Genomic DNA, 115,343 nt, shown 5'->3' on the forward strand with positions numbered 1-115,343 from the left:
AATTTCGATCATAGGTTCATTTCCATTTAAATATCGTTGAACTGCTTGAATTCGTTGTTCAACACTTACTTTTTCCATAAAAAAACCCCCGTAAAAGTTAGATTGATGTCTAACTTTTACGGGGCAGTTCAATTTACTCTCAATGGCTTTTGTCATTTTTTCTTTTTGAAAAATCCCTTAATTACTTTTTATCGTTATAGGCCTTTAAAAATTTTTTTACTTTTTCGCTATCGGCTTCAAGTTTTAACCCAGTGTCAATTAAAGGAGATACAGTTGATACGGCAGGTTTTTTATTGCCTTGGTAATAACTAATGAACTCGTCTTGGTTGATGGAATACAAAATCGCTTTACGTAAATCAGCTGAATCTGAAACTGCACGACCAGATGTATTTATTTGTAAGTAAGAAACGGCATTGCTATCGGCAGTATTTAATGTTAATTTATCATCTGATTTCACAATATCCAGTTTTGTTTCTGGAACTGTTTGAAGAACGTGAATTTCTCCATTACGTAATGCTGATAAAGCACTGTCAACATCAGAGATGAAACGAACATTGATTTTCGAAATTTTTGGTTCATACTCACTACCAGCACGGTAAGCAGGGTTTTTTACAAATTGTGCTTCATAATCATTTTTCTTTACTAAAATATAAGGACCACTTGCATAAAGCTGGTTGTTGAAAGTTGCAGATCCTTCAGTTATTGTAGCTTGATCACCATAGGCAATATCTTTGTCAGGATCATAGTTAGCTACATCATACGTATTTATACTCGTTACTTGTTTTTCAGATACAATACCACCAGATTGGTGTGCTAAATAGTTTAACACTTGTGGGAATGGTGTGGGTGTTGTAATTTTAACAACTTGGTATGAGCCGGAAGCATTGTTAACAGCCCCTTTGTCCTTTGCTAATTGCGCTACAGAGGCAGGGAGATTTTGTGATAATGCTTCGAGAACTGTTTGATCAGAGCCAGATACTTTTTTATTTTGTAATTCAGCTAAATCTGAAACAATCTCTACAGTTTCAATATTTTCATGAATACTATAAGTTCGATGATCTGGTACTGAATTAGCGTCTTTAGCACGGTTTAATGAGAAGACCACATCTTCAGCAGACACTAAATCACCTGTATCAACAGCTGCGCCATCTCTCACTGCTGCGAAATGAATATCATCGCGTAAAATAAAGTAATAGTCTTGATTGCCTTCTGCCATTACATGGTTATAAGATAATGAACCATCTGAAACAACGTCATCAGTGTCTGTTAAATTAACAAGACGTACATACATATTTGTATTTAATGTGTTGATGGAACCATCATTTCCTTTAATCGGATCTAGAGAAGTAAGAGAATTAATTGTTTGGTGTAAAATTAATGGTTCAGTTGCATTCTTAGCAGAATCATTATATTCGATTTTTTCCCATACTTGCGCACGAGATTTTGGTAAATGTACAGTTTTAGGATTTACTAACTCTGAGTAGATCCCTTGATACTTATTGGAAATATATAAAGGTGCAATATAAGCTTGATCGAATACTAATAATTGCTCTAAATCTTTATATTTAGCCGCTGCTTCTTCACCAGTTAATGTACTAGCCTCATCGATTAGGGCATCTAATTTTGAATCTGCAACAACACTGTAATCTCCACCAGTTTTAAATAATCCACGAACAGCATAGTCCGGGTTACCTGTTACTGTGGTCCAGCTCGAAAGGGCAAGATCGTAGTTGCCTGCTTCTTTTTGGGCAGAGAATGAACCGTAATCTGGTTGAATATTAAGCTTTACATCAAAACCGTTTTTTACTAATTGGTCTCGAACAATATTCATATCTTCTTCTGAAGAAGCCATGCCTAATACTTCAATGGCTACTTTGCCATTGCTCTTGTCACTATCTTTTGAATCTTTACTTCCTTCTACGTCAGTTTTCGTCTGTACACAGCCAGCTAAAGCTAATACTGCGACGAATAAAAATACAAGTAATTTCTTCATAGGTACCTCCAATTAATTTGTTTTTGGATCTAAAGCATCTCGTAAACCGTCTCCTAAGAAGTTAAAGGAGAGGACAAGAAGCATAATACAAAGACCTGGGAAAATCGCAACATAAGAATGAGTTTCCAGGTACGTACTACCAACCTTTAGAATATTGCCCCATTCGGGAATATGTGGCTCAATACCAAGCCCTAAAAAACTTAAACTACTTGTTGAAATAACAGCTCCACCAATCGTAAGTGTTGCTTTGACAATCATGGGTGCTAATGAATTAGGAACAATGTGCTTGAAAATAATAGCCGCATCAGATGCCCCCAAAGCTCGGGCAGATTCCACAAATTCAAAATTTGCTAGCTGCATGACATTTGCCCGCATTGTACGTGCATAGGTTGGGATTGCCCCAACACTAAGTGCAATAATGAGGTTGATCGTGTTAGCACCAAATGCAGCAATAATAGCAATGGCTAGCAGAATACCTGGAATAGCATATAAAATATCTAGGCTTCGCATGATGACATTGTCAGTTGTTTTTCCGTAATACCCGGAAAATGCCCCTAACGCGCCTCCGACTAACGCAGGAATAATCGTTGAGAAAAATCCGACGATTAATGAAATGCGTGCCCCAAATACAATACGGGAAAATAAATCTCGCCCGTAATTATCTGTGCCTAGAGGATATTCTAATGATGGTGTTTGCAGCAGGGCACCGTAGTTATTTTCTGTAGCAAAGTCATAGTCAAAAGTCCAAGTGCTTGTGACAGACAATGAAAACATAAAGATAATGAAAAATAACCCGAATACAGCCATCGTATTACGTAAAATCTTTTCCCATATTTTTTGCCACTTTTCAATAGAAGAAGGGTTTGCCTTACGAGCCTTTTGAATAAGACTATAACCTAGTAATGTAGCAAATAGGTTACCAGTGAAAGTAGCCAATAGTAATAAAACACCTGGGATAAACATCCATCTTGGAGCCGCTGTAGGTGTGACAAACTTAACGCATAAAATGGTCATCACGATATAGATAAGCGCAAGTATTAAGAAAATACCCATCGCCAGTAAAAAGGTATCTGTTACATAAGGCTTAAATAAGTTCAATGCTGCAATACCAATGATGAATAATTGTGTAATAAAGGCATAAGCAGCAAAAGTATATTCGGCAGTCTTTCTTGTGGACACAAGCATAAACGCAAATGATGTAGAAAAAATATTGCCAGAAAGAACTGTTAATAATAATGGATAGCCGAAAATACGAGTACCTTTTTGGATCTCCCCAAACTTTGCTAAATCTCTTTTTATTCGTAAATTTACAAAAGCCACATAGATCGTAGTAATGGCATAAATAACAAAGAATAGAAGTACAATTGGCCGCCAGCTATGGGTAGAAAAATTATAGCTGTAGGCTAGAAACAATAAAGAAAACAGTAAGGAAAAGACAAAGGTAAAATGAGAATTGACATATTCCTGTGTAATCTTCAAGAGTAGTTTGACATGTAAGATGTTTTTCACAGGTGATCCTCCTTTAAGACTTCTTCATTTTCGAGCGAATGCGTGGATCAAAAAAGGCATACATGATATCAATCAATAAATTGACAATGGAGATCGTAATAGCGATATAAACAACGCCTCCAAGGATTGCGGGAATATCAGGAATAAATTGTTTATCAACAATATAGCTTCCAATCCCACTAATATTGAAAACCTTTTCTGTTACAGATGCGCCTCCCAACATACCTCCAAAAAGAAGTCCAATCACCGTAATAATCGGAATCATGGCATTACGAATGGCATGTTTTGAAATTACTTTAAATTCATTCAAGCCTTTTGCCTTAGCTGTAATAATGTAATCCTCGTGGATCACCTCAAGCATACTCGACCTTGTCATCCTAGCTATGGATGCTGTAATGGATGTCCCCAAGACGATAACTGGCATGATAAGGGATAACCAATTTTGGGGGTTATAGGTTGCTGGAAACCATTGTAGCTTTAATGCGAACGTTAAAATAAAAATTAAACCTTGCCAAAAGCTTGGAATGGATAAACCAATTAAAGCAATAAACATAAATGTATAATCCAAATACGAATTTGGACGAACCGCTGAAATAATACCGACTGGAATAGCAATAGCAATAGCCATTAACAGTGATAATACGGCTATTTCAAGTGTGACAGGAAATTTATTTGTAATGCTGTGAGTAATATCTTCTTTGCCTGCAAAGGATGTGCCTAAATCAAAAGTAAAGAGGCCGGATAGTGAATGCCATAATTGAGATAAATAAGGTTGATCTAAACCATGAATGCGATTAAAGTTGGCTATTTGCTCTGCTGTCGCCTCAACACCCAGCAAGTTTCTGGCTGGATCGAAAGGTGATAGATACAAAATTGTAAACACTAACGTTGCCACTCCAACAATGACAATGAAGCTTTGTAAAATTCTTTCAATGATAAATTGCAAAAACGGGTTCGCAAATAAAATTAGCACGACATAAAATAAAACAGCTGGTAGAAAGGTAAGAGCTACAAAATATTTGTTTTTCAGTTGCTGATTAAAAAATTGAACATAAGTTAATGGTTGTATACCTTCATTTTGTAAATCTTGATCTACTTGCTGTTGAAGCCTTTTATTGGCTAATTCATTAGCAGTTTGCTGTATTTGCGATGATGATACAGCCTCTTGAAAAAATGAAGCTTTTGCTATTTCTTGCTGTTCAAATGATTGCTGCCATTGGGCAAATAAACCATTCTTCAAGTAATACTGACTACGCAATTCAAAAGCCTGATCATAAGTATTTGAACGTTTCTTTTTCCGATAGATAAAGTATGTATATGGATGAACCAAAATACTTAAAAGAAAAAGTATTATATTGTAAGGCTTTTGGTGCATTAATTTTTGATAAACCATAGAAAAGAACATAAATTCCTTAGAATTTAAATGATTTTTTGACGTAACCATGCATTTCCTCCAAGCGTTAATAAAATATTCAACACTATATTGTATAATTCCTATCAGTATTGTAAAGTATGGATTATACTTGAAAGTAAGTCAATCACAAATTTTAAAAAGGATGGGTCGAATGAGCGAAAAGCTTTTAGAAATCAATAATCTTAGTGTTTCCTTTATCACTGGGGAGACAGAGTTTGAAGCTGTAAAAGATGTAAGCTTCCATCTAAATAAAGGTGAAACACTCGGAATTGTAGGTGAATCTGGGAGCGGGAAAAGTGTAACGGCACGTTCCATTATGCGCTTATTACCATCTCCACCTTCATTTTTAAAATCTGGTAATATTACGTTTAAAGGTCAGCAGTTAACGGAATTAGCAGAAAAACAAATGGAAACAATTCGTGGAAAAGATATTAGCATGATTTTTCAGGATCCTATGACATCTACAAACCCTACCATACGAATAGGAGATCAAGTGGCTGAAAGTTTAATCAAGCATCAATCCATGTCAAAGACCGAAGCCTATACTCAAACCATTGAATTATTAAAACTTGTTGGTATTCGGGATGCAGAAGAGCGTTATCGACAATATCCACATGAATTTTCTGGTGGTATGCGACAACGTGTAATGATAGCTATGGCACTTGCATGTAATCCGTCACTGTTGATTGCGGATGAGCCAACGACAGCATTGGATGTAACCATTCAAGCCCAAATTTTGAAATTGATGCGAGATATGCAAAAGAAAATGGGCACATCTATTATTTTAATTACACATGATTTAGGCGTCGTTGCTGGTATGTGTGATCGTCTCATTGTCATGAAAGAAGGAGAAATTGTTGAACAGGGTACGACGGAAGAGATTTTTGCGAATGCGCAACATCCATATACCCAAAAATTATTGAATGCGCTACCAAAACTACATGAAAAAAAACAGCCAAAAGGAATTTCCAATATCCAACCAGGTATTGATCCAAATAAACCTTTGATCGAGGTCACACATCTGTCTAAAGAATTTTCATTAGGAAAAGGCCAAACATTAAGAGCTGTCAATGATTTATCGTTTCATATACTCCCAGGGGAAACTTTAGGCTTAGTAGGCGAATCAGGTTCAGGTAAATCTACCACTGGCCGAACAATTCTACAGCTTCATCAACCTACTAATGGAGAAGTTTTATACCAAGGGATTCCTGTAACGAGACTAACGAAAAAGCAGTTGAAGTCGATGCGTCGCCATATGCAAATTATTTTCCAAGATCCCTACTCATCATTAAATCCTCGCAAAAAAATCTTAGATATTATTGGGGAAGCACTTGATATTCATGGTCTAGTGAAATCACATAGTGAAAGACTAGGACGGGTAGAGGAACTGCTTGAGCTTGTTGGTTTGAAGAAAGAACATGCAATGCGTTATCCACATGAATTCTCTGGAGGTCAACGACAACGTATTGGGATTGCTAGAGCATTAGCGGTTGAGCCTAATTTTATAGTTTGTGATGAACCTTTGTCGGCCTTAGATGTATCCATTCAAAAACAGATTGTGGATTTACTAAAGGAATTACAACAAAAGCTTGGGTTGACGTATTTATTTATTGCACATGATTTATCGATGGTGAAGCATATTAGTGATCGGGTAGCAGTTATGTATGCGGGGAAAATTGTAGAATTAGCTGAAAGTGAGGAGCTATATGCTAATCCTCAGCATCCCTATACACGTGCATTATTACAGTCCATACCAATTCCTGATCCAGCGATTGAAAAGCAGAAATATAGTGATGCGGAAAATACAGACGACGTGAAAGTTCACTACGAGGTAGAAAATAGCAAGCTTGTAGAGGTTTTTCCAAATCATTGGGTAGCCGTTTCAACATGATGGCTGTCATATTATAGTACAATAGAGACAGTTAGCAGGTTTTTACTGTAAACGAACACCTTTAATTAAACTATATTAAAGCATAGGATGGAGTATCTATATTACATGTATATATTTATTTTGCATAAATAAAATGTAGTTGTTTATAATGGAAGTCTTTTAATACATTCAAAGAATTATAGAAAAATATATATTTGTTACAAGGGGATTATGTAGTTACTGTACATAATCTTTTTGTTTAGAATAATTTTGAATCTATATATAAAGGGCTAGGACATGTTATGATTAGTGTAAATAAATAGCTGAGGGAGATAAAAGTGAAACAATCAGATATTAAAACGCTAATAACTAGTGGAACAATTATTTTGGCTGTTGTTTTATATTTAATATTTAAATAAATATATGTATAAAAGTCTTCAGTTGTTACAATGGCTGAAGGCTTTTCATTCGTTACAGGAGCAATCTTGCAATGGGAGAAGGAAACCATTTATGAAAAAATAATTAGTTAACTGCGGAGATTTTTAGTTGTAGGCGATATAAATTAGAAAGTAGTGTGTAAATTTGAAGAAAATTATTTTTGTTTTATTCATTTCTATATTGGTTCTGAGTGCATGCACAGAAGAAACTAGTACGAATAGTATTAAGACTGAGGATATGGGAGATCTAATATCTTCAACGATAGAAAACGCAGAGAAACACGATGTAAGTAAGTTTGAAGAATATGAACTGGAAAGTGTAATTGACGGAGACACAATAAGGATAAAATATAACGGTAGCTCTGAAAAAGTTCGCTTTTTACTTGTAGATACCCCGGAAACTAATCATGAGACATTAGGAGAGCAACCGTACGGACCAGAAGCTAAAGAATTTACTAAGCAACTATTAGCTGGTCAAGATACAGTCTATTTAGAATTTGACGTTTCTTATCGTGACAAATATAAAAGACTACTTGCCTATATTTATACGAAAGAAGGTATAAGTGTTCAGGAGCAGCTATTGAAAAACGGATTAGCACGTGTGGCATATATATATGATCCAAATACGAAGCATGTAGATTGGTTTAAATCGATTCAAAAAACGGCACAACAGTCAGCTATCGGGATATGGTCAGTTGAAGACTATGTAACGAATCGTGGATACGATAAAAATGTATACTATGCTGCAAAAAAAGAAGGAAATCCGTCTAACTTAGTTGAGGATAAATCGAATACCAGTAACAATAAGGGCAGGTGCGAAATCAAAGGAAATATTAACTCCAAGGGTAATAAAATTTATCATATACCAGGGCAACGGGACTATGATAATACAAAAGCGGAGGAGATGTTTTGTACGGAAGAAGAAGCAGAAGCTGCTGGGTTTATTCCAGCTAAGCAATAAAATCACTTAAGTGAAAAGAGGAAGATGGTTTCTATGTTGAGAGAAACCATCTTCCTTTGTTTTATATTATTTGTCTAGAGAATACAATTTTATGACTCGTCTGCAGTAATGGGTTTATCAAAAGGTAAAAAAAGGCGATAAACTTCTTTGAAATTAATATCACCTCAAATTTATCAAAGTTTCGAAGGGATCAAGAATTTCCACTAGACTCAGCTCCAAGTGGTTTTTCCATCATCCGTATTTTTGTAGGTACTATCACATGTCAAAAAAATTTTTAAAAGAAAGGAGTGGTAGATTGAGCTATTGAAGAAGCGGTATATTTTCTAAATTTTAGGAGGGGTCAACTCATGTTGTTAGCATTTGGTGCATACAAGCAACCAAATCTAGGGTATTGACATACTAAGTATTGGAATTATATATTTATTCCAGTTAAATTTTTTGAATATTCATTATATATTAACTTGTACCTACAACGTGTTGACGTGTAGTCGTGTTGTTTTGGATAATTTATGTTTTTTTTGCAAGCGTTTACGAAATACAGAGGCATAAGGATGAAACGAGGGGGAAATAAAATGAAAAAAATACGAATAGGTGTTATTGGGGCTGGCTTAAGGGGGGGCTTGGCACAATACTGGCACAAACCTAATGGGGAATCAGAAATAGTGGCATTAGCCGATATTTCTCAAGAGCGTTTAGAAAAATTTCAGGAAAAATTTGATACACCATTATTTTTAACAAAGGACTATAAAGAGTTATTAACAAGAGATGACATCGATGCAATCGCAGTTTTATCGCCAGATTATTTACATGAGGAACATATTATTACTTGTTTACAAGCGGCTAAGCATGTGTATGCGGAAAAACCATTAGCCATTACGGTGGAAGGTTGCGATCGAATATTAGATGCTTGGGAAAAATCAGGAAAGCATCTAATGGTTGGCTTTAATATGCGTTATATGAGTATGTATCAAACAATGAAAGGCATAATTGATTCAGGGGCCATTGGAGAATTAAAGGCAATATGGGTGCGTCATTTTGTTGGATTCGGTGGTTATTTTTACTACCACGATTGGCATGGTAATTCAAAAAATACAACCTCTTTACTACTTCAAAAAGGCTCACATGATTTAGATGTCATTCATTGGATTTCAGGGAAATATACACAGAAGGTATCTGCGTTTGGTAGCTTAGATTATTACGGTGGAAATCAGCCTAATACATTAACATGTCCAGCTTGTGATCAGAAAAAAACTTGTCCAGAATATGTTGCCCATACATTTACGGAATGTGCGTTCCGTGAGGAAATTGATGTAGAGGATAATAATATGGTCATGATGGAGTTGGAAGGTGGCGTAAAGGCTTCATATTTACAATGTCACTTTACACCTGACTATTCGCGAAATTATACATTTATCGGTACGAAAGGGCGTATCGAAAATGATGATATCAATAATAAAATTTATTTAAAGACACGGAAATCAAATTCTTGGGAGGAATTAAGTGATGTTGTATACGAAATGAAGCCTGAGGAAGGTAGCCATGGCGGAGCTGATCCAAAGATTGCCCAAGATTTTGTAGAACTCATCCTCTACGATAAAAAACCTTTAACAACGCCATTTGCGGGACGTATGAGTGTCGCAGTGGGCTGTGCAGCAACAGAATCTATTCGTAACGGAGGTAAGGTTATTGAGATTAAGCAGGAATCTACCATTTTGCAACATTGATAAATAGGGGGTGTAGTTATGACGCTTTTAGATAAAACAACTGTTGAGGAAAAACCATCTAAAACAAAACGTTTTTTCAAAAAGCAATCCAAGGTAAAGAAAAATCACCTGGTAGAGTGGAAAAAATCTATCAAAAAAAATTGGGAGCTCTATTTATTACTAGCCCCTGTTATACTTTACTTTTTGGTTTTCCATTATTACCCACTATATGGATTGCAAATTGCCTTTAAAGATTTTATTGCTACAAAGGGAATTATGGGGAGTCCGTGGGTAGGATTAAAGCATTTTGAACGTTTTTTTGATAGTTATTATTTTTGGCGTTTAATCAAAAATACAATTGGGATTGGCGTATTCACGTTACTTATTTCTTTTCCAATACCAATCATTATTGCATTGCTATTAAATGAAGTGAAAAGTCTTCGCTTTAAGAAATTTGTACAGACAGTCATTTATGCTCCACATTTTTTATCAACAGTAGTAGTAGTTGGGATGCTATTACTATTCTTAAAATCAGACGGGATGATTAACCAAATCATTATGTTGTTTGGGGGTACACCCATTGATTTTATTTCAGAGCCTGCATGGTTTAAATCCATATATGTACTGTCTGATGTCTGGCAAACGATGGGATGGAGTTCCATCATATATATTGCAGCTTTGGCTGCCGTAGATCCAGCACAGCATGAGGCGGCAATGATAGATGGGGCATCAAAATTTCAAAGGATTATTCATATTAATATTCCTGCGATTATGCCGACGATTATCATTTTATTCATCTTAAATGTTGGATCTGTCATGGCCATTGGATTTGAGAAAGTATTTTTAATGCAAAATGACTTAAATATGTCGGCATCAGATGTTATATCCACTTTCGTTTATCGTAGCGGAATTTTAGAAGCACAGTATAGCTTTTCAGCAGCAGTTGGCTTATTCAACTCTATCATTAATTTTATCCTCCTTATTATGGTTAATAGAATAGCCAAAAAAGTGAGTGATACAAGTTTATGGTAAAGGAGAGATTGACATGAAAGAATCAAAGGGCGATCGTGCATTTACTATCTTTAATTATATTTTTTTAGCAATCGTAGCAGTTGTTGTTTTGTATCCACTTATTTTTGTTTTAAGTGCTTCTCTTAGTAATCCGGAGTACGTCATTTCAGGGGATTTATGGTTATGGCCAAAGGAATTTACAGTGGAGGCTTATGAAAAAGTATTCCAAAATCCAGATATTATTAATGGATTTATCAACACTTTAAAATACACATTCTTTGGAACATTACTAAATATCGTGATGACCATTTGTGCAGCTTATCCTCTTTCACGTAGAAACTTAAAAGGGAAGGGCTTTATTATGGCATTTATGGTATTCACCATGTTTTTCAGTGGGGGACTAATTCCTACATATCTATTAATCCGTGATTTGGGAATGATAAATACATTTTGGGTCATGATTATTCCGAATGCGGTAGCTGTCTGGAACATCATTATTATGCGGACATTTTTCCAATCCATTCCTTATGAGTTAGAGGAATCAGCCATGATCGATGGTGCAGGGAACTTCCGTATTTTATGGAGTATCGTTCTACCACTGTCATTACCCGTTATGGCAGTCATGGTTTTATTTTACGCAGTAGGGCATTGGAACTCTTATTTCCAGGCATTGATCTACTTGCAAGACCAAGATAAGTTTCCACTACAACTTATTCTAAGGCAAATATTAATTCAAGGACAAGCTGACGATATGATTAAAGCGACGTCAGAAAGCTTTTTAGCTCAAAAACTTAGCGTTGAAGGGTTAAAATACGCAGTTTTAATCGTTGCTAACCTACCAATGTTAATGCTTTATCCATTCTTACAAAGATATTTTGTAAAAGGTGTCATGATTGGTTCATTAAAAGGTTAAAGAATAGGGGCGATTTTAAGTGAAAATGAAAAAAAAGCGTGTTTATGGTTTTGTAACAAGCCTAATGTTAGCTACAAGTTTGCTAGGAGCATGTTCGGGTGATAAAGAAACTGGTGGAGTGAAAAGTGATAATATCGAAAATTTGAATGCGACCGAGATGCCGATTGCAAAGGAGAAAATTGAAGTAGATGGTTTTGCAGCAAAGTTTTTTGCATCTCAGGATTGGAATCATCTAATGTTATGGGAAGAATACGAGAAATTGTCAAACATCCATATGAATTGGACAACTGTTCAAACGGAAGTATTAGCGGACAAAAAGAACTTACTTTTAGCTTCAGGAAATTATCCAGAAATATTTTTTGCATCAGCATTTTCAAAAACAGATTTAATCAAATACGGTCAACAAGGTGTATTTCTACCGTTGAATGATTACATCGATCAATATGCACCCAATTTTAAAAAGCTATTAGAAGAATACCCATCTGTCAAGCAAGGTGTGACGATGGCAGATGGGAATATTTATGGCTTCCCAACAATTTATGATCCGAAATTTTCATCACTTCGCGTGGGAGCGCCATGGATTAACCAAGAATGGCTTGATCATCTAGGCTTGCCATCACCAGAAACAACAGATGATTTGTACAAAGTACTAAAAGCATTTAAAGAAAATGACCCAAATGGTAATGGTTTACAAGATGAACAAGGCTGGGGAACAGGTTATGGTATTGAACAAATCATCTCTTACTTAAGAGGATCGTTTGGCTTGAATAAACAAGGGACGATGAATCTGAATTTAGATTTTAAAGAAGGTACTGAGGAATTCCGATTCGTGCCAACGACCGACGAATATAAACAATTACTTGAGTATTTAAATAAGCTTTATAAAGAAGGTTTAATTAATAAGGATGTATTTACGACAGAGCCTCAAAAATTTGCAGCAGAAGCAGCTAAAGGAACGTTTGGCATGCTTAGTGAAGTAGATCCTAAAGAGTTATTTAAACTAGATGGTTATACAGGTGCACAAGTATTAGAAGGACCAAAAGGGGATCGACAATATACTGCGATGTCTAATGGTCTTGGAAATCTAGGAATGTTTGTAGTAACAGATAAAGCAAAAAATCCTGAAGCAATGGTTCGCTGGATTGACCATTTATATGGTGATGAAGGGGCTAAAATGTTCTTTATGGGCTTTGAAGGTGTCACTTACGAAGAAAATGAGGATGGGACTATTCAATATATCGACAATATTACAAATAATCCAGATGGCAAAAACTTAGATCAAGCAATAAGTGATTATTTAACATGGCCTGGTGGTTATTACCCTGGGATTGTAACGCAAAAGTATTTCCAAGGGGCAGAGGCTAAGGAAAATTCTCTTAACAATGCTAAGCAAGTCATGCCGTATGCTTTGAAAGATGATGACATTATTCCAGGGTTGAATTACACAGTGGAAGAAAATGATCGTGTGTCCGCTGTTTTAACAGATATTCAAACATATGTAAATGAAATGACAGCAAGCTTTATTACAGGAAAAGAAAATTTCGATAAATGGAATGACTATAAGAAAACCATCGAGAAAATGGGCTTGCAAGACTATATGGAAGTAGCGCAGGGGGCATATGACCGTTCCAAATAAGGAGGTTCAATTTCTTCAAACTTAACAAGTAGAAGGTCACATAAGCTGAAAGATTACCATTCAACTTGGCTTATGTGACGCATGCTTGGGTGTAGCGAGTGTAAATGAAAAAATGTATAGATAGTAATATGTGAATCGTAGGGAGGGAATGGGCATGGAATTGGAAGGGTGGAAAGGTAAATTATACTGGTTTGTAGAATGGATCACATTATTAGCAGTATTACAGTTACTATGGACAGGTTTAACTTTACTTGGACTTTTGCTATTTGGAGTAGCCCCAGCGACTGTTGCCATGTTTACTACTTTACGGAAAAGATTACAAGGAGAAGATGGCTTAAAACGATTAGTCAAAATCTATTGGAATACATATAAAGTTGAATTTATTCCATCAAATAAAATAGGTATGATCTTACTGAGTGTTGGCTACTTTTTAACAATTAATTTTCAAATAGTTTCATCGTTACATGGCTTACTAGGCTTACTATTACTCACAGTGTTTATTTCTATTAGTATACTGTTCGGTATGATTGTCGTGAATATATTTCAGCTATACGCTCATTATGATTTACCAACATTGCGCTACTTTGCTGCTTCCATCATATTTAGTATTGCGTATCCATTACAAATGATTAGCAATATTGTTGGTCTTATAATTCTTTATAAACTATATAGCTGGTTTCCAGGCTTAATACCGTTTTTCGGTGTTAGTTTAGCTGCTTTATTTTTAACGTGGATGTCATCCCATATATTTAAGAAAGATAGAGAAGCTGAGGAACATACTAATCTACCATATTACTCTGCTGGGAGAGGGATCACCTCGTGAATAAAAAATGGATTATTAATGCGAATATCGTAATGGAAAATCAAATTATTACTAACGGATTTCTAGAAATGTCGGATGGAAAAATTATAGTAATTGATCAAATGGCAAATTGCCCTTCATTCCTTGTAAGAGAGAATGTAATAGACTGTCAGCAAAAAGGCTATATCATCCCTGGGATGATCGATATCCATATACATGGTGCTGTAGGTCATGATTTTATGGATGCGAACCATATTTATTATTCGAAAATAGCCCAATACTTAGCAAGTGAGGGTGTAACTGCTTTTTTGGCTACAACGATGACAGGCCCAATGTCGGAGATCAAAGCTGCTGTTGAGGCACTTGCCTATTATTATAAAAATCAACCAACAGCAGTACCAGAGATGTTAGGAATTCATTTAGAAGGTCCATTTATTAGTCAAGCTAAAAAAGGGGCCCAATCCGAAGCGTTTATTTTAAAACCAAATGTTCAACAATTTAATGATTTGTATGATACGTCTCATCATTCAATTCGTCTTGTCACATTTGCACCAGAGGAAGATAGTGATTTTGAATTACTACGCGAATTAACTAGCAAAGGGGTTATTGCATCTATTGGTCACTCTGATGCTGACTATCAAACAACACAACATGCAATAAAAGCTGGTATTACCCATGTAACACACCTATTTAATGGCATGAGTGGACTCCATCATCGTGATCCAGGTGTTGTGGGAGCAGTACTTTTAGCCGAAGATGTGTATGTGGAAATAATTCCAGATAATATCCATTTTCATAAAGATTTACTACCAATGGTTTACAAGATGACAGGCTTAAATCGTTTGCTCGTCATAACAGATGGTATGCGTGCCAAGGGGATGCCAGATGGTTTGTATCATTTAGGTGGTAATGAAGTAGAAGTATTGAATAAACAATGTGTTCAACGTAAAACAGGATCCTTAGCAGGAAGTGTGTTAAATATGAATACGGCAAGGAAAAACATAGAAGAGTGGCTTACACTTTCACTTGTTGAGCAAATACGTGTTGTTTCTTTAAATCAAGCAGAGCATTTAGGCATAGACAATCGTAAAGGGTCTATAGCACTAGGAAAAGACGCAGATATCGTTTGGTTGAATGAAGAAGGAGAAGTAGAGAAAACTTTTTGCCTAGGAAATCTTGCCTTTGAAAAGGATTGATATATCAATAGGCATCCTATTATATAGATGGTATATTGATTACAAAACCTAGAGAAGGAAGGAAAAAAGATGCATTTATTAGATCAATCTAGTGTAATCCCATTATATCATCAATTGAAACAAATTTTATTTGGAAAAATTCAATCAGGTGAATGGAAACCAGGAGATAAAATTGACTCGGAAAATCAATTGATGGAGATGTTCCACGTTAGTCGAAATACAGTAAAAAAGGCAATCGAGGAATTAGTAAAGGAAGATAAATTATATCGTATTCAAGGAAAAGGAACCTTTGTTTCCAAGCCAAGACTTGAACAATCTCTTGGTGGATTTTATAGCTTTAGTCGCATGATTCAAGAAAAAGGATTTAATCAAAAAGATGAAGTACTAGAAATACAGAAGGTGTATCCATCAACTAAGGTTAGATCCAATTTAGCATTAGAGGAAAATGAACAAGTTGTAGAAATGAAGCGTTTACGATTTGCCGATAATGAGCCGATTATTTTGGAATCATCTTTTTTACCTTTAAGCCTTATTAAGGATATTGAAATATTACGAGAAGTAACATCTTCATCTTTATACAGTTTATTAGCCGAACGTTTTAACATTATTGTTGTAAGGGCGAGAGAAGCCTTCGAACCTGTCCTTATTAATAAAGACGAAGCACCTTTATTGAAAACAGATGCTGGAAAACCAGCTTTGTTGCTAGAACGGACTGCGTTTGATACTTCAGGAAAACCAGTGGAATTCTGTATTTCGATTGTAAGAGGAGATCGTTGCCGTTTTTATACGGAATTAAATTAAAATCTAATAATTTGCTGCATTTATTTTTGTTATATATTATACCAACAACCCATTGAGGGAGGAATTCTATTATGCCATTAGTGACAACTAAAGATATGTTAGAAGACGCTTATAAAAATAATTATGCAATCGGTGCTTTTGGGGCACATAATTTAGAAGTGATTAAAGCTGTAATTGCTGGGGCAGAAAAAGTGGGTGCACCTGTAATTTTGCAAACAACTTCAAGCACTTATAAATATGTAGAGATGCCTTATCTAATTGCACTGGCAAAAACAGCAGCGGAACAGGCAAAAGTACCGGTGGCATTACATTTGGATCATGGCGAATCTTATCATACTGTAATGGAATGTTTACGAGCAGGCTACACCTCTGTGATGATTGATGGATCTTCCTTACCTTATGAGGAAAATATTTTATTAGTAAAAAAAGTAGTAGAAGCTGCAAGTGCGGTAAATGTGCCTGTTGAAGCGGAGCTCGGGACAATTGGTGGTGTCGAGGATAGTGTAAGCGTAAAGGAAGAGAATGCATTCTTTACTGACCCAAAGCAAGCTGAGCATTTTGTGAAGGTTACAGGAATTCAATCGTTTGCCCCTGCTTTCGGTACCGCACACGGTAAATATCAGCAAAAGCCAAAATTGCTATTTGAGCTTTTACAAGAAATCCATAGCTCTACTAATATTCCATTAGTCATGCATGGAGCATCTGGGGTGCCGGAAGAGGATGTACGTGAATCTTTGAAGTACGGAATTGCAAAAGTGAATTTTTCTACTGAGCTTAAAGACTTATTTGCTGAGGAATTAAGAGCTTATTTTAATGATCATCCAACAGAAAATGATCCAAGAAAGTATTTCCTTCCTGCACGTGAATCTTTAATTAAATTAGTAGAGCAAAAGATTGTGATGTTACAAAAATGATTACTACATTAACCTTAAACGCAGCCATTGACCAAGTATATGAGCTGGACTCTTTAATGATTGGTCAGACGAATCGTATATTACAGAAGTCACAACAAGGTGGTGGAAAAGGGGTTAACGTAGCTCGTGTTATTGCATCACTTGGTGGTGAAGTGAATATTGGCGGTTTCGTTGGTGGATTAAATGGCAGTAAAATAGTCGAGCTTTTACAGGAAGAAAATCTCCAAACAGAGTTCATACAAATAAAGGAAGAAAACCGCGTTTGTTTAACGATTATTAATCAGCAAACGAAGGAAATGAGCGAGCTGTTAGAGGCTGGGCCAACCATACATGAGCAAGAATGGATAAACATGTTAAAGTGGATTGAAACTAAAGCAGAACATGCTAGCTATTTTGTATTGTCAGGAAGCCTTCCTCAAGGCATACAAAAAACGGCATATGCAACGATTATCCATTTATTAAAGGAAAAAGGTATTAAAGTCGCACTTGATACAAGTGGCGATGCTTTGAAAAAAGGTATTACAGCAATACCTTTCATTATTAAGCCAAATGAGGATGAAATTACTCAATTAATCGGTAGGCCTGCTTTAACTCATGAAGACTTAGTTCAGGCTGGTATCAAATTTCAAAAATTAGGCATTGAGCATGTATGCTTTTCATTGGGCGAGCAAGGCGCTCTATTTGTTCATCCGTCAGGGGTTTACAAAGTGAATGCACCACGGATAAATGTGGTCAATACAGTAGGAAGTGGTGATGCCTTTTTAGGAGGACTTATTTATAAGCTCTCACATGGTGCAGACCATACAGAGGCATATAAATGGGCTGTTGCATGTGGCTCAGCGAATGCAGCACATAAAGAGATTGCCAAAGTCCAAAGAAATACAGTGGAAAAACTCTTAGATGAGATACAAATAACTAAAATAAAAGAGAAGTAGGGATTTGTTTATGTACACTTACAATGAAATTATGGCACAGGGACAAAAGTTAGAAAGAACAAAAGACATTGTGCAATTAATGACTTTCAATGAAGAAGCTGTTGATATAGTGCTTTTCACAGGATGTGGAACATCCTATTATTTAGCGATTGCAGCAGCGCGTTATTATCAAACTGTTACTGGAGCGTTTGCCATTGCTGTACCCGCATCTGAGTTATTTTTACACACAGACACATTTATTTTAACGCATAAAAAGTATCTGATTATTGGAATTTCACGGTCGGGGACAACTTCGGAAATCATTATGTCCTTAGAGCATTTGACTGGTGCGAAAAATATACGTACTATGGCAGTAACATGTAATGGTGACACACCTATGGCTAGATTATCAAATGAATTGATCGCTTTAAATGATATATCAGAAAAAAGTGTGGTCATGACACAATCATTTTCTAATATGCTATACGCCTTGCAATTATATGCTGCGAAAATTAGTGGATGCGTGGATATACTGGGACAGTTAGAGAAAATCCCCGCTCTTGTTCAATCGGCATTAGGCAATGGACAACAATTAACGCAGGTGACGGAAGATGCTTCAAAAAAGCGCTTTATCTTTTTAGGGTCCGGTGCTTATAATGGGTTGGCTAAAGAAGCAACATTAAAGCTAAAAGAAATGACCCAAACGGAATGTGAAAGTTACTCAAATTTAGAATTCCGACATGGACCAATTTCTATTGTTGATAAAGAAACGGTTGTTATTATATTTACACAAAATGAAACGAAGGAATATGATCAGGCATTAGTGAAGGATATACAAAAGCTTGGTGGCTTCGTTATTATTATTGGTATAGCTTCAGAGGAATTAGAAGCGGATTTAATTTTTAAGCTATCAGCAGAAGTAGATGATTTAAATCGCCTTGTTGAAGCGGTCCCTTACTTTCAACTTTTAGCATATCAACATGCAATATTTAAAGGGCGTAACCCCGATAAACCACGTAATTTAACACAAGTCGTTAAACTTTCATAATAAAAACCTATTCAAGAAGTAATAGATATTATTCCACTTATTACTTTCTGATAATTTTGAATTTAAGTAAATCCTGTGGGGAGAACTGGTGATGTAAAGATGAGTCATATTTTAGTAGCAGATGTTGGTGGAACAAAATTAGCCACGGCTTTATTCAACCAATATCAGCAGATTTTAATTAAAAGAGAGGTACCAAGTGATATTTCCACAAGAGAAGCTTTATTCCATTGTTTAATTGATAGCTTTGAAATACTCTGTACGGAAAAGAAGCTCTCTTTTAATGAAGTTTCTAAGGTATGTATTGGTGTACCTGGGATTGTTGATGTTCAAAAGGGTCTAGCCGTCTACCAAAATAATATACCGTGGAGTAACTTTCCAATTTGTGAACGATTAACTGAATTTTTTCCCCATGCACAGATTATGATGGATAACGATGTGCATATGGCTACTTGGGGAGAGTATAATGCTAGAGGATTTCGGAAGGAAACGATGGTATATATAACATTAAGTACAGGGATATCCTGTTGTACCATTGTCAATGGTGAGTTTTTACGAGGAACAGGATTAGCTGGTGAAATAGGTTTTAATATTGTCGGTCAAGCTGGTGAAACTTTAGAAGAAAGTGTCGCTGGGCCAGCTCTAGAAAAGCTTGGAAGAACATTATTGGGAAATTCAAATATCCGATTAAAAGACATGATGGAGCTCTATTACAAGGGTGACCCTATTATGGAGAAAGTATTGCAGCAAATCATTTATTGCATGGAAAAACAGTTACGTCAAATGATTTTAATGCTTGATCCACACTGCATAGTATTAGGCGGAGGCTTTTTTAATCATCAGCCGAAAATCATTGAACTGATTAAAAACGTAATTCAGCAGCGCCTGTTGAATACTCCTTTTGAAGGAAAAGAGCAAATTATAGAGAGTAGTATTCATAAAGGTGAGACGGGACTGTATGGTGCAGCATTGAAGTAATCAAAAACAGTGGCATGATGAGGAAAATGGAAAATTACATCAATAAAAATTTCATACAAAGACCCAACTTCTTTATATAGCTTATATTGAGAAATTGGGTTTTTTTCGTCAACATTTTGATTGACGTAAGGTAGAGGAGGATGGCGAACTGTTAGGAAGATAAATGTGGTTGTTCCAATGGGGAAACACTAATCGCCCTCTAAAATGGAATCAAAATAGCTAAAAAACCAATGTTGAACTGTAAAAGGGAAACTGACTTGTTATCTGAATCCCTTTCAATAAAGCTTTTACTCTACCGAATACGCTGTTCTGATTCTAAGTCAAAGAAATGAGCGCGTGACATATCAAATAGTAGGTTTGCTACCTGACCCTGAGTTATTCGAGTATCAGAGTTTACACGTGCAATATAGGGCTGACCATTTAACTGTGAATGTAACATCAGCTCAGCCCCTGTTAATTCGGATACATCGATATCTGCCTCAATAGCTGAGAAGAACGGCTCTGAATGGACAGAAGAATTTTCATAAATATGTTCAGGACGAATGCCCAAGATCAGCTCTTTTTGTAAATAACCTTTTTCTACTAATAATTTGGATTTTTCTGCAGGAAGGGTTAATGAAATAGACCCTATTTGAAACCCTTTTTCATGGAAAATCCCTTTAAAAAAGTTCATCGATGGTGAGCCTATAAAACCACCAACGAATTTATTTTCAGGTAAACCGTATACTTCTTCAGGTGTACCGACTTGTTGAACAATACCGTCTTTCATGACGACAAGACGTGTTGCCATTGTCATGGCTTCAGTTTGGTCATGTGTTACGTAGATTGTCGTTGTTTTTAAACGTCGATGGAGCTTAGTAATTTCTGCACGCATTTGCACGCGTAGTTTTGCATCTAAATTGGACAATGGTTCGTCCATTAAGAAAATATTTGCATCTCGGACGATTGCTCGACCAAGGGCAACTCGTTGTCTTTGACCACCTGATAAAGCTTTAGGCTTACGATCTAAATACTTTTCTAAATCAAGTATGGCTGCTGCATTGTGGACACGTTCTTGAATTTGTAGTTTTGAAAACTTACGGAGCTTTAAGCCAAATGCCATGTTGTCATATACCGTCATATGTGGATAGAGAGCATAGTTTTGAAAGACCATCGCAATATCACGTTCCTTAGATGGCACATCATTCATTTTCTTGTTGTCAATTAAAAAATCGCCTTCCGAAATTTCCTCTAATCCAGCGATCATACGTAATGTTGTTGATTTGCCACAACCTGAAGGACCAACAAGTACAATAAACTCTTGATCCTGAACAGTTAAATTAAAATCAGATACAGCATTTACACCGCCATCATATATTTTATAAATATGATTAAGTACAATTTTCTCCATGTTTAATCCCCCTTGTTCTTTTATTCAGTGTAAATAAAGTAATGAAGAAAACCTATGTTTAATGTGCATAATTTTCAGTTAATTATTTTTGTGCATTTTGTAAAAATGACCAAAGATAACTAGCAAAGTAAACAAGAATAACACCATCTAGATTTTTGATATGAATATTGGTGATTTCTTGGAACTTGGATAATCGATAGGTAAGCGTATTACGATGCATATGTAATTTTTTTGATGTCATAGAAATATTGAAACCACATTCACAAAAGGTTTTAACCGTTTCCAGTAATTCCTTGTCAGATCTTAAAGGTATAATAATTTGCTCCTCGATAAATTTAAGAATAGAAGTGGGCAATTGTTCTGTTAGTAAAATAGGAAATATCGTTTGAAATGAATAATAAGGTTCAGCAAATCTTAAATGTAAGCATTCCTTGAACCATTGTGCTTCCCTTTGGAATTTAACGGAAAAATCCTGATTGATTGCATAAAATTCTCCCAAATATAAATGGATGCGAACATAAAAATCGGCTTCAATCGTACGGATAAGGGCAATAAAATCTTCCTTCTCACGTATTGAATGTTTTTCAGGTTCAATAAGTAAAAATTGATTTTTAGCAACTTGAAGGAATACCGTATCCTCCTGAAAAAAATTATAAAGCGCTTCTTTTAAAGCTTCTAAAGGAGGATTTTCGTTAATAAACGTTATTTGAATAACCCGTGCTTTGTTAAACGTTAACTTGGATGGTATGTCACCATTTGAATAAATAAATTCATACCATAAATCTGATGCCTGAACTAGCGAAGAGGTAACTTCAGTATAAAAAACCGTCAACCATTCGTAGTCCCGCTGTGAAACCTCATGCTTGGAAATAGAAAACCATTCCTTAGTTTCGTGATGATAAAAAATATGAGAATCATGTGATAGTTGAGTTGGCTTTGAACGAAAATAACGATAGGAAGGAAACAATGCTTTGAGATTTAAGTTCATGAAAGACTCCTTTTCTTTCGATTTATAGTAAAAAATTTAACTGAAAGGGCATTCGGGAAATAATTTCATAAAAGATGTATGATCAAACGTGCTTAAGTTTTTCTATCATTATTAGTAATAATAAATGTTGGGGTTAAAAAAGTTAAGATGTATAAATAAATTCATAGATATGAAGATAATATATTGTGGAGGCCAATAAGAGTAAAAAGAAAGTTTTTATTCATTAAAGCATAGGGTCCAAAATTAGAAACTAGTCTCAAGATGATCATTTCTAAAAGGGGGATTCCAGTTAGAAGTAGTTAATGAAAAAGATCCATTTACTAATAATCAGTAAATGGATCTTTTTCATTTATGGTGTTTTTACATCTTTTGTCCATTCGGCTACTTTATCTTGATTATTGTTAATCCATTTTTTTGCAGCGTCTGTGGCACTCATACCTTCCATAATATCAAACATCACACTTTCAATATCTTCGGCAGTCCAATGGAAACGATTTAGGACATCATATGCCTCGGAAGCATCTTTCTTTAATCCTTTACGAGCAAATGTACCAATATATTCTTCCGTACCATATAAACCTTTTGGATCTTCTAAATATTTTAAATCGTAGGCATTAAAGATCCAGTGGGGTGACCAACCTGTAATGATGATTTCTTCATGATTCGAAATGGCTTGACTAAGGGCTGCGGTCATGGCACCAGCAGAAGAGGTTAGTACATTCCAGCCTTTTAGATTGTCATATTCCTTATAGGCATTTTCTGTTGTGGCCATCATATTAGCTCCTGGTTCAATACCTGTAATTGTTTTATTGGCTTGATTTGTTAAGTCTTTAATGGAATTAACGTCCATATAACTTGGAACGACTAAGCCAATTTTAGCACCAGTAAGGTTTTCACCTAGATTCTCAATTTTATCTTTGTATTTCTCTACTTGTGGAGCGTGTGTTTGGGGTAACCAGGCAGATACCATACCGTCAACCTCACCGTTCGCAAGTGCCTCCCACATAATGCCATTGTCTAATGGTGTGAGCGTCACATCATATCCTAAATTCTCCAATACTTGTCCTATTACATGGGTAGAAGCAACCTCTGTATCCCATTCAACATATGCCAAGTTAATTTCTTTTTTATCTTTTGTACCCGCATCAGCAGAACCACATGCAGCTAATACTAGTAGGCATGATAAAGCAAATCCTATCTTCCATACTTTTAAATATCTCATCAAATTCCCCTTTCAATAATTACTTACATCCTAGTGAAAATTAATAAATATTAACAAGTAACAACTTAATTTTATATAGAAGTTGTTACTTTTGTCAAATTGACGATTCATGTAACTCATGCAATAAAATGGAGGATTCATTACGGAAAAGGTTCTGAACAGGGTTCTAAAATGCCCATAGATTTTTAACACGATTACATATGATAGGTGAAAATGGAGACTGGGTTTTGAGGAGGCTTAGTGTGCACTGGATTACTATTATTCTAATAGGAATTGCTGCGAATCTAGATAATTTGGGGATTGGCCTAGCCTATGGTGTCAAGCAAGTTAAAATTCCTATTTTATCGAATGCAGTGATCGCTGGCATGTCAATGATTGTCACATATGTAGCAGTAACAGCTGGCAGCACTGTTGTTGAATATATTTCACCGCATACTGCCAATTTATTAGGAAGTTTACTATTATGTGTTATTGGCATATGGACCTTGATGTCCAATAACTTTTCTAATCAACGAATAGCGGGTAACCCTGAACTATTTGATGAAGATAAAAATTTAGTCATCTCAACTCGAGAGGCAATGGCACTCGGATTTATATTGTCAGCCAATTGCTTAGCAGGAGGTATTGCCATTGGAGCAAATGGCATTTCTGCAATATGGACAGTAATTTCCATTGGTGTCTTTTCATTTGTTACGGTGGGAGTAGGCAGTCAATGTGGCGCATTGCTCTCCAAAACGTTTATTGGCAGGCATTCAACAGCCATTTCAGGATGGCTATTATTGTTGATCGGTATTTTAGAGATTTTTGCTAAATAAAATAAGAGCGAGAATATCACCAAATTTTGGTGATATTCTTTTTATTAGGAGGAAAATTTGACATATTGAGGACGAATTTGGATTAACGGTTGACAGTGACTGGCAGTAACGATTATTCTTGGGAGTAGAATCGTAATTGAGAATTATTTTCGTTTACATGAAAGTGCTTTCGTGGAAGGGAATCTATCAATTAGGATGTTTTATTATGACTAAGGGAGGCGTGCAACACATGAAGAAAATGCTCATGTTGATCATGCTTGTTAGTATTTTTGTCGTTAACTTCGGGTTAACTCAAGCATCTGCTCAACTGGCTGATGGCACTCATTCGATAAAATATCAGGTCAATAAACCTGAGAGTAATTCCGCATCAATTGCTAATGATTATTTTGTAAAACCCGCGAAGGTTACGGTGAAAAATGGCACTGCAGTAGTACAAATTACATTAAAAAACAGTGCATGGATTACGAAATTTCAACCACCAGGTGGAGCAACTGTAGTAAATGAAGATCAAGCAGCGGATACACGAACTGTACAATTCACCGTTAAAGACCTAACAAAACCTGTAGTAACAGCGATGAAAATTGATATTGATGACATCAATTATCATCATGAATACAGTGTATCACTTGTATTTGATGCTACATCAATTGCAAGCTCAGCAACTGCTTCTACTCAACAGACAGAATCCAGTAAATCACAACCAACTTCTTCAGCAACTACAACTGAAAGTCAAGTGCCCAATCCACAAACAGGTGATACAACACCTTATCTTTTAATCGTTGCATTAGTGGGGTCAGCATTTTTACTTTATAGAAAAAAACTACAAACAAAAACGGAGGGTCAATAAAATGGCAAAAAAACGTCAATCACGCGCAACTAAAATCGTACTAGCTTCATTGTTAGCAGCATCTCTAACAGTTCCTTCCTTTGCATCTGCGGCAGAATTAGTCACAACAAATACAGAAGTGAAAGCAGAAACAACGAAAGCTGCTAAAACAGATTCAGCTATTAATTTCCAAATTTTTAAAACAGGTACGACAGAAGCACAGCCTGCAATTAGTTCTCATTTAGTACCACAAGGAACAATCGTTGAAAAAGACGGTAAATTTGAAGCTCAATTAACAATTACAGCTAAATCAGCACCAATGATTGCAGGTCTACAAACAAAACAAGGCGATACTTTTGTAGATGCTAAAGAAGTAAAAAATAGCGATGGTACAATTACATACAGTTTCCCTGTTGTTGTTGATGAAGTTAAATCAGCAAAAATTCATGTAGTCGTTCCGTCCGCAAATATGGATAAATGGTATGACTTTGATTTAAAAGCAGTGAAAGAAGTAAAAGAAGAAGTGAAAGTGAATGTGAATGAAGTAGCTGTCACTGTTTACAAAGATGGTACAACAGAAGAATCAATGATGAAACAATATATCGCACCAAAAGTAGGGGTTACTGTAAAAGAAGGTAAAAATGTTGTGACAATGACATTCCCTCAAGGTCAATATGTAAAAGGTTTCACTGTAGAGGGGAAAGAAGCTACTTTAGTGAAACAAGATGATGCAACAAATTCACGCACATATTCATTTGAAGTTGCAGATTTGAAGAAACTGGTAAATGCTCAATTACACATCGTTGTAAATGAGCCAGCACAAGGTGTGAAGTATGATTCGAATCATACAGTACAATTTAGCTTTGCTGTGGAAGGTGCAGTGAAGCCAGTTATTAATCCATTTAAGGACATTAGTAAAGATGCGAATAAAGATGCTATTCTATCACTTTACAGCTTAGGAATTGTGAAGGCACAAGACAATTTTAGACCAAATGACAACATTACACGTTCTCAATTTGCTTTAATGGTAGCACGTTCATTGAACGTATCTTCTACAAAAGATGCTGGATTTAAAGATACAGGGAAGCTTAGTGCGGAAGCTGTTCAAGCAATTAATGCATTAGCTGAAGCTGGGATTGTTAAAAAAGCTACAAACTTCAATCCAAATGATACACTTACTCGTCAACAAGCAGCTGTAATGATTTATCGCACTGTAACACATGTAGCAGGAAAAGAAATGAGCTTTGGTGATACAAGTCTTTCTTACTATGCTGATGGAGCAAAAGTGAAAGATGAAGAAGCAAAAAAAGCCTTTGCACTTCTATATGCAGGTAAAGTAATGACTGGTTCTCCAACTGCTGATGGTAAAACAGTTATTGATGCAAATAGCCCATTAAAACGTTCACATATGGCGAAAATTTTAAATGGCTCTTTGCAATATATGAATAAATAATAAGAATTTTTACAGCAACTTCCTTTCTCATATTTTATGGGGGAGGAAGTTCCTATGTGTTTAAAATGGGAGGAGACTATGCAATGACAATCATAAAAAAGCACATTTGTATTTTGGCTGTTTTGGCAGTTTTATTGCTTGCTTTTCCTCCATCCATTTTTATGCAAGCAAAAGCTGAAAATCTTGGCATAATAGATGGTAGTTATCAAGTTGAACTAAGTTTTTCTCCTATTGAGGGATTTGAAGAAAACCTTTTTAAACATAAAGCAACTCTCACCGTAAAGGATGGACAGTATCAATTAGCTTTGGTACTAGAACAGCCATATTCTGTACGTGACATACATATCGAACAGCTTGGTAATGAAATTTCTTGGACTCAAGATATAGAAAATTTAGTTCAGTTTGATGTTTTGGCATTACAAGATCCGATTGTTATAAAGGGTCATGTAGAGCTTGCACCTGAAGAACCATATATTTCGTTCACTCAAGAGATACAAATAGAAATGGCGGGACTTACACCGACAGTTCCTCAGGAAGAAAACAAGACGGATGATGCTGAAAACTTAGTTGTTGAAGAAACAAAGGGACTAGAATGGGCAGTGGATTATGTATTATTAGCGGATGGTAAAAATGAACCTTCTATTATGAATAACTATGTGAATCCAATCGCAAAGGTTATTGAAAAGGATGGTAGATACTATGTGCAAATGACCATTTTACAATCAGCTTGGGTGACAGGTCTACAGGTAGATGATAAGGGAAATCAGATTGAACCTAAGCAAGTTTCACTTTTAGATAATGTACGCATTGTGGAATTTGAGGTTGAGGACTTAACACAGCCGTTAAGAATGTGGGTGAAGATCGATATTCCTGACATTTCTTATCATCATCAATACTTTGTTCAGCTAGCATTCAATCAAAAACAGATCGCATCACTTTTACACAAACCCTTCAACGACGAAGAATCTACTAAGCAAGTTGTACAAGATAAGCTGGTGGATACGGTTAAGGAGCAGGTACAAAAGCCACAAGTACAAATAAGTAAAGCAAGTTTATCTAGCAAAGCCACACAGACATTACCAGCTATTCAATCACCATTGCTTATACCAAAGGAAGAAAAATTAACATTTGATCGTACACTTGATGAACCAACTGATAAAGCTTTAGAAGAATCAGAGGATAGTAAAACAAAAGAGGAAACTACGGACAAAATTGTAGTGAAAAAAACGGTTGCAGAACAACCAATTGAACCGTTAAACATCGTAAAAATTATTGGTCTGATCGTTATATGTCTAGTGTCAGGCTGGTTACTTATTAAGCGTATTAGAAAAACCAAAAATGAGATGACTGAGCAGGGTGGAGGATGACACAATGAAAAAAGATTGGAAACTGAAGTTACTGTTGTTGACATTACTATCACTAATTCTCGCTGCATGTAGTAGCAGTGATCAAACAGAAAAGAAAGAGACAGTTACTGATAAAGAACAGGTAACAGAAGATAGTGAGCAACGTATCATTGCGGGGACGGTAGTAATAGCAGATATCCTTGATAAGCTGGAGCTTGATGCAATTGCTGTACCAGAAACTGAAAAGCAATTAGCAAAGCGTTTTGATGGTTTACCAACAATCGGTAATGCGATGGAGCCAGATATGGAAATTGTTAAGTCATTAAATCCGACAGAAGTATTATCCGTTTCAACTTTAGAATACGATTTACAGGATAAATTTAAACAACTTAATATTCCTGTTGATTTTCTTAATTTCCAAAGCGTTGATGCCATGCTAAAGGAAATAACATCTCTAGGAGAACGCTATGATCGTGAAGCCCAAGCGGATACATTAGTAAAAGATCTACAGAAAAACATCGAGGCAGCCCAAAGTGTAGCTGCGAATAAAGAAGGTCCTCGGGTATTAATATTACTAGGTATACCAGGGAGTTATTTAGTAGCAACAGAAAATTCGTATGCTGGGGATCTTGTGAAACGAGCAGGAGGTATCAATGTAATGGAAGGACAGGATGCAGAATATCTATCTTCTAATACGGAATACCTCCATAATAGCAATCCGGATATTATTTTGCGCTTATCACATGGCATGCCCGATGAAGTTGTGAAAATGTTTGATGAAGAATTTAAAACAAATGATATTTGGAAACATTTCGAAGCAGTGAAAAACGATAAAGTCTATGATTTAGAGGAAGAATTATTCGGGACGACATCCTCCTTGCAGGTACCACAGGCTTTAGGGCAGCTGATGGAAATTTTCTATCGTAAATAGTAACTTGAATGTCGCTCGTATGATCAGTATTTTACTCGTCATAGAGCGTTTTTCTTATCCTATACGGAATAAAAAAGAAAAAGGAAGTCCGATATGACAAAAAGAATCGTCAGTTTTTTACTTGTAATTTTTCTATTACTTGTGACAGTTATTTATTCAGCCACAACAGGTAGCATTAAAATGGGCTTTTTTGAGTTTATAGGGGCATTATTTGAGGAGGGGAACAGTCAAATGGATGCGATCCGTGATTTACGCTTCCCACGTATCATCGTCGCATTATTTGCAGGTGCCGCACTTTCAGTTTCTGGGGTGCTTTTACAATCGGTGATGCGTAATCCATTGGCAGATGCAGGGATCATCGGAATATCTTCGGGTGCAGCATTTGTTCAATTGTTTATTGTTGCCTTTTTCCCCACATTATTTTTTATGACACCCGTTTTAGCATTTATGGGCGGAGCCTTAGCCTGTACGCTTGTCTTTGCACTATCTTGGAAATCTGGGCTAAGCCCTCTCAAATTGATTTTAGTAGGGATAGCGATTAACGCTATGTTTACGGGCTTAACCGAGGCTATGATTAGCTTAGGTGGCTCCTTAAATATGTCCGCATCTAGTGTGATTGGTTCTAATTTAACAATGCGAACATGGAAAGATGTTTCCACAATTGTGACATATGGTTCAATTGGATTAATAGGTGCTCTTGCTTTACATAGTTGGTGTAATTTACTCGTATTACAAGACAAAACTGTTAAAAGTTTAGGATTTCAAGTTGCGCGAGCACGGTTATTAATTGCAGCCGTGGCTGTTTTACTAGCAGCTGTTTCAGTTGTTGTTGCAGGTGTTATTTCATTTGTGGGACTATTAGTACCTCATATTGCTCGCAGATTGGTTGGTCATGATCATGCTGTGCTTATTCCGTTTACAGCACTGGCAGGAGCATTATTAATTTTAGCAGCAGATACAATTGGACGTACAATTGTTGCACCACTTGAAATTCCAGCGTCCACAATTATGGCAATTATCGGTGGACCCTTCCTCATATTCTTATTACGAAAAGAGTGACAAATATGGATATACAAGACATCATTGTATCGCATGATCATACACGTAACCATCTAAATGGCGTTTCAACATCCATTACAAAGGGCAAAATTACAACAATTATTGGCCCGAATGGCTGTGGAAAATCAACTTTATTAAGTGTTATCTCTCGTCTTCATTTACCTAAATCAGGGAATGTCCTGTTAGAAAATAAAGACCTACTAAACTATAAGCCTAAGGAATTCGCTAAAAAACTAGCGATAGTGTATCAGCAAAACGATATACCGAAAGATTTAACAATTGAAAAATTAGTCGGCTTTGGTCGTCTTCCCCATCAAACATTGCTGAAAAAAGACAATGAAGGAGATGCAAAAGCCATTGAATGGGCACTGGCTTGTACAAATTTACAACAAAAGAGTACAACAAATTTAGAGGCGTTATCAGGTGGGGAGCGCCAACGTGTCTGGATTGCTATGGCTTTGGCACAACAATCTGAAATACTATGCTTGGACGAGCCGACAACCTATTTGGATATTTATTATCAACTAGAATTATTAGAGCTTGTCAAAACATTAAACGAGCAGCACGGCTTAACGATTATCATGGTGCTTCATGATATTAATCAAGCTATTCGCTATAGTGACCATATTATTTTAATGAAGGATGGTCAACTATTCGCAGAAGGTGCTCCACATGATGTGATCACGAAAGATGTTATTAAAGAGGTTTATGGGGTGGACGCGGTATTTAATGAAGATAAACAACTTGGCTATTATATGATGCCAATAGGGATATGATTGGTGATAGGATGAAAAAGAAGGCGTCGAAGTTAGTCACATTTCTATATGTAGCGATATTTTTATTTTCTGCATTTTCCCTGGCAAAGTATTTATATACGTACTATGAGACATCAAAATCACTGAAGGAAGTGCAGGATATATATCAAGCTACATTAAGCACTACTGAGGATCGGCCAGTAAATCAAGAAGAAGAAACTCAAGCTCCTTCAACGATAAGACCTCAATTCCAAGATTTATTAGCAATGAACCGTCAAATTGTGGGATGGATTTCAGTGGATGGAACAAAGTTAAATAATCCAGTACTACAAGCTGACAATAATGAGTTTTATTTAAATCATAATTTTAGAGACGAGGAAAGTCGTGCAGGAAGTGTCTTTATGGATTATCGGAATAATATTCTTTCTATGAATCGAAATACAATTTTATATGGTCATGCTATGAAAAATAATACGATGTTTGGTAGTCTAAAAAATTATTTAAAGCAAGATTATGCGGATGACCATCCAATTATTTATTTAGATACCTTATATGAAGGGTATGATATCGAGGTATTTGCTGCATATGAGACAACTATTGATTTCTACTATATTGAAACGGGCTTTACAAGTGACGGAGCTTATCAGCAATTTCTAGAGGACATTCAGAAGCGCTCATCCATACAAATGAATGTCGCTATAAGTCCCAGTGATAAAATACTGACATTGTCTACTTGTAAGGATTCGGTGATGAGTGACGATCATCGCTTTGTTGTGCAGGGTAAATTAGTAAAACGTGGAGAATAAGCATAGTAGGGAAGTACGAAAAATTCGACACCCTTTTATGGAGGAGAACCATTATTGTCAAGGTTCTCCATTTTTTTTTTTTTAGCCATAATGTCTACTCTCCATAAGCAGTTGTCTACGTTTAAATGCTACATTATTTCAGTTTCTTTTTATTTGATTTTCTCTCCCAGCTCTAAAATAATTCCCTCTGGACCACGAACGTAACATAATTTATAACTATCTTCATATTGCTGTATCTCACTAAAAATTTCTGTACCCCTTTTTTTCAATTTAGCTATAATACCTTCAATATCTTCAACATTAAAGCAAATATGTCGGATTCCTAGTGTATTGGCAAGAGGTTGCTGAATATCTTTGTCATCTGATGGCGAGTAAAATTTCACTAGCTCTATCCATGTCTGACCGTCAGGCATCCCCAATCCTACACATGCCGTTTTAGCATGATTAAGCCCAACTATTCGGCTTAACTGTTCTCCTTCCAATTCCCATTCTGCTTTTACTTCAAGTCCTAACTCAAGAAAAAATGCTTTAGCCTCTGGAAGATCATTTACGTTTATACTCACATGATCCATTTTATTGATTTTCATATCTTATACCTCCTTGAAATCAAGTTCTTTTCGCAGAATTATACAACTACCTTGATTTTCACAAACTATTTTAAGTATCTGTACAAACGAAGATTCTAAAAAATCTCTTTACCGTCATGCTTTATTTTTTGCTACTACGGCTTTGGATAAACGCATGCACGTTCAGTGGAATAGGAAATTTCAGTTTTCAATATGAACTTTTAATAAAAAAATTATTTAATTACTTGACGTAATTTAATTATTAATATATAGTTAGTTACATAAAGTAATCAATTACTTTTTATAACTAAAGTAGTAAAAAAAGATAAGTAACTACAAATGTTTATCCTAAATAATGTTGGGTAACATAATTACTGTAGTTGCTTCATATTTTAAAATATATCTCGAAATCGAGATAAAATCAACTTATTGGAGGAATTTTAAAATGGCAAAATGGAATATTGATTTAGGGCACTCAGCAATTAACTTTCAAGTAAAACACATGATGGTATCAAAAGTGAAAGGTGTATTTGACAAATACACAGCGGACATTGAAGCGGCAGATCTTGCAGACTTAACTACTGCAAACATCAGCTTTACAATTGATCCAGCAAGCATTAATACACGTAGTGAGGATCGCGATAACCATTTAAAAGCAGCAGATTTCTTTGATGCTGAACAATATCCAACAATTACGTTTAAATCAACAGATATTACAAAAAAATCTAGCGATGAATATTCAGTAACAGGTGACTTAACAATTAAAGGTGTAACAAAATCAATAACATTTGATACAGAATTTAACGGCAAAGGTACAAATCCATGGGGTCAAGAAGTATATGGTTTTGAAGCTGAAACAACTATTAATCGAGAAGACTTTGGTTTAACTTGGAATGCTGCCTTAGAAACTGGTGGAGTTCTTGTAGGTAAAGATATTAAAGTATCTGTTGAGTTAGAAATTAACCCGGCTTAATAAAGTGATTTTTCATGCATGCTTGAAGTAATATTCGAGCATGCTTTTTATATGTCCAAAAATAGGCATGGGCTTATGATATATTCTAGTAATGATATTTTGTAAAAAAATCCCACTAAGTATGTTTCTTGCATATTTTTAGCAAATACTGCATATAAATCATCATATTGTTTTTGGGGGCGATAGGATGAATGTATTAGTGACAGGTGGCTATGGTTTTATTGGTAGTGCAGTAGGTAGGCGTTTTTTTGAAGAAGGAGCATCGGTTTATATTATTGATAATTTAAGTACGGGTCACTTACGGAATGTTGACTTTGAGCATAAATCTTATCTTTTAAATGTGGAGGATGAGGTTTGCGAGCATCTTTTTAAAGAGACACATTTCGATGTGGTGATTCATTGTGCAGCACAAACGAGTGTTCAACAATCCTTACAGGAGCCAGTAAAGGATATTTTGACGAATATTGTTGGGCTAAGTCAAATGCTCTTTTTATCATCTAAATATAAGGTAAAGCATTTCGTTTTTGCCTCCTCAGCTGCAGTGTATGGAAATAGTCACTATCCTCCACTAGAAGAAACAGATGTCTGTGAACCGATATCTATGTATGGATTAAACAAGAGCATTGGAGAAACCTATTGTGAGAAATGGCAAAAGGATTATCGGTTACCTATCCTTATTTACAGATTCGCCAATGTTTTCGGTCCAAGGCAACAAATGCAAGGTGAAGCTGCTGTCATCCCAAGTATGTTAAAAAGTAGTATGGAGGGAAAACCCTTTACAATTTATGGTGATGGTGAACAGACACGTGACTTTATTTACGTGGATGATATTGCAGATGCCATTTATGCCGGTGTCCATGCACGATTGCAAGGGATCTACAATGTGTCCACAAATGAAGCGTGGTCACTTCATCAAGTTATTTTACTGCTTCAGCATTTAAATCATCCACTTGAAATTCAATATGCACCCGTACGAGAAGGAGATATTGAACATTCATTTTTAAATAATGATAAATTAGCCAATGCAATTGGTTGGAGACCCAAAATTTCTTTTGCAGAGGGAATTGAACGTACGCTGAATGCTTTACAAGTTGATAAATTAGCGGAAATTTAACGATAGAGGATTTGGCATATTACACTGTGTAATATGTCTTTTTCTTTGTCTATAGTATAATAATTCATTAAAGAAATGGATGTGGATGGAGGCTTACATATGCTTGTAGATTTTAGAGTAAACAATTGTTTAAGCTATAAAGAGGATACATTATTTTCAATGGTAGCAGGAAGTCGTCTGCGAAAGTGGAAGGATACCCATACCATGCAATTGGATGATTCACTTCGTGTAGTGAAAAGTGCATTTATTTTTGGGCCAAATGGAAGTGGTAAATCTAATCTATTTACCACAATTAAAGTTTTGCGGTCCTTACTTTTTAACTTTGAGAATTTAAACAATGTTAAACAATTACGTCTGCCTTATCAACCATTTAAGCTAGGAAGTCAACAGGGCAAACCAACAGAATTTATGATTTCGCTATTTTTGGACGGAGCTTTGTATGATTATGAAATTCAGTACAATGCTTCCTTAGTTTTATATGAGCGTCTTCACAAGACAACTAATAATTTGAAGGAAGAGCTTTTTGTCCGACGATGGGATGGTGTGGACTATTCGTATGAAACAGCTCATTCGACGGCACAGGAATTAACAAAATATACACGTAATAATACAGCCTTTTTATCAGTGCTCCATGTTTTTAATGATTCAGATGCGTTAAAGGTATTCGATTGGTTTTTACATAAAATCCTGTTTCTAGATGAAGCGAATCGGTTATCAAGTCATCCCCTTATTCGTAAACTTGAAGAAGAGCCTTTTAAAAAAGAGGTCATCAAACTGCTGAAAATTGCCGATTTTTCGATTCGAGATGTCACAGTAAGACGTGTGGAACGCAGAGAAAAAAATACAGTTAACTACGAGTTTGACACCCCTGAGATTATTCAAGAAGTTGATATCGATCTGCATTATTTATCATTTGATGAAGAGGGTGCCCCTATCGGGACAGAGACGATCAATTGGACGATGGATTCTAAAGGTACAGTACGCATGTTGCATTTAGCCTGTGTGATGGTAGATGCTTATAATAAGGGAAAAACTATTTTTATTGATGAATTTGATACAGCTTTTCATGTGTCTATTTGTGAATTTCTAATGGCAATCATGAATAGTAAACGCAATACGAGTAATCAATTTGTCGTGACGAGTCATGAAATAGAATTATTGGATCAGCCATTGCGGTCCGATCAAATTTGGTTTGTTAATAAAACCTTTAAAAATGAATCTGAGCTTTATTCTTTATTTGATTTTGCAGACTTGCAAAAAAAGCGTGGCGACCTTTCATATGCAAAACGTTATTTAAAAGGAGAATTTGGCGCAACGCCCGTTATTAATGAATATTTATCTGAACAATATTTAGAAGAAGCGGAGGTATCTGAGCAGTGAGAGTACGTCAACAAGGAAACCGAACACTGCGGAAAACTATTTTAATTTATTGTGAAGGTGAAACGGAACGTATTTATTTTGAGCAGCTACGTATTTTGAAGCGCTCTAAAATGGTGAGTGTTAAAATAAAAAACGTTAAACGTTCTGCAATTAAGCTTGCTCAACATGCTTATAGGGATTCTAGTTATCAATATTTTGATGAGGTCTGGATTGTTTTTGATAAGGATGATTTAACAGAAAAGCAATTGGAGGAAGTAAATCAATTTTGTGAGGAAAAAGGGATTCAAATTGCCTATTCAAATGAAGCTTTTGAATTGTGGTTACTTTTGCATTTTGAGGAAGTAGATAGCTCGGAGAAATACCCCCGAGCAGTCTTAAATGACAAAATGGAACAACACCTTGGCGTGAATCGATATTTCCGTCATAAGGCTGATGAGTCTATTATTGCCCCCATTGCATTACGACATGAGGTAGCGATTAAAAATTGTACAGACATGATGGCTCTTCGTCATACAGAGAGCCGTGACAATCCTTACTGTAACATACATGAAATGATACGATACATATTTTAAAATTGGTAGGTTCTTTATGTTAAATAGGCCTACTTTTTACTTTAACAGAGATAGATTGTCAAATAAATGCATGTTTATTCCAAACAAACATATAGTGTCTATTGAGCGAAATCAGTAATAGTATGAAAGGGGATTGCGTGGATAAGCCAAATTCGAATCAACGCAAAAATATAGAGGATAATGCCAAGGATCAGCAACTAGAGCCATTTCGTGTTGATAATGAAGGCACAAAAATGACTACGAATCAGGGCCTTAGAGTGTCTAACGATGAGGATTCCTTAAAAGCAGGAGTCCGTGGTCCGACAATTATGGAGGATTTTCACCTTCGAGAAAAAATTACACATTTTGACCATGAACGAATTCCAGAAAGAGTCGTGCATGCTAGAGGTTTTGCAGCGCATGGTGAATTCGAATTATATGAGTCAATGAGAGAGTATACGAAGGCGAAATTTTTGCAAGACCCGAAAAAGAAAACGCCAGTGTTTGTTAGATTTTCGACAGTGGTAGGTAGTTTAGGCTCGATGGACACAGCTCGTGATGTACGAGGGTTTGCAACGAAATTTTACACGGATGAAGGAAATTATGATTTAGTAGGCAATAATATTCCAGTCTTTTTTATTCAGGATGCCATTAAGTTTCCAGATTTAATTCATGCTGTAAAGCCAGAGCCGCATAATGAGATGCCGCAAGCAGCCTCTGCCCATGATACGTTTTGGGATTTCGTTGCGAACAATCAGGAGATAGCACATATGATTATGTGGCATATGTCTGATCGAACAATACCTAGAAGCTTCCGTATGATGGAAGGTTTCGGGGTGCATACATTCCGTTTTGTTAATGACAGAGGACGATCGAGATTTGTGAAGTTTCATTGGAAGCCTGTACTAGGTGTGCATTCACTAGTTTGGGATGAAGCACAGATAATTGCAGGGAAAGACACTGATTTTCAGCGACGGGATTTATGGGAGGCCATCGAAATTGGAGATTATCCAGAGTTTGAGTTAGGGGTGCAAATACTTGAACCAGAAGATGAATTTAAATTTGATTTCGATATTTTAGATGCAACAAAGCTTTGGCCAGAAGAACTGATACCAGTAAAGAAAATTGGAAAAATGACCTTAAATCGCAATGTGGATAATGTATTTGCTGAAACGGAGCAAGTTGCCTTCCACCCAGGAAATGTAGTACCAGGCATTGATTTTACCAATGATCCACTGTTACAAGGTCGACTCTTCTCCTATTTAGATACACAGTTAATTCGTCTAGGGGGTCCAAACTTTGCGGAAATCCCTATTAATCGTCCTCTTTGTCCAGTGCATAATAATCAACGGAATGGTTTTAGTCGACAGGCAATTAATTTAGGGAGAGTAAGCTACCATAAAAATTCATTAGCCAATAATACGCCTGCAACATCTACTGCAAGGGAGGGAGGATACGTTCATTATGAGGAGAAGGTTGAAGGGCGAATCACAAGAGCACGGAGTAAATCCTTTGACGATCACTTTTCGCAAGCTAGGCTCTTCTGGAACAGTATGTCCCCGCCTGAAAAACAGCATATTATAGATGCTTTTAGCTTTGAGGTTGGAAAAGTAAAAAGTAAATCGGTGCGACAACAAGTTGTGGATATGTTTGTTCGTGTAGATAAAGCAATGGCTACAACTGTTGCTGAAAATGTTGGTGTTAACCCTCCTAGTGGGGAACAGTCCAAGGTAACGGCCACTTCACCCGCACTTAGTCAAGCCAATACCATTAAATTGCCTTATACGCTTAAGGTAGGCGTTTTAATTGGTGATGGATTCGATGCCAATGAGGTAGGCGAAGTATTGAAATATTTAACAAGGCAAGGTGTGCGCTACAGCATTATTTCTGATCGACTAGGTGTTGTGACAGGGAATAATGGCGTTCAATTAACGGCAAGTGACACATTTATTACAACCGATGCCGTTTTATTTGACTCGCTATATGTGGTGGGGGTAAAGGCAAGTAATCAAGCTAAATTTAATACACATATCGTGAACTATATTAATGAGGCATATCGCCATTATAAACCTATTGGGTTTGCTGTTACAGGCACAACGTTTTTCAATATGTCAAATGCGAATGTAGGGCCAGGCATTGTTTTAGCAACTGGTAATAAGGATTTTGCAAAAAAATTTGTAGGCGCGATCGCACAACAAAGATTTTGGCAACGAAATATTTATTAAGCATAGGAAAAATATAAATGTAAGAGGCTCAGACTTTGGACAAAAGCTATCGAGAAGTTCTTCTCTCGGTGGCTTTTGTTATTTTTCATTTTTTAAGCTTTGGAATTGTAAAAAAGAAGTTGTCTACTTGTTGGGCATTTCTTTAAATGAGCCTTTTCTTTTTCTAAAGGAACACTTTCAAAGACATCCCTGATAATATTGCATTCAATTTTTCCAAATGATAAGGTGATACATGAGGTGAGAAATATGGGAAATTTTGATATAGCGATTATTGGCGCAGGGCCAGGAGGTTATGTAGCGGCCATTCATGCGGCGAAAAATGGCAAAAGGGTTGCATTGATTGAACGGGATAAATTAGGAGGAGCCTGCTATAATGTCGGCTGCATTCCATCTAAAATTTTATTGGAGCATAGTAAACTAGTACAGGCAATCAATCAAGGAAATAACTGGGGAATCGAATCTGACAATGTGCGAATAAATTTTCCTCGATTGATGCAACGAAAAGATACAATTATTCAAGAGCTACTAACAAATATTGAGCACTATATCATCAACAACGATATAACTTTATATCGTGGTGAAGCCACATTAACTAAAGACCTGCTTATAACTGTTGGAAATGAAAATTTGACAGCGAAGGATATTATATTGGCAACAGGAAGTAAACCATTTGTCCCCCCATTTGAAGGGTTAGAGACTGCTACCTACTTTACAACAGATACATTTTTCAATCTTAAAGAGCTACCAGCACAGTTAACGATCATTGGCGGTGGTGTGATTGCAGTAGAAATGGCCTTTAGTTTAGCACCCTTAGGAACGAAAATTACAATGCTTAATCATAGTGAGGATATTTTACAAACGGAAGAATCAGAGGCAAGACCCCTTATTCGAGAAAAGATGATGAAGCTCGGTATTGAGCTTGTAACAGATTTTCAATTTGAAAAATTTGAAGGCGATACCATTCATACAACAAAAGGTACATATACATATGAAAATCTTCTGTTTGCGACAGGGCGTCGTCCTAATACAGAAATCGCTCAGCATTTAGAGTTAGCATTTGAAGGACGTTTAATTGCAGTCAATGAGCATTTACAGACGAGTCAGCCCCATCTTTATGCAATTGGTGATTTGGTCAGTGGTTATCAGCTAGCACATTCAGCAAGTGCAGAAGGAATCTATGCTGTGGATTATATTGTGGGTAATCAACCAACATCAATTGACCAAGCATCTATCCCACGTTGTGTCTATACACATCCTGAGATTGCCACATTTGGTTTACTAGAAGAACAGGTAAAAGTGCCTTACACGATGACAAAAATGCCTTTAAAGACAAATCCAAAGGGTTTAATGGAAGGGAATACAGAAGGATTTGTGAAGCTAATTACAGAAGAGGGGAGCGGTCAAATTCTAGGTGCTTGTGTTGTAGGGGATGGTGCAACAGAAATGCTGAATGCGATATTGGCGGCAAAAAATGCAGGTGGTACAGCTCTTTCATTAGCACAAATGATTTTTCCACATCCGACTGTATCTGAGCATATTGGAGATGCAGCCAAAGCCGTTTTTGGAAAAGGCATTCACCAATAATGAAAAGCTATTGACTTTAAAAAAATATATGTTAGATTAAATTTATAAGAATACTTGGTTTTGAAGTTGACTAGGCATCTAGAGGCTTCTATTTTACAAGGCGGTTTCCGTTTGATTGTAAAATAGGAGTTTTTTTTATGGCTTAAAAAATAAAAGGAGTGGGGAAATGACAAAAGCAGTAATCATTAATGGAAGTAACTCGAAAAGCTCTAGAGTTACGGCAATTCATGAAAAGGTTGTAAATCATCTAATGGCACTAGGAGTAGAAGTCCATTCCAATTATGTTCATGAGCTACCAGCAAAAGATTTAATGACAGCCAATTTTGCAAGTGAAAGTATCCAGTTAGAGAATAAATGGGTCGAGGAAGCACAAATAGTCGTAATTTTAACCCCAATATACAAAGCATCCTTTACAGGGATATTGAAGACTTATTTAGATTTACTACCCCAGAAAGCTCTGCATGAGAAGGTCATACTACCTATCGCTGTCGGAGGTTCTGTTGGTCATTTATTAGCATTAGAGTATGCTTTAAAGCCAGTTTTAGCTGTGCTAGGGGCAACCACAATATCACACTCAGTTTATATTGTGGATAAACAAATTATTCTTCTGGATGAAGGAGGCTTTGTCATAGAAGAAGAAGCGATCAATAGATTGGAAGCAGAGTTAAAGCAGTTACGAGGTGTATTAATTTCTAATTAAATATGATAAAAGCGCATTATAGGGATATCCTATAATGCGCTTTCTTTTAATTTACTTCAAGATCTTCTTCTGTTTCTACCGGTGCTGTAGAAAGATATAAGAAAGCCTCATCTTGCAAAAGCAATAATTTTTCTTCACAAATCCCATGTGATAATGGTCCTGAAAAAATTGACTCCCACCATGTCGTTGTTGTCATTCATCTACGCCCCCGTTTCGATTAATATGTAGTTGTATATTTCCCAAGATAAAAAATCTAAAACATTTTACATACTCAAATTTCATCCTCCTTGATGTAGAAAGAGGATTTTTCCCTCCTGATGTTGTATCGTATAGACAATGATAGTTTGTTTCGAAATGAAAAAACTATGTATGCCATTTTTGAAAAAGGGGTGCTTTATTGATGAATTTTACGTCTCAAGATGTGGAAAATATGATAACAGAGCAGCGTCAATTTTATTTTTCTCGTGCCACTAAAAGTGTCAAATTTCGAAAAGAGCAATTAAAAAAATTAAAGAAATCCATTTTGAAATATGAAAAGGAAATACTGAACGCCCTATACTTAGACCTTCGGAAAAGTGAGTTTGAAGCTTATGCAACTGAAATTGGCATTGTCTTAGATAGTATTTCTTATATGGTGAAGCATGTGGAAGAATGGATGGAGCCAGAAGCTGTCAAAACACCTATTCAATATCAGATGGGGAAGAGCTTTATTGTTCGTGAACCGTATGGTGTAACATTAATAATTGGACCGTTTAATTACCCTTTTCAGTTGGTCATGGAACCATTGATAGGTGCTATTGTTGGTGGTAATACAGCTATCGTCAAACCGTCAGAAACATCTGTACACACTGCAGCCATCGTAAAAAAGGTAATTGAAGAAACATTTCACCCATCCTATGTACGTGTAGTGGAAGGGGAAAAAGATGAGGTGACTGCCTTAATCCATGCTTCCTTTGACTATATCTTTTTTACAGGAAGTGTTGCAGTCGGCAAAGTGGTAGCTAAGGCAGCAGCAGAACGATTAACTCCTATTGCTTTAGAACTTGGAGGGAAAAGTCCAGCTATTGTCGATCAAACAGCGAACCTAGAAGTAGCAGCGAAGAGGATAGTATGGGGTAAATTTACAAATACTGGGCAGACATGTGTGGCACCAGATTATTTACTTGTTCACAAAGATGTTTATGATCGCTTTATGAAAATTTTAAAAGAAACGATACGTTCTTTTTATGGGAAGAACCCATTAAAAAGCCCTGATTATGGACGCATCGTGAATCTTAGACAGTTTGATCGTTTACAGCAAATTATTAAGGAAGAGCGAGATGCTATAACATTTGGCGGGCGGATAGATCGAGATGATTTATATATTGAACCAACAATCATCGAATATGTAAAGTGGACAAGTCCATCGATGCAGGAAGAGCTTTTTGGTCCTATCCTACCTGTTATGATGTATAACGATTTACCACTAGCTATCCATCAAATTCGCCAATTGCCGAAACCACTAGCGGCATATTTCTTCTCAGAGCACGAAAAAGCGACTCAATACTTTTTGGAGGAATTGCCATTCGGTGGAGGATGTATTAATGATACTATTACTCATGTTGGTAACTTACATTTACCATTTGGAGGTGTTGGTCCTTCAGGTGTGAAAGCCTATCATGGTAAAGCGAGCTTTGAAAACTTTACACATTCAAAATCCATTTTAAAGAAATCTTCTAAGCTTGAGACTAATGTACTTTTTCCACCCTATAATCAAAAGGTGAAAATTGTACGCTCTATTATGAAATAGTAAAATGGGGGTATCTTTTTTCAAATGAAGATACCCTCATTCAAAAAACCCCTCCTTTGTATAGAAAAATGTTCCCAAAAATCCCATCCTAGTCGTGTCGAAAAATGCCGATTCGTGATTATTTATGAAAATTTCGAAGAAAACGTGTTTTTTGTTCAAATGTAAGCGTTTTCGTTGAAAAAACAGCACAGAGACATTTTATTTATCACGAAATAAGTAGTAAAATAAGTTCAATAGATCGTGGGGGGATTCATATTGTCGTTTTTTGTCGAATGTTCAAAAATGATGACGTGAGTGTAGAGATTGATTGGAGGACTATGAAATGTATGCAGAGGAATTGTTAAGTGCATTACCTTTGAAAAAAATAATTGGCATGCTGCCAGACCAAGTAACTGATATCGTAGTAGATTCAAGAAGTGTACAGCCAAATAGTATGTTTGTTTGTATTAAAGGATATACAGTGGATGGACATGACTATGCTCAAAAGGCTGTAGATGGTGGGGCTACAATTGTTGTAACGGAGCGAGAATTACCGCTAGGTGAGACTATTGCTCAAGTGATTGTGAAAGACACAGACCGTGCAGTAGGCTTATTAGCCGCTAAGTTTTTTGATTATCCTTCCAAAGATATAGCGATGATCGGGGTAACGGGAACGAATGGTAAAACATCTGTGACGGGTATTATTCAAAATATCATGCATGGTATGGGTGAAAAATCTGCCCTATCTGGCACAATTGGCTTTAATTTAAATGGAATTCTATATGAATCCGCTAATACAACGAGTGATGCATTATCCACTCAACAAATGATTTTTAGAGCAAAGATGGAAGGCTGTCGTTTAATGACGATGGAGGTTTCATCCCATGGCTTAGCACTTGGACGTTTAGCAGGTGTTGACTATGATGTTGCTATATTTACAAATCTAACGCACGATCATCTTGATTTCCATGGTACGATGGAGGAATATGGCCATGCTAAAGGTTTATTATTCTCCCAGCTTGGACAAGATTTAGAAAAAAATAAATTTGTTGTGCTAAATGCCGATGATGCATGGTCAGAGCGATACGCAGCTATGACACCATTTCCAGTATGGACATATGGTTTGAAAAATGAAACAGCAGATTTCCGTGCCATTAACTGTGAATATCATGATTATATGACATCCTTTGATGTGGAGATGTCAGAAGGAATTTATCGTGTGAAAATGAATTTATTAGGTGAATTTAACATTTATAATGTGCTAGCAGCAATGGTAGCATTTTATGGTCGTGGGTATTCTATGGAAGCTATTATTGAGCAAATCGAGCAACTCCCGCCAGTTAAAGGTCGTATGGAAAAAGTTTGCTCTGACCTACCTGTTCAAATGTTTGTTGATTATGCACATACACCTGATGCCATTGAAAAAGCGATTGAAGCAGCACAACCATATAAAAAGGGCAAACTTATTTTCTTAGTTGGGACAGGTGGTAACCGCGATAAATCAAAACGTCCTGCAATGGCTGAGAAGGCGTCCGCAGCAGAGTATGTCATTCTGACAACAGATGATCCACGCTATGAGGACTATAATAGTATTACAGGTGATTTGGCCAAAGGGATGTTACATGACAATTTTGCTTGCATCGGGGATCGTGCAGAGGCAGTCCGACATGCCATAGAGGTTGCTGAACCAGGTGATATGATAATTTTTGCTGGTAAAGGCCATGAGGATTATCAAATTATTGAAAATACAAAATTTCCACATAGTGATGCAGAAATAGCAATAGAAGCTGGCCGATTGAAATTTGTTTGATGAAATATAAAATCTTAGGAAACCCTTTTAGAAAGTACTAAAGGGTTTTCTTTTTGGCGATTTCATGTAAAAAGGTTGTACGAAAGGCAAGTCTTCTTTTATTATTATTAAGTATGAAAAAAGGAGAATGACGAGATGAATTCAAATTTAGAAAAAGATATACAATCGCGTCGTACTTTTGCCATTATCAGTCACCCTGATGCTGGGAAAACGACGATTACAGAAAAGCTTTTACTTTTTGGTGGCGCCATTCGTGACGCAGGAACAGTAAAAGGGAAAAAAACAGGTAAGTTTGCAACATCTGACTGGATGGAGATCGAAAAACAACGTGGTATCTCTGTTACTTCTTCCGTGATGCAATTTGACTATAATGGCTCACGTGTAAACATCTTGGATACCCCTGGGCACCAAGACTTCTCAGAAGATACGTATCGTACACTAATGGCAGTAGATAGTGCTGTCATGGTAGTGGATGCCGCTAAAGGGATAGAGGCACAAACGTTAAAGCTATTTAAAGTTTGTAAAATGCGCGGTATTCCGATTTTCACTTTTATTAATAAATTAGACCGCCAAGGGAAAGAGCCGCTTGAGCTAATTGAAGAGCTTGAGGAAGTACTAGGAATTAATGCGTATCCAATGAACTGGCCGATTGGTATGGGGAAAGAGTTTCTTGGTATTTATGATCGTTACAATAAGCGTATTGAGCAGTTCCGTACGGATGAGACAGAGCGCTTTCTACCAATAGATGAAAATGGTGAACTTGCTGTAGAACATCCAATGAAAGTCACTTCTTATTATTCTCAAGCAATGGACGATATTTTACTACTGGACGAGGCTGGTAATGAATATTCGGAGGAAAAAATTCGTCGTGGCGAATTAACACCAGTGTTCTTTGGTTCAGCTTTAACAAACTTTGGGGTACAAACATTCCTAGAAACTTACTTACAATTTGCACCAATACCACAGCCTAGAATTACGGAAGATGAGCAGTTTATAGATCCACTTGAACAAGAAGAATTTTCAGGATTCATATTCAAAATTCAAGCAAATATGAATCCTGCGCACCGTGATCGCATTGCCTTTGTACGTATTGTTTCGGGTAAATTTGAGCGTGGCATGAATATGACATTGTCTCGTACAGGCAAATCCTTTAAAGTTACGCAATCTACACAATTCCTAGCTGATGATCGTGAGACTGTAGATGAAGCTGTTGCTGGAGATATTATCGGGTTATATGATACGGGGACTTATCAAATTGGAGACACTGTTGTCGGTGGTAAGAAAACATTCCAATTTGAAAAATTACCCCAGTTTACACCAGAATTATTTGTCCGTGTAACGGCTAAAAATGTAATGAAATCGAAGCAATTCCATAAAGGTATTTTACAATTAGTACAGGAAGGTGCTATTCAATATTATAAAACACTGCACACAGAAGAAGTTATTCTTGGAGCAGTGGGTCAACTGCAATTTGAAGTATTCGAACATCGTATGAAAAATGAATACAATGTGGAAGTAAGAATGGAGCCAATTGGTTCAAAAATTGCACGTTGGATTGAAAATGAAGAGGATGTTAAAGAGTCCATGTCCTCTGGTCGTTCAATGCTGGTGAAAGACCGTTTTGACAACCTTGTGTTCTTATTCGAAAATGAGTTTGCCATGCGTTGGTTTAACGATAAAAATGAGAACATTAAACTTTATAGCCTTCTTTAATAGTCAAACACGAATCGACAATTTTGCGATTCGTGTTTTTTTGCAAGGAAATTTGACACTGTCTGTAGAATATATACAGTATTAGGAAATTTAAGATTGCCATCACTAGATGGTAGAAAATTAGCCTATTTATAAAATAATCCCCTTTTCGGCTATCATAGAAAGGAAGAGGTAGAAAAAGGAGTTTATCATATGAACATTAGTAATTTTTCAATTAAAAGACCGGTCTTTACAATTGTAACGATGCTTTTTGTCATTTTATTAGGCGGTGTATCGTTATTAAAAATACCAATTACTTTAATTCCGGAGTTAAATCCTCCGATAGGTGTAGTAGTCACCTCCTATCCTGGAGCAAGCCCAACAGAGGTGAATGAGAGAGTAACGAAGCCTTTAGAGGCAACACTAGCCACCTTACCAGGCATTAAGAAACTACAGTCAACCTCGCAAGAAGGAAGCAATCTAATCGTCCTTGAGTTCAATTGGTCCACCAACCTAGAAGATGTCCAACTTGATATTTTACAAAGAATTGATATGACGCCTCTTCCCAATGATGCGGGCAAGCCAAGCTTTTTAAAGTTTGATCCATCTCAATTTCCAATTATTCAGCTATCATTGCGCGCAGAAAATGAAAATGTTGATGTGCGCTTATTAGCAGAGGATTTAGAAAAAGAGCTTCGACGGACAGAGGGTGTCGCAAGTGTGAATGTTTCGGGGAAGCTTATAGAGGAAATACAAATTACATTAGATGAGGAAAAGCTAGTCGAAAAAGGCTTAACACAGGCAGATATTATTCAAATCGTTCAAGCGAACAATGTATCACTTCCTGGTGATCCTGTTTTAACTGATGATGGAAAAATGTTAACAACACGTATTGTTAGTACATTAACTTCACCTGAAGATATAGCCAATTTAATCGTTTCTGTGAATCCTTTAACAGGTGAAGCGTTAACAGTTGGCAATCTCGCCTCTGTTAAAAGGGCAGAGCAGCCATCTTTAACGACAACTCGCGCCAATGAGCATGCAGCAGTTCTTATGTCTGTCATACAGGAGTCGGGTGCGAATACTGCAGAAGTGTCAAAGGAGTTTCAACAAACCTTAAATGAATTGCTAGAGAAAGAGCAATACAGTGGAATAACAGCAGACATATTAGTAGATCAAGGCAACTACGTGGATGTTGCTATTAGTAATATCGGCTCTTCCTTAATTTTAGGAGGATTGTTTGCCATGTTCGTCCTTTTTGTGTTCTTACGCAGTGTAAAGAGCCCTATCATCATTGGTATCGCTATCCCCTATTCAGTTATAGTGACATTTGTATTGATGTTTTTTGCTGATTTTTCACTCAATATTATGACTTTAGGTGCTCTAGCTTTGGGTATTGGCATGCTAGTGGATAATGCAATCGTTGTTATTGAAAATATTGAAAGACACTTAGGGCTAGGAAAAGATCCTATTACAGCAGCACAGGAAGGGACAAGGGAAGTTGCTCTTGCTATCACAGCTTCAACACTAACAACAATAGCTGTCTTTATTCCTGTTATGTTCATCGAAGGATTGATTGGACAAATTTTCACAGAATTTGCTCTCACAATTTCATTTAGTTTAATTGCCTCTTTAGTAGTTGCCCTTACAGTAGTGCCGATGCTAGCGAGTCGTCTTTTAAAAATGAAAAGTATTAACTTTTACGAGCAGCGTAGTAAATCTCAATTTTATATGCGATACAAGTCGTCTATTGTTTGGGTTCTGAAGCATCGTATGCTCATACTAATTTTCACAGTAGTTTGCTTTGGTCTATCATTATTCGGATTGACTAGAATTGGTACTGAATTTTTACCACCTACCGATGAAGGATTCACAACCATTAGCGTCAATCTTGAAAAGGGTGTAGCTGTATCTGAAACTGAAAAGGTTGTCAGGAAGATCGAGGAACGTTTAAAGCAGGAAAAAGATGTAGATGTTTATGTTAGTCTAATTGGTGGCACACAACAATCTCAATCACGTGGACAAACTAGCCCAAACCAAGCAGAAATATATGTAAAGCTAGTGCCTTTAGCGGATAGAGAACGTTCAATTTTTGAATTTGTCGAAGAGTTAGAGCAAAAATTACAGGGAGAGTTAGAAGATAAGACTGAACTGACATTTAACGTATCGACAGCAACTGGCTCATCACCACATACTTTAACGTTTAGATTAACTGACTCTGATGAAGGAAGGCTCCAACAGGCTGTTAATAAAGTACAACAAGAGCTACAAGCGATTGAAGAAGTGACGAAAGTCTCCACAGATTTAGATAATACGGTTCAAGAAATTCAAATTGAAGTCAATCGAGAGAATGCAAAAGATTATGGTTTTGTACCGGCCCAAATTGCACAGTCTGTCAATCAAATGACAAGAGGGCAATTAACGTCCCAATTAATAGCAGAGGATGGTGCTGTGTTACCTGTCTACACAGGTTTCGGACAGACCTTCAACGATAGTGTGAATTCACTAAAAGCAATGCAACTTCGTTCACCTGCGGGCTTGTTTGTGAAATTAGAGGATGTTGCTACAGTTTCTATAGAAGAGGGTCCCGTCTCTATTCGACGTTCTGATCAGGCTGCAGCAGTGGCATTTTTTGTTGAATATGAAACGAAGGAATCTTTAGGCGGAATATCAGCAAAGGTAGATAAAGCAATAGAGAGTGCTCATTTATCACCTACTACGCAAATTGTATTTAGCGGTGATCGAGAGCTTTATGATAGTGCAATCGATGATATGCTACTGGCCGTTATTCTGGCAATTATATTAGTTTATATTGTGATGGCTGCCCAATTTGAATCATTCAAATATCCATTTGTCATTATGTTTACGGTGCCATTAATGATCATAGGGGTAGCGGTTGCCATGTTTGCCACAAATACATTAATTGGTGTGACATCTGTAATTGGAATTTTAGTGCTTGTAGGGATTGTAGTAAATAACGGTATTGTGTTAGTTGATTATATTAACCAGCAAAAAGCGAATGGTATGTCAGCATATGAATCCATTTTACTGGCTACTCAGGATCGTCTCCGTCCAATCTTAATGACCGCGTTAACGACTATTTTAGGATTGCTTCCACTTGCACTTGGCATTGGGGAAGGAACAGAGATGAATCAACCGATGGGAATTGCAGTGATTGGAGGACTTGTGACGTCCACTTTACTAACACTATATATTGTACCGATTGTTTATAGTTTAGTGGATAAGGAAACAAGAAAGATGCGTTAGAATCGAGGGGGAATGGGAAATGAAAGTTCATTTTTTTACTGGTTTTCCTGGTTTCATTTCAAGTCAATTAATTAGGACATTGTTCCAAAAAAAACAAACACAACAGGTTATAGCAATCGTATTAGCTGGCGAAACCATTAAAGCTCATCAAGAGAAAAATAAAATATTAAAGGAGTTTCCTAATGGATCGATTCGTATTGTTGAGGGTGATATTACCTTGCCGAACCTCGGTTTAGATAATCAAGTAATTGAAGAAATCGTACCTCAAATTGAAGTGTTCTGGCATTTGGCAGCTATATACGATTTAGCTGTACCCCGTGATATTGCTTGGAAAGTGAATGTACATGGGACAACAATGGTGAATGAATTTGTGCGCACTTTACCCCATTTAGAACGCTATATGTACTTTAGTACGGCATATGTGGCTGGTACACGTGAGGGGGTACTGCGTGAAAATGAACTGATTCGACCATTCACATTTAAAAATTATTATGAAGAGACAAAATATGAGGCTGAGCTCCGAGTAGAAGATTTAAAATCCGAAATTCCATTAACAATTATTAGACCTGGCATTGTGAGGGGACATTCGGAAACGGGTGAAACAATTAAGTTTGATGGCCCCTATTTCTTTTTAAATTTAGTAGAACGTTTAAAATGTTTACCTATAATTCCGTATATTGGACAATCTACATCTACAATTAATGTAGTACCAGTCGATTATATATTAAATGCCTCAACTTTTTTGGCATCAGAACAAGAGGCTGAAGGCAAGACCTTTCATTTAACAGATCCGAATCCTCACCCTGTACAGGAAGTATATCGTACTATGGTGAAACTAGTGACGAATGCTTATCCGAAGGGACGTTTACCGTTTGCATGGGCAAAGCTATCCTTGCAAATTCCTTTTATTCGGAGAAAGCTAGGGGTGGAACAGGAGACATTAGATTATTTAACATGGAATGCCACATTCGACACGGCTGAAGCCCAGCAAATTTTGCAAAAGGGTGGAATTACATGCCCTGATTTTATTCAGACGATGCCGAGAATGATTGATTTTTATTTAGCACATAAAGAAGATAAGAGCTACCAGATACAAATTAAGTAATGAAAAAACAATATAGATATTTTTGTCAGCTGTAAATGATAGTGCTATAATGTTTGAAAGAAGATACCTTCGACACTTTGTCAAAGGGGAGTAGCTAACAGGTTTTGCAATTTTACCTGGTTTCACATTCGTCAAGACATGGTATTACCATCGGATGTGATAGTGAATAGCTCTATGCGTAAAAAGATGACTGATGACGTGTAGATTGATGTACCAATAAGGTACTAATTTACTTAGCGAGACCTTTGCCTACTTAAGGCAGGGGTTTTTTTCTTTTGTACTTTAGTGGAACTAGTCTTTGGGGTATTTAGAGCTTAGAGGAGGCACTAGCATAAATGGAAGCAATAATATTACAATACGGCTGGGTTTTAATTGTCCTAGTTGTATTAGAGGGATTACTAGCAGCTGATAATGCAGTAGTAATGGCTGTAATGGTCAAACATTTACCGCAAGAACAACAAAAAAAGGCGCTATTTTATGGACTATTTGGCGCACTGATTTTTCGATTCGCTGCTCTTTTTGTCATTACAGTTTTAGTAAACTATTGGCAAATACAAGCAGTAGGTGCGGCTTATCTGCTATTTATGTCGGCGAAAAATATTTATGATTTACGTAAACATAAAGATGATGAGGAAGAAGAGACGAGTGAAAAGGCTGGGAAAAAGGGTTCTGGATTCTGGTTAACGGTACTCAAAGTAGAAGCTGCAGACATTGCATTTGCTATTGATTCAATGTTGGCAGCAGTGGCAATCGCTGTCACGTTGCCTCATTTGGGGAATTTTGATATCGGTGGCATTAATGGTGGACAATTTATCGTCATGCTCCTTGGTGGCTTTATCGGGGTTATAATGATGCGTTTTGCTGCCCAATGGTTTGTCAAAGTATTAAATGATTATCCTTCACTTGAAACAGCTGCATTTTTAATTGTAGGCTGGGTAGGTGTGAAGCTCGTTGTCTTAACATTAGCCCACGAAAAAGTAGGGATTTTGCCTGCAGAATTCCCACATTCTACTGTATGGGAGTTAACATTCTGGATTGTCTTACTCGGCATAGCATTTGTAGGTTATCTAGTAGGTGTTCGAAATAAAAAATAGCTTAGATTGATTATTCAGCTGTAGTCAAAAGCCATCGAAAGTATACTCTCGATGGCTTTCTATCCCTAAAATGCAAAAAAGTAACACCCCCCAATTAGTAGCAATACTAATAATCCTCCGATTGTAAAAATAATGATACTCCAAGCCTTTAACCACTTATTTAAAACTTCACCTCCAAAATAAAAAAGCGTTTTTTTAGATATCGTTTCATTTCCAAAAGTATAGTATTAACTATTCCTCTTTCTTTTTTCTTGTATTTTTTCTATACTATAATCTATCTAGTTGGGCATCATATGTAGGAGGGGTTGTTAAAGTGCCTTGGAAAAAAACTTCCAATAGACTTGTCACACCATTTCAGGTACTTGTTTCTTATTATTTTATAGCAATAGCGATTTCCTTCCTGTTATTACGGCTTCCAGGCGTTCATCAAGAAGGAGTAAAGGTTTCCTTTTTAGATAGTCTATTTACGGCAGTAAGTGCAGTAAGTGTAACTGGTTTAACTACCATTAATATTTCTGAAACCTATACGAAATTTGGACTTGTGATGATTCTTGTTATTTTACAGTTAGGCGCAATTGGTATTATGTCATTGGGTACCTTTGTGTGGCTCTTAGTTGGGAAAAAAATAGGGATGCGAGAGCGTCAGTTAATTATGATTGACCACAACCAGTACAATTTGTCTGGTGTTGTGAAATTAATACGTGAAATCTTAAAAATCTTAATTGGTATTGAGGTAGCAGGTACGTTTATTTTAACGCTACATTTTACCAATTATTTTGATACATTAGAAGAAGCATTCTTACACGGAATATTTGCTTCAATTTCTGCTACAACCAATGGGGGATTTGATATTACGGGAATGAGCTTATTGCCATTCCATGATGATTATTTTGTTCAGCTGGTAACAATGGTACTTATTGTGTTAGGGGCAATCGGTTTCCCTGTCTTAATTGAACTAAAAACGTTCTTACTCAAACGTCATGCGAATTTTCGATTTAGCTTGTTTACAAAAATCACTACGTCTACTTATGCCATTTTATTTGTTGTTGGCGCTCTGGTCATTTTACTTCTCGAATCTTTCCATTCTTTCAAGGAAATGTCCTGGCATGAAGCGCTTTTTTCAGCGATGTTTCATTCTGTATCGACAAGATCTGCTGGGCTTACAACATACGATGTGACGACATTTAGTGAGGCGACAGATATTTTTATGAGCTTTCTCATGTTCATAGGTTCTTCTCCAAGTTCAGTGGGGGGAGGAATTCGAACAACTACTTTTGCCATAGCAATTTTATTTTTAATTACATTTGCAAGAGGTAGAGAGGATATCCAAGTATTTGGGCGAGAAATTCATTTAATTGATGTTTTCCGATCCTTCGTTGTAATCTTATTAGCCTTTTTCATGGTTTTAATTGCAACGATTATTTTGCTTATTACAGAGCCACATGCCTCCCTTATTCAAATTATTTTTGAAATCACCTCTGCGTTCGGTACTTGTGGTATGTCATTAGGGATAACTTCAGATTTATCAGTTATTGGCAAAATTATTATTATTATTTTAATGTTCATTGGTCGAGTTGGTTTAATATCCTTCCTGTATACACTAGGTGGCGGTGGTCGAGGAAAGAAATCGAAATTCCATTATCCAAAGGAACGCGTAATAATTGGGTAACACTCACAGAACTTTGATATATAAGGAATTATTGAGGGGTAATCATGAGATTGCCCCTTTTTTCTGTAAAAATGTTTAAAAAGATCTTCTTTTCGATAACCAGAAATAGCATGAAAGAGTTATTGACTTTCTTCTATTATATAGGGGTAAAAAGAGATAAAATTGTCGAAAGTTGTCATTACAGCTGTATATACATTAAAAAACAACTATACTAATTCTATACATTTTTTTAGAAAATGAAAATTATCTATTGAAATTGAATAGGTATTTCCAATACAATAAAAAATACATAAAAACACCACGCAAATAAACGTAAAAATTATGAAGAGAATAAGATGTTTGATATAGGATAAGAGGACTCCATTTGATACCAAAACGCCTAAACGTGTCAGTTGTCACAAAATTTTCTAAAAATTTAAAAATTTATTTCCCGAGTGTGAAAATATTAAGTGGGTATATTTTCAACGTATAGATTGTCAGTCTTTAAGAAATTTGCCCTAAACTTTTTTAGAATTGCTATGATTACTTGACTAATAAATTCAGCATGCAGAAATGCTTTAAATAGCTCAACCCTTTTTAGGGCATTTTTAAGAATTGTTTAAGACATTAAAAAAAGCTAGTCCTGATCGTTCATTACAGGACTAGCGTTTCTTATTAAAGTGTGGGGATTGTTGCAAAGTAAGGAGCTTGACCATGACGGAAATAAGTTAAAAGATAGCCATCTTTTTGTACAATTTTGCCATTCAGGAAATCATCATAATTGAGAGCATGTGGGATTACCAAAGTATGCTTAAACAGCTCTTTCTCAGTAAGTTTAAAGTCTGCAAATGCCTCACCAGCGATAGCCGGATTTTCACGTAATGTCTGGTAGATTATTTTTTGTTGCTCTACTGTTGGACGTTCCTTCCACCATAGTTTACGTGGCTGGAATTGCTGAACCGTTAGATAATCTAGTTGCATTAAGCTCTGAATAATGTTTAAATTCGCCCCTTCCACAGTTTCTAAGAACATTAGTAAACGGCGGAATAAATCTTCTAATTGATGGCCAATACGGGACCATCCCTTAGTTTCCCAATACGTACCAAAGCTTTGGAAAAAGTCAAATGGTGTATCGAAGACCTCGGTTACTAAATATTCGATTGTATGATCCATACGATGATCATTCCAGTATTTCTCTAGAACATCCTCTGCGTGTTTAATGCTAACAATATCATCAAATGTAAGGACATTATTAGAAAAGATTTCATAAGGCGCTAAATCGACGTAAGTATAACCAAACTTCTCAGCCTCCACTCGAAGCCCTGTACCACGTAAAAGCTTTAAAAAGCCAAGTTGAAGTTCTTCTGGTCGCATGGCAAAAACATCATTAAAGGTTTGACGGAAGCTTGCGTAATCCTCTTCAGGTAAACCTGCTATCAAGTCTAAATGTTGATCGATTTTTCCACCATCTTTAACCATTGTCACTGTTCGTTTTAGTTTTTCAAAGTTTTGGCGACGCTGTACAAGTGTATTGGTTAAATCGTTAGTGGACTGAACACCAATTTCGAAGCGGAACAAACCTCTCGGTGCATGGTCATTTAAAAATTGGATAACTTCCGGACGCATAATATCGGCAGTAATCTCAAACTGGAATACAACACCTGGTTTATGTTCATCAATTAAAAACTGGAACATTTCCATAGCGTAGCTACGGCTTATATTAAACGTTCGATCCACAAATTTTATAGTTCTAGCGCCATTATTCATTAAGAAACGAATATCTTCTTTAATTTTTTCGCGGTTAAAGTATCGAACACCAACCTCTATAGAAGATAAACAGAATTGGCAGCTAAACGGACAGCCTCTACTTGTTTCAATGTACTGAATACGTTTGCCAAGGTGGGGAAGATCCTCTTCGAAGCGAAACGGACTCGCTAATTCGCGCAAATCTATCTTAGGTGGTTGAGCGTGAATCTTAACTTTTCCGTCCTCCAAATAGCAAATTCCAGGGACATCCTCCAGTAATATTTCACCGTGTAAATAACGTAACAATTGCTTAAAAGAAGTTTCTCCTTCACCCATCACTATGAAATCTACTTCGGGTATACGGCGTAGCCAATGGTGAGAATCATAAGAAACCTCAGGTCCTCCAAGCAAAATTTTAACATCTGGACAGACCGTTTTTAACATTTTAATAACATGAATTGTTTCTTCAATATTCCAAATATAACAGCTAAATCCAACTATATCAGGTTTTTTTTGGAACAAATCTGATACAATATTAAAAGCAGGGTCTTTAATTGTATATTCTGCTATAATTGGATTGAATTCGGGTGCAGCCGCACCTTTTAAATAGCGCAATGCTAGGTTCGTGTGTATATACTTTGCATTTAAAGTAGTTAAAATAGTATTCATACAATAATCTTCCTTTCAATATCTAATTGTATCAGTCAAGTATTTGACATACAATATAATTCTTTTTACCTATTTATTTTGTGAACAGTTCGTGAAATAATTTAAAATACTTAAATTTACTAAATTTTGTAATAATAGAATCGTGCTGTCATAATGTATAGTAAAGGCTCAAAATTCGATTTAGAGGTTTTTTACTCTTTTGAAAGGTTCGGTGAGAAAGTTGAAGCAAAATGATATTAATCAATGTTTTGGAAATCTTATGAAAAGTACTTCGTCACCAACACTTATACTCAATAAAGCAGGGAAAATTTTGAACGTTAATGAGGCTGCTATCCAACTATTTAATCTTAATTTAACGTATATTGGCAATTTGGCTATGGACGAGCCATCTAAATTTAAATGGGCGAAGTTCGTCCAACAATTACAAAAGGATTTACGATCGGAAGAAATTTTCAACATTCGCACAATAGGAAATGAGTATGAAATGTTATCTTTTAAATGTTTCTACGACCCAAATGCGGAAGAAATTGTTGCGCAAATTTCCACACTACATGATGATGTTACCCATAAATTATACGTTAGTCAGGAGCATGAAAGATCCCAATCTTTTAATGCGTATGATTACTTACCGTATGCTGTTATAGTAAGTGACTCTAGCGGTATAATTCTTGGGCTTAATAAGTATGCAGAAATGTTTCTCAAAGTAGAAAGCTCACAGCTACTCTATAAAGCTCATCAGCATATATTTGATCTATTTACATTGAAAAAAGGGCAAATTACATCCTACCTTTCTAAATTAATGGGTGAAAAACATGCATGTCTTCACGTTGTCGATGAAACACAAGTAAGTAGAACTTGCTACTATGAAATTTCCAGTATCTTTGATGAATACAATAATATTATTGTCACAGTTATTAATGATGAAACAGAGAAGAAGCAACTTCAACATAAAGTTGAGCATCAACAGGCTTTAAATGTTGTTGGACAAATGGCAGCGAGTATTGCGCATGAAATTCGTAATCCATTAACTTCTTTAAAGGGTTTTACTGATTTATTGAAGATAAATGCTGACGATGAATCACGCATGTATCTCTCTGTCATTGATAGCGAGCTTCAACGAATGGAACAAATTTTATCAGAGCTTTTAGTTTTGTCCAAGCCATCAACTATGAAAGTAGAGTTATTGGAACTAGATCATATTGTGAAACAAGTTATTGAGTTTATGTTACCAGATGCACTCATGAAAAATATTATGATTCAGTACATTTCAATTCCAAATCAAGTTTATATTGGTGGAAATGAAAATCGATTAAAGCAAGTGTTAATGAATCTCATCAAAAACGCGATGGAGTCCATGAATAATGGTGGTACGATTACTGTAGAAATGACAACAAATGACTGCGCGATTGTTGAACTTACAATTAAAGACGAAGGCGTTGGAATGGATAGCACAACCCTTCAAAACCTATTCCAGCCTTTTTACACGACAAAATCAACAGGGACAGGACTGGGCCTTGCTTTCGTGAAAAAAGTTATAGAAGAGCACGATGGAGTTATAGGTGTTAATAGTGAATTACAGAAGGGGACATGCTTCCATCTGCAGTTCCCAATCTATACATTTAACCAAGTGGATACAATGGAAGTATCCACAAAAGATTCTGCCTATTTGGTAACATAAAGAGAGTAAAAAATGATTGGATAACAACAATATAACCTTCTAAATCAGATAATGCTTTTGACAATGCTTTTCTAATATCGCTATAATGTCAAGTATAAAGAGCGAAGTGAGAGGAAAAGAATATGACGTCAGAAGACTTAAAACAATCTTTAAAATTATATATTGTATTGTCACGGGCACTTAAAGCTATCAATGAGACAACACATCAATTATTCCAGGATAATGGTTTAAACCCAACTGAATTTGCTGTTCTCGAGCTTCTTTATCATAAAGGAAGACAGCCATTACAGCAAATTGGCAATAAAATTTTACTTGCCAGTGGGTCTATTACGTATGTCATTGATAAGCTTGAAAAAAGAGGCTATTTATTGCGTGTATCCTGTCCTTCAGATCGTCGTGTGACATATGCAGAAATCACGGATGAAGGCGAAGCATTTATGGGAGAACTATTCCCAAAACACGAGCAGCATTTGCATGAAATAATGAGCGTATTATCTTCAGAAGAAAAAGAGCAAGCTATTACGTTATTAAAGAAAATGGGCCTTTCTATTAAAGATTTATCTTATTAAAAAAGTTGTCTCATTCATTTGAGACAACTTTTTTAGTGTAAATGGATCTCAAACATACATAAAAAGGACGATAGACAATGCCTTGTCTATCGTCCTTCTTGTATTACGAATTATTATTTTTTAGAAATAGTTGCTGCCATGTTCATCATAGCATTCGTTAAATCTAGCTTATCATTATCGTGAATAGTTAATTTTGTAATGAGACCATCATTTTCAAAAACAACCCCAATTACTTTCTCTGTGTCAAAGTCTACAACATAACCTTCAATATTTTGTACATCCTTGAATACAGCTAATTCATCAGTAGTTAAAGCTACTGTATCACCTACAGCATTCATATAATCTTGCATAGCTGTTTTTACTTCAGTAAAGCTTGATTGTGATGTCTCAATTGTTTCAATACGCATAAACACTTCGTCATCATCATTAGATACTAGCATATCCTTACCTGGCTCTTCTTGCGTTAATGTGAATCCTGGAAGTTGTTGTAGTTTATAGCTTTGGTCAACACTTTTAGATTCAGTTGCCTTTTCTGTTTTATCTACACCATTTTGTTTGTAAGTCACATCATGCTGTGGCTGTTTAGAAGCATCCTCAGTATTTGTTTCATTTGATGCAGGCGTATCTGTACTTTCTTCCTCTTGTGCTTCACCTGCTGTTTCTTCGCCAGATGGTTTTTGATCGGCAGCAGTATTGGACGGCTCATTTTGCTGAGCATCTGAATCCTCTGTTTTTTCAGAGGTATTACAACCTACAACTAGTACTGCTGTTAATAATAATGCAAGAATTGAAAATAATTTTTTTTGCATAAAAAACCCTCCTTTTCTAAATTAAACGTTAGTAAAGCTAAAATGTTTCCAAATAATAATGTTATGATGTTAAAGGTAACACTAAAAATAATAATAGTACAAAAACTACATGAGCTACAATAACAAGTGGCATACTTTTCCGCCATTCATACAAGAAGCCCCAAATAATACTTGTCACAAGTGCAGCAACCACGCCTAAAATAAAACCACTTAGGGCAATGGAGATTGCGCATAAAACGGCCGTCACTAGGATAGCCAAAGTTGGACGCATAAAGCGTTTTAATTGTTGCTGAACATAACCACGCCAAAATAATTCTTCGCCGATGGCAACAATAAAAACAAGTAATGCATAGTGCCAAATATTTTGTGGTCCATAGTTTGTTAAAAATTTATGAACAGATTGTACTAAGTTATTATTAATAAATGGAGCAAGCCAATAACCGAAGCGAATAATACCATAAGTGATGGTACCGTATCCAATCCCAAAGAGTAAAAATTGCCATGTGGGTAGTTGATCTTCAATAGAACCAGCTAATATGGCGATGGCAATACATACTAGTAAAGTAAATGCATACATGTACCAAAATACTGCTTGGTTAGCAAAGGTAAAGGCAAGCATGCCATAAACGAATAATAGAGAAAGGAGTAATAGTATTGTTTGTTTTGAATTTGTTAGCATATACGACCTCCATGCTTTAATTTTATCAAAAAAAAAGCCCCATATCATCTATAAAGACAAATAGGGACTATTCAGACTATTAAGCTTCATTCGTATATAAAATTTTGTAACGTTTATGATTGACAACCGTTTTCTCTTCAATTTCAAGGGAATCAAAATTCTCCATATATGTTAAGTTAACAATCACCGAATTTTCATTTACCTTTTCGACAATACCTTGGAGACCATTTTTAAACTCGATAATATTCCCAACTTCAGCTATTTTCACAGACAGTCAGCTCCTTCATCGACTAATAATATACAGTTTGCACGAAAAAATGGTAAACGTAAAGCTTTTTTTAAATAATTCATAATTTATTACACAAAAGAAGAAAAGAAAGGAATAAAACTAATGGAAAAATACGAAAATATGCTTAAACAATTACAAAATGGGGAAATAGGAAGTATTGAAATTCAAAAGGAAGATTTTTACGAATTTCGAGAAATTCTTGTAGGGCATCCTTTATTTAAACATTTCAGAGGTGAGGCCAAGCAAAATGGACGAATTATCTATACTTATAACGAAATACCTAGGAGTTAATTTGTCGAACATTGTCGTAAGTTAATGCTGTAAGAAATGAAATATAAATGTATAATAATGGTATGATTATTTGTGTGTGGAGGGTTGTATGAATGGTCAATCTACTCTTGAAACAAATGGAACAAACTCGTGAGTTGATGATTCGCTCTGGTGTTGAAAACGGGTTACAAAATGCAAAAACCATTCAACTGAGTCGCAGATTAGACCAGTTAATGAATACCTATTATAGACAGACAGCATTTGATGAAGAAAAAGACCAAGACGAATAAAAAGATTGTTCCAGTATTCAGAGTAATAACATTTTAAAAATAGATGTTTAAAATGCATTTTAATGGGGAATAACTTACTATGAACACAGCAACATTCTCATTTCCCCCTTTAGAGCAGTGATCCCCCAATCACTTGCTCTCTTTTTTTTGCTTATTCGGTATATATGCAAGTTATCTATATATTAGTACAAGTTATAGGAAGAGTTTGAATTATTTTATTTATTCGCCTAAACTGAAAACATCAAGTCACTTAGGCGAAAGAAGCCTAACTATATGACAAAGGAGTATGTACATATGAAAAAGCAACGTATTGCATTTATCGGAACTGGCGTAATGGGGACAAGTATTATTAAACACTTATTGAAAAATGACCATGAGGTAACGGTGTATACTCGTACTAAAGAAAAAGCAGAGCCACTAGTAGCTTTAGGAGCATCATGGGCTAGTTCGCCAGCAGAAGCATTTAAACATCAAGACATTGCATTTACAATGGTTGGCTACCCCTCAGATGTTGAAGAGGTTTATTTTGGAGAAAATGGTCTTTTCAAAACAGCTGAACCCGGCAACCTTGTCATTGATATGACGACTTCAGAGCCATCTTTAGCCAAGAAAATATATGAGCATGCACAAACTATTGGTGTAGAGTCTTTAGATGCGCCTGTTTCAGGTGGTGATATCGGTGCACAAAATGGTACATTGTCTATTATGATCGGTGGCGATTTAACAACTTACGATAATGTTTTACCGCTGATGAAGCATTTTGGAGAAAATATTGTTTATCAAGGTAAGGCAGGGGCAGGCCAGCATGCAAAGATGTGCAATCAAATTGCCATAGCTTCAGGCATGATTGGCGTATGCGAATCACTTGCTTATGGACTCAAGGCAGGGTTAGATTTACCAACCGTATTGCAGTCCATTGCATCAGGTGCGGCAGGTTCTTGGTCTCTAAGTAATTTGGCACCACGCATGATCAAAGAAGACTTTGCACCAGGTTTTTATATCAAACATTTTGTGAAGGATATGAAAATAGCTTTGGATGAATCCGAGAAAATGGGAATTACTTTGCCAGGATTGGCGTTAGCCTATGAAATGTATGAAAAATTGATCGAAGAGGGCTATGGTGATAATGGGACACAGGCTCTTCTTCAGCGTTACAAATAATAAAAATCTTATATGGATAAAAAAGAACCTGAAGTTTCTTCATTTTGGAGAGACTTCAGGTTTTTTTGTTACTCTTTCCCAAAAAGTTGGGCGTCTAGTGAAAAGCTAGAAGCACCGGCTAGCGTGAAGTAAAGAGCAATTGCACCCAAGGCTAAATCTAATTCGTATCCGGCTAAACCATCAGCCCCGATAAAGCCAATGCTTAGCTTAGCTGTGAAAATGGCCACAATCATAGTCATCGTTAGTAATGCGCCAAAAATTCTTGTTGCTAAACCTAAAATAAGGGCAATACCTCCTACTAACTCAATAATTGCAACGATATACGCCATAAATCCTGGTATACCTAAACTTTCAAAGAAGTCTGCCGTGTAGCTAATTCCTCCTTGAAATTTTTGAAAACCATGCACGGCAAAAATAGTACCGAGAACGACACGTAAAATAGTTGAACCAATGTTTTGCATTATAAAGTATCTCCTTTTCATTTAACTTACAATTCGTAACTTAGTTTATTTTTAAAAACAACTTTTGTCAAGTAACTAAATGTGTTTTAAGAACTGAATGTTGGAAGAAGTGTTATACTGTTGTATATGAACTACTAACAATGGAGGCTTGTAACGTGGATCAAAAAAAAATTTGTCCTCGATTTGAAAAGGCGCTAAAAGTATTAAATCATCGCTGGAATACTTTACTTATTTTCCAATTATTAGATGGCCCTCAGCGGTATTCAGTCATTAAAAATCAGTTAAATATAAGCAGCCGCGTATTAACTGAGCGATTAAAGGAGCTAGAGATTGAGGAAATTGTAATACGCACTGTCATTCCTTCTACCCCAGTCATCATTGAGTATGAACTTACGGAAAAGGGATACGCACTTGCACCGGTGCTAAAAGCAATCGAACAATGGTCTTCTGAATGGGTAGCAATAACCGAAGAATAATAAAAAAGATATTCAAGCGAGGGGGCTTGAATATCTTTTTTTTTACATAGAAAAAGATTTAGAAAGTCTTTATTTATCGAACTTTTAGCAGTTATGTTTCAATGAGTTTACTGTTATATTGTAAATAATATTAATTTTCTTTAAAAAAAGGAATTTTTTATTACGGGAAGAAATTAATTGATTATTATAGAGAATGTAAGGGAGGGTTTTATGAAAAAGAGTTCAGCAATAGATGTCCAGCATCGAAGTCAGTTAGCGATTTACTTATCATTGCCAATACTTTCATGGGCTTTCTATGATTTTGCTAATACAATTTTTTCTTCAAATATTAATACGATTTTTTTCCCGTTTTATATGGATGAGGTATTAGGAACAAATGAAGTCATGCAACAAGTAGCTAGTACATTTATTTCGTATGCGAATGCCATTGCAAGCTTATTACTTGTAGTATTTTCTCCACTTTTCGGAGTGTGGATTGATAATACTGGCTATAAAAAGAGATTTATTGTCTGGTTTGCTTCTATTTCCATTCTTTTTACTTTTATGATGGGGATATTTGCGGATCTACAGACAACCATTCATTACTCAGGCGTACCACTTAGTTTATTTTTAGTCGTGGCAAGTTTTGTCATTGCAAAGTTCTTCTTTAATTCGAGTCTAGTATTCTATGATTCCATGATGGGAGATTTAGGAACGAAAGAAGAAATGCCACTTATATCTGGCTATGGCGTTGCAATTGGGTATTTGGGTACACTTTTTGGTCTTCTCGTTTATTTGTATGTTGGCAACAGTGGTTTTCATCGCGCATTTATTCCTACGGCCATTTTGTATTTATTATTTTCACTGCCTTTATTTTTGATCAATAAAGATACTCCGATCCCAAAAGCACAGAGAAAGTCTTTAAAATTTATAGATGGCTATAAAGAAATTATTCAAACCTTCAAGGATATGAAGCAATATAAAGCGATTTTTACTTTTATGATCGCTTATTTCTTTTTGAATGATGCTATCGCTACTACGATTGCAATGATGGCAGTTTACGCGACGGCTATTGTCGGGTTTAGTTCGGGTCAATTTATCATTCTTTATTTAGTCTCTACTGTATCCACGATAATTGGGTCTTTGGCATTTGGTTATATTACAAAATCAGTAGGAGCTAAACGTGCTATTACTATGGTAGCCCTAATTATGATTGTCGCTTTAGTGTTTGCTGTATTTGCCACAGCACAATGGATGTTTTGGCTTGCAGGTAGTCTTTTTGGTATATCACTTGGCTCTATGTGGGTAACGTCTAGGACCTATATTATTGAATTGTCACCAGATGAGAAACGTGGGCAGTTCTTTGGCTTGTTTGCTTTCTCTGGGAAAGTATCATCCATTATTGGGCCAGCCGTATATGGAACAGTTACATTATGGATGAAGGATTACGGTACATTAGCTAGCCGTGTCGCACTATCGACGCTAATCGTAATGACAGTCATCGGCCTATTGGTACATCTAAAAGTTAATGATAAAAATGGAAATAGCAAGTAGGAGAAATGTATTGCCTATGATACAATTGAATTATAAATTGAAGTAGAGAAAGGAGCGGGGTTGCATTGGAACATAAAGGAATATTATTAGAAAGTGGCACAAATGAGCTAGAAATCGTTGAATTTGAAGTGGCTAACAATAAGTTTGGTATCAATGTAATTAAAGTAAAAGAAATCATTCAACCGATTCCAGTAACATTTATTCCACACGCGCACCCGCATGTAGAAGGAATTATTCAATTACGAGGTGAAGTATTACCAGTTGTGGATATGCTACGGGTACTAGGAATTCAGAGTACTGAGCGTAACCCGCAACAAAAATATATTGTTGCTGAATTTAATAAGCAACGTGTTGTGTTCCATGTGGATAACGTGACACAAATTCACCGTATATCATGGAATCAAATTGAGAAGCCTTCAGATATGTATCAGGGCGGAACATCACAAGTTATAGGTGTTATTAAACAAAACGAGCAAATGATTCTACTACTCGATTTCGAAAGAATTATGGTGGATATTAATCCAGAATCGGGCATAAGTGTGGAATCTGTTAAAAAGCTGGGCAAACGTGAACGTACTGGAAAACGTATTTTAATTGCAGAGGATTCACCACTATTACGGAAGTTATTATTTGATACGATGAATGAAGCGGGCTATGATAATGTAGAGTTCTTTGAAAATGGCCGAGATGCTTATGAATACTTAGAAGGAATTGCCAAGAGCGGTAGTGATATCGCAGAACATATTCAATTAGTCGTAACAGATATTGAAATGCCACAAATGGATGGGCATCATTTGACAAGAAAAATCAAAGAGCATCCTGATCTTCAAAAACTTCCAGTTATCATATTCTCAAGTCTAATTACAGATGACCTTCGTCATAAAGGTGATCAGGTAGGAGCAGAAGATCAAATTAGTAAGCCAGAAATTGCAGAGCTCATCCTACGCGTAGACCAATTAATTCTGTAATAATTGTGCCTTACATGATACTTCACAATTTTAATAATGGGTATCCTGAAAGTATAAATAAATGAAAGTAAAGTCGGATGCCTTTAAAGGATCCGACTTTTTTGTATAGGTCTACATATTGTGAACAAAATAAACTGAAGATGCTTGAAGGATGTGATTATTTGAATGAACTTAAAACAGCTATTATTGATATCGGCTCCAATACTATTCGCTTAGTGTTATATCAGTACAACAATGAAGAGGGGCTACATGAGCTAGGAAATATTAAAACGGTAGCACGTTTACGTACATATATACAACCCTCTGGTGAGATGTCTGAAGAAGGTATCCATGTGTTAGCCGAGACATTACAAACATTTAAAGCGATGTTAGAAGATTTTGAAGTGACAGATGTGAAAGCTGCGGCAACTGCTGCTATCCGCCAGGCTACTAACCGCGACCAAATAATTGCAGAAATGAAAGCACGAACGGGCATCCAAATTGAGCTTTTATCAGAAGAAGAAGAAGCTTATTTTGGCTTTGTAGCTGTTGCTTATTCCAGTGGAACAAAATCGGGAGTTACGATTGATATTGGTGGTGGTAGTACCGAAATTACGCTATTTAAAAATAAAGAAATTCAACAATCACATAGTTTTCCATTCGGGACAGTTTCTTTAAAGCAACGTTTTGTGAAGGGGGACCTCATTAATAGCGGTGAAAAGAAGGAGCTTATTGCTTTTATAAAAGAGCAATTTCAAACATTATCATGGATTCAAAATAGTAGTTTACCAATTATTGCAATTGGGGGGAGTGCACGTAATATTGCACAAATTCATCAACAAAAACATGATTATCCTATTGCCAGTGTCCATGGATACGAAATGACAAAAGAAGATTTAGATGAATTAAGCTTATTTTTAGGTCAATTAAGCTTCCAAGAATTGAAGCAGCTGGATGGCCTGTCATCAGACCGTGCTGATATTATTTTACCTGCCTTAGAAGTATTTAAAGTGTTAATGGAGACTGTAGGAAGCAAGTCATTTCAGCTTACGAAGAAGGGATTACGTGAGGGACTGATTATTAAAAAGATCTTGCAAACAGATAGCAATGCCTTTGATAAATATAATGTGTTTGAAGGAAATGCCAGAAGGCTTGCAAGACAGTATGGTCGAACTGAAAAAGAGGTTGATTATTTGATGCATTTAGCTGATCAATTGTATCGCGAATGTTGTCATTTAGTTTATTTACCATATAATGCAGAAGATTTGCAGTTAATAAGAAAAGCAGCAAAGGTTTTTAATATCGGTGAATATATCGAATTAAGCTCTGCAAGCCAACACACCTTTTATTTGATTGCAAATCAATCTATTGATGGTCTAAATCACCTAGAAAGAGTCAAACTAGCCCTTCTAGCTTCTTATAAAAACAAAGATTATTTTGAACGATTTGCTGCCCCGTTCTCCACTTGGATGAATCGTGAGGAGTATCGAAAAATACGAGATTTTGGAGCGTTATTAAAATTTGTCTATGCTTTAAATGTCTCAAAGCGAAATGTTGTACATGCAATTGAGATGCATCCAGAGGAAGATTATGTACAGCTCAATATTTATGTAAAGAATAATGCAGCAGCTGAAAAGTATCAAGCTAATCGACATAAAAAACATTTAGAGCGAGCATTAAAAATCCCAATGACAATCAATTTTATTGAAGAAGGATGGAATACGGATGACAACTGAAATAACAAATAATGAGCTAAATGAGGAAGAGTTTTTAAAAAAACATAGTCGATTATTAGAGGAGATTGCGAAGCCTCAGTACTATAATAATCGAGAGTTAAGTTGGCTTGCTTTTAATGAGCGTGTATTAGAGGAAGCGGAGGATGTGAATAATCCTCTGCTCGAGCGTTTGAAATTTTTAGCTATATTTAGCTCAAATCTCGATGAGTTTTTTATGGTACGTGTCGCAGGCTTACAAGATCAAGTTCGAGCAGGATTCCATAAAGCTGAGAATAAATCTGGGTTAACACCAAAGGAACAATTAGCTAAAATTGCAGAACGTACACAGGCTTTAGTGCGTCGACAAACTGAAGTATACCGCCATTTAATCTATGATTTATTACCACAGCATAATGTACATATTGCAGACATGAAAGATTTAAATAGCACACAAAAAGCTTTTATTAATGAAATGTTTGCAGAAACCATATTCCCAGTTCTAACACCTGTAGCAGTAGATGCTTATCGACCATTCCCTACATTGCTTGGGAAAACACTCAATTTACTAGTCCTTTTAGAGCAGGATGAATCGGATCATGAAAGTCGTGAAAAAGTCGCAATCGTTCAGGTACCATCTGTTTTAGATCGTTATATCAAAGTGCCTACTGAAGAAGGTAAAACGGTCGTTGTATTATTGGAGGATGTCATTGTAGCGCATATTGAAAAATTATTTTATGGCTATAGTGTAAAATCAGCGCAAGCCTTCCGTTTAACAAGGAATGCCGATTTAACGATCCATGAAGAGGGCGCAAGGGATCTTCTCGTTGAAATTGAAAAAGAGTTGAAAAAACGTAAATGGGGAGTAGGAAGCCGTCTAGAAGTTCGAGTTGGTGAAATGAATGAAGAAGTGCTTCTCTACTTATTAGATGAATTTGAAATTGAAGAAAATGATGTTTTTCATATTGATGGACCTTTAGATTTAACCTTTATGTTCTCTTTTGTTAAAGGTATAGCTGTTGGTCGTGAACATTTGGAATATGAAAGCTTTATTCCACAGCCACCTCTAGATTTACAATCCGATGAAAATATTTTTGAAAAAGCATTAACACAAGATATCTTTTTCCATCATCCATATGAATCATTTGCGCCAATCGTTGATTTTATCTCGGAGGCAGCCACAAATCCGAATGTTTTAGCAATCAAACAAACATTATATCGAGTAAGTGGTAATTCACCGATTATTCAAGCACTGAAGCTGGCCGCAGAAAATGGTAAACAAGTAACAGTTTTAGTTGAACTAAAGGCCAGATTCGATGAAGAAAATAATGTGCATTGGGCAAAACAGCTAGAACAAGCAGGATGTCTTGTTATTTATGGGATGAACAATTTAAAGACACACTCCAAAATCACATTAGTCGTTAGTCGCCGAAATGGCAAAATTGAACGCTTTGTTCATCTTGGCACAGGAAATTATAATGATGCCACTGCAAAAATTTACACGGATATGGGCATAATAACGACAGATAAAGAATTTGGGATTGATGCGACAAACTTCTTTAACTATTTAAGTGGCTATACAGAAAAACCTACATTTAATCACTTAGTCGTAGCACCTTTTGATATTCGAGATGAATTTATTCGATTAATGGATGAAGAAATTGCTTGTCATAAAAAATACGGGAATGGTTTTATTCGAGCTAAAATGAATTCATTGACAGACAAGGATCTTATGATGAAGTTATATGAGGCTTCGATTGCTGGGGTAAAGGTAGAGCTTATAATACGTGGTATTTGCTGTATTAGACCTGGTATCCCTGGCATTAGTGAAAACATTACAGTAACAAGTATTGTAGGTCGTTTCCTTGAACACTCTCGAATTTATTGGTTCCACCATAATGGGGAGAATAGAGTATATTTATCTTCAGCTGACATGATGACACGCAATATGATTAAACGTGTAGAAATTTTATTCCCTGTATATGCAAATGAAGCAAAAACTCGTATTATTGACATAATGAATACACAATTAATGGATACTGCTAAGGCTCGTATTCAAGATTCCAATGGTAAGTATCATTATAAAGATTTTGATCGTAGTGAAGATCCATTGAATAGCCAGGAGATTTTCTTACAAGATGCATTAAAGCCTACGCTAGACGAAGAATAAAGCAAACACGATACTTAGTGAGGGATAGAATGAAAAATTATAGAGAGAGTGTAGCGCCATTTGCAGATTATCAACAACTCATTCAAATGAATCCGTTTGATGCAGTCGTTTGTTTGATAAAAGTTGATGAAAAGGTGTTCGAAGTCGTTGATTTTAATGATAAGCTATTATCATTTATGGAGCTGCAAGATAAAGCAGCGACGAACGCTGAACGTTTTTTTACCAAGCAATGCTGGCTGCAGTTGTCGAATTTTCTAAACGAAGAAGACCATACACAGCATGTCCTGAAATTAGGTACCGGTTATTATGAACGAGCATTTGCTATTCATGTACAACACTTTTCTAAATCCATGGTTGCGGTTATTTTGAGAGAAACACAGTTAGAAGAAAAACCTTATTTACAATACGTGGAACAACATGTAAGTCCTGTACTAACACTAGATTTACAAGGCCGAATTATTCATCAAAACATGGCTGTTACGTCAGCACTCTCTAGACAGCAGCAGTGCCTAATAGGACGAGATATTTTTTCATTATTGGAAAGTAAATATATAAAAGAATTTAAATTATTATTTGCCAAAACAATTGAAGGTTCAGCTTTTGGTATGCCGAAATGCTTATTTAAGGACCAATTGCTAAGTAAAGAGACTTTTTACTTAAGAACGCACCCAACCTATTATAATGGTGAGGTTATAGGTGTCCATTTATTTGTAAAAGATGCAAATTCATTTATGAATGACCATGAGGCATTTTATTACTTAGCGCTAATGGATGAATTAACAGGCATTTGGAATCGTAAGGCATTCAAGGAACATTGGCTACATCATCTAAACGACAAAAAACAAGAGCATAAGCAAGCAGCCCTTATTTTAGTGGATATTGATCGTTTTAAAAAATTTAATGAATCCCTAGGTGAAAGTAAGGGAGATGAGCTTATGCGCATGTTTAGTCAAAGACTTAATGAACTGTGCTATTCAAAATGTACACTTTTTCGCTATAACAGTGATGAGTTTATCTTTGTGCTAAAAGATGCGACTATTCAAAAAATTGAACATACTGCTAATGCCATTTTGGATGTTTTAAAACAACCATTTATGATAGACGGGCAGGAATACTTTATTAGCGTTTCAATCGGTATCTCCCTAAGTCCAGCAGATGGCAAGGATTTAGAGACACTTGTAAGGAAAGCCGATAAAGCATTATTTTCTGTTAAAGAGCATGGACGATCTCACTATCGTTATTATCGTGAAGATATGACGGCAATTTTCCCAAATGAAGCTTTAATGGAGGCTCATTTACGACGTGCTATTGAATTTAATGAACTTAGTCTGCATCTCCAGCCACAGATGGACTTAACAAATAATAGCATCAATAGCTTTGAAGCTTTATTGCGATGGAATAACCGTAAATTTGGTTTTGTGTCACCTGCACAATTTATACCTATTGCGGAGGCTTCAGGATTAATTATTGAAATTGGTGATTGGATTATTGACGAGGTTTGTCGTCATCAAAAAGAATGGCAATCGAAAGGTTATCGTCCTGTACGCGTAGCTGTCAATATATCACCAAAACAGTTTAGAAAAGAAAATTTCGCGCGAAAAATAAAGGCAGCATTAAAGAAATATGAGGTGCCTCCAGAACTTCTGGAGGTAGAGATTACAGAAAGCTCTATGACGAATGTACATGAGACATTTTCGATTCTTACGGAACTGAAGCAATTAGGGGTTTATGTGTCAGTAGATGACTTTGGAACAGGCTATTCTTCATTAAGCTATCTAAAACGTTATCCAATCGATATTATAAAAATCGATCAATCGTTTATTCGAGATATCGCTAAAGATGATAAAAATGAGGCCATCATTAAAGCCATCATTTCGATGTCTCATAACCTAGGGCTAGAGGTAATTGCCGAAGGAATCGAAGAGCCCACACAAGTCGATTTTCTTAAACGCCATCGTTGTCAAAAGGGACAAGGTTATTTGTATAATAAACCTTTACCAGTTGAAACAATTGTACAGAAATATTTCGTCAGCTAGTTAAAAAGCAGCACTCATCATCATGGATGGAGTGCTACTTTTTTTTATTTGACTTTTTTGAGGCCGTTTAACACAATAGCTGTAAATTGATTCATCTCTGCGGCCAAGTTAAAGTCCTCACCGTGGATTAACCAATCATAAACATTGGCACGCATACAACGTTGTATGATGGCTTGCACTTCATTAGCTGATAGATCATGGCTTAGTTCACCTTGTTGTAGCCCTTCCTCAATATATGTATTCATTATTTGAAAAATCTTGCGTTCTGGATTAATTAAATAATGATCCTGTTTTACTTGATTTGTCATTGCAGCAGTATACACAGTGCGTAACAGGTCCTTTCCTACAACATTCGTTAAGTATTTCATTTGTTCTTGATACACTATTAAAATTTTTTCACTTGCTGGTAATGTACGGTCGATATTTTTTTCTACAGTGCTATAAAAATGATCCAGTTCTTTAAATTTTTCTAAAATAATATCATATTTGGATGGGAAATGTGTATAAAAAGTACCCTTTGAGACATGACAAGCCTTTGTAATTTGTTCGACAGTAACATGTTCAAATCCGAATTTGTTGAAAAGATCTAATGATGTTTTTAATAATTTATCACGAGTTTCTAATGCCTTTTTTTGCCTGCTTGTTAGAGATTCCATAGTGGTAAATTACCTCCGATATTAAGTATTGTAAAATATTTTCTAGAGTGAAAATTCTGAAAATATAAAATTTTTAATTGACGAGATGGATTTATATTGATTATGATTTAGTTGACCGTAGTCACTGACCAAGGTCAGTGAAGATATCTCGTTATTAATGTTACGCTAAAAAACTGTAGTTGGCTAGTGACCATCCAGCACTATTGGCGAATTCTCAAGGATTGGGGGATATTCAAATGAATAGAAAATTAGGATTTATCGGGTTAGGAAATATGGGATTACCAATGTCTATTAACTTATTAAAGGCAAACTATGAGGTGTATGGCTTTGATACAAATGCAAAGGCAGTGGAGCTATTTACAGAAGCTGGCGGTATAGGTCTTGAATCAGCAAAGGATGTTGCAAAGCAATGTGATGTGGTAATGACTAGCTTACCAACACCTCAAATTGTAGAAATGGTGTATTTATCAGAGGAGGGCATTATACATCATGCTAAGAAAGGTGCCTTACTTATTGACTTTAGTACGGTCAATCCCGACTTAAATGATTCGTTACATAAAGAAGCAAGTACGTTGGGATTACGATATTTAGGTGCACCTGTAAGTGGAGGGGTTATAGGAGCTGTAAATGCTACCCTAACGATAATGGTCGGTGGTGACAAGGACGATTATGATAGTGCAAGTAAAATTTTCGGAATAGTTGGAAAGAAAATCTATCATCTAGGTTTATCCTCAAGTGTAGGTACACGTCTTAAATTATTAAATAATCTAATGATTGGGTTTTACACAGAGGCTGTAGCTGAAACGATTGTGCTTGGTGAAAAAATGGGGATTGATGCGGATACGCTGTATGAAGTATTAAGTAATAGCTACGGTCAAAGTCGGATTTATGAGCGTAACTATGAGGAATATATAAAAAATAATAATTATACACCTGGTTTTTCAACGAATCTATTATTGAAAGATTTGAAGTTAGCAAAGGGCATGGCTGATGAAGCGGGTGTATCTCTTCGAATTGGCGAAAAATTGGTGGAACTTTATAGTGAGATTGCTCAGCAGGGCTATGGTGAAAATGATATGTCTGCAGCTTATTTAAGCTTAAAGGATACATGTAAAATAAAACAATTATAAGAGGAGGAAATGATGATGACGACAGCTCAAGAGGTTAAAACATTAACGCATTTTATTGGTGGACAGTTAGTTGAAGGGAAAAGTGGCAGATTTGGCTCTGTATACAATCCAACTACGGGTGATGTCATTGCTAAAGTGCCACTTGCAACAGTAGAGGAGACAAAAGAAGCAATCGAGCAGGCTCAAGCAGCCTTTCCATTATGGCGTGATACATCTGTGGCTAAACGTGCAGAAATCGTCTTAAAGTTCCGCAATCTTATAACAGAAAATATGGAGGAGCTACTACAAATTATTTGTAAGGAAAGCGGAAAAACGTTGGAAGATGCCAAAGGAGAAATTACACGAGGTCTTGAATCTGTAGATTTAGCCATCGGTGCCCCACATCTCATGAAAGGGGAATACTCCGTTAATGTTGGAGGTCAAATAAACGCTTATTCAGCAAAATATCCACTAGGTGTGGTAGCGGCTATTTCACCCTTTAACTTCCCAATCATGGTGCCTTTAGCTCAAACGAGTATGGCCATTGCGGTAGGAAATGCTGTGATTTTAAAAGCATCTGAACGTGTACCAATGACTGCTTTATATGTTAGTGAGCTATGGAAAAAAGCGGGCTTACCAGATGGAATTTGGACAGTGGTGAATGGTGATAAAGATGCAGTCAATGAACTTTTAGAGAACCCAACTGTGCAAGCGATTTCATTTGTGGGCTCAACACCAGTGGCCAAGTATATTTATGAAACCGGTTCTAAGCATGGAAAACGTGTAACGGCACTTGGCGGTGGAAAAAACAATATGGTTGTCATGCCAGATGCAGATCTTGAACAAGTTGCAAACGCCTTTATAGGGGCAGCCTATGGGGCAGCATCTCAGCGTTGTATGGCGATATCCACAATTATGCCTGTAGGCAAAAATACTGCTGATCGTCTAGTGTCGATTTTAAAAGAGAAAATTACTAATCTAAAGGTAGGTCCATATACAAATCCAGATTCAGATTTTGGTCCAGTTATTTCTCAACAATCAAAAGAAGCAATACTCGCTGCCATTAATCGTGGAGAATCTGAGGGAGCGTCCATTATTTGTGATGGTCGTGAGTTGGATATTGTTAAAGAGTCAAAAGGTTTCTATGTAGGTCCTACCCTATTAGATCATGTAAAGCCAGGTATGGAAATTTATGAGCAAGAAGTATTTGGACCTGCTCGTAATGTTGTACGCGTAGATTCTCTGGAGGAGGCTATTGAACTAATTAATAAGCATGAGCTAGGAAATGGTGTCACTATCTTTACAAATGATGGATTAGCGGCTCGTAAATTCACAACAGAAATAGACGTCGGGATGGTAGGAGTGAATGTACCAATTCCTATTCCAGTAGGCTACCATAATTTTGCTGGTTTTAAAGGGTCTCGTTTTGGTGAAGGGCATATGTTTGGTCCAGATCAGGCGCGATTTTTTACAAAAACAAAGACCGTTTCGGAACGCTGGATGGTAAGTGATACATCCACTGCATCAACATTTGCATTCCCAAGCAATAACGATTAGTACCAACAAAGAGCTGTAGCGATATACAGCTCTTTTTCCAAAAAAAATGGGTATGGGTGGGGTGTACATGTTGGCGTACATTGGTCTTTTTGGTAGTTTAGCATTATTAGTGTATTTAACAATGAGAGGCGTTAATTTACTTATTTCAGCACCGTTAACTGCACTGTTAGCTGCTTTAACTAATGGTCTTGCGTTTTTTCCACAAACTGCTAATGAAAATCAAGCTAATTTTCTAACGAGCTATATGGATGGATTTACTGGTTTCGTTGGTTCTTGGTATTTAATGTTTATGGCAGGTGCTATTTTCGGGAAAGTTATGGAGGATACAGGAGCAGCTGATAGTGTTTCTAAATGGATTGTTGAAAAAATCGGGGTGAAATATGCAACATATGCGGTTGTATTAGCCGCAGCGGTCCTCACATATGGGGGTGTTTCTGTTTTTATCGTTGCATTTTCTGTTTATCCGATGGCCATCAGTTTATTCAAACAAGCGAATTTTCCACGACGCTTTATCCCCGCTGCACTTGGTCTAGGCTCGGTCACTTTTACGATGACGTCAGCTGGCTCACCTGAAATTCAAAATTGGATTCCAATTCAATACCTTGGAACGACACCCTATGCAGGTTGGCAAGTAAGTATTGTTGTCGCTATTTTTATGGCTGTTGGTGGTTCACTTTGGCTGAATATGATGATTAAACGAGCTGTGAACAATGGGGAAATATTTATTGAACGCTTAACAGATCCAGTAATTGATGAAACGCGGAAGCTTCCTAGCCCACTTCTTAGTCTAATACCATTACTAGTCGTTTTAGTGATTTCTTTTGCTTTCCATAATTCGCTTGGAACTTCTGCTTTAATTGTCGCTTTGACAAGTGGTTGTATTGTCGCCTATTTAGTGAGTTACAAGTATGCCAAATCCGTTGGAACGACATTAGCAGCGGGAGCAATGGGTGCCATTATTGCCATTGCTAATACAGCGGCTGTAGTAGGGTTTGGTGGTGTCGTAAAAGCAACGCCATCCTTTTTAGCTACGGTAGATGTCATGACAAATATTCCTGGCAGTCCATTAATTGGGGGAGCTCTAGCAATTGCTGTCATAGCAGGTTTAACAGGTTCAGCATCAGGTGGTCAAACAATTGCGATGCCTTTGCTTGCACCTCACTATATTGACATGGGGGTAGATACAGAGGCACTGCATCGGACAATTGCCATTGCATCAGGATCACTTGATTCTTTGCCACATGGTGGTTATGTTGTCACTACCATTAATTCAGTCTGTAATGAAAAGCATAAGGACGCCTATATGCCATTTGGAGCGTTGACGGTTATTATTCCAACCATCGGTACAATAATTGCCATTATATTATTTTCAATAGGGATGTAGGAGGAATGTTGTATGCAAGGAAAAACAGTGTTCATTACAGGAGCAGCCCGTGGTATTGGTCTTTCCATGGCACAAGCATTTACCGAGCAAGGAGCCAATGTCGTAATTACTGATAAAAATGAACAGCTTTTAAAAGAGGCTGTTGAAAACAATCCTTCCTTAATGGCTTATACATGTGATGTGACAGATGAAGAAGCCATACGAGAGGCAATTGAATGGACAATCGATCGCTTTACAACGTTAGATATTTTAATTAATAATGCAGGATTTCAACATGTCTCCCTTATTGAAGACTTTAAGACGGAAATTTTTGAAGACATGCAAAAAGTAATGGTCGTTGCACCATTTATTGCGATGAAATATGTATTACCTCATATGAAGAAAAATCAATTTGGTCGTATTATCAATATGGCCTCCATTAATGGTGTGATTGGATTTGCAGGAAAGGCAGGTTACAATGCGGCAAAGCATGGAGTCATTGGTTTAACGAAGGTAGCTGCGCTGGAAGTAGCAAAGGATGGAATTACGGTAAATGCGATTTGTCCAGGATATGTTGATACCGAACTAGTGCGCCATCAATTTAAAGATTTAGCGAAAACTAGAGGAATTCAAGTAGAAGAAGTACTTGAAGAGGTGCTCTATCCACTTGTACCTCAAAAACGCTTACTGGATGTATCGGAAGTTACAGGGCTTGCATTATATTTGGCGAGTGATATAGCAAAAGGATTAACAGGTCAAGCTATTCTTTTAGATGGTGGCTATACAGCTCAATAGTGTAGGAGGGAAAAAGATGATTCAAACAAAAACAAACTTTACCGTTCATTCACCTGGAACGATTGTGTATGGGCGTGATTCCTTTGAAGAGGTGGGCGAGTATGCGAAAAAACTCGGCACTAAAGCTCTTATTATTAGCGATCCAATTATGGACAGCTTAGGCTTTGTGAAGCAATGTAAAAGCTTGTTAAACACATATGGAATAGAAGCGGTTCAATACTTGGGAGTAGTAACTGAACCGGATGACACGTATGTGGAGGAAGGGCTACATCTTCTTCAGCAGGAAGGTTGTGATGTTATCATTTCTGTTGGAGGTGGAAGCTGTATTGACACAGCAAAGGCAATTGCAGTGGTGGCTACGAACGGTGGCTACATAGGAGATTATATGAAAATGGCAAAAATGGCAGAGCAAGTGCCAATTCCGCATATTGCTATTCCAACGACAGCTGGAACAGGTTCAGAGGCAACAGATGCCACTGTTATTACCAATACAAAGAGTGAAGTCAAAATGATGATTAAGCAGCCTGCCTTTATGCCAACGGTTGCCGTTGTTGATCCTATTTTAACGATTACATCACCACCTGCGATTACTGCAGCTACAGGGATTGATGCCTTAAGCCATGCCATTGAAAGTTATTTGTCCCGTTTAGCCCATCCATATTCAAATGTACTTGCTCTTTCTGCCATGGATTTAATCGTCCATAATATTTTGAGAGTTTATGAGCAAGGGGATGATGTAGAGGCGAGAGAAGCTATGTCATTAGGTTCCATGCAGGCAGGTCTATCTTTTTCTAATGCCTCGGTTGCATTAGTACATGGAATGTCTCGTCCAATAGGTGCGTTATTCCACGTACCCCATGGTATTTCCAATGCGATGCTTTTACCAGCGGTTTTAGAATTTTCTAAAGAAGCTTGTATAGATCGGTTAGCAGTTTTAGGCCAGTTCTTTCATGAAAAGAATGGAACACTATCACAAGAGGACCTTGCTCAGTTAGCGATTTCTTCCATTAAGGAAATGTGTAAACGAATGAATATTGGAAATTTAAAACAGTGGGGGATAGAGGAAGGAGCGTATTATAAGGCCATCCCTAAAATGGCTGAAGACGCAATTGCAAGTGGTAGTCCTAGCAATAATCCAAAGATACCAACAAAAGAGGAACTAATGGAGTTATATCATACAGCTTATACTTATGAATTCTAAAAAAAATTTACGAGCTATTCATTCATGTGGATAGCCCTTTTATGTTTTTATAGAAAATAAAAAAAGCAATTACCAGAATTAATATGACATATTCGAGAAAATATAGTAAAATTTTAATGAATAACGATTCATTTTTAACAAAGGGGGAAATGGAATGTTGCAGGGGAAGACAATTATAATTACAGGTGGATCAAGTGGGATGGGTCTTTATATGGCGAAGCAATTTGTTGCTGAAGGTGCAAATGTTGTCATAACAGGGCGCAACGAAGAACGTTTAGCAGAGGCAAAAAAGTTTATTGCAGAGGCTGGTTCAACGATTGAAACTTTCCAAATGGATGTACGGGTACCAGAACATGCCGAGGCGATGCTAGCATTTGCTGTTGAAAAATTTGGACAGGTTGATGGTCTTGTTAATAATGCGGCTGGTAATTTCATAGTACATGCTGAGGATTTAACACCTAATGGCTGGAAGGCAGTAGTAGATATCGTGTTAAATGGTACGTTCTTCTGTTCTTCAGTTGTAGGTAAATATTGGATTAAACATAATATTAAGGGCTCTATTTTGAATATGGTTGCTACTTATGCTTGGAATGCAGGAGCTGGGGTGGTCCATTCAGCTGCAGCAAAAGCGGGAGTATTATCATTGACGAGAACATTAGCAGTAGAATGGGGGAAGCAGTATGGTATTCGCGTCAATGCAATAGCACCAGGGCCAATTGAACGAACAGGTGGTGCTGATAAGCTTTGGGAATCTGAAGCAGCTGCTGCGCGTACATTGGATTCTGTTCCACTTGGACGTACGGGTACTCCTGAGGAAATAGCTGATTTAGCTACATTTATGATGTCTAATAAGGCAAGCTATATGAATGGAGAATGTGTGACACTGGATGGTGGTCAGTGGCTCAATCAATATCCATTCTAAAAATGTTTGCATAATGAAGAGCTGGATTGACGCATACTAAGGGTAAAGAAAGGAGTTTTGACAATGGGTATGTGGTTAATACCAGCTCTAATTGCCATCGTAATTATTTCTGTTATTTCGTTTGTATCCACGTTGAAAATTGCAAAGATGACTTCTGAACGGGAGTCTGAAAAGGATACGCCGATTTCAGAAACGGTCGAAGAGTATGCAACGATGCTCAATCCGATCGTATGGGTATACGGAATATTTTTACTTTTTTTAGGGATTATGATTTTTTATTACTGGAGTAAGGTTGGCTATTAGAAATGACTCATCCTCAATCAGTGAAATACTGAACTGATTGAGGGTGTACTTAGTTTTTGTTGAATGGCTCAAAAAAATTCGTTATTCCTGAAAAACTCTTCCCGTCCTGATCATGGTCAGACATAGAAAAGTTGTGATATGATGAAAGGGAAGGACTGTTCTGCACAGCCAGGACAGAAAAGGAGAAGAAGTTCATGATTTCAACTAACAGCAAAGACTTATTAGCAATGCCAATTAGTGATTTTATCATTTCCTCTGAAAAAGTTGCGCATGTACAAAGTGGCAATAGTGCTGAACACGCACTACTTGTACTAACGCGAACAGGATATTCATCCATACCTGTATTAGATTTGAAATATCGACTTCAAGGTTTACTGAGCATGAAAATGATAACGGAATCGATTCTAGGACTCGAGCATATTGAGTATGAAAAGCTTCCTGATATTAAAGTTGACTCTATTATGGAAAAAGAGATCGCTGTATTAAAGTTGTCAGATACATTTCAGCGTGCTTTGGATTTAGTCATTAACCACGCATTTTTATGTGTAGTGGACGAAGATGGTACTTTTGCAGGGATATTAACAAGACGTGTTATTTTAAAGCAATTGAAAAAATATATTTATCAAAAAGAGTAGTAGTTTAAGAGGGAGCTCATATGAAAGTCATGAGGCCCTCTTTGCTTGTAATTGGAGGTTTACAGATTGATGGCAACAGAGGCAGAGATTTTAAAAATTTTAGCTGAGGAACGCAATATGCGAAAAGCAGCTGAACGTTTATTTCTATCCCAACCAGCCCTTTCTCAACGTTTACAAACCATTGAAAAGGACTGGGGTGCACAATTATTTATTCGTTCACAAAAAGGTTTAACAGCAACACCTGCTGGTGAACAGGTTATTGCTTATGCAAAGGAAATGCTAGCCAAAAAGGAAGAAATATTTGAAACGATTCAATCCTTAACAACAAAGGTAAATGGTACCTTGAAAATTGCCTGTGCGTCCATTGTGGGTCAAAACTGGTTGCCTAAAATCCTGAAGGAATTTGTATCTAAATATCCCGATGCAAAAATATCGCTTATGACGGGCTGGAGTTCTGAAATTGTGAAAGCACTTTATGAGGGCGAGGCACATATTGGAATTGTACGAGGTCAGGTAGATTGGAAAGGGGAAAAGATTCACCTTTTCAGAGACACCCTTTATTTGGTGGATAAAGAGGTAAAGACAATTGAAGATGTGCTGACGACAGATCGTCCATTTATTCAATACAAAAGTGACTCGAACTATTATCAGGAAATTCAACAATGGTGGCAGCAGCACTTTGCCTCCAATCCAAGAAAACAAATTTTAGTCGATCAGATAGAAATTTGTAAACAGATGGCTTTAAATGGAATAGGGTATGCTATACTACCGTCCATTACATTAAATGACCATGATGAAATTCATAAAATACCTTTAACAAACGATGAAAAGGAATTTGGGATTACACGCGATACATGGCTCATTGGCTATGAATCATCTTTTGAATTGCGACAGGTAGAAGCATTTGTAGAAGTAGTGCAAGACCATGCTCGGTGTTTGTTTGACTATACAAAATAAAAAATAAGGCAATTCCAGTCTATTAGGGGATTGCCTTTTCGTTTTGGCTCAGTGATTTCTTAAGAGTTTATGAATATTGATGAAGATATCATAAGAAATGGAACAAAATGCAATTTAAATCGTATAATTATGTAACCATCTACTTACATAAAAAGGGGTTGAGCTTTTGAAAAAGACAAAAATTACGGCACTGACCTTATTGGTTATGCTGATGATGAGCTTTCTGCTGCCTTCCACACTGGCGCAAGCAGCTGCATCATTAGAGGTCAAAGCAACAGCTGGTATTTCAGGGAAAGCTAAATATCAATCAGTTGTGCCATTACAAGTGACAGTGAAAAATAACGGTCCAGATTTTTCTGGAGATATGGCAATAAATTCTTCCAATTCTTATGAAGCAGCATCCGCACTTGTCGTTCCAATTGATATTGCAGCAGGAGAAGAGAAGACATTTACCTTCTATCTAGATGGTTTAGCTGACAATGGATATTCGGACGCAGATTTATTTGCCTTTTATGAAGGGAATATTGAAAAGGGGAAAAAGATTGCCTATAAGGGGACTAAGCGCCTACAATCTAATTTTTTAGATCCTACATCAACATTTGTCTATACATTAACAGATAAAAGTGATCGACTATCAGCACTATTACGTTTATCATCATTTGTTCCTCAAAACAATGTGGAGATATTTAACATTAATCAATTAAAGGATTATACATTCCCAGAGGATGAACAAGGACTTGCCATGGCAAACGTCATCGTCGTAGATGAAATAGCAATAGCCGATTTAGCACAAAAACAACAAGAGGCATTGCTGAAATGGGTACAAGATGGGGGTACATTACTTTTAGGGGCTTCTGATCAAGTAGACGCCACAGCAGGGATTTTTAAAGATTATTTACCAATGTCATTATCACAAGAGATGACATCTATCTCTGCAGAAACATTAACAAAATTATCGGGCGGTGGCATTTTTACACAGCCAATTTCGATTCATACAGCTACTAATCATGAAGGAAGCTTACCGGTATTAACGGAGAATAATATAGTCCTAGCCTCGAAGAAAAAAATTGGCAGTGGCGAAATTATTCAAACAGCCTTTTCTTTAGGGGATCAGCCGCTCGCTTCAATGGATGGCTATGCAGCCCTTCTAGCAAAACTGATTGATATTCAAAGTATTTCACAGCAAGGAATGATGAGTCAGGGACAATCCCCACTCGATCAAATCTCTTATGAGCTTCGTAACATAAATGAATTATTCCCGTCCTTTGAAGTTTCCGTAAGCTATATGCTTATCGTCATTATTCTTTATATTATCATCATTGGTCCAGTTCTTTATTTTGTCCTGAAAAAGATAGACAAGCGGGAGCATGCATGGTGGATTATTCCGGTATTCTCAATCGTTCTTTCGATTGGTCTTTTCATTGTTGGTGCAAAAGATAGAGTTGTTCAGCCACAAGTACAACAATCCGCATTTTATAAGGTCAATGAGGATAGTAGTTTAAATGGGTATTATGTTGAATCAATCTTAACGAATCGTAGCGGGGATTTTATCGTGAATACGGATAAAAACACAACAGCTGTTGCGATGAGAAATTATAATAATTTCACGGGTACAGTGGGTGATTTACATGAATCTTCTTATATTAAGGAAAATGCCAACGGTTCAACGTTAACATTACGTGATTTAAATTATTGGTCTGTTCAATCATTTGGAGGGAAAACATCTGCTCAAAATATTGGCAAAATGGATGTTGATATAACGTTGAAAAATGAGAAGCTAACTGGAACAATAAAAAATAATTTTCCATTTGAATTAAAAGACGTCACTTTAATCTCTGGCGTGAAAGAAGTAAAACTGGGTGATATTAAAGCAAACGGCACCTTACAAGTAGACAAGGAAATGAAGACAACAGTACTGCAAAAGCCATCTGTTTTTAATAGTTATAATTATAGTTACCCATCTCAGAAGGATGAGGTAGATCCAATGCGTGTTGAACGAATGAAAACATTAGCATTGCCACTTGTAGAGAATGATAGACAGCCAATACTGACAGCATGGACAGATCAAGCGATTGTAGGGGCTGAACTTGAAACAAGTGCAAATATGTCTCCAATTACAATGCTTGTTCAACCGTTTAAAGGGAAAGTGGAACTATCAGGACCATTTACAATGAAACGTAATAATTTCACGTACTCATTAAACTCACTATCGGCGAGTGGATACTTCGATAAAATTGATGAGGAATTAAATAACTGGTATCTATCTGATGGTTTATACGAATTAACAATGGCAATGCCTGATCAATTTATGGACGCTGTGGAATCACTTAATGAACTAACTATTTCTAATAAGGATGTTAAGCGTATGCAGTTGTCGATATGGAATAATGCGACGAATATGTATGAGCCATTAGTGGATACAAAGCAAGTGTTTACAGATAATATCAAAAATTATATTAATCAAGATAGTGAAGTTCGACTTGAAATTAAATATGGTCCAGATCCAACTGGCGAACAAACGAAATTACCTGAAATAGAGCTGAAGGGAGTGGCAAAATAATGATTGAGATTCGTGACTTAACGAAAAGATATGGCTCCTTTACGGCACTGGATCATTTGAATTTATCCTTAGAAGAAGGCATCGTGTTTGGCTTTGTTGGCGCTAATGGAGCAGGTAAATCAACAACATTTTCTATTTTAGCGACATTATTGTCACCGACATCAGGTGATGCGTTAATAAACGGTAAAAGTGTCGTCAAGGAACCGAAAGAAGTACGCAAGCAAATCGGTTATATGCCTGATTTCTTTGGTGTCTATGATCAGCTAAAAGTAGATGAATATTTAGATTTTTATGGAGCTAGCTACGGTATACAACTGGCAGAACGCCAAGTGCTCATTCCACAGCTTTTAGAACTTGTCAATTTAACGAGTAAACGTTATGAATACGTAGATTTATTATCGCGTGGGATGAAGCAACGTTTATGTCTTGCCCGTGCACTTATTCATGATCCTAAAGTATTGATTTTAGATGAACCAGCATCAGGATTAGACCCTCGCGCCCGTGTGGAAATGCGAGATATTTTACGAAATTTAAAGTCTATGGGTAAAACCATTTTAATCTCTTCGCATATTTTGCCGGAGCTAGCTGAAATGTGTGATGAAATTGGCGTCATTGATAATGGCAAATTAATTGCACATGGAAATGTTGCTGCCATTCAGGCACAGCTACAAGGAGAAAAGCGTATTGTAATGAAAGTAACAGATCGTATAAACGAAGTACGTGCATATTTAGAAGAAGATCCCCATATTTCGTCTATTGATGTCCTTGAGCATCGTTTAGAAATAGCCTTTAATTATCGTGGAACAGATGCAGAGCAGGTGGCATTACTGAAAAAGGCCATCCTTGCCGATTTACCAATTTACGCGTTAAGTGAGGAAGAAAAAGATTTAGAGGATGTCTTTATGGCGATTACGAAGGGAGCGGACAGTCAATGATGGAAAGATTTTATAATCCAGTATTTGTGAAAGAGTTAAAGTTACGATTCCGTTCTTTTAAAAGCTTCTCAGGATTAATGTTTTATTTAGCGGTACTTTGTATTTTCATTGCAGGTTTTTTATTGCTTACGACTGAATTCACTGGCAAAGGATTCTTTAGACCAGAAACAAGTTTTATGATGTTTGCTGTATTAACGATTTTACAAATGGCATTAGTTCTATTCATTACACCAAGCTTAACAGCAGGAGCTATCAGTAGTGAGCGTGAAAAACAAACCTTAAATATTTTGCTAACAACGACACAAAGCTCCACACAAATTGTCATTGGAAAATTATTATCGTCCGTGTCGTTTCTAGTTTTAATGCTCGTAGCAGGATTACCATTATATAGTTTAGTGTTCCTATTTGGTGGGGTTTCACCTTCCCAGCTTGTTTCTATATTTTTATTTTATTTAGTTACTGTTGTAGCAATAGGTAGTATTGGCGTCATGTTTTCAACGATTACGAAAAAAACAATAGTTGCCATGATTGCCACATATGGATCTATTATCTTTTTAGGCGGGATTACAGCATTCTTCTTCTTTTTAACAATGGCTTTCCATCAAATGGGTAATGCCGTTGGTGCAAGTACCTCCTTTATGACTTATTTTTGGGCTTCAATTAATCCAGGTGCCCTAATGCTGACGCTGATTTCACCGGATATGGGCAATGCGTTAGCTGAGCTTTCAGGAGTAGAACTACCCGTATGGATTACTTATTTAATTGCTTATGTATTGATTATTGTACTTTGTTTAACGATTGCGATAAAAAAATTACGTGCCAACATGAAAAGTAACCGATGAGGAGGAATTATTATGGAGCGTCGTAAGCAATTACGAAAATATATTCAGCGTGCAAAGTCGAGTTTAACATTTGAAAAAAGCATCCCTATTGCACAATACGGTCTGTTTTTGGCATTGTTTTCGAGTGCTTCTCTCGTTCTTATTTCAAGATTATTTGTCTGGCCCTATTATCGCCAAATTGCGTTGGCTGTCTTTGTTACGCTTCTGATTGCAACGATAGTTTATATCTGGTGGAGACGTGTCAAAGAGAAAGAAGCTATGCATACATTGGATCATTATTTTTCACATAATGAGTTGGTTACAGCTTTATCATTGAAAAACGATCAGGACCCACTTGTTCAAGCATTATTATTAAAGGCGATACAAAATGTTGAACAGGCTTTCATAAGCTTTAAGGCTCGGAAGAAAAATTTGTTTCGACCAAAAGCGTTTATTGGACTATTTGGCACTGCTGTCGTCCTAGCAATCCTTTATATGTTCCCAGCGGCGACTCAAATTGAAGCGATAGAAGTTGAAAAAGAGCAAGCTGTAATCGACGATATGAAGAAGGAAGTTGCAGAGCTAGAGAAAAAAGCACAGACAAAAGAAGTGAAAGAGCAATTGCAAGAGCTTCAGAACACGCTTAAGGAAGCAGAAACAGCTGAAGCAGCACTGCGCGAAGTGGTGAAGAAGCAAAAAGAGCTTGCTCTTAAGGAGCAGCAACTAAAGGATAAGCAAACGGCAAGTCAAGACGGTGCTACCGACGAACAAGGCTTATCGAAAGCAGAAGTTGAACAATTGAAGGAACTTGCTCAAATGCAGCAAAATCTCACACAAAATGCAAATGCCACACAAACAGCTATGAGTAAACTTGGTAAACCAGCAAGTAATTCCTTACAAAATGCGATTGCTAGTGCTAATAATGCTGGCACTAACAATCAAAATAATAACCAACAACAAGGTAGTCAGCAGTCATCCGGGAATTCCCGGCCAAGCAATCAGCAAGGGCAGGCGAGCCAGTCTGGTCAAAATAATGCTCAAAGTGGTTCCCAACAACAAAATGGTAATACTCAAGGCCAAGGACAGGGTCAAGGCCAAGGACAGGGCCAAGGACAGGGTCAAGGCCAAGGTCAAGGTCAAGGTCAAGGTCAAGGCCAGGGTCAAGGTCAAGGCCAGGGTCAAGGCGCAGGCAGAGGTCAAGGTGGTCGTGATTTATTGACGACACCGAATCGGCTTGGTGGGGCAAACGAGACATCCGTGGATGGGGGCGCATTGGGAGATGGTTCCAATGTCTCTGAGCAACAGGGGAATGGTCCGATAACAAAGGGCACCATTCGACCGTATGAAGAAGTAATTGGCTCCTATAAAGAAAGCTATTTAGAAAGCTCAGAGCGTTTACAATTACCGAAGGATTTACAAAATGTCGTGCAATCTTATTTCACGTCAATTGAGTCGCAGTAGGAGGAAATGAAATGACATTTACAGAGCAACAGTATGTAGAAATGAGTACAAAATTACAACAAGTAAAAGATGAAATCCATCGCTTTATCGTTGGGCAAGAGGATGCGATTGATTATACTTTATATGCTGTACTAGCAGATGGTCATGCATTATTAGAAGGTTTACCAGGTTTAGGGAAGACGATGTTAATCCGTACAATTTCTGAAGTTCTTGACTTATCGTTTTCACGTATACAATTTACACCAGATCTTATGCCAGCTGATATAACTGGGACAAGTATGATTGAACGTACCCCAGATGGTAAGCAACAATTTACGTTTCAGCCTGGTCCGATCTTTAGTCAGATGGTGTTAGCAGATGAGATAAATCGTGCTACACCGAAGACTCAAAGTGCTTTGTTAGAGGCAATGGGAGAAAAAACGGTAACGATTTTGGGAGATACAAAAAAAATGGCGAGACCATTTTTCGTGTTAGCAACGCAAAATCCTATTGAAATGGAAGGGACATATCCGTTACCGGAAGCACAGATGGACCGTTTCCTTTGTAAAATTCTTGTCCCCTATCCGGAAAAAAATGAACTAATGGAAATTATGAAACGAACAACAGGCGCTCAGGAAATTGGCTTACAAAAATTGATGAATACTGAGGCTCTAATAGAAGCACAGCAAATGGTGAAAGAAGTGCTGGTTGCCGATGAAATGCTGGAATTTGCCACTGATTTAGTGGTGGCAACGCACCCAGAAAGAGCCGATGCTCTGGACGAGGTCAAGCAATATGCAATGTATGGCAGTGGACCTCGTGGTTTGCAAAGTCTAATAAAATTGGCTAAAGCTAGAGCGTTGATGAATGGTCGGTTCCACGTTTCAGTAGCGGATATTAAATCTGTTGCTAAGCCTGTATTACGTCATCGGATGCTGTTGAACTATGAAGGGGAGGCTTCAGGAAAGACAGCAGATGATGTCATTGATGTTATTTTAGAAAAAGTTCAGCAAGGTGTTAGCAAGTGACAGCCAACTACTTATTGCCCGAAGACTGGTTAGCGAAAATCAGTCGTTTTCAAATAGCGACTGCCTCCAAACTACGCGGGCAGCATAAAGGCTCGCATCGTTCACAGCGCTTTGGGGCTTCCCTCGATTTTTCGGATTTTCGAGAATATCATTTAGGTGATGATGTACGACAAGTGGATTGGAACGTCTTTGCCAGAACGGATAAATACTTTATTAAAAGATTTTTAGATGAACAAGAAATGCGCGTACACATTCTACTCGATACCACAAAATCTATGGGAACAGATGCAAAGTGGATTTTTGCTCGTCAAATTGTGGCATCCCTTGGTTTAATGGTCCTTGGACGAGACGATCGTTTATCTTTTTCATTTTTACAGGATGAAGCAAAGCCACCGTTTCGTCGGAAGGGCGCCATGTATCGCCGAGCATTTTTACAAATAGTGACAGATATAGAGGAAGCGAGTTATTCGAATCCTTTTGCACAGGGTGCCTTAAAAGCTTTACCAAAGGATAGTACAGTGTTATTTATTGTGACAGATGGACTGGAGTCAATCGAGGAATGGGAGCAACTTTTAAAAAGGCTACCACGCTATGCTGGTGATGTCCGTATTTTACAAATTGTGACGCAGGAAGAGCTATCACCAAACTATTCGGGGGATGTTCGTCTTCTTGATCGTGAAACAGGTAATGAAGTCAATGTGACAATGTCCACTAAAGTTCTAGAAACCTATCATGCAAGACGTTTATTACATGAAGAAGAGTTTGAAGCCATTTGCCGTCGTTTCGGCATTCGGAAATTGCAATTGAAGGTGGAAGATGGTTTGCAACAGGCAATCTTTCAGCAATTATTAAAAGCACATTGGATTAGGTGAGGTGAGCCGTATTGGGCTTTAGTCAAATTATATTTAGCTGGACGGCCATCATCCCGGTCATTGTCCTACTCTATTATTTCTTTCGAAAAAAATATACAGATCAGATGGTTTCTTCAACACTTTTCTGGTCTGAGATTATGCAGGAAACACGAGTATCTCCTTATTTAAAGCATTTGCAAAAGAACGCCCTACTTTATTTACAGTTACTAGCATTACTTTTCCTTGTGCTGGCACTCATGAATCCCTATATGAAAAAATCAACGATTGTTGGTGAGCAAACTATATTTATTGTTGATACTTCTGCAACAATGTTAGCTGGTAAAGGGCAATCTACCTTTGATACACATATACAGGAAATGCTGACGCTTATAGATGAATTAAATGGGAGACCGGTCACGTTAATTACGACTGGTTCAGCACCAAAAGCGATTTTACAGCAAGAGACAAATGTTAAAGATATCGAAAAAGGTATTAAAGACTTACAAATAACCTATGAAACGGCAGAAATGGATAAGGCGCTTGATGTGGCTCAAGCATTTGTTGGAGATACACTGACTTCAATCTATGTATTTACAGATACACTAGATAAAAAACAACTACCTATGAACAAGGACTCCGTTAAATGGCTAGTAAGAGGTGCTGCGAAAGACTTAACAAATATTGCTATTACTAGATTTGCTGCAACAACAGATGGACAGGCAACAATGGCGCTTGTGCAGCTTCATAATGATACAGACATTGAGCAAAAGGTCACACTAGCATTACAAAATGCAAAGGGTAAAGAGTTGGTAGCTGAGAATATCGCTGTGCCTCCAAAGGAAGCAATAACGAAAACTTTCAAGGAATTACCTTTAGAAAAATCAATGACAGCGATTATTGATGCGCAAGATGATTATTCAGTAGATAATCAACAAACCGTCTTACTACAAACAGCTACTTCAAAAATTGTGGTTGATCAGGGCATGCATCAATTGATTCAAAAAGGGTTTCAATCTGTAAGTACTGGTGTGAAAATAGTTCCGCCTTTACAAGTAGTAGACAATCAGGAGGCCACGGTGATCACTAATCAAGCTGAATTGCTGGAAAAGATGGATAAACCTCTTGTGTTATTTGGCCGTGATGATGCCGAAAAAGTAGAGGTAAGTGGCATAGTAAGTACTAAAAGTGATGCTTTATTCGCTTTTAGCGAGCTAAAGGATGTTTATGTTAGCGCCTTGTATCCTGGATTTGCAAATTATCAAACTATCGCTACTGTTGGAGAACAGCCGTTTATACAGCGCTCTCCTAAAGGTGATATCGTCGTTTTAGCAGATATTGCTGATACGGATTGGCCACTACATCCATCCTTCCCGTTATTCTTATGGAGTACTGAACAGCAGTTATCAGAATCCAGTGGTTCACTCGGTATTTTCACACCAAATGAACAAAGAGTAGTAGCTTTAGCGCAGGAAGACTGGAGTGTATATTCACAAGAAGATGAATTTCTATCATTGGTTACGGATGGTATGCTAACTGCGCCAAAAAAACCAGGCATCTATTTTGTGCGTTCTAATAATGAAGAAAAACACTTTATTGTACAATTACAGGCACAAGAACGTGTCATTGAACAAGGAACAAGCTATACATTAGGGGATATTTCTGATAACGGAAAGGCTGAGATTTCGAAAGCTTCTTTTGTTCCTTGGCTAATTCTTATTATTTTAGTTTTACTTGTTTCAGAGTGGGAGGTGCAACGACGTCGTGGATTTACGAATTGATATGCCATTAGTATTGTTGCTATTACTTCCATTGCTCATCTATTTTGGTTGGACCTATTGGCGAGAACGACAGCGACTAAAAAAGAGTCATGCTATCGTACTTATAATTCGCATGATAGCGGTAGGCTGTTTAGTTTTTGCATTGGCAGGGCCGTATCTTTTATTACCTATAAAAGAAGAACAAATTGTGTATCTAGTTGACCGCTCAGCTTCCATGAATGGGACTGAAGATGAGATGGTACGTTTTATACAGGAAAGTTTACAATCGAAAAAAGACGAACAGCTTGCAGGGCTGTATTCTTTCTCATCAACATTACAAACAGAAGCCATTATGACTAAAACATTAAAGGAAGTACCAAAGTTTACGGAAATAAAGGCTACTGATCAAACGAATATAGAACAAAGTCTGCAACTTGCCACAGGTATTATAGATCCGAAAAAAGCAACACGCTTAGTGCTCTTAACAGACGGCAATGAGACAAAGGGCAATGCTTTAGATTTCGCCACGAAGTTTAAAGGCTCCAATATTAGTGTGGATGTTGTGCCCTTTAGTCAGCCTGTTGTGAATGATGTTTCATTAAAAAGCTTTGTGTCCCCACAAGTTGCCTATGTGGGTGAGCAACAACAACTGGTAACAGAAGTGCATGCAACTTCAGCTGGACAGGGCGAGCTATTATTATATGAAAATGATGAACTGATTCATCGTGAGGCAGTCGAGCTAGCCGAAGGAACGAATATGTTTACCTATAAACATGCAGCGACTGGTGAAGGGCTGGTGAAATATGAAGCCGTTGTTCAAGTAGGACAAGACGCAATATTCGAAAACAATAAATTAACAAGTGTCACAATGGTACAAAGCGAACCACATTTACTCATTGTGAATGGCTATGAAACAGCTTCACCAATAGCGGAGGCACTTGGTCAGCAATCAATAGCCTATGATGTAAAATCACCTGAAAGCTTACCAAATGAACTCTCCAGTTATTTGCAATATAATGCCATTATTTTCGATAATGTGCCAGGACATTTAGTCGGTGAGGCGAAAATGAGTGTGATCGAGCAAGCAGTCAAAAACTTTGGTGTTGGTTTTGCAATGGTTGGTGGAGAAAATAGCTTTGGTTTAGGTGGTTATTTTAAAACGCCAATTGAAACATTATTACCTGTTGAAATGGAAATTAAGGGGAAAGAACAATTACCTTCATTAGGACTTGTCATTGTACTAGATCGCTCTGGTAGTATGTCAGGGTCCAAGCTAGAGCTTGCGAAGGAAGCAGCAGCACGTTCAGTGGAAATGCTACGTGATGAAGATACATTAGGATTTATAGCATTTGATGATCGGCCTTGGGAAATTATAGAGACTGGTCCTCTGAACAATAAAGAAGAGGCAGTGGATACCATTTTATCTGTTACACCAGGAGGCGGGACAGAAATCTATGGTTCACTTGCAAAAGCATATGAAAACCTAGCAGATATAAAACTGCAACGTAAGCATATTATACTTTTAACAGATGGACAATCACAGCCAGGAAATTATGAAGATTTAATTGAACAAGGAAAAGATAACGGAATAACTTTATCGACAGTGGCTATTGGTCAAGATGCCGATGCAAACTTATTGGAAGCTCTGAGTGAGATGGGAAGCGGACGTTTCTACAATGTTATCGATGAGCAAACTATTCCTTCCATTTTATCTCGTGAAACAGCTATGATTTCCCGTACGTACATTGAGGATAATCCATTCTATCCAATACTCTATAATGCTGGGGGATGGAATACGCTATTTGCCAATGGCGTCCCACAAATGAATGCTTATATCGGAACAACTGCAAAGCAGGGTGCTACCGTCGTGGCTGAAAGCGAAAAGGAAGATCCGGTGTTAGCACAATGGCAATATGGTCTTGGCAAAACATTTGCGTTTACTTCTGATTCAACAGGAAAGTGGGCAGGCGACTGGGCAAGATGGCAGGACTGGGGAACATTTTGGCAAACGCTTATTTCACAAATGCTCCCAAGCTATAATGATGTTGCCTATGATGTAAGAGTAGAATCAGATGGATCATTTATGATTACAGATCCTACAAATGAAGCAGCATTTTTAGATATTGTTGCGGTTAATGAAGCGGGTGAAGAGCTAGACACACAGCTTGAAACTATATCAGCTTCTCAGGTGCGAGCTGTAGTACAAGCTGAGCCGGGATTAATCTTCTTCCGTATCGCTGATGAAAAGGAAACGATTTATCAGGCAGGATTAAGTGTTCCCTATAGTGCTGAGTATGAACTTCTTCCTGCTAATGATAAATTAATAGAAGAATTAACCGAACAAACTGGTGGTGCTGTTTTAAAAGAACCACAAGAAGTGTTCCGTGACTTTACAAAGCGAGGGGCGGATCGTCAAAACATTGCGACATGGCTTCTCCTTGCAGGTATGCTCTTATTCTTTATTGATATTACAATAAGACGCTTTGGCTGGAATTTCCTAACGAAGCCGAAGAAAAAGGAGCAACTTGTAGAAAATCCCCCCGTACAAGCAGAAGATACGAATGTAGCACAATTATTAAAGGGTATGAAAAAACGCCAATAATTTAGTTAGATGAAAGCAGTGTGAATTATTTCGCACTGCTTTTTGTATATATGCAGGGAGAGAAATCCTCTAAGTTATATCAACGACGTTCTTTAATAAAGAGAGCGGGAATTAAAATATTTTACTAGCACCGTTTTACGCAAACTGCTAGCTACTACAATACCTAAGATTGCTCCAATTGAACTTGATATTAAAAAGGCAGGCATGAAAAATAAGGCCGCTACGGATGTGCCCATAAGTATCTTTGCATAGGGTACTGCTACAAGTGATGCGAGAAGACCAGTGCCGATCACTTCGCCCATACCGGCTAACCACATTTTACAGCTATATTTATAGGCAAGCCCTGCGCATAATGCACCAATAATACTACCAGGAATGGCTAACAGTGAGCCTGTTCCTGTAAGGATACGAATGATAGCCGTCACAAAGGCTACTACAACTGTAGGTAAGGGTCCAAGTATAATGGCTCCTATTACGTTAATAGCGTGCTGTATAGGGTAGGCACGAGCAATCCCAGTTGGAATGGAGATGAACGTAGAGCCTGCAACGGCAATCGCTACTAATAAAGCCATAATTGTTAATTTTCGAATAGACATGATAGGTGCGCTCCTTTTCGTTTTAGCCACTAGGAAAATGAAAAAAGCCGCTTCCTTCAAACGACAGGAAGCGGCCTTGCTTATACAATGAAAATAGCAAGAAGCGCCACTTCCCTCCGCTAGCATGAACTAGATCAGGTTCGAAGGGTCCGTATATAACCATATACGTCTCAGCCTTTAAAAGACTCCCCTAGTGGTAAAAATTTTTCTATTTTTTAGAAGTGTAACATACTTGAATCAATAGTCAATAAGCTTTGATGATTAGTGTGAATCTGGATGCATAAGTTGTGGTGCCTTTTTCAATGTCCAAATTAGGGCAAGGAAGAAGCAGGCTAATAAGATAATGGCACCAAATATATAAGGACTATTCATATTCCAGTCAAATAAGAAACCAGCTAAAGCGGGTCCAATCATATTTCCAAGACTCATATAGGCATTGTTCAAGCCGGCTGCAAACCCTTGCTCTGTTTCAGCAAGTTTTGAGATGAGTGTATTAACAGCTGGACGAATTAACGTTGTTGCCGTTGAGAAGATGGTTGCTACAACTAATATTAGTGCAAAACCTGAAACAAATAATATTAAGAAAATAGCAACGGAGGCAATAAATAAATTGACCAAAACTACTTTCATTTCACCAAAGCGTTTAAAGAGTGGCGTTATGATAAACATCTGTACAATTACCCCAAATGCTCCACCAACAACTAGAATGGTAGCAATATCGCCAGGTGAGTAATTAAATTTTTCTGTCACAAATAGGGATAAGGTTGTTTGGAAGTTAGCAATCCCAAATGAGAATACCATCATAATAATTAACATAACAAAATAAGGCATATGTACAGAGCGAGCCATCTGTTTCACCAGATTATCTTGCTTTTGTCTATTTTGCGCAGTATTTGGCTTTGTAGATGGTAATAAAAAGTACGATAAAATAGATGCTAAGATGGCGGCAGCTCCCGCCATGAAAAATGGAAAATGTAAGCTAACCTTTGCGAGGAAACCACCAATTCCAGGGCCAATCATAAAGCCGAACGACATTGCAGCTCCTAACATACTCATTCCTTTTCCGCGTTCTTCATAAGTTGTCACGTCTGCTACAAAAGCCATAATAGGAGGTGCAACAAATGCAGAGCCAAGGCCACCTAAAAAGCGTGCCAAAAAGAGCATCCAAACATCTGTAGAAAGGCCAAAACCGATTTGTGCAAGTCCTGTTAGTATAAGACCGAAAATAATTAAATTTTTCCGCCCATACAGGTCAGAAAGATTCCCAGCAATTGGAGAAAATACGAATTGTGCCAAGGCGAACGTTGCAATAAGCATACCTAGAACTTGTCCTGCTGCTCCAAATATTCTTAAGTATTCCGGCATTACAGGAATAATAATTCCAATACTCCCCATTGCGATAAACATATTAAACATTAATATATACAAAGCCGCCTTATTGGACTTCTGCTGGGTCATCGAAAAACCCCCTTTATGTAATCAAATATAGTACAGTCTATCATAAAGAATTATAGCTGGCTAATAGTTGAGATTGCTGTAACTGGTTCGATCGTTAGAATGGTTTTTCAGAAAAGCTTTTTTCTTGGGAGGCTTCAGATCATTGTGTAATAAAAAAGAATAGTTAGGGGTGTAGAGTGAGGACGAATTGCTTTTTGCTAGAAACAACTATATTGAAATGAAATAGCGCGGGTAAGTGTGAATAATGTTACCAAAGGCTACTAGTAGAAATGCTCTTTAAATATAGTAATACAAATGAATGCTTACATAAAAAGAGCGAATTGGTTTTAGACCAAATCGCTCTTATAAATTATCGAATATTCATTTTAAATTCTAAAAACAGTTCATTATATTTACCTAAGTAATCTGGGCCTAAGTTTTTGTAGACCTCTAATGTATCACGTTGCTCTTCAGAAGGGTAATAGCGTTCATCAGAAACTACTTCTGGGTCCATTAAGTCCATGGCAGCGATATTAGGCGTCGAATAGCCAACATAATCGGCATTTTGAGCACCAGATTCAGCGCTTAGCATAAAATTGATAAAGGCATGTGCACCTTCAATATTTTTCGATGTTTTTGGAATAACCATATTATCAAACCATAAATTGGAGCCTTCTTCAGGAACAGCAAAGTCCAATTCTTCATTTTCAGACATCATGTCCGCTGCCTGACCAGACCAAGTGAGAGCCACTGTTGCTTCATTATTGATCATTAATGGCGTAATTTCATCCCCAATGATCGCTTTTATGTTAGGCGCAAGTGTGATCAACTTGTCAGTTGCTTCACGCAGTTCATCGTTATCCAATGAATTCAAGGAGTGTCCAAGACTATTTAAACCCATTCCAATCACTTCACGAGCACCGTCTACTAAAAATACTTTTCTTTTTAATGAAGGGTCCCATAAATCGTCCCAAGAGGAGAAATCTAAGTTCCCAACTAGCTTTGGATTATAAACAATTCCTACTGTTCCCCAGAAGTAAGGAACTGAATATTGATTGTTATCATCGAATGGTAAATCTAAAAAGTATGGATCTATATTTTTAAAATTCGGGATTTTCGCTTTGTCTAAAGGAATCAATAAATTATCTTCCTTCATTTTTTCAATCATATACTCAGAAGGGACAGCAATATCGTACGCTGTACCACCTTGCTGTATTTTAGTCATCATAGCTTCATTGGAGTCGAATGTTTCGTAAATGACATGAATACCTGTTTCTTTTTCAAACTCTTTCAATAGATCAGGATCAATATATTCTCCCCAGTTAAAGATGGTTAAAGTATCTTTTCCACTTTTACCTCCGCCAGCACTTAAGGCATCAGCAGCATAAAATAAAAGGGCAGAAACAACAAGTATAGCGATGGTCGCTTGAATTAATGACTTCATTGTTGTCCCTCCGTTCTTTTGCTTGTGCGACTTGTAATGAAGTAATAGCCAATCACAACGATAACTGTTACAAAGAATACTAAACCAGAAATAGCGTTAACTGTTAGAGATATTCCCGCGCGAGCCATCGAGTAGATTTCTACCGATAATGTACTGAAGCCATTGCCGGTTACGAAAAATGTCACAGCAAAATCATCTAATGAATACGTAAGAGCTAGGAAGAAACCTGCAAAAATACCTGGCTGAATATACGGTAAAATGACACGCAACATAACATCCTTTTTGGTTGCACCTAAATCTAATGCTGCATCAATTAGTGATTTATTCATTTCTAACAATTTAGGTAAAACCATTAACACTACAATTGGTACACTAAACGCTACGTGTGCTAATAATACTGAAGCAAAGCCTAATTTAATGCCCACCAATGTAAATAAGATTAAAAAGCTTGCACCAATGATGACATCTGGACTGACAATTAAAACATTGTTTAAGGACAATAATGTATTACGCATTTTTGAATCCTTGACTGTTACAATACCGATTGCTCCTAACGTTCCAATAATAGTAGAAATTAGAGCTGAAAGTAATGCTACGATAACGGTATTAATTAAAATAACAAGTAGTCTTGAATCTTCAAAAACAGCCTGATAATGCTCTAAAGTAAAGGACTCAAAGTTATTCATGGAGCCACCACTATTGAACGAGTAAAAGATTAAATAGAGAATGGGTGCATACAGAACGATAAAAACAATCGTTAAATAGACTTTGGCTGATGCAGAAAGTTTGTTCATCGTACGCGACCTCCTTTATCTTTTTGTCCCGTAATAAGCATAATGATTACCATAAATAAAATTAAGAACACGGCAATAGTTGAACCCATTCCCCAATTTTGTGTCACAAGGAATTGCTGCTCAATCGCTGTACCAAGGGTGATAACACGATTTCCTGCAATTAAGCGAGTAATCATGAAAAGTGATAGAGCAGGGATAAAGACAACCTGAATACCTGATTTAACACCATCCATTGTCAATGGTAAAACAACGCGACGGAATGTTGTAAAAGCAGATGCGCCTAAATCACGAGACGCATAAATAAGTGTTGGATTTAAACGATCTAAAGAGTTAAAGATCGGCAAAATCATAAACGGAATAAAAATATACACGGATACAAAAACAAAGCTAATATCTGTAAAGAGCATTTGCTTTGGGTCAAAGCCAAACACTTCGATAAATGCATTGATCGGCCCGTATAAACCAAAGATACCGATAAAGGCATATGTTTTTAACAATAAATTAATCCATGAAGGAATAATAATAAGCAATAACCAAAGCTGCTTGTGTTTCGTTTTTGTTAAAAAGTAAGCAGTTGGATATGAAATTAATAATGTAAAGAATGTAATTAAAAATGCATACCAGAACGAGCTTAATGTCATTTTTAAGTAAACAGAAGTGAAGAACGCTTTATAATTATCGAGCGTGAAATTGCCATGTAAATCGAGTAGGGAATAATAAACAACAAGTGCAATCGGCGCGATAACAAAAAGGGCAATCCATAAAACATATGGAAATAACGCTGATTTTGATGTCTTAGCTTGCATTTTCGTCGTCTCCGTACGATTCTAATCGTTTATCGAACTCTTCCTCTGTTTCATTTAAGCGCATTACATGAATCGCCTCTGGATCAAAGTCTAAGCCAATTTCTGTCCCTACTTCAGCTTTTTTCAACGAATGGACTAGCCATTCATTGCCATCTTTATCATACGTAGATAGCTCATAATGGACGCCACGGAATAATTGTGTATCTACTTTAACCACAAGTTTACCTTTATCAATAGTCGTCATTTCTAAATCCTCAGGGCGTATAACAATATCAATTTTCTCATTGGGTTTCATACCTTGGTCAACACATTCGAAAATCTTACCAGCAAATTCAACCTTGAAATCTTCAATCATGACACCGGGCACTATATTGGATTCACCGATGAAATCTGCTACGAAGCGATTAATAGGTTCATCATAAATATCTACTGGTGTACCAGATTGTTGAATTTGTCCCTCACTTAACACAAAAATTTCATCACTCATAGCAAGTGCTTCTTCCTGATCATGCGTAACGAAAACAAAAGTTTTGCCAAGACGTTGCTGTAATTCTCGCAATTCGTATTGCATTTCTGTACGTAATTTTAAGTCTAATGCTGAAAGTGGTTCATCCAGTAAAATTACTTCAGGGTCGTTAACAATAGCACGTGCAATCGCTACACGCTGACGTTGACCACCAGACATTTCGGAGATTTCACGATTGCCATAGCCTGCTAAATTGACAAATTTTAATGCCTCCGCAACTCGTTCTTTAATTTCCTTTTCAGGTAACTTCTTAATACGCAGTCCGAATGCGACATTTTCAAATACATTTAAATGAGGGAACAGCGCATAATCTTGAAAAACAGTATTCACCTGACGTTCATTGGCAGGAACGGAATTTATTTTTTTATCATGGAAAAACACATCTCCTGTTGTAGGTTCTGTGAAACCAGCAATAATTCGTAAAATAGTTGTTTTTCCACAACCAGATGGGCCAAGGAGAGTATAAAATTTGCCCTTTTCAAGCTCCAAGTTAATATTCTTTAAGACAACTGTTCCGTCACTATAAGACTTGGATACATTTTCAAAACGGATAATGGAATTCATTGTCATTGATGTGCCTCCTTAAGCTATAAATATGAATCCGTTGCAACGAGTAAAATTTTCGTTTCAGCAGCATGTGCATTAAAAATTTGATGATGGTCTGTCGCGTCAAAATAAAGAGCATTGCCTTCACTCGCGATATATTGTTCATTCCCTAAAACGAGACGAATACGCCCTTTCACTACATAAATAAATGTTTCCGAAAGTGATGGCTCAAATTGCTTGAATTCGCCATTGGCTTCAAATGTTAAGAAAATAGGCTCCATTTCTTTTTCGTTGGATGTAGGGATGAGCCATTGAATTTCGTATTTTTTTTCTTCATCCGTAAAGACGGACTGATCTTCCTCTGTATAAACAACCTTTTGTTCAGGTGATTCATCATCAAAAAATTCCTTAGGTGTTGATCCTAACACTTCTAATATTGAAAAAAGTGTTTCAATAGAAGGTGAATTTAAATCACGTTCTAATTGGGAAATATAGCCCTTACTTAAATCTGTACGTTCTCCAAGTTCCTCTTGGGTAAGACCTTTTTTTAAACGAAGCGCTTTAATTTTTGCCCCTATTTGCATCTTTTCCCTCCTAGAAGAAGTTTAGCAATCATAAACTTTTGAAATATGAAGTTTACTTTAACGAAACTTTTAGTTTACTAAAACCATTACAATTATACATAATAAATAAAAATTTGCAATCGTTTTTTATGAAAAAAATCGCTGTAAAATGTTAAAAAAAGGGTCATAAATGCAGTGGAGAAAAAAATCGTATAAAGGAGAATATAGTTGTCAAAAGTAGCTAATAAATAGGATGTAGCAGAAAGTCCGATTTTGGATTTGACGATTTTTTGTCGACTCACTTCAATTGGATAATTGGGCGGAGCTTACTTGTTTGAAAAACTACGTTTACTCTGCTATCGTAGAAGACGAGTTCGCTTGTGCGAATGGAATATATAAACTACATATTTATTCGGAGGGATTTATTATGGCAGAACGCATGGTAGGTAAACAAGCACCTGACTTTACAATGGAAGCAGTACTTTCAGACAAATCATTTGGTAAAGTATCATTAGAAGATATTAAAGCACAAGATAAATGGACAGTACTTTTCTTCTATCCAATGGACTTCACATTTGTATGTCCAACAGAAATCACTGCAATGAGCGATCGTTATGACGAGTTCGAAGACTTAGATGCAGAAGTAATTGGTGTTTCTACTGATACAATCCACACTCACTTAGCGTGGATTAATACAGACCGCACTCAAAATGGCCTTGGTGAATTAAAATATCCATTAGCTGCGGATACAAACCACCAAGTATCTAAAGATTATGGTGTGTTAATTGAAGAAGAAGGTATCGCGCTACGTGGTTTATTCATCATTAATCCAGAAGGTGAATTAAAATACCAAACAGTATTCGATAATAACATCGGCCGTGATGTGGATGAAACGTTACGTGTACTTCAAGCATTACAAACTGGCGGTCTTTGCCCAGCAAACTGGCGTCCAGGTCAAGCAACTCTATAATAAAATAGAGTTGCGTCATGATGTAACAAATAAAGAGTCCCCACGACATGCTTGTGGGGACTTTTAAGTAAGTGGCGAGTGCTAATTTACTTTATCTTAGATGGCAATATATTTTGGGAGGAGTTTTACCCAACATTTAATGCCTCTAAAGAACAACGATTTAATAGAGGAGGATTTTTCATGAAACTTCGTGAACAAATGCCAGAACTAGTCGGCGCAACAACTTGGTTAAATGGTGAAGTAACAAAAGCAGAACTAGTTGGCAAAAAACCAACATTAATCCATTTCTGGTCAGTGAGCTGTCATTTATGTAAAGAAGCTATGCCAGATGTTAATAATTTCCGTGATCAATATAAAGATGAGCTAAATGTTGTAGCAGTACATATGCCACGTTCTGAAGCAGATACTGATTTAGAGACGATTAAGGCAGTAGCGGCTGAGCATGACATTGCGCAACCAATCTTTGTTGATAGCGAAATGAAGTTAACAGATGCTTTTGAAAACCAGTATGTACCTGCTTATTTTGTGTTCGATAAAGATGGTCAGCTGCGTCATATGCAAGCTGGTGGTAGCGGTATGAAAATGTTAGAAAAACGTGTAAATCGCGTACTAGACGAAATGCGTAACGCTGAATAATTATAGTAAGTGATGACGGGGATTTAGGTCCTCGTCTTTTTTATGTTTGCAGCGTTGTCCAACAATGAAGAATAGCGTCTTGTTTTGACAATACATATCAATAAGAATACGCTACAATGATGGTATAGTAGTTTTCGGAGGGATTTTTTATGATGAAAAAAGAGTTTGCGGTCATTGGGCTAGGACGTTTTGGGGGAAGTATTGTTCGTGAATTAATGAGTCAGGGTGCTCAAGTGATGGCAATAGACCATTCCTCAGAGCGTGTAGACGAATTTGCTTCTATTGCTACACAAGCCGTCATTGCAGATTCAACAGATGAATCGGTTCTAAATTCATTAGGTATTCGTAATTTTGAACATGTGATTGTAGCAATTGGGGAAGATATTCAAGCAAGTATTTTAACAACCATTATTTTAAAAGAAATTGGTGTTGAGCAAATTACAGTAAAGGCTCAAAATGATTACCATGAAAAGGTATTGCGGAAAATTGGTGCCGACTTTGTAGTCCATCCTGAAAGAGATATGGGTATTCGTATTGCCAATAATATGCTATCGAATACAGTACTAGATTATTTAGAGCTTTCAGATGAACACTCTATTATGGAATTAAAGGCGAATGATGCTATTGCTGGATATTCGATTATGGATTTAGATATTCGAGCTAAATATGGAATTAACATCGTAGGGATTAAGCGTGGTGCTGATATTATCGTATCACCTCAAGCAAGTGATAAGATTTTATTGGGAGATATTATGCTTGTAATTGGTGCTGATGTTGATATAAATCGTTTCGTAAAAAAGGCATTAAATGGGTAATTGGCAATGACAAAACGAAGATGGAGACTAATTATATTTGCAGCTATTTTTCTGATCGGAATTTTTGTTATGCAATCTCGTGAAAAAAATGAGAAGGAAGCGATTTCTTTTATTTTAGATGAAGCTACAAATATTGATTCAATCGAATTATTCCAAGGGGAGCAAACGGTATTTCGAGGGTCTGACGGCGAGGCGAAGAACTTTATTGAAAAATACCCTTTAAGTCATGTAAAGAAGCTTTCTAAAAAAGAACGAGCAATTTTTGAAGAAGAGCCCTCCTATCATATTGTTTATAAAATAAAGGACAAACCGATTTATGAAGTGGACATCTTAAAGGTAGCGATTAGCTCTGAGCTAAGCGAAGAATTGCAACAAATGGTTTTTCCAATCGGTGACGATCAATATATGATTTATTGGGCTCAAGAGAAAAAAGTTTTAGAACAATCAACCAATACTCAACGTTTACTTGAGCAATATCAACATTAATGAAGGTAGTGACACAGCACGTATGGCTGGTCACTATTTTTTTAGTTTATAGGAAAGTAATATTTGGGAAAAATGTTTGATTTCAGTATGGCAGTTCGATTAAACTTTGACATAAAGAAGGAGGTAAATACATGAAGTTTATGTCTAATCGATGTGTGATCGAACGTATACAACCAGAACATTACATGGATATTCAAGGGCTCTACACAAATGAAAGCGTCAGAGAGTATCTTGGAGGAATTCCACAAAAAAATTATATCGAAGCTTCCTTTAGAGGTATGCTAGAGGCACCATTTCCTAATACATATTTTTATATCTCATTAAAGAAAACGGGGGAATTTATAGGCCTTGTATCCATCGATGAGTATCATGAGCAAGAGCTATATGAACTTTCCTATCAATTTTTACCCGAGTATTGGGGGCGAGGGTTAGCATTTGAAGTTCTAACGCAAGTGGTTGAGGAGGGTTTGACGTATTTAAATATCTCCTCTATCGTGGCAGAGACACAAACTGCTAATCGTGCATCTTGTAGACTACTCGAAAAGCTAGGGATGAAAAAAGTACAGGTACTTGAAAGATTTGGTCGGGAGCAAGCGGTCTATGAATTAAAAAATACGAGTGCTGTCACTAGACAAATCGTTGCCATATCAGGCGGAGGATTTTCTCAGCAAATCCCTTCATTTATTGACCATTATATTTTGAGTCAAATTAAGACAACTGAACGCATCAAAATTTGTTTTATTCCAACAGCAAGTAATGATGCACAGGGGTATATCGATAAATTTTATTCAGCTTTTACACATTGTGACGCTACTCATATTTTGTACGAGGACATGAATGACATACAAATTCGAGAAAAAATATTGGCACAGGATATTATTTATGTAGGCGGAGGGAATACCAAGCTTCTTTTAGATAAATGGCATGCCTATCAATTCGGGGAGCTATTGAAGGAAGCTTATAAAAGCGGTGTTATTTTAGCTGGCATGAGTGCTGGGGCAATGTGTTGGTTTGACAAATGCTTTAGTGAAAATCAATACAATCATTATGAGGAATACAACGGGCTAGGGCTATTATCAGGAACATTTTGCCCACATTATGATGATCCTGAACGAAGCATGCTATTTAATAGCTGGCTAAAAAATAATGCAACATTGCAGGCATATACGCTGAATGATGCAGAGACACTTCATTTTAACAATGAAAAATTAGTTGCTAAAATCCAATGCTATTAAAAGGGAAGAAAATTATGCGTAAGGTCAAACATGCTAAAGCATTAAAAGCAGAGATAGGTGGGTTTTAGATAAATATTCATTTATTTTCTAATGGATAAAATAGATAAGGCAAGAGATAAAAAATAGGAAGTGAGGTACTTTACATGTTAATACGAGAAGCAACAAGAGATGATAGTGTTCAAATTATAGCTGTTATGACAAATGCGGAGGCATCCAATCTGATGTTATTTGGTCCTGGCGAGCGAAAAATGGAGCCCGAGACATTTGCAAATTATTTAGAAAAGCTTTATCATAGCCGTCATTCAGCATTATTCGTAGCAGAAATAGATGATAAGGTGGTGGCTTATTTAATTGCACAAGGGAATGAAGCAACAAGAATTGCTCATCGTGCTTATCTTGTCATTGGCATCAATAGTCATTATAGAGGCAGAAAAATTGGAACAGCCTTATTTAATCATGTAGAACAATGGGCTAAAGATTATAGTATCCATCGGCTCGAGTTAACGGTTATGGAAAATAATGAGGCTGGAGTTGCTTTATATAAGAAAATGGGCTTTGAAATAGAGGGAACGAAACGGGATTCCTTGTATGTAGATGGACAATACATCAATGAATACTACATGTCAAAACTTGTATAAGAAAAGGAGTAAAAGATGACGACTATCGGTATTTTTTCACCCTCCTCTCCAGCGACGGTTTCTGCGTCGAAACGTTTTGAGCGTGCAAAAGCATTTCTAGAAGAGAAGAATTTTCATATTGTAGAAGGTTCCCTTACTGGCAAATCTGATTATTATCGATCAGGCTCACCACAAAAACGAGCAGAGGAATTAAATGAATTACTCCGCAATCCTAGTGTGGATATTATTATGTCTACGATTGGAGGTACCAATTCCAATAGTATGCTGCCTTATATAGATTATGAGGCTTTCCAACGAAACCCTAAAATCATTATAGGTTACTCTGATGCATCAGCCATTCTACTGGCACTTTATGCGAAGACTGGTATTTCAACATTTTATGGTCCAGCGCTCGTGCCATCCTTTGGCGAGTTTGAGCCATTAGTCAACGATACATACAAATTTTTTGAGGAGTATTTCTTGCAGCCTCAAACACTCCCTTATGAAATACAGAAGCCTCCTTATTGGTCAGATGAGCCAGTCAATTGGCTGGAGAAAACAGTAGAGAAAAAGGTAATCAAGAATGAATGGAAAACCGTTCGAGAGGGAGTTATAGAGGGAAGGCTAATGGGGGGGAATGTTAATGCCATGTATGGTTTTATTGGGACACCTTATTTCCCTGCCATTGCTGAAGGTGACATTTTATTAATGGAAGATTGTATGAAAAATGCAGCCATCGTGGAAAAGAATTTTGCGATGCTCAAATTGCACGGAATTTTTGACAAAATAAGTGGAATTATTTTGGGTAAGCATGAATGTTACGATGATCTAGGAACCGGACGCAAGCCATCTGATATTTTATTAGAACAATTGGACGGTATACACATACCTATTTTGGCGGAAGTGGATATTTGTCACACACAGCCTATGCATCCGATAGCAATCGGTAAACGAGTGAGGCTAGATGCTACAGCTAAAAAGATATACTGTATCGAACAATGGTTATAAGTACAAAGCCTTGCTAATGTGGCAAGGCTTTATTTATGATAGGTTCCTTGCATCATCATCAGTTATAGCGTACATTTTGACATTTTTATATTGTCCTTTAATGAACATACTTTTGCGTAACAGCCCTTCAAACTGCATTCCGGACTTCTCCATCACTCTTTGAGAACCAATGTTTTCTTCAAAGCATCTCGCTTGAATACGTACGAGTTTCAATTCTTTAAATCCAAAGTCAATCAGCTTTTTTGTGGCCTCCGTTGTTAATCCTTTATTCCAATAATCTTCTGAAAGAACATAACCGATTTCCCCCAATTTATGTATGTGATCAATCGTTACAAAGTCGATTGTTCCAATTAGAGTCCCAGAATATTCAATACCCCAAAGTAGATGATTGCCTTGTTCGTACCCACTTAATATGAGCATCAAAAAAGTTTTAGTATCCTCTATACTTGTATGGGCATGCCATGTAACATAACGGGCTACGTTTTCTTGAGAAGTATAAACAAACATAGCCTCTATATCCTGCTGGGTAATAGGTCTTAAAAGTAGCCTTTCCGTTTTCAAAATGGGTATAGTATATTGCATATGTTTTCCTCCTTTAACATTAGTGTATACAAAAAAGCTGACCTCAGAATGAACTGCCCCGTAAAAGTTTCAATATTGGGTCTAAAAATAGGTTGATTTTCCACAAATATCAACAATTACTTTTCTGGTCAACTCCTAAGCTTTTGGATTCAGGTATGCAGCTGATAGTAGACATCGTAAATCATACCGAATATGGAAAGAGAGCGTTAACCTATATATTAGTAAGTTCGGTCAAACAATGATAAAGAATCCCACGAAAAAGCAAATTTGTCTGTTTTTCGTGGGATTCTGAGTTGTACGACTTATTTTTTATAAACAGTTTTTTAATGTAAGTACCATTTGGTTTATAAGCATGTCCGAAATTACATGTAGGACTAGTATCTACAGCATACTGAACTTTGTGGTGAGTTGTGAAAAGTTCGAAGTAGACGCTTTCGTTTGATGCGACTGGTGTGTTACTTGTGAAATTAACAGTGTAATCTTGCTCCAACTTAAATCCGATGTTAGCTTCGAGACCAGCTTTAGAGGCACCAAAAGTTCCGTCAAAAGTTGATTTAAAACTTTAAGTTTCTGATATTTTAAAGGTATCCGGACCATCTATCATGAAGGTTTTATATGTAATTTTCGTTATACCAGCCAGACCCTAGTCATTCACATAGCATATGTCGCCCTTCGCATACGGAGTAACTACTTGGTCTGATTTACTAAAATCTGTTTCTGAAGGTATATATCCATATTCAATTCTAACAGGAACTTCTTCTAAACCTTGTTCTACTGCTATTTTTTCCAATTCTGACTTATCTGTAATAGTTACAGATGCACCTTCAGGGGATTGTAATTGCGTTTGCATCTCTAGGCTAGAGGGTCTTTAGAAGTCATAGTATCTTCACTTTCAATCTTCATACCATCTAACTTACAATCGGATGAAGAGGTACTCGCAAAAGATGTTGGGACGATTGAAAAACAAAAAATTGACGTTAAAAATAAGGAGCCATCCTTTTTGTATTTCACTCACATTATAATACATATATTTATACTTTTGTAGTAATATGTGTAAATAATACATTTATTAGGGAGGGTTTGGTGTTGATGAAAAAAATTCTACTCTCTGTCTATTTCGTAATAATTTTCTGCATTGGCATATTGTTCATACCTGTATCATTAAAGTGGGGCCCTCAACTTGAATTTTATGATAAAAGGTATGTTCCTTTATGGCAATTACAATCTAAGGAACTCCAAGTTGATGAGTATTATCTAATTCATGAGCTTGATATTGTGAGAATAGTATATGAAATTGGCATAGTAACTTTATTACTGTTTATAATATATTTAATATCAAAGGAAGTTTTTAAATCTAAGTAGATTGTGTACCAAAATTAAATCGAGTAAAATAAAATGTTTATAAAAACAGCCTGATTTTGAACTGCCCCGTAAAAGTTAGACATCAATCTAACTTTTACGGGGGTTTTTTTGGGGGAAAAGTAAGTGTTGAACAACGTATTCAAGCAGTTAAACGATATTTAAATGGATATGAAACCATGTTTGAAATTGCGGAAGATATCGGTGTGACAGATCAGGTTGTCAGTGAATGGGTTCGCCGTTATCAAAAAAATGGTGTAGAGACTTTCTTAAAGCCCTATATAAAATATAAGTGATCAAGTTATTCTTCATTCAGATCAAGGTTGGCATTATCAAATGAAAAAGTATCAACAAACATTAAAGTAACATGGTATTACGCAGAGTATGTCCCTTAAGGGTAATTATTTGGACAACGTAGTCATCGAAAATTTCTTTGGCTTATTAAAATCTGAACTCCTGTATCTACAAGAATCTGATCCATGGCACATTTTGAACAGGAACTCAAAGATTATATTCACTACTACAATCACAAACGAATGAAAGAAAAATTAAAAGACCTAAGCCCGGTGGAGTACCGAACTCAGGTCTTAGCAGTTGCTTAACTAAATATGTCTAACTTTTTTTGGCAGATCAACAGGCAGATGAGGGAATATTTATCATCCGTGGCACATCCTCTAGGCAAAATTTCTCTTTACGGATAGCGCTTATCGGTTGCAGAGGAGTCCTTTGTTTTCGTTTTATGCTGTTCATCTTTGACTTTTTCATTTAGTTCTTCGACAGGTATAGGATCAACGGTTTTCATATCCTCATGTTTATCAAAAATACTTTCCTTCCCTGTATCCAACACATCGGGATTGTTTGTATAGCGCGTTTTGGATTGTTTTTTATTAGTCATTTATGATCACCTCTTACTATACACTTTCACCATTTTACTAGAGTTTAAACATAATTGTTTTTCATAGTCTACCCATGGATAAAAAACATAATAAAGGCAGTGAAACAGCCATGGCTGTCATCACTACCCTTTTTCTTAGGATACTATAGTGGCCTTCCCTTGAAGAGCACGTTCTTCCATTGTTACATCAAATTCTTTTTCGGATTTTGATACTACAACACATGCTACACCATTACCAATTAAATTGGTAACAGCACGAGCCTCAGACATAAAACGATCGACACCAATTAATAGTGCTATTCCCTCCACTGGTATCATTGGGAAGGCGGCTAAAGTTGCTGCTAATGTAATAAATCCTGACCCTGTTACACCTGCTGCACCTTTAGAAGTAATCATTAAAATTCCGAGTAGTGTAATGATTTGAATCCAAGTTAGGTCCATTCCGTATGCTTGTGCAATAAATAAGGCAGCCATTGATAGATAAATGGAAGTCCCATCTAGATTGAAGGAGTACCCAGTAGGAACGACTAAACCTACAACCTGCTTCGAGCAACCATAATTCTCAAGTTTTCGCATCATAGATGGTAGAGCTGATTCAGAAGAGGAAGTCCCAATTACTAAGAAAATCTCATCTTTAATGTAAGCAATAAATTTAAAGATATTAAATCCAAAGAACTTTGCAATGCCACCTAAAATAAAGACAACAAATAAAAACATTGTAATATATACAGCAGCCATTAATAGACCTAGATTACCTAAAGATTTTAATCCAAAATTCCCAATTGTATAGGCCATTGCACCAAAAGCTCCGATTGGTGATATTTTCATAACCATACTGACAATTTTGAAGAATATTTCTGCTACTTGCTCAAAGAATGTGATGACTGGTTTTGCAGGTGCACCGATTGAGGCAGCTGCTAAGCCAAATAAAATAGCAGAAAATAGAACGGGTAATAGTTGACCAGTCGCCAATGCGCCAACTACATTTTCGGGAATAATACTAGAGATAAATGCACCCAAGCCCTGCTCAGATTCAGCTGCAGCAGTTGTATATTTGGAAATATCAGCATCAGATGCACCTGATGTATCTAAACCTGTACCAGGACTTACAATTAAAGCAACAGCAATGCCGATTGCTAAGGCAATTGTAGAAACGATTTCGAAGTAAAGTAATGCTTTACCTCCGATTTTCCCAACCTTTTTCATGTCTCCCATACTGCCAATTCCAATAACGACTGTAAGGAAGATAATTGGGGCAATTAACATTTTAATTAATTTAATGAATAGGTCTGCTAGGATTTTTAAACTAGCACCGAACTCAGGGAAAATGGCTCCGACAATAATACCAAGGATGATAGCCACTATAACCTGAACAGTCAAATTTTTCAGTAATTTCATTCTATGCTACCTCTTTTCTAAATTTTCTCTTTGATATCGCTTTCACTAGAATCATCATAGCGAATACTTCTAAAAAAAAGAGATTTAGAAAATAAGAAACATAACGTTCATTAAGTACATTTCCTTACATTCCCATATAAATATAGTAATATCAATAACTATCTCTGTTATGGTACGCTATAGTTAATATATTATTGTTATAATACAAAAACATAGATTTATAAAAAAGTTCATTTTATTTAATCAATTTATAATATTGTTCATTAAATTCAGTATTTTCTGCTATTTATATAGGCTAAAGGTGTTGTCAAAAGAATTTTTTGCAGATAATCTTAAAACCATATCGTAAAAATGTATGCCACTACTAATGAGAATGCGAATTGGAAAGGAAGGAACTATTGAATGATGAAAATGCCTGTGAACGGCAAAATACTGTTAGTGACATTTTTAATCATTGCACTCTCTTTTTTACTAGGTGGTATTTTTGTACTCGGTAACTTATTATCTGAACAAGAAAAAGATTACGGTCAGCGGGCAATGCTTGTTGCACGAACTGTATCGAATGTACCAGAGTTAAGTGTACATTTGAACAATAACAATATAAAAGAATCCTCAAAAAATATTAATAAAATTGTAGATGGCATTAGGGTGATTAATAAGGCAGAGTATATTGTTGTGATGAATATGGAACGTATTAAACTATCCCATCCAGTAAGTAAGGAATTAGGAGAGCGCAGTGAGTCTCAGGATTTAAATGCAGCATTTAGTGAGCATTATTACGTATCGAAGGCTCGTGGAGAATCAGGTGTTATGATACGCGCTTTTGTGCCCATTATAAATGACAAAAGGCAACAAGTGGGTATTGTAGTAGTTGGCTATTCATTACCAACTTTGCTAGAAATGCTACAAAGCTATGAGCGAGAAATAATGATAACCATTGTTATCTCGCTGATTTTCAGTATTCTTGGTGCATATACACTAGGACGGCATATAAAAAAACAAATGTTTGGGCTTGAACCACATGAAATTGCAAAGATGTATGTGGAAAGAACAGAAACCTTTAATGCCATGCATGAAGGAATTATAGCCGTTGATAAGGAAATGAATATAACGATTTTTAATGAGAAAGCGGCTGTTTTTCTAGGCGTTACTAGGAAAATAGAGGACTGTATTGGACAAAAAATCTATGATGTTTTGCCCGATACCCGTCTGCCTGAAATTGTTGAAACAGCAACCCCTGTTTATAATCAAGAGCTGTACATTAATCATCATAGTATCTTAAGTAATCGTGTACCCATAATTGTGAATGGCGAGTTAGTAGGTGCAGTTGCTATGTTTAAGGATTTAACAACCGTGAAAAAGCTTGCGGAGGAAGTAACAGGTGTAAAAGCCTTTGTTCAAGCATTACGTGTGCAAACCCATGAGCATAAAAATAAGATTCATACAATTGCTGGACTATTGCAATTGGGACATACAAAGCAAGCACTTGAATATGTTACAGTCACTACTGAAAATGAAGCATCCTTGACGAAATTTTTAAACGAACGCTTTCATAATGAAAATATTTCAGGTTTATTATTAAGTAAAGTAAGCTATGGAAAAGAGCTTGGTATCGAGGTTGAGATTGATCGAAAAAGTCATTTTAAACGCTTTCCTCCTCTATTAGATCACCATGATTTTGTTGTGTTACTCGGCAATTTAATCGAAAATGCTTTTGAGGCATTAAATGTCCTTTCGAAGGAAGATAAGTATGTAGCCATTTCTGTAGATGAGCATGATGGCGTCTTAGCGATAGCAGTTTCCGATAATGGAATTGGCATGTCCAAAGAGGTACAGGATCGTATGTTTGAAAATGGATTTTCGTCAAAGGCCAATGAAAATCGGGGCATTGGCTTGCATTTAGTCTATGAAATTGTAAGAAAAGGCAATGGAGATATTGAAGTAGTGAGTGAATTTATGAAAGGAACAAGTTTCTTAATTTTATTTGAGTTAGGAGAAGTATAGATGGATGTAATAAATGTCTTATTAATTGAAGATGATCCAATGGTACGTGAAGTGAACAGGCAATTTATTGAGCAAATCGAAGGTTTTTCATTAGTCGGCTATGCTAGCAATGGTATTGAGGGAATTCAAAAAATTAAGCAATTAACCCCTGAGCTTGTCTTTATGGACATTTTTATGCCAGAGCAAGATGGCATTATTACGTTAGGGAAAATCAGAGAGGAACATCTTCCTGTCGATGTTATCGCTGTAACTGCCGCGAACGATATGCCCACTGTGCAACGTATTTTACACTTAGGTGTATATGATTATATTATGAAGCCTTTTACATTTGAACGGATTGAGCAAACTTTAAAAAATTATCAAAGCTACAGGAAAAAAATAAGCGGTATGCAGGATTTAACCCAACATGATGTAGATCATCTCATGCAGCAACGTCTTCCAGAGCAAGTCGTCGTTACAACTACAGGAACAGAAGCAATGATTATAGCGGAGCTACCAAAAGGGTTTAATCGAGCTACCTTAGATAAGGTACTTGCCTATATACAATCAAGTGAAGGGGCAGTGTCTGCCGAGGAGGTATCTACTTATATAGGTACAGCACGTGTTACAGCTAGACGCTATCTTGATTTTTTAGAAAAGCAAAATCTATTAAAAGTAGATATCCAATATGGAAGTGTAGGACGTCCTATTCATCGTTATTATATTTAATCATTAGTTATCTAGATTTATAGGTGGAAAAGTAATTCTCTTAACATGTATGTGACTCTGAAAAAATTAGAGCCCATATAGTCATTTTTATTTCTCTACTATATAGAGGGATGAAAATGGCCTTTTTGATGTTGGCAAATTAGGAGCGTAACGTTGTGCATTAGTTTATTTATTAGTATGAATAGTAGTACCTTACTTTGACAATACATATAGCAAAGAAATACGTTACAATATGGAAATGGTCCGTTACCTTAAAAAGTTAAAATGATTTAGATAATAAAAAATTTTTAAGTTAGCTTATGGGAAGTAGGTTAGGCATATGTTTAACGTTCGAAAAGAGGCACTGTTGAAATTTTTGAAAATTTTATTTCCAGTAATACTTTTGTCGATAGCTATTTATGAAATTCAACAAACAGTGAGTGGGATAGATGTTCATTTACTACAAAAAGAAGTGAATGAGCTCCAGCTATGGGAGCTTTTATTGATTTTTCTAATCACCTTTGTCGCGATTACTCCAATGATATTTTACGATGTTATTTTAGTAAATATATTAGGTATCAATATCAATAAACGCAATTTGCTCAATCATTCATTTATTGTAAATACCTTTTCAAATCTTATTGGCTTTGGCGGGTTAGTAGGTATATTCTTACGTGATTACTTTTATTCTAAATATAAAGAAGATAAGGAAGGCATGATAAAAAGTATTGCTTCGGTAACACTGTTTTATTTAACAGGAATTTCTTTGTTAACGTGGGTTATGTATATATTCTTTTGGGATTTTCCGTTGCTCAAAGAAGAACGATGGTTATCGATAGCTGTTATTATTGTCAGCCTATATGTACTAGCTTTTTGGGCGACGTATCTAATTCGCTATAAAAAGGAAAGTTCTTTAAAACCAAAAATATCACTTCAATTGATGATTACTTCAGTAGCAGAGTGGCTAGCTGTATTTTTCGTGATCTGGGCTTTAACACTTATTTTGAAGATTCCAATTGAATTATCAGCTTTAATACCCATATTTTTAATTGCTTCTAGTGCAGGAATAGTCAGTATGATACCTGGCGGTGTTGGCTCCTTTGATCTCGTTTTTTTATGGGGAACACAAAGTATAGGAATTGCTGATGAAAAAGTGCTGTTTCTATTAATTTTGTACCGTGTAGGCTACTTTGTTCTACCATTTTTGGTTTCCGCACTCTTATTTATTAAAGAATATTGGATGCGTTGGAATGAATCTTGGGATGACCTACCTACTATTATTTTTCAGAAACTAAGCCATACGCTATTAACCATATTGGTGTTTATAGCTGGCATTATTTTATTACTATCTGCAGCTTTGCCAGGGGTGCTAAGTCGTCTAAAAATTGCTCAGGAATTTTTATCCTCACCCATTATGAATGTATCCCATCAATTGACCGTGGCAGCGGGCTTTATACTGTTAGGATTATGTAGGGGAATCAAATACAAAGTAAAAAGGGCATACCAGCTAGCTATTGTTGTGCTAAGTAGTTCAGCGCTATTTTCAATTTTTAAAGGTTTTGATTATGAGGAAGCCATTTTTTTAGTCATTGTCGCAGTGTTATTAATGGTGTCCAAAAAGCAGTTTTATCGAGAAAGTTATGTTTTGACGTGGGGGATTATCATAATTGATCTTGCTGTAGTAACAATTATTACAGCTATGTATGTGGTAATTGGCTATGTCAATTTACCCTCTGCTAAAATTCATTTTCCTAGTGCTCTACAAGACTATATGATAACTGATTATCAGGACCTCTTTAATAGTGCGATTATCGGTATTCTGATCGCCATCGTTATTTTTTATATAGGCTATTTTATACGTACACCTAAGAAAATGGTAAAGCTTTTATCTAAAGAGCAGGAGGAAGCTATTAAAGATCATTTGAAGTCCTATGAAGGAACGGAGTATTCACATTTGATTTTTTTGCATGATAAATTTGTACATTGGAATGAAAAAGGAACTGTTTTATTCTCTTATCAAATTTATGCAGATAAGATTATCGTTCTTGGAGATCCAGTTGGTAATGAATCTGATTTTTTATCTGCTATCCAGGAATTTTTGGAACTGGCTGATCGACATGGCTACACTCCTGTCTTTTATGAAATTAACAATAAAATTTTTTCTGCATTACACGAGTATGGATATAGTTTCTTTAAGCTTGGCGAGGAAGCCTTTGTAGATTTAGAGAAATTTACATTCACGGGTAAAGAAATGAAGGGCAGTCGAGCGATAAGGAATAAGTTTGAACGAGAAAATTATAAAGTGGAAATAATGAGTCCTCCTTATTCTAAGGAAGTCATGAAGGAATTGAAAGAGGTCTCAACAAAATGGTTGCAGGGAAGGGCAGAAAAAGGTTTTTCACTTGGTTTTTTTGATGAACACTATTTAAGCACTTCCAATATTGCTGTTTTACGTGGCACGCAAGGAACGTTCGGCTTTGCTAGTATTATGCCTATGTATGATCAAGGAGAAAGAATTTCAGTAGATCTGATGCGTTTTAAGCCAGGATCACCATCTGGAACAATGGATTTCATTTTCCTATCACTATTTGAATGGGCAAAATCAGAAGGCTATCGTGTCTTTAATATGGGGATGTCGCCTTTATCCAATGTCGGACAGTCTAGATATTCCTTTTTAAGTGAAAAAATAGCCGCACAAATCTTTCTACACGGACAGCATTTTTATCATTTTAAAGGGTTAAAAAACTTCAAGTTAAAATATGCAGATATTTGGGTACCCAAATATGTAGCCTATCGTAAAAAATCTTCATTACCATTCACGATGGCACAAATCACGTTATTAATCGGGCAAAAGAGGAAAAAGTAAGTCATGTAAACTTTATAATTTTTTAGCGCGGTATTGAAGCAAGTAAAGCACAAAAGAATTATTCTCTAGAAATGGATAGAGACGAAAAAGCCCTGCATAAAGCAGGGCTTTTTAGCGTCTAAAAAATAAAAGCTAAGTTTTAATTATTTTTTATCAACAGCAATCATCTCTTATACGAAGTCTTCACTTTTTTTCTAGCGTTTCAACATCCATAGGCTCAGCAGTAGGTTTGCCAGCTTTTAATAAGACTTTACTGCCCAAAAGGAAAAATCCTTGGATAAATAAGAGGATTCCTGTACCGATAAGTAGCCACTCGATAGCAATAATATCTGCAATTGGACCGAAAATTAGCATACCTAAAGGCATCATAGAGGTAGATATCATACTAAGAATGCCAAATACTCTTCCCATATAATCACTATCCACTTTTTCTTGTAATAACACCGTTGCGGGTGTGTTAAAGATTGGCATAGCTATTCCAGTAACGGTCATGATCATGAGATACAGCCAAAAAACAGGTATGACTCCTAGAGCCATTGTACAAAGACCAAATAATAAAGCAGATAATGTCATCGTATGCACTTTATTTTTAAAGCCACCCCATGTTGCGATTGCAATACCACCAATTAACATCCCAATGGCAAAGGCCATCTCAATGGCAGTCAAACGCCAGACATCATTACCAAAGCTACGAGTAACCTGTAAAGGTGTTAAAAATGCAGCAGGTGCAGCGAGAAGCATGAAAAAGGCAAAGAACAAGAACAAATGTTTTAAGAAAGCATGCTCTTTAATGTAGATAAAGCCTTGTTTCATATCACTAAAATAGCTTGTTGTTTGTGGCTGATTAGCTTTCGCATGTGCAGGAATGTGAAGAAATATTAAGAAGATAGCGATGGCAATAGCAGCCGTCGTAACATCAAT

100 protein-coding genes, 1 pseudogene and 1 riboswitch (1 of these 102 running past the window's edge) are annotated in these 115,343 nt (G+C 36.6%); of the genes and pseudogenes, 75 read left to right on the forward strand and 26 right to left on the reverse strand.

Translation table 11 applies throughout. The features are described from left to right. Positions 1 to 181: 181 nt before the first annotated feature. From B3D94_RS00005 to B3D94_RS00015, 3 genes are read right to left on the reverse strand one after another with little or no spacing between them, the layout of a single operon-like run. Positions 182 to 1,993, reverse strand: coding sequence for an ABC transporter substrate-binding protein (locus B3D94_RS00005; protein WP_291753125.1), 1,812 nt, complete (start codon positions 1,991 to 1,993; stop codon positions 182 to 184). Positions 1,994 to 2,005: 12 nt separating this feature from the next. Next, positions 2,006 to 3,502: an ABC transporter permease gene (locus B3D94_RS00010; RefSeq protein ID WP_069480147.1), complete on the reverse strand. Its 1,497-nt coding sequence runs from the start codon at positions 3,500 to 3,502 to the stop codon at positions 2,006 to 2,008. Between the two features lie 13 nt (positions 3,503 to 3,515). Next, positions 3,516 to 4,946, reverse strand: coding sequence for an ABC transporter permease (locus tag B3D94_RS00015; RefSeq protein WP_069480148.1), 1,431 nt, complete (start codon positions 4,944 to 4,946; stop codon positions 3,516 to 3,518). Between the two features lie 121 nt (positions 4,947 to 5,067). On the opposite strand from B3D94_RS00015, the gene B3D94_RS00020 reads away from it, so the two are divergent. From B3D94_RS00020 to B3D94_RS00080, 13 genes are all read left to right on the forward strand, one after another. Beyond that, entirely contained in the window at positions 5,068 to 6,807 is a 1,740-nt protein-coding gene (locus B3D94_RS00020) for an ABC transporter ATP-binding protein (protein ID WP_291753153.1), read from the forward strand. A 561-nt stretch (positions 6,808 to 7,368) separates the two neighbouring features. Further along, the gene (locus B3D94_RS00025; RefSeq protein WP_069480150.1) at positions 7,369 to 8,184 is read left to right on the forward strand and encodes a thermonuclease family protein; all 816 of its coding nucleotides are present in this window, start codon (positions 7,369 to 7,371) and stop codon (positions 8,182 to 8,184) included. Between the two features lie 572 nt (positions 8,185 to 8,756). Further along, positions 8,757 to 9,908 carry a Gfo/Idh/MocA family protein gene (locus tag B3D94_RS00030; RefSeq protein WP_069480151.1) on the forward strand — a complete coding sequence of 384 codons (1,152 nt, stop codon included), beginning with the start codon at positions 8,757 to 8,759 and terminating at the stop codon, positions 9,906 to 9,908. Positions 9,909 to 9,926: 18 nt separating this feature from the next. Continuing rightward, positions 9,927 to 10,919, forward strand: a complete 993-nt coding sequence (locus B3D94_RS00035) for an ABC transporter permease (RefSeq protein ID WP_069480152.1) — start codon at positions 9,927 to 9,929, stop codon at positions 10,917 to 10,919. Between the two features lie 13 nt (positions 10,920 to 10,932). After that, on the forward strand, positions 10,933 to 11,811 hold the full coding sequence (locus B3D94_RS00040) for a carbohydrate ABC transporter permease (protein WP_069480153.1): 879 nt from the start codon (positions 10,933 to 10,935) through the stop codon (positions 11,809 to 11,811). A 25-nt stretch (positions 11,812 to 11,836) separates the two neighbouring features. Continuing rightward, on the forward strand, positions 11,837 to 13,447 hold the full coding sequence (locus B3D94_RS00045) for an extracellular solute-binding protein (RefSeq protein ID WP_069483245.1): 1,611 nt from the start codon (positions 11,837 to 11,839) through the stop codon (positions 13,445 to 13,447). Between the two features lie 154 nt (positions 13,448 to 13,601). Beyond that, entirely contained in the window at positions 13,602 to 14,270 is a 669-nt protein-coding gene (locus tag B3D94_RS00050; protein ID WP_254664220.1) for a YesL family protein, read from the forward strand. Next, positions 14,267 to 15,445, forward strand: coding sequence for an N-acetylglucosamine-6-phosphate deacetylase (gene nagA, locus B3D94_RS00055; RefSeq protein WP_291753158.1), 1,179 nt, complete (start codon positions 14,267 to 14,269; stop codon positions 15,443 to 15,445). Before B3D94_RS00050 ends, nagA begins: the two co-directional genes overlap by 4 nt. Positions 15,446 to 15,514: 69 nt before the next feature. Next, the gene (locus B3D94_RS00060) at positions 15,515 to 16,246 is read left to right on the forward strand and encodes a GntR family transcriptional regulator (protein ID WP_025116834.1); all 732 of its coding nucleotides are present in this window, start codon (positions 15,515 to 15,517) and stop codon (positions 16,244 to 16,246) included. A gap of 71 nt (positions 16,247 to 16,317) precedes the next feature. Beyond that, positions 16,318 to 17,160 (forward strand): class II fructose-bisphosphate aldolase, encoded by an 843-nt coding sequence (locus tag B3D94_RS00065; RefSeq protein WP_069480156.1) that lies wholly within the window; start codon positions 16,318 to 16,320, stop codon positions 17,158 to 17,160. Further along, positions 17,157 to 18,095 carry a 1-phosphofructokinase gene (gene pfkB / locus B3D94_RS00070; RefSeq protein WP_291753166.1) on the forward strand — a complete coding sequence of 313 codons (939 nt, stop codon included), beginning with the start codon at positions 17,157 to 17,159 and terminating at the stop codon, positions 18,093 to 18,095. The genes B3D94_RS00065 and pfkB overlap by 4 nt, the downstream gene beginning before the upstream one ends. 10 nt (positions 18,096 to 18,105) lie before the next feature. Further along, a complete protein-coding gene (locus tag B3D94_RS00075; RefSeq protein WP_291753169.1) occupies positions 18,106 to 19,122 on the forward strand; it encodes an SIS domain-containing protein in 1,017 nt (338 codons plus the stop codon). 99 nt (positions 19,123 to 19,221) lie between these two features. Further along, positions 19,222 to 20,097, forward strand: coding sequence for an ROK family protein (locus B3D94_RS00080; RefSeq protein WP_291753171.1), 876 nt, complete (start codon positions 19,222 to 19,224; stop codon positions 20,095 to 20,097). A gap of 292 nt (positions 20,098 to 20,389) precedes the next feature. Here B3D94_RS00080 and B3D94_RS00085 read toward each other — a convergent pair whose 3' ends face one another. From B3D94_RS00085 to B3D94_RS00095, 3 genes are all read right to left on the reverse strand, one after another. Then, on the reverse strand, positions 20,390 to 21,487 hold the full coding sequence (locus B3D94_RS00085; RefSeq protein WP_291753173.1) for an ABC transporter ATP-binding protein: 1,098 nt from the start codon (positions 21,485 to 21,487) through the stop codon (positions 20,390 to 20,392). An 82-nt stretch (positions 21,488 to 21,569) separates the two neighbouring features. Next, on the reverse strand, positions 21,570 to 22,475 hold the full coding sequence (locus B3D94_RS00090) for a PucR family transcriptional regulator (protein WP_291753175.1): 906 nt from the start codon (positions 22,473 to 22,475) through the stop codon (positions 21,570 to 21,572). 349 nt (positions 22,476 to 22,824) lie between these two features. Next, positions 22,825 to 23,697 carry a glycine betaine ABC transporter substrate-binding protein gene (locus B3D94_RS00095; RefSeq protein WP_291753177.1) on the reverse strand — a complete coding sequence of 291 codons (873 nt, stop codon included), beginning with the start codon at positions 23,695 to 23,697 and terminating at the stop codon, positions 22,825 to 22,827. Positions 23,698 to 23,939: 242 nt separating this feature from the next. Here B3D94_RS00095 and B3D94_RS00100 point away from each other — a divergent pair, with 242 nt between their 5' ends. The 8 genes from B3D94_RS00100 to srtB all read left to right on the forward strand — a co-directional run bounded on the left by B3D94_RS00100 (position 23,940) and on the right by srtB (position 31,688). After that, on the forward strand, positions 23,940 to 24,512 hold the full coding sequence (locus B3D94_RS00100) for a manganese efflux pump (RefSeq protein WP_069480162.1): 573 nt from the start codon (positions 23,940 to 23,942) through the stop codon (positions 24,510 to 24,512). 229 nt (positions 24,513 to 24,741) lie between these two features. Next, positions 24,742 to 25,359 carry a heme uptake protein IsdC gene (isdC, locus tag B3D94_RS00105; RefSeq protein WP_254664222.1) on the forward strand — a complete coding sequence of 206 codons (618 nt, stop codon included), beginning with the start codon at positions 24,742 to 24,744 and terminating at the stop codon, positions 25,357 to 25,359. Position 25,360: 1 nt separating this feature from the next. Further along, positions 25,361 to 26,791, forward strand: coding sequence for an NEAT domain-containing protein (locus tag B3D94_RS00110; RefSeq protein ID WP_069480164.1), 1,431 nt, complete (start codon positions 25,361 to 25,363; stop codon positions 26,789 to 26,791). 83 nt (positions 26,792 to 26,874) lie between these two features. Beyond that, positions 26,875 to 28,158 carry an NEAT domain-containing protein gene (locus tag B3D94_RS00115; protein WP_291753182.1) on the forward strand — a complete coding sequence of 428 codons (1,284 nt, stop codon included), beginning with the start codon at positions 26,875 to 26,877 and terminating at the stop codon, positions 28,156 to 28,158. Between the two features lie 4 nt (positions 28,159 to 28,162). Further along, positions 28,163 to 29,068 carry a heme ABC transporter substrate-binding protein IsdE gene (isdE, locus tag B3D94_RS00120; protein ID WP_291753185.1) on the forward strand — a complete coding sequence of 302 codons (906 nt, stop codon included), beginning with the start codon at positions 28,163 to 28,165 and terminating at the stop codon, positions 29,066 to 29,068. A gap of 93 nt (positions 29,069 to 29,161) precedes the next feature. Then, positions 29,162 to 30,127 (forward strand): FecCD family ABC transporter permease, encoded by a 966-nt coding sequence (locus B3D94_RS00125; RefSeq protein ID WP_291753189.1) that lies wholly within the window; start codon positions 29,162 to 29,164, stop codon positions 30,125 to 30,127. 5 nt (positions 30,128 to 30,132) lie between these two features. After that, on the forward strand, positions 30,133 to 30,903 hold the full coding sequence (locus B3D94_RS00130; protein WP_291753191.1) for an ABC transporter ATP-binding protein: 771 nt from the start codon (positions 30,133 to 30,135) through the stop codon (positions 30,901 to 30,903). A gap of 11 nt (positions 30,904 to 30,914) precedes the next feature. Beyond that, a complete protein-coding gene (gene srtB, locus B3D94_RS00135) occupies positions 30,915 to 31,688 on the forward strand; it encodes a class B sortase (protein ID WP_291753194.1) in 774 nt (257 codons plus the stop codon). Positions 31,689 to 31,837: 149 nt separating this feature from the next. Here srtB and B3D94_RS00140 read toward each other — a convergent pair whose 3' ends face one another. Next, a complete protein-coding gene (locus tag B3D94_RS00140; RefSeq protein ID WP_069480170.1) occupies positions 31,838 to 32,275 on the reverse strand; it encodes a VOC family protein in 438 nt (145 codons plus the stop codon). A 424-nt stretch (positions 32,276 to 32,699) separates the two neighbouring features. Here B3D94_RS00140 and B3D94_RS00145 point away from each other — a divergent pair, with 424 nt between their 5' ends. The 7 genes from B3D94_RS00145 to ssuE all read left to right on the forward strand — a co-directional run bounded on the left by B3D94_RS00145 (position 32,700) and on the right by ssuE (position 40,781). Next, positions 32,700 to 33,227, forward strand: coding sequence for a YceI family protein (locus B3D94_RS00145; RefSeq protein WP_069480171.1), 528 nt, complete (start codon positions 32,700 to 32,702; stop codon positions 33,225 to 33,227). A 187-nt stretch (positions 33,228 to 33,414) separates the two neighbouring features. After that, complete coding sequence (locus tag B3D94_RS00150; RefSeq protein WP_069480172.1) at positions 33,415 to 34,341, forward strand: NAD-dependent epimerase/dehydratase family protein; 927 nt, start codon at positions 33,415 to 33,417, stop codon at positions 34,339 to 34,341. A 99-nt stretch (positions 34,342 to 34,440) separates the two neighbouring features. Continuing rightward, positions 34,441 to 35,721, forward strand: coding sequence for an AAA family ATPase (locus B3D94_RS00155; RefSeq protein WP_291753202.1), 1,281 nt, complete (start codon positions 34,441 to 34,443; stop codon positions 35,719 to 35,721). Next, positions 35,718 to 36,293, forward strand: a complete 576-nt coding sequence (locus tag B3D94_RS00160) for an RloB family protein (RefSeq protein ID WP_291753205.1) — start codon at positions 35,718 to 35,720, stop codon at positions 36,291 to 36,293. The genes B3D94_RS00155 and B3D94_RS00160 overlap by 4 nt, the downstream gene beginning before the upstream one ends. 122 nt (positions 36,294 to 36,415) lie before the next feature. After that, positions 36,416 to 38,497, forward strand: coding sequence for a catalase (locus B3D94_RS00165; protein ID WP_069480175.1), 2,082 nt, complete (start codon positions 36,416 to 36,418; stop codon positions 38,495 to 38,497). 246 nt (positions 38,498 to 38,743) lie between these two features. Further along, entirely contained in the window at positions 38,744 to 40,081 is a 1,338-nt protein-coding gene (lpdA, locus tag B3D94_RS00170; RefSeq protein ID WP_291753211.1) for a dihydrolipoyl dehydrogenase, read from the forward strand. A gap of 166 nt (positions 40,082 to 40,247) precedes the next feature. Then, on the forward strand, positions 40,248 to 40,781 hold the full coding sequence (ssuE, locus tag B3D94_RS00175) for an NADPH-dependent FMN reductase (protein WP_069480177.1): 534 nt from the start codon (positions 40,248 to 40,250) through the stop codon (positions 40,779 to 40,781). Positions 40,782 to 40,827: 46 nt separating this feature from the next. Here the strand turns inward: ssuE and B3D94_RS00180 are convergent, their stop codons facing one another. Then, entirely contained in the window at positions 40,828 to 40,977 is a 150-nt protein-coding gene (locus B3D94_RS00180; RefSeq protein ID WP_175422982.1) for a hypothetical protein, read from the reverse strand. 204 nt (positions 40,978 to 41,181) lie between these two features. Between B3D94_RS00180 and B3D94_RS00185 the strand changes: the two genes are divergently transcribed. The 7 genes from B3D94_RS00185 to B3D94_RS00215 all read left to right on the forward strand — a co-directional run bounded on the left by B3D94_RS00185 (position 41,182) and on the right by B3D94_RS00215 (position 53,186). Beyond that, positions 41,182 to 42,570: an aldehyde dehydrogenase gene (locus B3D94_RS00185; protein WP_069480178.1), complete on the forward strand. Its 1,389-nt coding sequence runs from the start codon at positions 41,182 to 41,184 to the stop codon at positions 42,568 to 42,570. Positions 42,571 to 42,892: 322 nt separating this feature from the next. Beyond that, positions 42,893 to 44,359: a UDP-N-acetylmuramoyl-L-alanyl-D-glutamate--2,6-diaminopimelate ligase gene (locus B3D94_RS00190; protein WP_069480179.1), complete on the forward strand. Its 1,467-nt coding sequence runs from the start codon at positions 42,893 to 42,895 to the stop codon at positions 44,357 to 44,359. A gap of 135 nt (positions 44,360 to 44,494) precedes the next feature. Then, entirely contained in the window at positions 44,495 to 46,072 is a 1,578-nt protein-coding gene (locus B3D94_RS00195) for a peptide chain release factor 3 (RefSeq protein WP_008174169.1), read from the forward strand. 192 nt (positions 46,073 to 46,264) lie between these two features. Next, positions 46,265 to 49,318: an efflux RND transporter permease subunit gene (locus B3D94_RS00200; RefSeq protein WP_291753248.1), complete on the forward strand. Its 3,054-nt coding sequence runs from the start codon at positions 46,265 to 46,267 to the stop codon at positions 49,316 to 49,318. A gap of 19 nt (positions 49,319 to 49,337) precedes the next feature. After that, positions 49,338 to 50,423 (forward strand): SDR family oxidoreductase, encoded by a 1,086-nt coding sequence (locus tag B3D94_RS00205; RefSeq protein WP_069480181.1) that lies wholly within the window; start codon positions 49,338 to 49,340, stop codon positions 50,421 to 50,423. A gap of 335 nt (positions 50,424 to 50,758) precedes the next feature. Continuing rightward, positions 50,759 to 51,517: a TerC family protein gene (locus B3D94_RS00210; protein ID WP_069480182.1), complete on the forward strand. Its 759-nt coding sequence runs from the start codon at positions 50,759 to 50,761 to the stop codon at positions 51,515 to 51,517. Positions 51,518 to 51,830: 313 nt separating this feature from the next. Next, positions 51,831 to 53,186, forward strand: coding sequence for a TrkH family potassium uptake protein (locus tag B3D94_RS00215; protein ID WP_193831039.1), 1,356 nt, complete (start codon positions 51,831 to 51,833; stop codon positions 53,184 to 53,186). A gap of 654 nt (positions 53,187 to 53,840) precedes the next feature. Here the strand turns inward: B3D94_RS00215 and B3D94_RS00220 are convergent. Then, entirely contained in the window at positions 53,841 to 55,580 is a 1,740-nt protein-coding gene (locus B3D94_RS00220; RefSeq protein ID WP_291753256.1) for a B12-binding domain-containing radical SAM protein, read from the reverse strand. Between the two features lie 310 nt (positions 55,581 to 55,890). Between B3D94_RS00220 and B3D94_RS00225 the strand changes: the two genes are divergently transcribed. Together B3D94_RS00225 and B3D94_RS00230 are read left to right on the forward strand one after the other, a co-directional pair. Then, entirely contained in the window at positions 55,891 to 57,258 is a 1,368-nt protein-coding gene (locus B3D94_RS00225) for an ATP-binding protein (RefSeq protein WP_291753258.1), read from the forward strand. 122 nt (positions 57,259 to 57,380) lie between these two features. Then, positions 57,381 to 57,827, forward strand: coding sequence for a MarR family winged helix-turn-helix transcriptional regulator (locus tag B3D94_RS00230; RefSeq protein WP_008174146.1), 447 nt, complete (start codon positions 57,381 to 57,383; stop codon positions 57,825 to 57,827). A 113-nt stretch (positions 57,828 to 57,940) separates the two neighbouring features. On the opposite strand, the gene B3D94_RS00235 is transcribed toward B3D94_RS00230, so the two are convergent. The 3 genes from B3D94_RS00235 to B3D94_RS00245 form a co-directional block, all read right to left on the reverse strand. After that, on the reverse strand, positions 57,941 to 58,636 hold the full coding sequence (locus tag B3D94_RS00235; protein WP_291753281.1) for a hypothetical protein: 696 nt from the start codon (positions 58,634 to 58,636) through the stop codon (positions 57,941 to 57,943). A 61-nt stretch (positions 58,637 to 58,697) separates the two neighbouring features. After that, positions 58,698 to 59,315, reverse strand: a complete 618-nt coding sequence (locus B3D94_RS00240; protein ID WP_069480187.1) for a CPBP family intramembrane glutamic endopeptidase — start codon at positions 59,313 to 59,315, stop codon at positions 58,698 to 58,700. A gap of 79 nt (positions 59,316 to 59,394) precedes the next feature. Then, entirely contained in the window at positions 59,395 to 59,583 is a 189-nt protein-coding gene (locus B3D94_RS00245) for a YkvS family protein (protein WP_004224583.1), read from the reverse strand. A gap of 123 nt (positions 59,584 to 59,706) precedes the next feature. On the opposite strand from B3D94_RS00245, the gene B3D94_RS00250 reads away from it, so the two are divergent. The 3 genes from B3D94_RS00250 (at position 59,707) to B3D94_RS00260 (ending at position 61,325) form a co-directional block, all read left to right on the forward strand. Continuing rightward, entirely contained in the window at positions 59,707 to 59,895 is a 189-nt protein-coding gene (locus B3D94_RS00250; protein ID WP_008174143.1) for a hypothetical protein, read from the forward strand. 92 nt (positions 59,896 to 59,987) lie between these two features. Continuing rightward, positions 59,988 to 60,164: an aspartyl-phosphate phosphatase Spo0E family protein gene (locus B3D94_RS00255; RefSeq protein ID WP_008174142.1), complete on the forward strand. Its 177-nt coding sequence runs from the start codon at positions 59,988 to 59,990 to the stop codon at positions 60,162 to 60,164. Positions 60,165 to 60,458: 294 nt separating this feature from the next. Next, entirely contained in the window at positions 60,459 to 61,325 is an 867-nt protein-coding gene (locus tag B3D94_RS00260; protein ID WP_069480188.1) for an NAD(P)-dependent oxidoreductase, read from the forward strand. Positions 61,326 to 61,393: 68 nt separating this feature from the next. Here B3D94_RS00260 and B3D94_RS00265 read toward each other — a convergent pair whose 3' ends face one another. Next, on the reverse strand, positions 61,394 to 61,786 hold the full coding sequence (locus tag B3D94_RS00265) for a DoxX family protein (protein WP_069480189.1): 393 nt from the start codon (positions 61,784 to 61,786) through the stop codon (positions 61,394 to 61,396). A 155-nt stretch (positions 61,787 to 61,941) separates the two neighbouring features. Between B3D94_RS00265 and B3D94_RS00270 the strand changes: the two genes are divergently transcribed. The 6 genes from B3D94_RS00270 to B3D94_RS00295 all read left to right on the forward strand — a co-directional run bounded on the left by B3D94_RS00270 (position 61,942) and on the right by B3D94_RS00295 (position 70,660). Next, entirely contained in the window at positions 61,942 to 62,262 is a 321-nt protein-coding gene (locus tag B3D94_RS00270) for a winged helix-turn-helix transcriptional regulator (RefSeq protein WP_069480190.1), read from the forward strand. Between the two features lie 210 nt (positions 62,263 to 62,472). Continuing rightward, on the forward strand, positions 62,473 to 63,795 hold the full coding sequence (locus B3D94_RS00275; protein WP_291753332.1) for an MFS transporter: 1,323 nt from the start codon (positions 62,473 to 62,475) through the stop codon (positions 63,793 to 63,795). Between the two features lie 65 nt (positions 63,796 to 63,860). Next, on the forward strand, positions 63,861 to 64,763 hold the full coding sequence (locus B3D94_RS00280; protein WP_008174137.1) for a chemotaxis protein: 903 nt from the start codon (positions 63,861 to 63,863) through the stop codon (positions 64,761 to 64,763). 161 nt (positions 64,764 to 64,924) lie between these two features. Then, complete coding sequence (locus B3D94_RS00285) at positions 64,925 to 66,478, forward strand: Ppx/GppA family phosphatase (RefSeq protein ID WP_291753336.1); 1,554 nt, start codon at positions 64,925 to 64,927, stop codon at positions 66,476 to 66,478. Then, entirely contained in the window at positions 66,468 to 68,624 is a 2,157-nt protein-coding gene (locus B3D94_RS00290; protein ID WP_291753339.1) for an RNA degradosome polyphosphate kinase, read from the forward strand. The genes B3D94_RS00285 and B3D94_RS00290 overlap by 11 nt, the downstream gene beginning before the upstream one ends. A 29-nt stretch (positions 68,625 to 68,653) precedes the next feature. Further along, positions 68,654 to 70,660, forward strand: a complete 2,007-nt coding sequence (locus B3D94_RS00295) for a putative bifunctional diguanylate cyclase/phosphodiesterase (RefSeq protein ID WP_291753342.1) — start codon at positions 68,654 to 68,656, stop codon at positions 70,658 to 70,660. A 44-nt stretch (positions 70,661 to 70,704) separates the two neighbouring features. Here the strand turns inward: B3D94_RS00295 and B3D94_RS00300 are convergent, their stop codons facing one another. Continuing rightward, on the reverse strand, positions 70,705 to 71,316 hold the full coding sequence (locus B3D94_RS00300) for a TetR/AcrR family transcriptional regulator (RefSeq protein WP_291753344.1): 612 nt from the start codon (positions 71,314 to 71,316) through the stop codon (positions 70,705 to 70,707). 236 nt (positions 71,317 to 71,552) lie between these two features. Between B3D94_RS00300 and B3D94_RS00305 the strand changes: the two genes are divergently transcribed. The 17 genes from B3D94_RS00305 to B3D94_RS00385 all read left to right on the forward strand — a co-directional run bounded on the left by B3D94_RS00305 (position 71,553) and on the right by B3D94_RS00385 (position 92,152). Continuing rightward, positions 71,553 to 72,446: an NAD(P)-dependent oxidoreductase gene (locus B3D94_RS00305; RefSeq protein ID WP_291753346.1), complete on the forward strand. Its 894-nt coding sequence runs from the start codon at positions 71,553 to 71,555 to the stop codon at positions 72,444 to 72,446. 15 nt (positions 72,447 to 72,461) lie between these two features. Then, a complete protein-coding gene (locus B3D94_RS00310; RefSeq protein WP_291753548.1) occupies positions 72,462 to 73,982 on the forward strand; it encodes a CoA-acylating methylmalonate-semialdehyde dehydrogenase in 1,521 nt (506 codons plus the stop codon). A gap of 67 nt (positions 73,983 to 74,049) precedes the next feature. Beyond that, positions 74,050 to 75,366, forward strand: coding sequence for a GntP family permease (locus tag B3D94_RS00315; protein ID WP_291753349.1), 1,317 nt, complete (start codon positions 74,050 to 74,052; stop codon positions 75,364 to 75,366). A gap of 12 nt (positions 75,367 to 75,378) precedes the next feature. Next, positions 75,379 to 76,140, forward strand: coding sequence for a 3-hydroxybutyrate dehydrogenase (locus B3D94_RS00320; protein ID WP_069480198.1), 762 nt, complete (start codon positions 75,379 to 75,381; stop codon positions 76,138 to 76,140). Positions 76,141 to 76,156: 16 nt separating this feature from the next. Continuing rightward, positions 76,157 to 77,341, forward strand: coding sequence for an iron-containing alcohol dehydrogenase (locus B3D94_RS00325; RefSeq protein WP_291753351.1), 1,185 nt, complete (start codon positions 76,157 to 76,159; stop codon positions 77,339 to 77,341). 154 nt (positions 77,342 to 77,495) lie between these two features. Then, positions 77,496 to 78,263, forward strand: coding sequence for a 2,4-dienoyl-CoA reductase (gene fadH / locus B3D94_RS00330; RefSeq protein WP_291753353.1), 768 nt, complete (start codon positions 77,496 to 77,498; stop codon positions 78,261 to 78,263). A 63-nt stretch (positions 78,264 to 78,326) separates the two neighbouring features. Next, positions 78,327 to 78,566 (forward strand): hypothetical protein, encoded by a 240-nt coding sequence (locus B3D94_RS00335; RefSeq protein ID WP_036123559.1) that lies wholly within the window; start codon positions 78,327 to 78,329, stop codon positions 78,564 to 78,566. Between the two features lie 194 nt (positions 78,567 to 78,760). Then, the gene (cbpB, locus tag B3D94_RS00340) at positions 78,761 to 79,201 is read left to right on the forward strand and encodes a cyclic-di-AMP-binding protein CbpB (protein ID WP_008174114.1); all 441 of its coding nucleotides are present in this window, start codon (positions 78,761 to 78,763) and stop codon (positions 79,199 to 79,201) included. A 69-nt stretch (positions 79,202 to 79,270) separates the two neighbouring features. Next, complete coding sequence (locus tag B3D94_RS00345) at positions 79,271 to 80,158, forward strand: LysR family transcriptional regulator (RefSeq protein WP_008174113.1); 888 nt, start codon at positions 79,271 to 79,273, stop codon at positions 80,156 to 80,158. 166 nt (positions 80,159 to 80,324) lie between these two features. Then, positions 80,325 to 82,718: a hypothetical protein gene (locus tag B3D94_RS00350; RefSeq protein ID WP_291753362.1), complete on the forward strand. Its 2,394-nt coding sequence runs from the start codon at positions 80,325 to 80,327 to the stop codon at positions 82,716 to 82,718. After that, on the forward strand, positions 82,718 to 83,653 hold the full coding sequence (locus B3D94_RS00355; protein ID WP_036123563.1) for an ABC transporter ATP-binding protein: 936 nt from the start codon (positions 82,718 to 82,720) through the stop codon (positions 83,651 to 83,653). The genes B3D94_RS00350 and B3D94_RS00355 overlap by 1 nt, the downstream gene beginning before the upstream one ends. Further along, positions 83,650 to 84,495, forward strand: a complete 846-nt coding sequence (locus B3D94_RS00360) for an ABC transporter permease (protein WP_291753365.1) — start codon at positions 83,650 to 83,652, stop codon at positions 84,493 to 84,495. The genes B3D94_RS00355 and B3D94_RS00360 overlap by 4 nt, the downstream gene beginning before the upstream one ends. 12 nt (positions 84,496 to 84,507) lie before the next feature. Beyond that, complete coding sequence (locus tag B3D94_RS00365) at positions 84,508 to 85,935, forward strand: hypothetical protein (RefSeq protein ID WP_291753367.1); 1,428 nt, start codon at positions 84,508 to 84,510, stop codon at positions 85,933 to 85,935. A gap of 11 nt (positions 85,936 to 85,946) precedes the next feature. Next, complete coding sequence (locus tag B3D94_RS00370; protein WP_291753370.1) at positions 85,947 to 86,942, forward strand: AAA family ATPase; 996 nt, start codon at positions 85,947 to 85,949, stop codon at positions 86,940 to 86,942. Next, positions 86,939 to 87,814 carry a DUF58 domain-containing protein gene (locus B3D94_RS00375; protein ID WP_069480205.1) on the forward strand — a complete coding sequence of 292 codons (876 nt, stop codon included), beginning with the start codon at positions 86,939 to 86,941 and terminating at the stop codon, positions 87,812 to 87,814. Before B3D94_RS00370 ends, B3D94_RS00375 begins: the two co-directional genes overlap by 4 nt. Positions 87,815 to 87,825: 11 nt before the next feature. Then, positions 87,826 to 89,571: a vWA domain-containing protein gene (locus tag B3D94_RS00380; RefSeq protein WP_291753374.1), complete on the forward strand. Its 1,746-nt coding sequence runs from the start codon at positions 87,826 to 87,828 to the stop codon at positions 89,569 to 89,571. Then, positions 89,555 to 92,152 carry a VWA domain-containing protein gene (locus B3D94_RS00385; RefSeq protein WP_291753377.1) on the forward strand — a complete coding sequence of 866 codons (2,598 nt, stop codon included), beginning with the start codon at positions 89,555 to 89,557 and terminating at the stop codon, positions 92,150 to 92,152. The genes B3D94_RS00380 and B3D94_RS00385 overlap by 17 nt, the downstream gene beginning before the upstream one ends. 92 nt (positions 92,153 to 92,244) lie before the next feature. Here B3D94_RS00385 and thiW read toward each other — a convergent pair whose 3' ends face one another. From thiW to B3D94_RS00420, 7 genes are all read right to left on the reverse strand, one after another. After that, positions 92,245 to 92,748 (reverse strand): energy coupling factor transporter S component ThiW, encoded by a 504-nt coding sequence (thiW, locus tag B3D94_RS00390; protein ID WP_036147285.1) that lies wholly within the window; start codon positions 92,746 to 92,748, stop codon positions 92,245 to 92,247. Between the two features lie 94 nt (positions 92,749 to 92,842). Then, a riboswitch (TPP riboswitch) is annotated at positions 92,843 to 92,950 on the reverse strand. A gap of 59 nt (positions 92,951 to 93,009) precedes the next feature. Continuing rightward, complete coding sequence (locus B3D94_RS00395) at positions 93,010 to 94,206, reverse strand: MFS transporter (RefSeq protein ID WP_036147287.1); 1,197 nt, start codon at positions 94,204 to 94,206, stop codon at positions 93,010 to 93,012. Positions 94,207 to 94,555: 349 nt separating this feature from the next. Beyond that, complete coding sequence (locus B3D94_RS00400; protein ID WP_291753384.1) at positions 94,556 to 95,629, reverse strand: ABC transporter substrate-binding protein; 1,074 nt, start codon at positions 95,627 to 95,629, stop codon at positions 94,556 to 94,558. Then, positions 95,626 to 96,423, reverse strand: a complete 798-nt coding sequence (locus tag B3D94_RS00405; RefSeq protein WP_291753386.1) for an ABC transporter permease — start codon at positions 96,421 to 96,423, stop codon at positions 95,626 to 95,628. Before B3D94_RS00405 ends, B3D94_RS00400 begins: the two co-directional genes overlap by 4 nt. Further along, positions 96,420 to 97,229 carry an ABC transporter permease gene (locus B3D94_RS00410; RefSeq protein ID WP_025113756.1) on the reverse strand — a complete coding sequence of 270 codons (810 nt, stop codon included), beginning with the start codon at positions 97,227 to 97,229 and terminating at the stop codon, positions 96,420 to 96,422. The genes B3D94_RS00405 and B3D94_RS00410 overlap by 4 nt, the downstream gene beginning before the upstream one ends. Then, entirely contained in the window at positions 97,219 to 98,325 is a 1,107-nt protein-coding gene (locus B3D94_RS00415; protein ID WP_291753392.1) for an ABC transporter ATP-binding protein, read from the reverse strand. Before B3D94_RS00415 ends, B3D94_RS00410 begins: the two co-directional genes overlap by 11 nt. Before the next feature lie 17 nt (positions 98,326 to 98,342). Further along, the gene (locus tag B3D94_RS00420; protein WP_069480211.1) at positions 98,343 to 98,885 is read right to left on the reverse strand and encodes a helix-turn-helix domain-containing protein; all 543 of its coding nucleotides are present in this window, start codon (positions 98,883 to 98,885) and stop codon (positions 98,343 to 98,345) included. Between the two features lie 406 nt (positions 98,886 to 99,291). Here B3D94_RS00420 and B3D94_RS00425 point away from each other — a divergent pair, with 406 nt between their 5' ends. The 7 genes from B3D94_RS00425 to B3D94_RS00455 all read left to right on the forward strand — a co-directional run bounded on the left by B3D94_RS00425 (position 99,292) and on the right by B3D94_RS00455 (position 104,631). Next, positions 99,292 to 99,834, forward strand: coding sequence for a peroxiredoxin (locus B3D94_RS00425; RefSeq protein WP_008174083.1), 543 nt, complete (start codon positions 99,292 to 99,294; stop codon positions 99,832 to 99,834). A 180-nt stretch (positions 99,835 to 100,014) separates the two neighbouring features. Beyond that, positions 100,015 to 100,470 (forward strand): TlpA family protein disulfide reductase, encoded by a 456-nt coding sequence (locus B3D94_RS00430; protein ID WP_025113759.1) that lies wholly within the window; start codon positions 100,015 to 100,017, stop codon positions 100,468 to 100,470. Positions 100,471 to 100,622: 152 nt separating this feature from the next. Continuing rightward, entirely contained in the window at positions 100,623 to 101,285 is a 663-nt protein-coding gene (locus B3D94_RS00435) for a potassium channel family protein (protein ID WP_004224679.1), read from the forward strand. A gap of 6 nt (positions 101,286 to 101,291) precedes the next feature. Then, a complete protein-coding gene (locus B3D94_RS00440) occupies positions 101,292 to 101,771 on the forward strand; it encodes a hypothetical protein (RefSeq protein WP_069480212.1) in 480 nt (159 codons plus the stop codon). Between the two features lie 131 nt (positions 101,772 to 101,902). Continuing rightward, positions 101,903 to 103,006, forward strand: a complete 1,104-nt coding sequence (locus B3D94_RS00445) for a GNAT family N-acetyltransferase (protein WP_291753396.1) — start codon at positions 101,903 to 101,905, stop codon at positions 103,004 to 103,006. A 143-nt stretch (positions 103,007 to 103,149) separates the two neighbouring features. Beyond that, on the forward strand, positions 103,150 to 103,644 hold the full coding sequence (locus B3D94_RS00450) for a GNAT family N-acetyltransferase (RefSeq protein ID WP_291753399.1): 495 nt from the start codon (positions 103,150 to 103,152) through the stop codon (positions 103,642 to 103,644). 15 nt (positions 103,645 to 103,659) lie between these two features. Beyond that, positions 103,660 to 104,631, forward strand: coding sequence for a S66 family peptidase (locus B3D94_RS00455; protein WP_036147297.1), 972 nt, complete (start codon positions 103,660 to 103,662; stop codon positions 104,629 to 104,631). Between the two features lie 33 nt (positions 104,632 to 104,664). Here the strand turns inward: B3D94_RS00455 and B3D94_RS00460 are convergent, their stop codons facing one another. Both B3D94_RS00460 and B3D94_RS00465 read right to left on the reverse strand, forming a co-directional pair. Continuing rightward, positions 104,665 to 105,213 carry a GNAT family N-acetyltransferase gene (locus tag B3D94_RS00460; RefSeq protein ID WP_291753402.1) on the reverse strand — a complete coding sequence of 183 codons (549 nt, stop codon included), beginning with the start codon at positions 105,211 to 105,213 and terminating at the stop codon, positions 104,665 to 104,667. Positions 105,214 to 105,856: 643 nt separating this feature from the next. Then, positions 105,857 to 106,063: a hypothetical protein gene (locus B3D94_RS00465; protein WP_291753405.1), complete on the reverse strand. Its 207-nt coding sequence runs from the start codon at positions 106,061 to 106,063 to the stop codon at positions 105,857 to 105,859. A 568-nt stretch (positions 106,064 to 106,631) separates the two neighbouring features. Here B3D94_RS00465 and B3D94_RS00470 point away from each other — a divergent pair. Next, positions 106,632 to 106,868, forward strand: a complete 237-nt coding sequence (locus tag B3D94_RS00470) for a helix-turn-helix domain-containing protein (RefSeq protein ID WP_291753407.1) — start codon at positions 106,632 to 106,634, stop codon at positions 106,866 to 106,868. After that, a pseudogene (locus B3D94_RS00475) lies at positions 106,867 to 107,174 on the forward strand (transposase); the annotation flags it as partial. The gene B3D94_RS00470 and the pseudogene B3D94_RS00475, both read left to right, overlap by 2 nt. Before the next feature lie 89 nt (positions 107,175 to 107,263). Here the strand turns inward: B3D94_RS00475 and B3D94_RS00480 are convergent. Further along, on the reverse strand, positions 107,264 to 107,467 hold the full coding sequence (locus tag B3D94_RS00480) for a hypothetical protein (protein WP_012293071.1): 204 nt from the start codon (positions 107,465 to 107,467) through the stop codon (positions 107,264 to 107,266). A 135-nt stretch (positions 107,468 to 107,602) separates the two neighbouring features. Next, entirely contained in the window at positions 107,603 to 108,865 is a 1,263-nt protein-coding gene (locus tag B3D94_RS00485) for a dicarboxylate/amino acid:cation symporter (protein WP_036123616.1), read from the reverse strand. 402 nt (positions 108,866 to 109,267) lie between these two features. Between B3D94_RS00485 and B3D94_RS00490 the strand changes: the two genes are divergently transcribed. The 3 genes from B3D94_RS00490 (at position 109,268) to mprF (ending at position 114,422) form a co-directional block, all read left to right on the forward strand. Next, positions 109,268 to 110,869: an ATP-binding protein gene (locus B3D94_RS00490; RefSeq protein WP_291753414.1), complete on the forward strand. Its 1,602-nt coding sequence runs from the start codon at positions 109,268 to 109,270 to the stop codon at positions 110,867 to 110,869. Continuing rightward, positions 110,870 to 111,577, forward strand: a complete 708-nt coding sequence (locus B3D94_RS00495) for a response regulator (RefSeq protein WP_069480220.1) — start codon at positions 110,870 to 110,872, stop codon at positions 111,575 to 111,577. Positions 111,578 to 111,896: 319 nt separating this feature from the next. Beyond that, a complete protein-coding gene (gene mprF / locus B3D94_RS00500) occupies positions 111,897 to 114,422 on the forward strand; it encodes a bifunctional lysylphosphatidylglycerol flippase/synthetase MprF (RefSeq protein ID WP_069480221.1) in 2,526 nt (841 codons plus the stop codon). A 183-nt stretch (positions 114,423 to 114,605) separates the two neighbouring features. Here the strand turns inward: mprF and B3D94_RS00505 are convergent, their stop codons facing one another. Next, positions 114,606 to 115,343, reverse strand: partial view of an MFS transporter gene (locus B3D94_RS00505; RefSeq protein WP_069480222.1) — the 3' portion only. It continues 516 nt past the right edge of the window; the window shows 738 of its 1,254 coding nt (coding positions 517–1,254); its start codon lies off the right edge, out of view; it ends in the stop codon at positions 114,606 to 114,608.

The organism is Lysinibacillus sp. UBA5990 (assembly GCF_002429815.1).
In the GTDB taxonomy this organism is placed as follows: domain Bacteria; phylum Bacillota; class Bacilli; order Bacillales_A; family Planococcaceae; genus Lysinibacillus; species Lysinibacillus fusiformis.

What these genes read in the sequence shown, in the direction of transcription:
- B3D94_RS00005 (WP_291753125.1), bottom strand. Translation starts at nt 1,993, where the DNA reads ATGAAGAAATTACTTGTATTTTTATTCGTCGCAGTATTAGCTTTAGCT.
- B3D94_RS00015 (WP_069480148.1), bottom strand. Translation starts at nt 4,946, where the DNA reads ATGGTTACGTCAAAAAATCATTTAAATTCTAAGGAATTTATGTTCTTT.
- B3D94_RS00020 (WP_291753153.1), top strand. Translation starts at nt 5,068, where the DNA reads ATGAGCGAAAAGCTTTTAGAAATCAATAATCTTAGTGTTTCCTTTATC.
- B3D94_RS00030 (WP_069480151.1), top strand. Translation starts at nt 8,757, where the DNA reads ATGAAAAAAATACGAATAGGTGTTATTGGGGCTGGCTTAAGGGGGGGC.
- B3D94_RS00035 (WP_069480152.1), top strand. Translation starts at nt 9,927, where the DNA reads ATGACGCTTTTAGATAAAACAACTGTTGAGGAAAAACCATCTAAAACA.
- B3D94_RS00040 (WP_069480153.1), top strand. Translation starts at nt 10,933, where the DNA reads ATGAAAGAATCAAAGGGCGATCGTGCATTTACTATCTTTAATTATATT.
- B3D94_RS00045 (WP_069483245.1), top strand. Translation starts at nt 11,837, where the DNA reads ATGAAAAAAAAGCGTGTTTATGGTTTTGTAACAAGCCTAATGTTAGCT.
- B3D94_RS00050 (WP_254664220.1), top strand. Translation starts at nt 13,602, where the DNA reads ATGGAATTGGAAGGGTGGAAAGGTAAATTATACTGGTTTGTAGAATGG.
- B3D94_RS00060 (WP_025116834.1), top strand. Translation starts at nt 15,515, where the DNA reads ATGCATTTATTAGATCAATCTAGTGTAATCCCATTATATCATCAATTG.
- B3D94_RS00065 (WP_069480156.1), top strand. Translation starts at nt 16,318, where the DNA reads ATGCCATTAGTGACAACTAAAGATATGTTAGAAGACGCTTATAAAAAT.
- pfkB (WP_291753166.1), top strand. Translation starts at nt 17,157, where the DNA reads ATGATTACTACATTAACCTTAAACGCAGCCATTGACCAAGTATATGAG.
- B3D94_RS00075 (WP_291753169.1), top strand. Translation starts at nt 18,106, where the DNA reads ATGTACACTTACAATGAAATTATGGCACAGGGACAAAAGTTAGAAAGA.
- B3D94_RS00080 (WP_291753171.1), top strand. Translation starts at nt 19,222, where the DNA reads ATGAGTCATATTTTAGTAGCAGATGTTGGTGGAACAAAATTAGCCACG.
- B3D94_RS00085 (WP_291753173.1), bottom strand. Translation starts at nt 21,487, where the DNA reads ATGGAGAAAATTGTACTTAATCATATTTATAAAATATATGATGGCGGT.
- B3D94_RS00090 (WP_291753175.1), bottom strand. Translation starts at nt 22,475, where the DNA reads ATGAACTTAAATCTCAAAGCATTGTTTCCTTCCTATCGTTATTTTCGT.
- B3D94_RS00095 (WP_291753177.1), bottom strand. Translation starts at nt 23,697, where the DNA reads ATGAGATATTTAAAAGTATGGAAGATAGGATTTGCTTTATCATGCCTA.
- isdC (WP_254664222.1), top strand. Translation starts at nt 24,742, where the DNA reads ATGAAGAAAATGCTCATGTTGATCATGCTTGTTAGTATTTTTGTCGTT.
- B3D94_RS00110 (WP_069480164.1), top strand. Translation starts at nt 25,361, where the DNA reads ATGGCAAAAAAACGTCAATCACGCGCAACTAAAATCGTACTAGCTTCA.
- B3D94_RS00115 (WP_291753182.1), top strand. Translation starts at nt 26,875, where the DNA reads ATGACAATCATAAAAAAGCACATTTGTATTTTGGCTGTTTTGGCAGTT.
- isdE (WP_291753185.1), top strand. Translation starts at nt 28,163, where the DNA reads ATGAAAAAAGATTGGAAACTGAAGTTACTGTTGTTGACATTACTATCA.
- B3D94_RS00125 (WP_291753189.1), top strand. Translation starts at nt 29,162, where the DNA reads ATGACAAAAAGAATCGTCAGTTTTTTACTTGTAATTTTTCTATTACTT.
- B3D94_RS00130 (WP_291753191.1), top strand. Translation starts at nt 30,133, where the DNA reads ATGGATATACAAGACATCATTGTATCGCATGATCATACACGTAACCAT.
- srtB (WP_291753194.1), top strand. Translation starts at nt 30,915, where the DNA reads ATGAAAAAGAAGGCGTCGAAGTTAGTCACATTTCTATATGTAGCGATA.
- B3D94_RS00140 (WP_069480170.1), bottom strand. Translation starts at nt 32,275, where the DNA reads ATGAAAATCAATAAAATGGATCATGTGAGTATAAACGTAAATGATCTT.
- B3D94_RS00145 (WP_069480171.1), top strand. Translation starts at nt 32,700, where the DNA reads ATGGCAAAATGGAATATTGATTTAGGGCACTCAGCAATTAACTTTCAA.
- B3D94_RS00150 (WP_069480172.1), top strand. Translation starts at nt 33,415, where the DNA reads ATGAATGTATTAGTGACAGGTGGCTATGGTTTTATTGGTAGTGCAGTA.
- B3D94_RS00155 (WP_291753202.1), top strand. Translation starts at nt 34,441, where the DNA reads ATGCTTGTAGATTTTAGAGTAAACAATTGTTTAAGCTATAAAGAGGAT.
- B3D94_RS00165 (WP_069480175.1), top strand. Translation starts at nt 36,416, where the DNA reads ATGAAAGGGGATTGCGTGGATAAGCCAAATTCGAATCAACGCAAAAAT.
- lpdA (WP_291753211.1), top strand. Translation starts at nt 38,744, where the DNA reads ATGGGAAATTTTGATATAGCGATTATTGGCGCAGGGCCAGGAGGTTAT.
- ssuE (WP_069480177.1), top strand. Translation starts at nt 40,248, where the DNA reads ATGACAAAAGCAGTAATCATTAATGGAAGTAACTCGAAAAGCTCTAGA.
- B3D94_RS00180 (WP_175422982.1), bottom strand. Translation starts at nt 40,977, where the DNA reads ATGACAACAACGACATGGTGGGAGTCAATTTTTTCAGGACCATTATCA.
- B3D94_RS00185 (WP_069480178.1), top strand. Translation starts at nt 41,182, where the DNA reads ATGAATTTTACGTCTCAAGATGTGGAAAATATGATAACAGAGCAGCGT.
- B3D94_RS00190 (WP_069480179.1), top strand. Translation starts at nt 42,893, where the DNA reads ATGTATGCAGAGGAATTGTTAAGTGCATTACCTTTGAAAAAAATAATT.
- B3D94_RS00195 (WP_008174169.1), top strand. Translation starts at nt 44,495, where the DNA reads ATGAATTCAAATTTAGAAAAAGATATACAATCGCGTCGTACTTTTGCC.
- B3D94_RS00200 (WP_291753248.1), top strand. Translation starts at nt 46,265, where the DNA reads ATGAACATTAGTAATTTTTCAATTAAAAGACCGGTCTTTACAATTGTA.
- B3D94_RS00205 (WP_069480181.1), top strand. Translation starts at nt 49,338, where the DNA reads ATGAAAGTTCATTTTTTTACTGGTTTTCCTGGTTTCATTTCAAGTCAA.
- B3D94_RS00210 (WP_069480182.1), top strand. Translation starts at nt 50,759, where the DNA reads ATGGAAGCAATAATATTACAATACGGCTGGGTTTTAATTGTCCTAGTT.
- B3D94_RS00220 (WP_291753256.1), bottom strand. Translation starts at nt 55,580, where the DNA reads ATGAATACTATTTTAACTACTTTAAATGCAAAGTATATACACACGAAC.
- B3D94_RS00230 (WP_008174146.1), top strand. Translation starts at nt 57,381, where the DNA reads ATGACGTCAGAAGACTTAAAACAATCTTTAAAATTATATATTGTATTG.
- B3D94_RS00235 (WP_291753281.1), bottom strand. Translation starts at nt 58,636, where the DNA reads ATGCAAAAAAAATTATTTTCAATTCTTGCATTATTATTAACAGCAGTA.
- B3D94_RS00240 (WP_069480187.1), bottom strand. Translation starts at nt 59,315, where the DNA reads ATGCTAACAAATTCAAAACAAACAATACTATTACTCCTTTCTCTATTA.
- B3D94_RS00250 (WP_008174143.1), top strand. Translation starts at nt 59,707, where the DNA reads ATGGAAAAATACGAAAATATGCTTAAACAATTACAAAATGGGGAAATA.
- B3D94_RS00255 (WP_008174142.1), top strand. Translation starts at nt 59,988, where the DNA reads ATGGTCAATCTACTCTTGAAACAAATGGAACAAACTCGTGAGTTGATG.
- B3D94_RS00260 (WP_069480188.1), top strand. Translation starts at nt 60,459, where the DNA reads ATGAAAAAGCAACGTATTGCATTTATCGGAACTGGCGTAATGGGGACA.
- B3D94_RS00265 (WP_069480189.1), bottom strand. Translation starts at nt 61,786, where the DNA reads ATGCAAAACATTGGTTCAACTATTTTACGTGTCGTTCTCGGTACTATT.
- B3D94_RS00275 (WP_291753332.1), top strand. Translation starts at nt 62,473, where the DNA reads ATGAAAAAGAGTTCAGCAATAGATGTCCAGCATCGAAGTCAGTTAGCG.
- B3D94_RS00290 (WP_291753339.1), top strand. Translation starts at nt 66,468, where the DNA reads ATGACAACTGAAATAACAAATAATGAGCTAAATGAGGAAGAGTTTTTA.
- B3D94_RS00295 (WP_291753342.1), top strand. Translation starts at nt 68,654, where the DNA reads ATGAAAAATTATAGAGAGAGTGTAGCGCCATTTGCAGATTATCAACAA.
- B3D94_RS00300 (WP_291753344.1), bottom strand. Translation starts at nt 71,316, where the DNA reads ATGGAATCTCTAACAAGCAGGCAAAAAAAGGCATTAGAAACTCGTGAT.
- B3D94_RS00305 (WP_291753346.1), top strand. Translation starts at nt 71,553, where the DNA reads ATGAATAGAAAATTAGGATTTATCGGGTTAGGAAATATGGGATTACCA.
- B3D94_RS00310 (WP_291753548.1), top strand. Translation starts at nt 72,462, where the DNA reads ATGACGACAGCTCAAGAGGTTAAAACATTAACGCATTTTATTGGTGGA.
- B3D94_RS00315 (WP_291753349.1), top strand. Translation starts at nt 74,050, where the DNA reads ATGTTGGCGTACATTGGTCTTTTTGGTAGTTTAGCATTATTAGTGTAT.
- B3D94_RS00320 (WP_069480198.1), top strand. Translation starts at nt 75,379, where the DNA reads ATGCAAGGAAAAACAGTGTTCATTACAGGAGCAGCCCGTGGTATTGGT.
- B3D94_RS00325 (WP_291753351.1), top strand. Translation starts at nt 76,157, where the DNA reads ATGATTCAAACAAAAACAAACTTTACCGTTCATTCACCTGGAACGATT.
- fadH (WP_291753353.1), top strand. Translation starts at nt 77,496, where the DNA reads ATGTTGCAGGGGAAGACAATTATAATTACAGGTGGATCAAGTGGGATG.
- B3D94_RS00335 (WP_036123559.1), top strand. Translation starts at nt 78,327, where the DNA reads ATGGGTATGTGGTTAATACCAGCTCTAATTGCCATCGTAATTATTTCT.
- cbpB (WP_008174114.1), top strand. Translation starts at nt 78,761, where the DNA reads ATGATTTCAACTAACAGCAAAGACTTATTAGCAATGCCAATTAGTGAT.
- B3D94_RS00345 (WP_008174113.1), top strand. Translation starts at nt 79,271, where the DNA reads ATGGCAACAGAGGCAGAGATTTTAAAAATTTTAGCTGAGGAACGCAAT.
- B3D94_RS00355 (WP_036123563.1), top strand. Translation starts at nt 82,718, where the DNA reads ATGATTGAGATTCGTGACTTAACGAAAAGATATGGCTCCTTTACGGCA.
- B3D94_RS00360 (WP_291753365.1), top strand. Translation starts at nt 83,650, where the DNA reads ATGATGGAAAGATTTTATAATCCAGTATTTGTGAAAGAGTTAAAGTTA.
- B3D94_RS00365 (WP_291753367.1), top strand. Translation starts at nt 84,508, where the DNA reads ATGGAGCGTCGTAAGCAATTACGAAAATATATTCAGCGTGCAAAGTCG.
- B3D94_RS00370 (WP_291753370.1), top strand. Translation starts at nt 85,947, where the DNA reads ATGACATTTACAGAGCAACAGTATGTAGAAATGAGTACAAAATTACAA.
- thiW (WP_036147285.1), bottom strand. Translation starts at nt 92,748, where the DNA reads ATGTCTATTCGAAAATTAACAATTATGGCTTTATTAGTAGCGATTGCC.
- B3D94_RS00395 (WP_036147287.1), bottom strand. Translation starts at nt 94,206, where the DNA reads ATGACCCAGCAGAAGTCCAATAAGGCGGCTTTGTATATATTAATGTTT.
- B3D94_RS00400 (WP_291753384.1), bottom strand. Translation starts at nt 95,629, where the DNA reads ATGAAGTCATTAATTCAAGCGACCATCGCTATACTTGTTGTTTCTGCC.
- B3D94_RS00405 (WP_291753386.1), bottom strand. Translation starts at nt 96,423, where the DNA reads ATGAACAAACTTTCTGCATCAGCCAAAGTCTATTTAACGATTGTTTTT.
- B3D94_RS00410 (WP_025113756.1), bottom strand. Translation starts at nt 97,229, where the DNA reads ATGCAAGCTAAGACATCAAAATCAGCGTTATTTCCATATGTTTTATGG.
- B3D94_RS00415 (WP_291753392.1), bottom strand. Translation starts at nt 98,325, where the DNA reads ATGACAATGAATTCCATTATCCGTTTTGAAAATGTATCCAAGTCTTAT.
- B3D94_RS00420 (WP_069480211.1), bottom strand. Translation starts at nt 98,885, where the DNA reads ATGCAAATAGGGGCAAAAATTAAAGCGCTTCGTTTAAAAAAAGGTCTT.
- B3D94_RS00425 (WP_008174083.1), top strand. Translation starts at nt 99,292, where the DNA reads ATGGCAGAACGCATGGTAGGTAAACAAGCACCTGACTTTACAATGGAA.
- B3D94_RS00430 (WP_025113759.1), top strand. Translation starts at nt 100,015, where the DNA reads ATGAAACTTCGTGAACAAATGCCAGAACTAGTCGGCGCAACAACTTGG.
- B3D94_RS00435 (WP_004224679.1), top strand. Translation starts at nt 100,623, where the DNA reads ATGAAAAAAGAGTTTGCGGTCATTGGGCTAGGACGTTTTGGGGGAAGT.
- B3D94_RS00440 (WP_069480212.1), top strand. Translation starts at nt 101,292, where the DNA reads ATGACAAAACGAAGATGGAGACTAATTATATTTGCAGCTATTTTTCTG.
- B3D94_RS00445 (WP_291753396.1), top strand. Translation starts at nt 101,903, where the DNA reads ATGAAGTTTATGTCTAATCGATGTGTGATCGAACGTATACAACCAGAA.
- B3D94_RS00450 (WP_291753399.1), top strand. Translation starts at nt 103,150, where the DNA reads ATGTTAATACGAGAAGCAACAAGAGATGATAGTGTTCAAATTATAGCT.
- B3D94_RS00455 (WP_036147297.1), top strand. Translation starts at nt 103,660, where the DNA reads ATGACGACTATCGGTATTTTTTCACCCTCCTCTCCAGCGACGGTTTCT.
- B3D94_RS00460 (WP_291753402.1), bottom strand. Translation starts at nt 105,213, where the DNA reads ATGCAATATACTATACCCATTTTGAAAACGGAAAGGCTACTTTTAAGA.
- B3D94_RS00465 (WP_291753405.1), bottom strand. Translation starts at nt 106,063, where the DNA reads ATGCAAACGCAATTACAATCCCCTGAAGGTGCATCTGTAACTATTACA.
- B3D94_RS00480 (WP_012293071.1), bottom strand. Translation starts at nt 107,467, where the DNA reads ATGACTAATAAAAAACAATCCAAAACGCGCTATACAAACAATCCCGAT.
- B3D94_RS00485 (WP_036123616.1), bottom strand. Translation starts at nt 108,865, where the DNA reads ATGAAATTACTGAAAAATTTGACTGTTCAGGTTATAGTGGCTATCATC.
- B3D94_RS00490 (WP_291753414.1), top strand. Translation starts at nt 109,268, where the DNA reads ATGATGAAAATGCCTGTGAACGGCAAAATACTGTTAGTGACATTTTTA.
- B3D94_RS00495 (WP_069480220.1), top strand. Translation starts at nt 110,870, where the DNA reads ATGGATGTAATAAATGTCTTATTAATTGAAGATGATCCAATGGTACGT.
- mprF (WP_069480221.1), top strand. Translation starts at nt 111,897, where the DNA reads ATGTTTAACGTTCGAAAAGAGGCACTGTTGAAATTTTTGAAAATTTTA.